The sequence below is a fragment of the Roseburia zhanii genome (assembly GCF_014287635.1).
GTDB classification, from domain to species: domain Bacteria; phylum Bacillota; class Clostridia; order Lachnospirales; family Lachnospiraceae; genus Roseburia_B; species Roseburia_B zhanii.
This window is the reverse complement of the sequence record NZ_JACOPH010000001.1, coordinates 1-115,343: the sequence shown is the minus strand read 5'-3', so window position 1 is coordinate 115,343 and position 115,343 is coordinate 1. Positions and strand designations below refer to the sequence as shown.

At 39.6% G+C, this 115,343-nt stretch carries 113 protein-coding genes, 2 pseudogenes and 1 other annotated feature (1 of these 116 running past the window's edge); of the genes and pseudogenes, 16 read left to right on the top strand and 99 right to left on the bottom strand.

Translation table 11 applies throughout. The features are described from left to right. Positions 1-919, top strand: the 3' portion of a protein-coding gene (locus H8S17_RS00575) for a helix-turn-helix transcriptional regulator (protein WP_186865790.1). It extends 86 nt beyond the left edge of the window; only the last 919 of its 1,005 coding nucleotides appear in the window; its start codon lies off the left edge, out of view; the stop codon is at positions 917-919. A 171-nt stretch (positions 920-1,090) separates the two neighbouring features. Here H8S17_RS00575 and H8S17_RS00570 read toward each other — a convergent pair whose 3' ends face one another. Together H8S17_RS00570 and H8S17_RS00565 are read right to left on the bottom strand one after the other, a co-directional pair. Continuing rightward, positions 1,091-1,510, bottom strand: a complete 420-nt coding sequence (locus H8S17_RS00570; protein ID WP_186865789.1) for a hypothetical protein — start codon at positions 1,508-1,510, stop codon at positions 1,091-1,093. A gap of 29 nt (positions 1,511-1,539) precedes the next feature. Beyond that, complete coding sequence (locus tag H8S17_RS00565) at positions 1,540-1,941, bottom strand: hypothetical protein (protein WP_101876503.1); 402 nt, start codon at positions 1,939-1,941, stop codon at positions 1,540-1,542. A gap of 238 nt (positions 1,942-2,179) precedes the next feature. Here H8S17_RS00565 and H8S17_RS00560 point away from each other — a divergent pair, with 238 nt between their 5' ends. Beyond that, positions 2,180-2,890, top strand: coding sequence for a recombinase family protein (locus H8S17_RS00560; protein ID WP_186865788.1), 711 nt, complete (start codon positions 2,180-2,182; stop codon positions 2,888-2,890). 17 nt (positions 2,891-2,907) lie between these two features. On the opposite strand, the gene H8S17_RS00555 is transcribed toward H8S17_RS00560, so the two are convergent. Next, complete coding sequence (locus H8S17_RS00555; protein ID WP_186865787.1) at positions 2,908-3,324, bottom strand: hypothetical protein; 417 nt, start codon at positions 3,322-3,324, stop codon at positions 2,908-2,910. Next, positions 3,321-3,503, bottom strand: a complete 183-nt coding sequence (locus H8S17_RS00550; RefSeq protein ID WP_186865786.1) for a helix-turn-helix domain-containing protein — start codon at positions 3,501-3,503, stop codon at positions 3,321-3,323. The genes H8S17_RS00555 and H8S17_RS00550 overlap by 4 nt, the downstream gene beginning before the upstream one ends. 115 nt (positions 3,504-3,618) lie before the next feature. Here H8S17_RS00550 and H8S17_RS00545 point away from each other — a divergent pair, with 115 nt between their 5' ends. Then, a complete protein-coding gene (locus tag H8S17_RS00545; RefSeq protein ID WP_101876506.1) occupies positions 3,619-3,843 on the top strand; it encodes a helix-turn-helix domain-containing protein in 225 nt (74 codons plus the stop codon). 40 nt (positions 3,844-3,883) lie between these two features. Here the strand turns inward: H8S17_RS00545 and H8S17_RS00540 are convergent, their stop codons facing one another. Then, positions 3,884-4,114 carry a hypothetical protein gene (locus tag H8S17_RS00540; RefSeq protein ID WP_186865785.1) on the bottom strand — a complete coding sequence of 77 codons (231 nt, stop codon included), beginning with the start codon at positions 4,112-4,114 and terminating at the stop codon, positions 3,884-3,886. A 43-nt stretch (positions 4,115-4,157) separates the two neighbouring features. After that, positions 4,158-5,378, bottom strand: a complete 1,221-nt coding sequence (locus H8S17_RS00535) for a tyrosine-type recombinase/integrase (RefSeq protein ID WP_186865784.1) — start codon at positions 5,376-5,378, stop codon at positions 4,158-4,160. A gap of 126 nt (positions 5,379-5,504) precedes the next feature. Between H8S17_RS00535 and H8S17_RS17040 the strand changes: the two are divergent. After that, a pseudogene (locus H8S17_RS17040) lies at positions 5,505-5,618 on the top strand (NADH peroxidase); the annotation flags it as partial. A 67-nt stretch (positions 5,619-5,685) separates the two neighbouring features. Here H8S17_RS17040 and H8S17_RS00525 read toward each other — a convergent pair. The 3 genes from H8S17_RS00525 to H8S17_RS00515 are packed head-to-tail and all read right to left on the bottom strand — an operon-like array spanning position 5,686 to position 8,097. After that, a complete protein-coding gene (locus tag H8S17_RS00525; protein ID WP_186865783.1) occupies positions 5,686-6,243 on the bottom strand; it encodes a GNAT family N-acetyltransferase in 558 nt (185 codons plus the stop codon). After that, a complete protein-coding gene (locus tag H8S17_RS00520) occupies positions 6,233-7,186 on the bottom strand; it encodes a cation diffusion facilitator family transporter (RefSeq protein WP_330595580.1) in 954 nt (317 codons plus the stop codon). Before H8S17_RS00520 ends, H8S17_RS00525 begins: the two co-directional genes overlap by 11 nt. 26 nt (positions 7,187-7,212) lie before the next feature. Then, complete coding sequence (locus tag H8S17_RS00515; RefSeq protein ID WP_186865782.1) at positions 7,213-8,097, bottom strand: YitT family protein; 885 nt, start codon at positions 8,095-8,097, stop codon at positions 7,213-7,215. A 40-nt stretch (positions 8,098-8,137) separates the two neighbouring features. Here H8S17_RS00515 and H8S17_RS00510 point away from each other — a divergent pair, with 40 nt between their 5' ends. Next, positions 8,138-8,629, top strand: coding sequence for an MCP four helix bundle domain-containing protein (locus H8S17_RS00510; protein WP_186865781.1), 492 nt, complete (start codon positions 8,138-8,140; stop codon positions 8,627-8,629). Positions 8,630-8,711: 82 nt separating this feature from the next. Here the strand turns inward: H8S17_RS00510 and H8S17_RS00505 are convergent, their stop codons facing one another. Together H8S17_RS00505 and H8S17_RS00500 are read right to left on the bottom strand one after the other, a co-directional pair. Then, a complete protein-coding gene (locus tag H8S17_RS00505) occupies positions 8,712-9,491 on the bottom strand; it encodes a sulfite exporter TauE/SafE family protein (RefSeq protein WP_186865780.1) in 780 nt (259 codons plus the stop codon). A 401-nt stretch (positions 9,492-9,892) separates the two neighbouring features. Beyond that, on the bottom strand, positions 9,893-11,137 hold the full coding sequence (locus H8S17_RS00500; protein ID WP_330595579.1) for a galactokinase: 1,245 nt from the start codon (positions 11,135-11,137) through the stop codon (positions 9,893-9,895). Between the two features lie 143 nt (positions 11,138-11,280). Here H8S17_RS00500 and H8S17_RS00495 point away from each other — a divergent pair, with 143 nt between their 5' ends. Then, positions 11,281-12,168: an AraC family transcriptional regulator gene (locus H8S17_RS00495; protein WP_186865778.1), complete on the top strand. Its 888-nt coding sequence runs from the start codon at positions 11,281-11,283 to the stop codon at positions 12,166-12,168. Here the strand turns inward: H8S17_RS00495 and H8S17_RS00490 are convergent. The 10 genes and pseudogenes from H8S17_RS00490 to H8S17_RS00445 all read right to left on the bottom strand — a co-directional run bounded on the left by H8S17_RS00490 (position 12,165) and on the right by H8S17_RS00445 (position 22,282). Further along, positions 12,165-14,186 (bottom strand): beta-galactosidase, encoded by a 2,022-nt coding sequence (locus H8S17_RS00490; protein WP_186865777.1) that lies wholly within the window; start codon positions 14,184-14,186, stop codon positions 12,165-12,167. The two genes, H8S17_RS00495 and H8S17_RS00490, sit on opposite strands and share 4 nt — an antisense overlap. Before the next feature lie 15 nt (positions 14,187-14,201). Beyond that, complete coding sequence (locus tag H8S17_RS00485; protein ID WP_186865776.1) at positions 14,202-15,500, bottom strand: GGDEF domain-containing protein; 1,299 nt, start codon at positions 15,498-15,500, stop codon at positions 14,202-14,204. Between the two features lie 15 nt (positions 15,501-15,515). Beyond that, a complete protein-coding gene (locus H8S17_RS00480) occupies positions 15,516-16,541 on the bottom strand; it encodes an ABC transporter substrate-binding protein (RefSeq protein WP_186865775.1) in 1,026 nt (341 codons plus the stop codon). 329 nt (positions 16,542-16,870) lie between these two features. Beyond that, positions 16,871-17,632 (bottom strand): DUF6033 family protein, encoded by a 762-nt coding sequence (locus H8S17_RS00475; protein ID WP_243237920.1) that lies wholly within the window; start codon positions 17,630-17,632, stop codon positions 16,871-16,873. 136 nt (positions 17,633-17,768) lie between these two features. Continuing rightward, a pseudogene (locus tag H8S17_RS00470) lies at positions 17,769-18,155 on the bottom strand (MerR family transcriptional regulator). 137 nt (positions 18,156-18,292) lie between these two features. Further along, positions 18,293-18,946: a helix-turn-helix domain-containing protein gene (locus H8S17_RS00465; RefSeq protein WP_186865773.1), complete on the bottom strand. Its 654-nt coding sequence runs from the start codon at positions 18,944-18,946 to the stop codon at positions 18,293-18,295. A gap of 179 nt (positions 18,947-19,125) precedes the next feature. Next, a complete protein-coding gene (locus tag H8S17_RS00460; protein WP_186865772.1) occupies positions 19,126-20,565 on the bottom strand; it encodes a DUF4367 domain-containing protein in 1,440 nt (479 codons plus the stop codon). Then, positions 20,562-21,047 (bottom strand): RNA polymerase sigma factor, encoded by a 486-nt coding sequence (locus H8S17_RS00455; RefSeq protein WP_186865771.1) that lies wholly within the window; start codon positions 21,045-21,047, stop codon positions 20,562-20,564. Before H8S17_RS00455 ends, H8S17_RS00460 begins: the two co-directional genes overlap by 4 nt. Positions 21,048-21,214: 167 nt before the next feature. After that, positions 21,215-21,751, bottom strand: a complete 537-nt coding sequence (locus tag H8S17_RS00450) for an HD domain-containing protein (protein ID WP_243237919.1) — start codon at positions 21,749-21,751, stop codon at positions 21,215-21,217. A gap of 9 nt (positions 21,752-21,760) precedes the next feature. Beyond that, positions 21,761-22,282, bottom strand: a complete 522-nt coding sequence (locus tag H8S17_RS00445; protein WP_186865770.1) for a nitroreductase — start codon at positions 22,280-22,282, stop codon at positions 21,761-21,763. Between the two features lie 205 nt (positions 22,283-22,487). Between H8S17_RS00445 and H8S17_RS00440 the strand changes: the two genes are divergently transcribed. Continuing rightward, positions 22,488-26,207, top strand: a complete 3,720-nt coding sequence (locus H8S17_RS00440) for an immunoglobulin-like domain-containing protein (protein ID WP_186865769.1) — start codon at positions 22,488-22,490, stop codon at positions 26,205-26,207. Positions 26,208-26,306: 99 nt separating this feature from the next. Here H8S17_RS00440 and H8S17_RS00435 read toward each other — a convergent pair whose 3' ends face one another. From H8S17_RS00435 to dcm, 5 genes are all read right to left on the bottom strand, one after another. After that, positions 26,307-27,137, bottom strand: a complete 831-nt coding sequence (locus tag H8S17_RS00435; protein ID WP_186865768.1) for a TrmH family RNA methyltransferase — start codon at positions 27,135-27,137, stop codon at positions 26,307-26,309. 319 nt (positions 27,138-27,456) lie between these two features. Beyond that, entirely contained in the window at positions 27,457-28,584 is a 1,128-nt protein-coding gene (locus H8S17_RS00430) for a DNA cytosine methyltransferase (protein ID WP_071143608.1), read from the bottom strand. Between the two features lie 20 nt (positions 28,585-28,604). Then, positions 28,605-30,368 (bottom strand): ATP-dependent nuclease, encoded by a 1,764-nt coding sequence (locus tag H8S17_RS00425; RefSeq protein WP_071143607.1) that lies wholly within the window; start codon positions 30,366-30,368, stop codon positions 28,605-28,607. Positions 30,369-30,407: 39 nt separating this feature from the next. After that, entirely contained in the window at positions 30,408-31,286 is an 879-nt protein-coding gene (locus H8S17_RS00420) for an Eco47II family restriction endonuclease (RefSeq protein ID WP_009461554.1), read from the bottom strand. Then, positions 31,287-32,519: a DNA (cytosine-5-)-methyltransferase gene (gene dcm, locus H8S17_RS00415; RefSeq protein WP_186865767.1), complete on the bottom strand. Its 1,233-nt coding sequence runs from the start codon at positions 32,517-32,519 to the stop codon at positions 31,287-31,289. Positions 32,520-32,700: 181 nt separating this feature from the next. On the opposite strand from dcm, the gene H8S17_RS00410 reads away from it, so the two are divergent. Further along, positions 32,701-33,159 (top strand): very short patch repair endonuclease, encoded by a 459-nt coding sequence (locus tag H8S17_RS00410; RefSeq protein ID WP_009461558.1) that lies wholly within the window; start codon positions 32,701-32,703, stop codon positions 33,157-33,159. Between the two features lie 47 nt (positions 33,160-33,206). Here the strand turns inward: H8S17_RS00410 and H8S17_RS00405 are convergent, their stop codons facing one another. From H8S17_RS00405 to H8S17_RS00370, 8 genes are all read right to left on the bottom strand, one after another. Continuing rightward, positions 33,207-33,581: a TnpV protein gene (locus H8S17_RS00405; RefSeq protein ID WP_071143605.1), complete on the bottom strand. Its 375-nt coding sequence runs from the start codon at positions 33,579-33,581 to the stop codon at positions 33,207-33,209. Positions 33,582-33,585: 4 nt separating this feature from the next. Beyond that, positions 33,586-35,001 carry a plasmid recombination protein gene (locus H8S17_RS00400; protein WP_279287786.1) on the bottom strand — a complete coding sequence of 472 codons (1,416 nt, stop codon included), beginning with the start codon at positions 34,999-35,001 and terminating at the stop codon, positions 33,586-33,588. Positions 35,002-35,192: 191 nt separating this feature from the next. Further along, positions 35,193-35,420: a DUF5348 domain-containing protein gene (locus H8S17_RS00395; protein WP_071143603.1), complete on the bottom strand. Its 228-nt coding sequence runs from the start codon at positions 35,418-35,420 to the stop codon at positions 35,193-35,195. A 117-nt stretch (positions 35,421-35,537) separates the two neighbouring features. Then, positions 35,538-36,875 (bottom strand): virulence-associated E family protein, encoded by a 1,338-nt coding sequence (locus H8S17_RS00390; RefSeq protein WP_186866176.1) that lies wholly within the window; start codon positions 36,873-36,875, stop codon positions 35,538-35,540. After that, positions 36,820-37,494 (bottom strand): CHC2 zinc finger domain-containing protein, encoded by a 675-nt coding sequence (locus H8S17_RS00385; RefSeq protein WP_173898731.1) that lies wholly within the window; start codon positions 37,492-37,494, stop codon positions 36,820-36,822. The genes H8S17_RS00390 and H8S17_RS00385 overlap by 56 nt, the downstream gene beginning before the upstream one ends. Positions 37,495-37,681: 187 nt before the next feature. Next, positions 37,682-37,852, bottom strand: coding sequence for a hypothetical protein (locus H8S17_RS00380; protein WP_173821400.1), 171 nt, complete (start codon positions 37,850-37,852; stop codon positions 37,682-37,684). 19 nt (positions 37,853-37,871) lie between these two features. Continuing rightward, positions 37,872-38,924, bottom strand: coding sequence for a site-specific integrase (locus tag H8S17_RS00375; protein WP_008705153.1), 1,053 nt, complete (start codon positions 38,922-38,924; stop codon positions 37,872-37,874). A gap of 13 nt (positions 38,925-38,937) precedes the next feature. Further along, a complete protein-coding gene (locus tag H8S17_RS00370) occupies positions 38,938-39,129 on the bottom strand; it encodes a helix-turn-helix domain-containing protein (protein WP_009243123.1) in 192 nt (63 codons plus the stop codon). A 210-nt stretch (positions 39,130-39,339) separates the two neighbouring features. On the opposite strand from H8S17_RS00370, the gene H8S17_RS00365 reads away from it, so the two are divergent. After that, positions 39,340-39,873, top strand: a complete 534-nt coding sequence (locus tag H8S17_RS00365; RefSeq protein WP_186865766.1) for a helix-turn-helix domain-containing protein — start codon at positions 39,340-39,342, stop codon at positions 39,871-39,873. A 512-nt stretch (positions 39,874-40,385) separates the two neighbouring features. Here H8S17_RS00365 and tuf read toward each other — a convergent pair. The 7 genes from tuf to H8S17_RS00330 all read right to left on the bottom strand — a co-directional run bounded on the left by tuf (position 40,386) and on the right by H8S17_RS00330 (position 47,684). Then, complete coding sequence (tuf, locus tag H8S17_RS00360; protein WP_186865765.1) at positions 40,386-41,573, bottom strand: elongation factor Tu; 1,188 nt, start codon at positions 41,571-41,573, stop codon at positions 40,386-40,388. Between the two features lie 126 nt (positions 41,574-41,699). After that, positions 41,700-43,817, bottom strand: a complete 2,118-nt coding sequence (gene fusA, locus H8S17_RS00355; RefSeq protein ID WP_186865764.1) for an elongation factor G — start codon at positions 43,815-43,817, stop codon at positions 41,700-41,702. A gap of 99 nt (positions 43,818-43,916) precedes the next feature. Next, the gene (gene rpsG / locus H8S17_RS00350) at positions 43,917-44,387 is read right to left on the bottom strand and encodes a 30S ribosomal protein S7 (protein ID WP_330595576.1); all 471 of its coding nucleotides are present in this window, start codon (positions 44,385-44,387) and stop codon (positions 43,917-43,919) included. Positions 44,388-44,553: 166 nt separating this feature from the next. Beyond that, positions 44,554-44,976, bottom strand: a complete 423-nt coding sequence (rpsL, locus tag H8S17_RS00345; RefSeq protein WP_186865762.1) for a 30S ribosomal protein S12 — start codon at positions 44,974-44,976, stop codon at positions 44,554-44,556. Positions 44,977-45,103: 127 nt separating this feature from the next. Beyond that, complete coding sequence (locus H8S17_RS00340; protein ID WP_186865761.1) at positions 45,104-45,580, bottom strand: gamma carbonic anhydrase family protein; 477 nt, start codon at positions 45,578-45,580, stop codon at positions 45,104-45,106. 81 nt (positions 45,581-45,661) lie between these two features. Beyond that, positions 45,662-46,414, bottom strand: coding sequence for a hypothetical protein (locus H8S17_RS00335; RefSeq protein WP_186865760.1), 753 nt, complete (start codon positions 46,412-46,414; stop codon positions 45,662-45,664). A 97-nt stretch (positions 46,415-46,511) separates the two neighbouring features. Beyond that, positions 46,512-47,684 (bottom strand): serine/threonine-protein kinase, encoded by a 1,173-nt coding sequence (locus tag H8S17_RS00330; RefSeq protein ID WP_186865759.1) that lies wholly within the window; start codon positions 47,682-47,684, stop codon positions 46,512-46,514. 123 nt (positions 47,685-47,807) lie between these two features. Here H8S17_RS00330 and H8S17_RS00325 point away from each other — a divergent pair, with 123 nt between their 5' ends. Beyond that, positions 47,808-48,230 carry a hypothetical protein gene (locus H8S17_RS00325; protein WP_186865758.1) on the top strand — a complete coding sequence of 141 codons (423 nt, stop codon included), beginning with the start codon at positions 47,808-47,810 and terminating at the stop codon, positions 48,228-48,230. Between the two features lie 79 nt (positions 48,231-48,309). Here H8S17_RS00325 and rpoC read toward each other — a convergent pair whose 3' ends face one another. From rpoC to rpmG, 9 genes are all read right to left on the bottom strand, one after another. Next, on the bottom strand, positions 48,310-51,948 hold the full coding sequence (rpoC, locus tag H8S17_RS00320) for a DNA-directed RNA polymerase subunit beta' (RefSeq protein ID WP_186865757.1): 3,639 nt from the start codon (positions 51,946-51,948) through the stop codon (positions 48,310-48,312). Between the two features lie 19 nt (positions 51,949-51,967). Then, a complete protein-coding gene (gene rpoB, locus H8S17_RS00315) occupies positions 51,968-55,828 on the bottom strand; it encodes a DNA-directed RNA polymerase subunit beta (protein WP_178050715.1) in 3,861 nt (1,286 codons plus the stop codon). 421 nt (positions 55,829-56,249) lie between these two features. Further along, positions 56,250-56,624: a 50S ribosomal protein L7/L12 gene (gene rplL / locus H8S17_RS00310; RefSeq protein ID WP_178051421.1), complete on the bottom strand. Its 375-nt coding sequence runs from the start codon at positions 56,622-56,624 to the stop codon at positions 56,250-56,252. A 52-nt stretch (positions 56,625-56,676) separates the two neighbouring features. Continuing rightward, positions 56,677-57,228: a 50S ribosomal protein L10 gene (rplJ, locus tag H8S17_RS00305; protein WP_186865756.1), complete on the bottom strand. Its 552-nt coding sequence runs from the start codon at positions 57,226-57,228 to the stop codon at positions 56,677-56,679. A gap of 89 nt (positions 57,229-57,317) precedes the next feature. Further along, positions 57,318-57,461: a sequence feature (ribosomal protein L10 leader region), on the bottom strand. A 76-nt stretch (positions 57,462-57,537) separates the two neighbouring features. Beyond that, the gene (rplA, locus tag H8S17_RS00300) at positions 57,538-58,233 is read right to left on the bottom strand and encodes a 50S ribosomal protein L1 (protein WP_186865755.1); all 696 of its coding nucleotides are present in this window, start codon (positions 58,231-58,233) and stop codon (positions 57,538-57,540) included. Between the two features lie 105 nt (positions 58,234-58,338). Further along, positions 58,339-58,764, bottom strand: coding sequence for a 50S ribosomal protein L11 (rplK, locus tag H8S17_RS00295; protein WP_178051418.1), 426 nt, complete (start codon positions 58,762-58,764; stop codon positions 58,339-58,341). Between the two features lie 15 nt (positions 58,765-58,779). After that, positions 58,780-59,298: a transcription termination/antitermination protein NusG gene (gene nusG / locus H8S17_RS00290; protein WP_178051417.1), complete on the bottom strand. Its 519-nt coding sequence runs from the start codon at positions 59,296-59,298 to the stop codon at positions 58,780-58,782. 12 nt (positions 59,299-59,310) lie between these two features. Beyond that, entirely contained in the window at positions 59,311-59,520 is a 210-nt protein-coding gene (gene secE / locus H8S17_RS00285; protein WP_178051416.1) for a preprotein translocase subunit SecE, read from the bottom strand. Between the two features lie 25 nt (positions 59,521-59,545). Continuing rightward, positions 59,546-59,695 carry a 50S ribosomal protein L33 gene (gene rpmG, locus H8S17_RS00280; protein ID WP_147618461.1) on the bottom strand — a complete coding sequence of 50 codons (150 nt, stop codon included), beginning with the start codon at positions 59,693-59,695 and terminating at the stop codon, positions 59,546-59,548. A gap of 391 nt (positions 59,696-60,086) precedes the next feature. Between rpmG and fliD (H8S17_RS00275) the strand changes: the two genes are divergently transcribed. After that, a complete protein-coding gene (gene fliD, locus H8S17_RS00275; RefSeq protein WP_186865754.1) occupies positions 60,087-61,382 on the top strand; it encodes a flagellar filament capping protein FliD in 1,296 nt (431 codons plus the stop codon). Between the two features lie 52 nt (positions 61,383-61,434). Here the strand turns inward: fliD (H8S17_RS00275) and H8S17_RS00270 are convergent, their stop codons facing one another. The 13 genes from H8S17_RS00270 to H8S17_RS00210 form a co-directional block, all read right to left on the bottom strand. Continuing rightward, positions 61,435-62,658, bottom strand: a complete 1,224-nt coding sequence (locus H8S17_RS00270; protein ID WP_186865753.1) for a glycosyltransferase family protein — start codon at positions 62,656-62,658, stop codon at positions 61,435-61,437. Positions 62,659-62,672: 14 nt separating this feature from the next. Continuing rightward, the gene (locus H8S17_RS00265; protein WP_186865752.1) at positions 62,673-62,858 is read right to left on the bottom strand and encodes a hypothetical protein; all 186 of its coding nucleotides are present in this window, start codon (positions 62,856-62,858) and stop codon (positions 62,673-62,675) included. A 59-nt stretch (positions 62,859-62,917) separates the two neighbouring features. Beyond that, positions 62,918-65,422, bottom strand: a complete 2,505-nt coding sequence (locus tag H8S17_RS00260) for a glycosyltransferase (protein WP_186865751.1) — start codon at positions 65,420-65,422, stop codon at positions 62,918-62,920. A gap of 11 nt (positions 65,423-65,433) precedes the next feature. Beyond that, on the bottom strand, positions 65,434-67,167 hold the full coding sequence (locus tag H8S17_RS00255) for a methyltransferase domain-containing protein (RefSeq protein WP_186865750.1): 1,734 nt from the start codon (positions 67,165-67,167) through the stop codon (positions 65,434-65,436). Positions 67,168-67,192: 25 nt separating this feature from the next. Beyond that, positions 67,193-68,326: a glycosyltransferase family protein gene (locus tag H8S17_RS00250; protein WP_243237918.1), complete on the bottom strand. Its 1,134-nt coding sequence runs from the start codon at positions 68,324-68,326 to the stop codon at positions 67,193-67,195. 2 nt (positions 68,327-68,328) lie between these two features. After that, positions 68,329-69,504, bottom strand: a complete 1,176-nt coding sequence (locus H8S17_RS00245; RefSeq protein WP_178051410.1) for a LegC family aminotransferase — start codon at positions 69,502-69,504, stop codon at positions 68,329-68,331. Positions 69,505-69,597: 93 nt separating this feature from the next. Beyond that, positions 69,598-70,578 carry an NAD-dependent 4,6-dehydratase LegB gene (locus tag H8S17_RS00240; RefSeq protein WP_186865749.1) on the bottom strand — a complete coding sequence of 327 codons (981 nt, stop codon included), beginning with the start codon at positions 70,576-70,578 and terminating at the stop codon, positions 69,598-69,600. 25 nt (positions 70,579-70,603) lie between these two features. Continuing rightward, complete coding sequence (locus H8S17_RS00235) at positions 70,604-71,677, bottom strand: nucleotidyltransferase family protein (protein WP_186865748.1); 1,074 nt, start codon at positions 71,675-71,677, stop codon at positions 70,604-70,606. Positions 71,678-71,730: 53 nt separating this feature from the next. Next, positions 71,731-72,420: an acylneuraminate cytidylyltransferase family protein gene (locus H8S17_RS00230; RefSeq protein WP_186865747.1), complete on the bottom strand. Its 690-nt coding sequence runs from the start codon at positions 72,418-72,420 to the stop codon at positions 71,731-71,733. 18 nt (positions 72,421-72,438) lie between these two features. Further along, positions 72,439-73,581 carry a UDP-N-acetylglucosamine 2-epimerase gene (gene neuC / locus H8S17_RS00225; RefSeq protein ID WP_186865746.1) on the bottom strand — a complete coding sequence of 381 codons (1,143 nt, stop codon included), beginning with the start codon at positions 73,579-73,581 and terminating at the stop codon, positions 72,439-72,441. Next, a complete protein-coding gene (gene neuB, locus H8S17_RS00220; protein ID WP_186865745.1) occupies positions 73,578-74,567 on the bottom strand; it encodes an N-acetylneuraminate synthase in 990 nt (329 codons plus the stop codon). The genes neuC and neuB overlap by 4 nt, the downstream gene beginning before the upstream one ends. After that, positions 74,564-75,220, bottom strand: coding sequence for an acetyltransferase (locus H8S17_RS00215; RefSeq protein WP_186865744.1), 657 nt, complete (start codon positions 75,218-75,220; stop codon positions 74,564-74,566). The genes neuB and H8S17_RS00215 overlap by 4 nt, the downstream gene beginning before the upstream one ends. Continuing rightward, entirely contained in the window at positions 75,217-75,582 is a 366-nt protein-coding gene (locus H8S17_RS00210) for a molecular chaperone (RefSeq protein WP_178052523.1), read from the bottom strand. Before H8S17_RS00210 ends, H8S17_RS00215 begins: the two co-directional genes overlap by 4 nt. Positions 75,583-75,855: 273 nt before the next feature. Here H8S17_RS00210 and H8S17_RS00205 point away from each other — a divergent pair, with 273 nt between their 5' ends. Continuing rightward, positions 75,856-76,299, top strand: coding sequence for a glycosyltransferase family protein (locus H8S17_RS00205; RefSeq protein WP_243237917.1), 444 nt, complete (start codon positions 75,856-75,858; stop codon positions 76,297-76,299). Here H8S17_RS00205 and aepY read toward each other — a convergent pair whose 3' ends face one another. Genes aepY through aepX form a run of 4 tightly spaced genes read right to left on the bottom strand, consistent with a single transcriptional unit; the run spans position 76,300 to position 80,587 of the window. After that, positions 76,300-77,439 carry a phosphonopyruvate decarboxylase gene (gene aepY / locus H8S17_RS00200; RefSeq protein WP_186865743.1) on the bottom strand — a complete coding sequence of 380 codons (1,140 nt, stop codon included), beginning with the start codon at positions 77,437-77,439 and terminating at the stop codon, positions 76,300-76,302. Then, entirely contained in the window at positions 77,430-78,140 is a 711-nt protein-coding gene (locus tag H8S17_RS00195) for an NTP transferase domain-containing protein (protein ID WP_186865742.1), read from the bottom strand. Before H8S17_RS00195 ends, aepY begins: the two co-directional genes overlap by 10 nt. Before the next feature lie 9 nt (positions 78,141-78,149). Next, positions 78,150-79,268: a 2-aminoethylphosphonate aminotransferase gene (locus H8S17_RS00190; RefSeq protein WP_186865741.1), complete on the bottom strand. Its 1,119-nt coding sequence runs from the start codon at positions 79,266-79,268 to the stop codon at positions 78,150-78,152. Positions 79,269-79,291: 23 nt separating this feature from the next. Further along, complete coding sequence (gene aepX / locus H8S17_RS00185) at positions 79,292-80,587, bottom strand: phosphoenolpyruvate mutase (protein ID WP_186865740.1); 1,296 nt, start codon at positions 80,585-80,587, stop codon at positions 79,292-79,294. Between the two features lie 164 nt (positions 80,588-80,751). On the opposite strand from aepX, the gene H8S17_RS00180 reads away from it, so the two are divergent. Both H8S17_RS00180 and H8S17_RS00175 read left to right on the top strand, forming a co-directional pair. Beyond that, positions 80,752-81,945 (top strand): CgeB family protein, encoded by a 1,194-nt coding sequence (locus H8S17_RS00180; RefSeq protein ID WP_186865739.1) that lies wholly within the window; start codon positions 80,752-80,754, stop codon positions 81,943-81,945. Positions 81,946-81,949: 4 nt separating this feature from the next. Beyond that, entirely contained in the window at positions 81,950-83,116 is a 1,167-nt protein-coding gene (locus tag H8S17_RS00175; RefSeq protein WP_186865738.1) for a CgeB family protein, read from the top strand. A gap of 95 nt (positions 83,117-83,211) precedes the next feature. On the opposite strand, the gene H8S17_RS00170 is transcribed toward H8S17_RS00175, so the two are convergent. From H8S17_RS00170 to flgM, 30 genes are all read right to left on the bottom strand, one after another. Then, a complete protein-coding gene (locus H8S17_RS00170) occupies positions 83,212-85,059 on the bottom strand; it encodes a motility associated factor glycosyltransferase family protein (protein WP_186865737.1) in 1,848 nt (615 codons plus the stop codon). Between the two features lie 11 nt (positions 85,060-85,070). Beyond that, positions 85,071-85,328 carry a hypothetical protein gene (locus H8S17_RS00165; protein ID WP_186865736.1) on the bottom strand — a complete coding sequence of 86 codons (258 nt, stop codon included), beginning with the start codon at positions 85,326-85,328 and terminating at the stop codon, positions 85,071-85,073. Between the two features lie 66 nt (positions 85,329-85,394). Continuing rightward, positions 85,395-86,210, bottom strand: coding sequence for a flagellin N-terminal helical domain-containing protein (locus H8S17_RS00160; protein WP_186865735.1), 816 nt, complete (start codon positions 86,208-86,210; stop codon positions 85,395-85,397). Between the two features lie 232 nt (positions 86,211-86,442). Then, the gene (locus H8S17_RS00155) at positions 86,443-87,660 is read right to left on the bottom strand and encodes an acyl-CoA reductase (RefSeq protein ID WP_186865734.1); all 1,218 of its coding nucleotides are present in this window, start codon (positions 87,658-87,660) and stop codon (positions 86,443-86,445) included. Then, the gene (locus tag H8S17_RS00150; RefSeq protein WP_186865733.1) at positions 87,620-88,696 is read right to left on the bottom strand and encodes a LuxE/PaaK family acyltransferase; all 1,077 of its coding nucleotides are present in this window, start codon (positions 88,694-88,696) and stop codon (positions 87,620-87,622) included. Before H8S17_RS00150 ends, H8S17_RS00155 begins: the two co-directional genes overlap by 41 nt. After that, entirely contained in the window at positions 88,689-90,113 is a 1,425-nt protein-coding gene (locus tag H8S17_RS00145; protein ID WP_186865732.1) for an AMP-binding protein, read from the bottom strand. The genes H8S17_RS00150 and H8S17_RS00145 overlap by 8 nt, the downstream gene beginning before the upstream one ends. Before the next feature lie 26 nt (positions 90,114-90,139). Further along, positions 90,140-90,802 carry an MBL fold metallo-hydrolase gene (locus H8S17_RS00140; protein WP_186865731.1) on the bottom strand — a complete coding sequence of 221 codons (663 nt, stop codon included), beginning with the start codon at positions 90,800-90,802 and terminating at the stop codon, positions 90,140-90,142. Beyond that, positions 90,795-91,037, bottom strand: coding sequence for an acyl carrier protein (locus tag H8S17_RS00135; RefSeq protein WP_178051671.1), 243 nt, complete (start codon positions 91,035-91,037; stop codon positions 90,795-90,797). Before H8S17_RS00135 ends, H8S17_RS00140 begins: the two co-directional genes overlap by 8 nt. Continuing rightward, positions 91,030-92,145 carry a radical SAM/SPASM domain-containing protein gene (locus H8S17_RS00130; protein ID WP_243237942.1) on the bottom strand — a complete coding sequence of 372 codons (1,116 nt, stop codon included), beginning with the start codon at positions 92,143-92,145 and terminating at the stop codon, positions 91,030-91,032. The genes H8S17_RS00135 and H8S17_RS00130 overlap by 8 nt, the downstream gene beginning before the upstream one ends. Continuing rightward, complete coding sequence (locus H8S17_RS00125) at positions 92,090-93,067, bottom strand: transketolase family protein (protein WP_186865730.1); 978 nt, start codon at positions 93,065-93,067, stop codon at positions 92,090-92,092. Before H8S17_RS00125 ends, H8S17_RS00130 begins: the two co-directional genes overlap by 56 nt. Beyond that, positions 93,051-93,875, bottom strand: a complete 825-nt coding sequence (locus H8S17_RS00120; protein ID WP_178051674.1) for a transketolase — start codon at positions 93,873-93,875, stop codon at positions 93,051-93,053. The genes H8S17_RS00125 and H8S17_RS00120 overlap by 17 nt, the downstream gene beginning before the upstream one ends. A gap of 8 nt (positions 93,876-93,883) precedes the next feature. Continuing rightward, positions 93,884-94,645, bottom strand: a complete 762-nt coding sequence (locus tag H8S17_RS00115) for an SDR family NAD(P)-dependent oxidoreductase (RefSeq protein ID WP_178051675.1) — start codon at positions 94,643-94,645, stop codon at positions 93,884-93,886. Positions 94,646-94,659: 14 nt separating this feature from the next. Then, a complete protein-coding gene (locus tag H8S17_RS00110; protein WP_186865729.1) occupies positions 94,660-95,118 on the bottom strand; it encodes a 3-hydroxyacyl-ACP dehydratase FabZ family protein in 459 nt (152 codons plus the stop codon). Positions 95,119-95,120: 2 nt separating this feature from the next. Further along, positions 95,121-96,095 carry a transketolase family protein gene (locus tag H8S17_RS00105; RefSeq protein ID WP_186865728.1) on the bottom strand — a complete coding sequence of 325 codons (975 nt, stop codon included), beginning with the start codon at positions 96,093-96,095 and terminating at the stop codon, positions 95,121-95,123. A 2-nt stretch (positions 96,096-96,097) separates the two neighbouring features. Further along, the gene (locus H8S17_RS00100; protein WP_207723337.1) at positions 96,098-96,919 is read right to left on the bottom strand and encodes a transketolase; all 822 of its coding nucleotides are present in this window, start codon (positions 96,917-96,919) and stop codon (positions 96,098-96,100) included. A gap of 11 nt (positions 96,920-96,930) precedes the next feature. Next, positions 96,931-97,959, bottom strand: a complete 1,029-nt coding sequence (locus H8S17_RS00095; RefSeq protein ID WP_186865727.1) for a hypothetical protein — start codon at positions 97,957-97,959, stop codon at positions 96,931-96,933. A gap of 23 nt (positions 97,960-97,982) precedes the next feature. After that, complete coding sequence (locus H8S17_RS00090; RefSeq protein ID WP_207723336.1) at positions 97,983-98,945, bottom strand: polysaccharide deacetylase family protein; 963 nt, start codon at positions 98,943-98,945, stop codon at positions 97,983-97,985. A 107-nt stretch (positions 98,946-99,052) separates the two neighbouring features. Beyond that, positions 99,053-100,009, bottom strand: coding sequence for a LicD family protein (locus H8S17_RS00085; protein WP_186865726.1), 957 nt, complete (start codon positions 100,007-100,009; stop codon positions 99,053-99,055). Between the two features lie 18 nt (positions 100,010-100,027). Beyond that, on the bottom strand, positions 100,028-100,948 hold the full coding sequence (locus tag H8S17_RS00080) for a LicD family protein (RefSeq protein ID WP_186865725.1): 921 nt from the start codon (positions 100,946-100,948) through the stop codon (positions 100,028-100,030). Positions 100,949-101,001: 53 nt separating this feature from the next. Next, positions 101,002-101,481, bottom strand: coding sequence for a flagellar protein FliT (locus H8S17_RS00075; protein ID WP_186865724.1), 480 nt, complete (start codon positions 101,479-101,481; stop codon positions 101,002-101,004). A gap of 25 nt (positions 101,482-101,506) precedes the next feature. Beyond that, entirely contained in the window at positions 101,507-101,881 is a 375-nt protein-coding gene (gene fliS, locus H8S17_RS00070) for a flagellar export chaperone FliS (protein WP_186865723.1), read from the bottom strand. Positions 101,882-101,907: 26 nt separating this feature from the next. After that, positions 101,908-104,190, bottom strand: coding sequence for a flagellar filament capping protein FliD (fliD, locus tag H8S17_RS00065; RefSeq protein WP_186865722.1), 2,283 nt, complete (start codon positions 104,188-104,190; stop codon positions 101,908-101,910). Positions 104,191-104,202: 12 nt separating this feature from the next. Then, a complete protein-coding gene (locus H8S17_RS00060) occupies positions 104,203-104,613 on the bottom strand; it encodes a flagellar protein FlaG (RefSeq protein WP_178051842.1) in 411 nt (136 codons plus the stop codon). A 91-nt stretch (positions 104,614-104,704) separates the two neighbouring features. Next, positions 104,705-104,920 carry a carbon storage regulator CsrA gene (gene csrA / locus H8S17_RS00055; protein WP_186865721.1) on the bottom strand — a complete coding sequence of 72 codons (216 nt, stop codon included), beginning with the start codon at positions 104,918-104,920 and terminating at the stop codon, positions 104,705-104,707. A gap of 2 nt (positions 104,921-104,922) precedes the next feature. Then, the gene (gene fliW, locus H8S17_RS00050) at positions 104,923-105,381 is read right to left on the bottom strand and encodes a flagellar assembly protein FliW (protein ID WP_178051840.1); all 459 of its coding nucleotides are present in this window, start codon (positions 105,379-105,381) and stop codon (positions 104,923-104,925) included. 305 nt (positions 105,382-105,686) lie between these two features. Continuing rightward, complete coding sequence (locus H8S17_RS00045; RefSeq protein WP_186865720.1) at positions 105,687-107,291, bottom strand: flagellin N-terminal helical domain-containing protein; 1,605 nt, start codon at positions 107,289-107,291, stop codon at positions 105,687-105,689. A 20-nt stretch (positions 107,292-107,311) separates the two neighbouring features. Beyond that, a complete protein-coding gene (gene flgK, locus H8S17_RS00040; protein WP_186865719.1) occupies positions 107,312-109,165 on the bottom strand; it encodes a flagellar hook-associated protein FlgK in 1,854 nt (617 codons plus the stop codon). Positions 109,166-109,194: 29 nt separating this feature from the next. After that, on the bottom strand, positions 109,195-110,937 hold the full coding sequence (locus H8S17_RS00035; protein ID WP_186865718.1) for a flagellar hook-associated protein FlgK: 1,743 nt from the start codon (positions 110,935-110,937) through the stop codon (positions 109,195-109,197). Positions 110,938-110,960: 23 nt separating this feature from the next. Further along, positions 110,961-111,473, bottom strand: coding sequence for a flagellar protein FlgN (locus H8S17_RS00030; RefSeq protein WP_330595575.1), 513 nt, complete (start codon positions 111,471-111,473; stop codon positions 110,961-110,963). A gap of 22 nt (positions 111,474-111,495) precedes the next feature. Beyond that, on the bottom strand, positions 111,496-111,777 hold the full coding sequence (flgM, locus tag H8S17_RS00025; protein ID WP_186865717.1) for a flagellar biosynthesis anti-sigma factor FlgM: 282 nt from the start codon (positions 111,775-111,777) through the stop codon (positions 111,496-111,498). A 176-nt stretch (positions 111,778-111,953) separates the two neighbouring features. Between flgM and H8S17_RS00020 the strand changes: the two genes are divergently transcribed. Beyond that, entirely contained in the window at positions 111,954-112,901 is a 948-nt protein-coding gene (locus H8S17_RS00020; protein WP_186865716.1) for a fibronectin type III domain-containing protein, read from the top strand. A gap of 68 nt (positions 112,902-112,969) precedes the next feature. On the opposite strand, the gene H8S17_RS00015 is transcribed toward H8S17_RS00020, so the two are convergent. Together H8S17_RS00015 and ymfI are read right to left on the bottom strand one after the other, a co-directional pair. Next, positions 112,970-113,317, bottom strand: a complete 348-nt coding sequence (locus H8S17_RS00015; protein WP_178051304.1) for a helix-turn-helix domain-containing protein — start codon at positions 113,315-113,317, stop codon at positions 112,970-112,972. Positions 113,318-113,460: 143 nt separating this feature from the next. Further along, complete coding sequence (ymfI, locus tag H8S17_RS00010; RefSeq protein ID WP_186865715.1) at positions 113,461-114,195, bottom strand: elongation factor P 5-aminopentanone reductase; 735 nt, start codon at positions 114,193-114,195, stop codon at positions 113,461-113,463. A 275-nt stretch (positions 114,196-114,470) separates the two neighbouring features. Between ymfI and hpf the strand changes: the two genes are divergently transcribed. Next, positions 114,471-114,998 carry a ribosome hibernation-promoting factor, HPF/YfiA family gene (gene hpf / locus H8S17_RS00005; protein ID WP_178051308.1) on the top strand — a complete coding sequence of 176 codons (528 nt, stop codon included), beginning with the start codon at positions 114,471-114,473 and terminating at the stop codon, positions 114,996-114,998. The last annotated feature ends 345 nt before the right edge of the window (positions 114,999-115,343 follow it).

The following is a 115,343-nucleotide window of genomic DNA, read 5'->3' as shown; positions in this document are numbered from 1 at the left end:
TTTGAAAATGCCGCAGATACTTGCATTTCTGGAAAAGAAAGATATTTTTATAGACCGCAGAACCGTATATACATATTTTAAATTGTTAAACTATACAGGTTTTGACATTGTTTCTGTCAGAGAAAAAGGAGATTGCAAATATCATCACCCACAAAGAATTTTTGATATAACAGAATTGAAGTTTTTGATTGATTCTATCGCCGCTTCTAAGTTTTTAACAGAAAAGAAGTCAAAAGAATTGATTGATAAAGTAAAATCTTTGGCAAGCGATTATGACAACGCCGCTTTAAACCGCAGCGTTTTACTAGGGAATCGGGTAAAAAGCATAAACAACACTGTATTAGAAAACCTTGATTCTATCTATGCGGCAATAGCGGACAACAGCAAAATCACATTTCAATATATGCGCTGGAATCCGCAGCATAAACTGGAATATCAGAAAGGCGGCAAGCTGTACAGCGTCAGCCCCTATGCAGTATCTTTAAATGCAGATAACTATTATCTGATTGCCTATGACAATGCAGCGGAGCTTTTGAAGCACTATCGTATTGACAAGATGAAAAATATTAACCTGCTGCATGAAGCAAGAGAGGGAAAGAAAATTTTCAAATCGTTTAACCCTGTTGATTATACCTTAAAAACTTTTGGTATGTATGGCGGCAGAGAGGAAACGGTTAGTATAGAATGTTCTAACTCCCTTGTAGGCGTTTTCATTGACAGATTCGGCTATGCCGCACATTTAAGACCAGATTTTGACAATGCCGATAAAACGATTGTAAGAATCTCCGTCAATGTAAGCCCTCAATTTTACGCATGGTTATTTGCTCTTGGCACAGGCGTAAAAATTCTTTCCCCAGATTCCGTAATAAATGAGTTTATCGCTATGACCGATTCTGTATTGAAAAATTATCGAAATTAACCGACTTTTTCGTTTTTTCCGTAATTTCAAAATAATATCTGTACCGCTATTCCCTTTCTGAAATTCAAAAATACTTTTGGAGAGGGAATAGACCTAACGACAAGGGAAACGGAGATTCGCATTTCTGGATTCCCAGAATATAGCCCCGCCCCTCTGCCGATTCGTCCTAGTTCATGCGGCTTCTGGCTCTGTCAAATTGACTGTTTCTGCCGCTGCTTTAGGTGCGGCTGCCGCTATCATTTCTCTATGGTTTGGATAATAGGCAAGAAACCATTCCCTCACATATTTGTAAACTGTACCGTTTTCATAACCATAGTTTTCATAGTGTAAAATAGTTTTCTCAAAATTAACGAGGTTTGCGCTGTCCATAACAGAGATAAACTTTCTCATGTACTTGTATGTAAGACCTTTATAGCCGCTCTCACGCCCTCCTGCTCTTGTGCTCCTAAGGACAACTCTCATAGTAGGATTATCCATTTTCGCTAATTGCAGACTTGTGTATTCCTCTGAATTGATGTCTGCTGCCGCTTCAATAAAACTTCTTGTTACAATAATGCTGTTTGTAATAAAATCAATCTTCATTCCTTGCATGGTTAGAGTCTCCTTTAAACGTTATATTTTTAAGCTGCTTCTTTTGTAGCTGTTTCTTTGGAAAGTTCTTCTAATTCTGTCGTGTAAATATTCTTGTACTTATCAAGAAACCACTTCTTCACTGTCGCATACTTTCCCTTTTTTCCCTCCTGCAATTTCAGAATTTTTTCAAACAATTCCTGTTCTTCCTTGTCTCTGTTAGCTGTAATAAAGCGTTTCATTTCCTCAATGCTTAAACCTTTGTATGTAACTTTGTTTTCCTTTTTCTCAATGGGCTTTATCGTAATCTTAAAATCTGGAAAATCTTTTCTCAATGCAAGCATAGTCTTGTATGCATCAGAATCAATAACGCCTGCTGCCTTGCTGAATCTTTTTGTGATGATAATTTCTCTTGTTACAAAGTTGATTGCATATCCTTTTGTGTTGTTCATAGTTGTTATTCTCCTTTTGTTTTCGTTCTGTTTTCTATGTGTTTATTTTACAATATTAGATGTACAAAAATTTTGACTTTGATTGAATTTCTTCCTATTATAATGTTTTTTAATTTGTACCAAAATAAACCTATTGAAATTTGTACCAAAATTATTGACAAAAGTGGGAGAAAGTGGTAAGATAATAGTATCAAAAAAGAGGTTCGTTTAAACTGGTACAAAAGGAGATTAAAAGAGCATGAAAGAAGAATATGGATATTGTAGAATCTCAACCCCCAAGCAGAATATAAGCAGACAGGAGCGGAACATTTTAGAGGTTTATCCTGCTGCCCATATTGTTAAAGAAGTCTACACAGGCACTAAGACAACAGGCAGAAAGGAATGGAACAAACTCCATAAATTAGTAAAGCAAGAAGCGGTAGCAGGAAAAGAGATAACAATTATCTTTGATTCTGTTTCCAGAATGTCAAGAAATGCAGACGAGGGCTTTCAACTTTACGAAGAATTATTCAATATGGGAATCAGCCTTGTATTCTTGAAAGAGCCGCATATCAACACAGACACTTATAAAAAAGCCTTAGAAAGCAATATACAAATGACTGGTACTAATGTAGACTTCATTTTAGAGGGAATCAACAAATACTTATTATCGCTTGCAAAGGAACAAATCAGAATCGCTTTTGAACAAGCGGAGAAAGAGGTTTTAGACCTACATCAGAGGACTTCCGAGGGAATCAAAACCGCAAAACTCAACGGAAAGCAGATAGGCAGAATCAAGGGCAACAAATACACCACCAAAAAAGAGACTGCCGCTAAAGAAATCATTCTGAAAAACAGCAAGGATTTTAACGGTACAAACACCGATTCCGAAGTTATAAAGATTGCAGGAATTTCCAGAAATTCCTACTACAAATACAAAGCAGAATTAAAGGCAGCAGCAGGAAATTAAAATCCTGCTGCCTATTCTTAATTTTGTGGCAATTCATTGATTACGTCACTTGCATCTTTAAAATTCTTATAACACTGACTGCACATATTTGTTTTCTTTATACTTTTTGCATTTTCAGAACCTTTTTTAAACTCCCTATGACAAACTTTACATTCAATATTATCCGAAGAATTATTTGACTTCATTTCTTTGAAGTGTTCTTTACATAAATACATATCTTCATAAGGCTTTCCGTCAAAAAAATACGCCCCACCATCAGCGGCATTTTTACAAATTGAACATTTATATTCTGAATAGTCTCCTTGTATGTAGCCATTTTTATGTCTAGCACTGCTTACGCCTACAATCAAGAAAATTATAGCAAATACAATCAATAAAAATATTCCCATAATCATTATTTCTGCAAATTTGCTGCTATTGTTTTTTTCATTCATAATGGTTTCTTTCCTTTCCCTTGTTTAGGACATTCCGCATTAACAGGAATCTGCCATTGACCGCCCCTTTTCTCTGGTTTCACCACAAGATAAATTTTGCCTTGCCTACACCATTTTGAAATAGTGGCTTGTGTATAACCCCACTTTTCAGCGGCTTCTTTTGTACCCATGTACTCCATGCGCTTCACTCTCCCTTTGTTTTATTGTATCTTCCAATTACATTTTAGAGTTTATAACTCTATCTGTCAAGAATCATGCAGCAATCACTTATACTATTTTCGAGGTGGTAGCAACATGAAATACAACGAAAGAATAAGGGAAATCAGAGAAGATAATTCCCTAACACAGCAGAAAATTGCCGACCTGCTGCACATAGGACAACGAACCTATGCAGACTATGAGAGCGGCAAGACAAGAATCCCTGTTGATAACCTCTTGATTCTTGCCCGATTTTACAATGTGTCTATGGACTACATCACAGGCGCAAGCAACGTAAAAACAGAATACCCCAAAGCATAGGCAGCCGCATTTCCTTACTATAATGCTGCTGCCTATTGTTTTAACGCTTCTTAACTTCTTCTGCTATATAAGAATCTAAACGGTTGATACCTCTTTGTAATTCCTCTTGTAAGGCTTTTAAATAGTATTTTGTACAGTTGGCAAGGTATTTGGCTTCTTCCTGCTTTTCGTCGCTGTATGCGGCTTCTGCTGCCCTTAAAAGACGCAATAGTGATTCTTGATTGTACTCCACTTCTAATAAATCTCTCATAATTGAATACAGTTCTTCCATTTTGTTTTCCTCTCTTTCATGGACTTGTTTTGACTGTATACAATTACATCTTTTCGAGGTTTTTCAATAATTCGTCAATTCCCTTTTCAGAGATAGCAACATAATATTTATGCGTTACTTGGCTGTTGCTATGCCCCATTTGATTACACAATAGATATTCCGGCGTATTCAGTGCGGCTAAATTTGTTCCGTAGGTATGCCGCAGATAATGATATTTAAACAATATATTATGTTCTCCCTGTAACGTTCTCGAATGATACTTCATGGAATTTACGGTTTGTATTTTCCCATTCGGCAGAGAATTAACCAATTCAAGAGAAGAAATCATTTCCCCATTCAAATCCTGAATAAATGTCTGATTCTGCTGCCGCTGTAAAGCTAATTCTTTTTTGTCCTGCTCCTGCTGCCGCTTTAACATTTTGAAGTATTCTTTTAATTTGCTGCACATATAAATTGTTCTTTTGGCGTTTCTGGTTTTCAGAGACACTAATTTTATCAATCCGTTTTGATACTGCATTTGTCTGTCTATTGTAATAACACCGTTCTTTATATCCACATTAGACCATTTTAAACCGTAGCACTCATTGATACGCAATCCGCAATATTTCCCCAACATATAAGCTGTTTCTGCATTTGTACCTTTGAAATAGCTATCTAGCCGCTCAATCTCTTTATCGTCAAAAGAAACAATGTCTAAATCGTCATCAATCTTTAATTTAGGCATGTGGATTTTTGTATCTTTGTTTACGCACAATCTGTTGTAGGAATCCACATCAATATAATTTCTGGAATATGCCTGTCCGAAAATCAGATAAAACATTTTCAAAAAGGATTCTGTATAGGAATAGGCTCTATTGTCCGTATAATACAGTTCTTCCAAATAATCCTGTATTTCTGCCGCTGTTATTTCATCAATGTATCTTTTCCCAAATCTGGCGCACAGATGATTGTTCCATAAGGAATCCTGCTTTTTGATAGTTGTATAGGCTTTTCCGCTCCTGCCTTTTTCGCAGTATTCTTGATATACTTCTGTTACAGTCTTTCTTATAATCGTTTTTTGCGGCGGCAGCAGAGCTTTTGACTTCTCTTGTGCGATTGCGTTTTCTCTTGCCTTTGCCGCCTGTTTTGCGGTTTTAAAAGGATTCCCCGATTCATTTTTTAATTTCTTTGCTTCTTTCCTCTTTCCGTTGATAACAATAGCGTAACGATAACCCCAGTAACCATTTTCCAACTGATAAACTCCTGCAAATCCTGTTTCTGACATAAATAAAACCTCCTGCTAAGTGTACTTTTGTTGTACTTTCTTGCAGGAAGTTCTTTGATAGTTCTTATAAATTTGTACCGAAAAGTGTACCTTTGTTTTCCTATTATTCCTTGTAAATAAAGAGTTTCTAAAGCTGCTGATCTGGATGCCATCCACGATACCGTGCATGAAATGGCGAAAGATGAAGCCAGACATGGTAAGGCATTTGAAGGACTCTTAAAGAGATATTTTGGAGAATAATCCTACTCTATCCTATGATTCACAAAAGCCGCCGGAGATCTGATACTCTCCGGCGACTTTCATGATATTAAATCTCCCACTCTCCATACCGTACATTTTCCTGATCGCTCTTATGTGCCCCGATCATTTTTTCCATCCAGATCATATCATACCATGTATGAAACTTATATCCGCTGTTATGAAATGTTCCTACCAGTTCAAATCCTATTTTTTTATGAAAATAATAACTGTCTTTCCCCAAATGTGGATCTTCCTGACTTGGAAATGCGATGCAGGCATTCATATTTAAGATGCCCATACTCTTTAAAGATTCCTCTAAGGCGGTATAAAGCACTCTGCCGATTCCTTTTCCCCTTGCATCTTTTCTTAAATAGATCGTCGTTTCGACAGACCAGTTATAAGCCTCCCGTCCTTTAAATTCACCGGCATAGGCATAACCCAAGATCCGACCATCTTCCACTGCCTTAATATAAGGAAACTTCGATGAAACATGATGTATACGTTCTTTAAATTCTTCCAAAGAAGGAATTTTATATTCAAAAGAGATTGCGGTATCCTTCACATACGGTGCATAAATTTCAAGCAATTCTTCTGCATCCGCTATCGTAACTTTCTCAATCTGCATATTTACTGCTGCCTTTTTCTGTTTTATGTATTTCTGCCGGGTTTACATGAACCATGATATGTTTCACTTTCGGGAACTTTTCTTCCATACGATTGTGCACGTCCTCTGCGATCTGATGTGCTCTCTGCAAGGTAAAACTGCCATCGACAGAAATTTCTACATCCACATACCACTTATTGCCAAACATACGCGTCTGTAGCAGATCGATCCCTAACACATCCTTATGTTCCATGACACAGGCGGCTAACTTCCGTTCTGTTTCTTCGTCACAGGAATGATCGACCATTTTATCTACGGCATCTTTAAAAATATCATAACCGGCTTTTATGATAAATACAAAAATCACTAAACTTGCAATGGAATCCATGATCGGATAGCCAAGCCTTGCACCTGCGATACCGATCAATGCACCTACTGAAGAAAATGCATCTGACCGGTGATGCCATGCATCAGCCATTAAAGCACTCGAATCGATCCGTTTCGCATAAAACCTTGTATACCAGAACATGGCTTCTTTGCTTAAAATGGAGAGTACAGCCGCTGCCAGCGCCAGAACTCCCGGAACTTCCAGTGTTTCGTAATTTCCCTGCAAGATATTTCTCCAGGCTCCTGCTCCAATGCCCAGCCCGGTAATAAAGAGCACCATTGCTAATACAAGTGCTGCCACACACTCTAATCGTTCATGGCCATAAGGATGTTCTTTGTCCGATTCCTTTGATGATACTTTGATCCCGATGATCACAATGATGGTACTAAACACATCGGATGCCGAATGGATCGCATCACTGATCATCGCACTTGAATGTGCAATGATTCCTGCAAGCAGTTTCAATACCGAAAGGATCACATTTCCAATGATCGAGACAAAAGACACCCGGTTGGCTATCTTTGTAAAATCATTTTTTCCACTTGTGTTAATAGATATTTGTTTATTTTCTTTCACTCTGCGCTCCTCCAGACTGCATCTTTCTACAGATGCTTTTCATATTTACCATTGATACTCATGCCGTCTTTTGCAACCACAAATGCATTTTCATCTATCATTCTTAAATCTTTCCGAAGATGTGCACACTCATATTTTGATAATACTGCGATCACCATATAAGTCCGGCTCTCTGTATACCCACCTTTTGCCTCCCACCATGTTGCATCTCTTTTGAACTCTTTCACAATATAATCTAAGATCTCTTTCGGCTCTTTTTTGGTAAAGATCACCACTTCCGTATTGATATTCTGTGTATGTGTTTTATCAGACATCAACGTACTGACTGCTGAATAAATGATACTGTAAACTGCGGTCTGCACACCAAACAGGATTGCACAGACTCCATAAACGACTGCATTTACCAGAAGCGAAACCTTGCCAACGCTGAATCCTTTGTATTTTTTTGTAAAATACATTCCGACAATATCCATACCTCCGCTCGAACCTCCGGCTTGTAAAGAAATGCCGATTCCACATCCACCAAATATTCCTCCGATGATAGCCGCTGTTAACGTATCACCTACCACCGGTACTGAAGGAATTGGCAGAATACTTAAAAATATCGTCTGGCTTACAACACATATAAGCGTTCTCGTAAAAAAACTTTTCCCGATCGTCATATAAGCTAAAAAAAACAAGGGGATATTCAATATGAGGTTGATCATACCTGCAATATCCGTAGTTCCTGAAAACAGATGAACATACTGTACAAGTAAGGTACGGATAACCTGACTGATTCCCATCAGCCCACCATTATACAGGTCAGCCGGTACGATAAAAAAATTGATTCCCATGGAAAAAACCAGCATTCCTGCTATTGCTGTTAAATTCCGCTCTGATGTTTTACGATCCAGTATCTTTCTGCCCATAGGCATTTCCCTTCTTTCTTCTTATAGTATATGTAACTGTTTGAATACATCAAAATCAATCCGTTATAACAAAATTTCTTACTGTTTACAGTATACCCACGAATCTTCATATATACAACAAAAAAATACAAGAAAAAGGGGAGGAACTTTATATGATGATGTTGCAGTTGCCTACCAGACATTACGCCGTGTTGCATTTGCACATATTGTTGAAACAGACGAAACTGCCCAACAGACGTTAGAGGATGAGGCAGCATCCTTGAAAAAAACAATATCTGACACATGCAGTGCATATGAAACACTTCTGACCACAGACGAATCCAAAAACAATTTTCAAAATTTTAAATCCGACTATGCTGATCATCTTGCTTCTGATCAGTATTTTAGTATTTGCTTTTGTTGTATTTATCGGTTGGAAGTGGGTATGCAGCAGCGTACAGATTCCATTGTCAAATACATCAACGAAAATATCCTGCCGGATTATGAGGGTTTTGTAGGCGCAGGCAGACCGTTTTATCAATCTGTAATATGATATCAAAAACAGAACGGTCAGATCTCTTATCCTGCAAGCAGGAATAGGAGTTCTGACCTTTTTGACTCACCCACGCACATATTTATTTTATGATATATGTAAATACCATGATTGCTGCACCTAATACCACTAATACAATTCCGGTTGCCCGGTTTAATACTTCCGGTGCTGCCTTATTCGCAAAGACTGCTGCAATCCTTGCCCACAACAGTGTAAACATTACGCACAAGAACAGGATCAGCATATCCGGTGCACCACCGATCGCAAAATGAGATACAGAACCTGTGAATGCAGTAAATGTCATAATAAAGACACTTGTCCCTACCGCAGTCTTTAATTCATAACCCAGCACACTCGTTAAGATCAAAAGCATCATCATTCCACCACCTGCACCAACGAATCCACAGATGAATCCGATCAAAATACCACAGAGAATGGACTGTATCAACCGTTTCTGTGCCGAAACCTGCTGCATTGCCTGTTTTGTGGTCATTACCGGACGTACAATAAATTTGATTCCTAATAAAAATGTCATACATACAGAAAATCCACCCATGGTACGTGCCGGCACCAGACTAGAAATATAACTTCCGACAACTGTAAATACCAGAACGCTCACCATCATCACAATGCCGTTCTTAACATCCAGATTCTTATTCTTTCCATAGGTATAGGCTGATATGGCACTTGCCAGTACATCGGACGCAAGAGCAATTCCTACCGCTGCATATGGCTCCATTCCCAGAAAGGTAACGAGCATCGGCGTAATTACGGCTGCTGCACTCATTCCCGCAAATCCGGTACCAAGACCTGCTCCCATACCAGCAAAAAAACATATGCTGACCTGAAATAGTAATTCCATATTGATTCCTCCTTGCTGTGATCCATAACGCTTATTATAGTACAGCATGGAGATGGATTTCAAGGAGAAACGAAAGGAAATACATATTCTATGGATGTGATCTAAAAACAGATCCGTTCTATACTCTCTTTGAGGACGCTTTAAATCCGCTTTACTTTACTATACTTTGAATAATATACCTTACCATCAATGGTTTGATATCCTCGAACTTTTATATAATAGGTTTTTCTCTTTTTCAGATTTTTCAACGTCACTGTCAATTTTTTGTTTCTAATGTAACTTCTGCTAACAATAACGGCGTATATTGCTTTTTTGCTTCTAGACAATAGAATGTATCATTATTTATTGCAGACCGTCGACTAAGATTTCAGTTTTACATATCCTGATATGTAAATAATCTCTTATTTTCCAAGGCTGACTGCACCTGTCTGGCGGATCTGCATCGGATATACGTTTTCTCTGCCAACATAAGTCGCAATATAATCCACATAATCCTGTGTCTTTGCCTTTGGTACGACTGCAAGGATAACACCTGCAAAACCACCGCCATGTACACGACAGCAGCCATCGCCTAATTTGCCTAAATACAATTCTGTAAGTGCTAAGGTCAGTGCAACTTTCTGATCCTTTTCATTAGACTTAGACATACAGTTCTGTAACCATTTCCATGAAGAATTACCGGACGCTGTCACCATCTGAAGAACCGTCTTTGCATCGCCTTTTTTTAATGCTTCTGCTGTAGCTTCTACTCTGCGGTTCTCCTCATAGAAATGAAGTGCACGCAGGATCGCACGGTCATTGTTTAATTCTTTTTCGATTCTTGGAAGGTCCTTTAAGAATGTATCTAAAGAACTTTCGCAAAGTCTTTTTACGCCTAATGCTTTTGCAACATCGAACATCTCTCTTGGAACTGCGGAATACTCATCACTTAAATCGCCATGTCCTTTTCCGGTATTGACAATAACCATGTCATAGCCTAATTTATCAAAAGATGCCTCGATCTTTTCATATTTGATATCGTTCGCAAAATCTAACAGGATCGCACCGCCTGCTGCACATGCCATCTGGTCCATCAGTCCCGAAGATTTCATCCAGAAATTATTTTCTGCATACTGTCCGATCCTTGCACAATCTCCGATTCCGATCTGATTGTCATTAAATAAAGAATTAACGATCACACAGAACATCATTTCAAATGATGCAGAAGAACTTACACCTGCTGCTGCAATGACTTCTGTTGTCATGTATGCGTCAAAACCTTCTACTTTATAGCCAAATTTGCCGATTGCCTCTACCATTCCTGCGATCAGTGCTTTTGTTCCTGATTTTTTCTCTACAGAAGATGCCTTTGCAATCTCTACTTCAATTTTATCATAGCCTTCACTTAAAATACGGATCGTTCCTGTTCCATTCGCTGCTGCTGCTCCGATCGTATCTAAACTGATACTTGCAGCCACGATCTTACCACCGTTGTGGTCTGTATGATTACCTACGACTTCCGTTCTTCCCGGTGATGTAAAAAACTCCACCTCTGCATCTGAAAAATTTTCTGCAAAACATTTTGCGATGTGTGCAAATCTTTCCCCACTCTTTACGCTTTCACCATATACTCGCTCTAATACTTCTTTTGCCGGCATATTTGACATACCCATTCTCCTTTCTGTTCGTTTCATTTGCTATGTTTTATTCTACATCGGCTTGTTTTTTTGTACCATAAATAAATAAGGAAGAATTAGCATTATCTTGCGGTTTTCGGTCAGGTTCGTTATAATAGGCGAGGGAGGATATTATGCAGATTCAAACAGACGAACACTTAAAAGAACAAAAATTTCATGGTTCCTATGACTTTCCATTATTGATCAGCAAGGAACGGATCACCGCTTATGAATCGGATTCTTTTTTCTGGCACTGGCATCCGGAAATCGAGATCACCGTGGTAACTTCCGGTGAAATGCTCTACCATGTCAATAACTGTCATCTGCACTTAAAAAAAGGGGATGCCCTATTTGGAAATACAGCCACCTTACACTCCGGTTCGATGTATGAACACTCTGACTGCGAATATACCTCGATCACATTTGATGCAAAACTGCTTTACGGTTCAGAGAGCAGTATTCTCTATCATACTTATATGAAACCGATCTTACAGAATTATGCGTTTCCCTGCCTGCATTTTGACGGCAGCAAACCTTGGCATACGCAGGCTCTCATCCGTCTGAATTCTCTGATCGATGCCTATGAAAGTGAAGATACCGCATGGGAATTTGAAGTACTTGAACACCTGTTAGCTTTCTGGAAACTGCTTTATCTTCATGCGGATACAGAAACGGCTCTTTCCATGGCTGACCAGCGTACATACGAAAGGATCCGCAATATCCTCACTTATATTGAAGCCAACTATGACTCTAAATTAACCTTAGAAGATATTGCGGATCATATTCATCTGTGTAAATCCGAATGCTGCCGGATGTTCAAACGCTATATGCGGCAGTCTTTATTTGATTTTATCCTTGCTTACCGCATCGAAAAGAGCCTGCCCTACTTATCCGATAACAGCTATTCGATACAGGCAGTATCTGAAAAAGCCGGTTTTTCGGATGCAAACTACTTTTCAAGGGTATTTAAACAGTTGAAAGGCTGCTCCCCTAGTGCTTTCCGGAAAGAGATCTTACACTAGCTTTTAGATACTGCAACAATCTTTACATCGTGTGCATCTAATACAAGCTGCTTTTCTGCGGGCTGTTCACTGATGATCTCTGTTCCTTTCCATGGAAGATCAACGGTTTTTGTTTCATTGGTATGATTTAATAAGAAAATAAATCTCTCTTTTTCATTTTCCCTGCTTGCTGCTTCCACGCCTTCTGGTATATCCATGACAGGCAGGATTCCTTTTACATCGCATAATTCTTTTAGGAATACCCTATAAAATGCCTCATCGGTTGCTGTTGCAACATAATATGCCTTGCCATCTCCTAATTTATGTTCTGTGATCACCGGTGATCCCTGATAAAAATCACTTCCATAACCGGATGCGTCGATCTGCCTGGCTCCTTCTAAATGCAACAGGTCACAGAGTAAAAATGCCGGATATTCTTTTCCCTTATAGATAAAGCTGTTCTTCGCATTGCGTGGCAGTGCATCCTGTTCTTCTACCCAGATGCCTAAGATGTCACGCAGTTTTCCCGGATATCCTCCGGTAATGACAAGATCATTTTCCTGCACGATCCCACTAAAAAAGCTTGTAACAAATGTTCCACCACGTTTTACAAACTGGCGGATATTTTCATCTTCGCCTTCTCTTACCATATACAGAAGCGGTGCGATCACCACCTCATATCCACTAAAATCGTCCTGTGGGGCAATGATATCCACATCATAATTCATATTGCGCAATGCTTCATAATACCTTGTAAATTCTGTGATATATTTTAGATCACGACTCGGACCTGCGGAATATTCTAATGCCCACCAGTTATCCCATGTCATCATCAGGGCTATCTTTGTCTTTGTCCTTGCACCTAATGTCCTGCTGCCTAATTTTTCTAATTCCTCTCCTAAAGCAGAAATTTCCCGGAATACTCTGGTATTCTCATTGCCAACATGATCGATGACTGCACCATGATATTTTTCACAGGCACCGATACTGCGCCGCATCTGGAAAAACATAACCGTATCTGCTCCATGTGCCACCGCCTGATAACTCCAAAGCCGCATCACACCCGGACGTTTCAGGGCATTGTACTGATGCCAGTTTGTAACACTCGGTGTCTGCTCCATAAGTGCAAACGGTTCTCCATGTGAAATACCACGCATCAGATCATGCGACATTGCGATCCTTGCATAAGAATCATCGATCTGCGGGTAATTATCCCATGAGATAAAATCCATATATTTTGCCCATTTCTGATAATCAAGCCCTTTAAAAAATCCCATTAAATTCGTCGTAATGGATGCTTCCGGCTGTACACGTTTGATCGCATCATATTCCAGACGGTAACAGTCTAAAATGGAATCTGAATTAAATCTTCTATAGTCCAGCGAAATTCCCTGAAACATCGTAAAATCTTCTGCAAAATGTTCACTCAGTGCATTCGGTACTACCACTTCGTCCCAGTCATAAAAAGTATGTCCCCAGAATGCTGTATCCCACACCTGATTCAATTTATCAATCGTCTGATATTTCTCTTTCAGCCATCCACGAAATGCCTTTTCGCAATTCTCACAATAACATTCCCCGCCAAACTCATTTGCAATATGCCATACAACGATATTGTCATATTCTTTGTATCTCTCTGCTAATTTTTCTGCTAAACGAGGGGCATATGTCCGGTAAGTCGGGCTGTTCGGACAGGAATTATGTCTGCCGCCAAATTTACGTTTCCGTCCTTCAAAATCTACACGAAGGATATCCGGATGCCGCTTTGCCATCCATGCCGGATGTGCTCCTGTCGAGGTTGCCATGCATACTTTCATACCATTTTTACGCACTAATTCCATGATACGGTCAAGTCTGTCAAAATCATAAGTATCTTCGGACGGCTGGATCGCTGCCCAGGAAAATACGTTCAGTGTCAGGATATCAATTCCAGCGAGTTTAAACAGACGCATATCTTCTTCCCACGTTGCCTCATCCCACTGTTCCGGATTGTAATCACCGCCATATGCGATCTTCTTTAATTTGTCGTATGGTAACATCGCAATTTCTCCCCTTTATCTCTTTGCATGTTTATTTTTGTACATTTCCTGTTCTGCATTCTTGATTGTTACACCGATGGATTCATTTTCCTGACGGAACGCTCCACCAACTGCCAGTCTGCAGACAAATTCTTTTGGTAAATTTGACAATACATTATTCTTATCTTCCCGCAGACGTACTACAAGATCCTCTACTTCTTCCGGTGTCGTATCTTTTAAGATCATGACAAATTCATCCCCACCGACACGGCAGCACTCTGCACCTGCGATCTCATAAGCATGGATCAGATCTGCCGCATTCATGATCACTTCATCACCCTGGTCATGTCCACAGCGGTCATTCATCAGTTTTAAGTTATCGATATCCATATAGATGACACCGATGTTCTTCTCGCTCTCTAACTGTGGAAGAAGTTCCCAGTAATAACGCTTATTATACAACTGTGTCATGCTGTCATGGTTACTGTTCCATGTCGCATTGACCAGATTCACCGATGATATTAAAATATCATTTTCCATCGTCTTTAAAGACTCACATAAACGCTCTAATTCATCTCCGGTTTCTATGCTCAACTGCTGCAACGGCGATGTCTGGCTGTCTTCTTTTAGATTTTTCGCATAACCGACTGCGGCTGAGGTCATTCGGTTGATTGGTGCAATAATGCTTCTGTTCATATACGAGATTAACAGAATACCAAAGATCAACACTACACCTGTTACGATCATTACAAGCCAGACCAGATATTGTTCCTGCTCTTTTTTAATGCTGTCCAGCGAAATTCCTGCCACCACATATGCAACCGGGATATTATATGATGATTTGATCGGCACATAGATATCTGTATGTGTACCATATTCTAAAGATTTATCCATTGTAAAATTCATCAATGCATCTTTTACGGATTCCTGCTTTGTATCATAGGCACGCAGATCACCTAAAAATGCACCATCATCTGACAAATCTGTATCGAATATGTAGTAACAGCCGTTTTCCTTAAAACTAACGACACTCAACTTCATAATATCTTTGTTCGTATTCCGGTAATCAATCAGCTTGTTCCAGATTTCATAATAATTGGTATCCCGTTTTCTTGTTTCTAAATAATCTTCTACCCTATCACCATCGATCGTCAGGGTACAGGTATTGATAACCGTTTTTGCCAGTTCTGATGTATATGTATTATTCAATGTTACAAACCTTGTATAATTAAAGGTAATACAAAAAATATCTATTGCAAATACAATAAATAAAACGGATAGGATTATTTTATTTTTCAGTGGTCGTTTCAGTTTCTGTTCATTATTATTCTGCAATGCCCTGTCCTCTATCTAGTATACTCTCTCATCAATATATTGTGCTGCATTGGTATAATCATAGACACTTTCCCTGGTATAGTACTTTTTATCAACAGCAATACCTGCCTCTAAATCCATGATCACCTGTTCTACATTACCTGCCAGTAATGGGTTACATTCGATCGATGCATGTAACTTTCCAGCCATCATCTTCTGAAATGCTTCTCCTAATGCATCAAAAGAGATCATGATGATCCTGCCGTTTGGTCCATAAGACGCACCTGCCTGTTCTAACGCTTTCATGGCTCCAAAGATCATATTATCATTTTCTGAAATGATCACATCGATCTTGTCTGCATCTGTTTTCCCTAAGATTTCCTCCATGACGCTCTGTCCTTCGCCCTGTGTAAAGTTCGCACATTCACTGGCAACAACTTTCCAGTTATCATGGGCAGCAATCCCTTCTGCGATTCCTTCTGCCCTGCCGATTGCAGCTGTCGCACCTTCTGTACCTTCTAATACGACGATATTGAGAGGATCCTTACTCCTGCCATTTTCAGTAAGATAATTTTCCAGCCATTTAATTGCCTTTTTTCCTTCTTCATGGAAATCCGAACCGATCCATGTGACGTATTTACTCTCATCTACTTTAATCTGCCGGTCTGCTACAATGACCGGTATCCCTGACTGATTCGCTTTTTCAATGGCATCGTCCCATCCGGTTTCTACGATCGGCTGTACAATAATGTAATCGACTTTCTGCTGGATCAGATCATACATTGCCTTAATCTGTCTGTCCGGACTTGAGTTGCCATCCACATAGATCAGATTGTATCCCCGTTCTTCCACAAATGTATTCAGATAATCTTCTGTATTCGCATCCCGCCAGTCGGACTCTTTTCCTGTCTGGATCAGTCCGATCTGGATCAGCCCATCCTCGAATTCCGGAGCTTCTCCACGAACGATCTGCGGTTCGTTCTCTTCCGTTTGTATATTGCACCCAGATAACCCAAGAAGCATAGCCCCTATACACATACCTGCTAATAATCTTCTCTTCATCCTGATTCCTTCCTGCCATATCACTTTACTGTCTGCGTTAATTCCAATACTTCTATATAATATCAATATTCCTATACAATTTTTCTTAGACTATGAAGTGAGTGTCAATAAGTATAAATTGCTTATTTGTGCAAGCACAAACGCAATTTGTAATTTTGACACTTACATTAATATTATACTCTGCAAAAACATATAATTCAAATAGAATTGATACTTTTTATCATATCCGATTGTACCACAAATAGTACCATTTTCCTATGCAGTAAAAAAATTCAGTTATTCGTTTCCGAACAACTGAATTTTCTCTCAATATCTATTTTTTTCTGACATTACCAGCGGTAATCAATATGCTGTCCTACCTGCTGTTCTGCTTCCGTCTGTACATTGTCACTTCTGCCTGCGAAATCATAATCTTTGATCTTTTGTATCAATTCTTCGATCGAACTTGCAGTGATCATAATAGTATCTTCATCTTCGGTATCATCTGTCTGTTTCGATTCCTTCAGCTTTTCTTCTTTTTCTTTCTTCTCGGCTTTTTTCTCAGCCGCTTTCTTTGCTTCTTTCTTCTCAGCTGCCTTTTTCTCTATACGTGCTTTCTGAGCAGCAGATGATTTCTCTAGTACTGCAAAAAATGATGCTGTTCCTCCATCATTGATCTTCATGCCATAGCCTTTGACATTACTGCTCTGACCGGATGCCTCGATCTGCGATTTCAACTGTGATAAACCAGATGCCGCATTGCGGATGATTCCTTCATACTGCTTTCTGTAGTTTTCATCGGCTGCCATACGCTCTACTTTTTCTTCATCGATCAAAACTACCATCTTACCTGCATTTGCATAAGAAGCTGCATTTGCCTGTGCATTTGCTTTCTGATCTTTGCTTACTAAGATGAAATCCATATTGGAATATTTCTTCTTAAGCTTCTCATAATAAGCGGCGGCTTCTTTTGAGAGCTTTGCATCGCCTATCGTCTTGCCATAATCTGCTGTTTTCTTTGCCTCTGTGGACTTCGTCTTGTCTGTTTTGGCTTTGCTTGATGCTGTTGCTTCATAAGCATTTTTTAATACCGTACTGTTGTCTACTTTCATCTCCGGACTCCTTTCCATGCTTTTGTTCTGTCACGCAGCAAATCCGTTTGCTTATCCGTGCCTTATTTTGTACTCTTTTAACGCTTGCTTCATATATTATATCGGCATTTTAGCGTGCCAGTTTAGTTGACATTTTTTAATCTGAACACTTATCCCATACGAGCCTGCCGGTCTTTACTGCTTCCTCGTATCGGGATATTTTATAAGAAAGTTTTTTCATCGTTGCTTCGATCTTATCTCTCTGCTCTTATAAAACTTCCATCTGATTATTTAATAATTCTAATCTCGCCGGAATCGTTTCATCTCCTTTTTGATACAACTGGAGATATTCGATCATTGCTTCTATCGGAAGTCCTGCACTCCGCATACAGAGTGCAAGCTCTACCCATTGCAGATCGCTTTCCTGATAATCACGTATACCGCCGGCAGTCCTTGTCACCTCCGGAATCATCTTGATTCTTTCATAGTATCGTAATGTATCTGGTGTAATATCATATTTTTCCGCAACTTCCTTGATCGTCATTGTACTCTATCTTCCTTACCTGTTTGATAGTATCAGTGTACAACCAGAAGTCCACTCTAAGTCAAGTATTTTTTATGTACAGGACTATACCAGCACTATGCTTGTTACTGTTCACACCTAACAGTGTGACCAGTAACCTATGCTTTCTTCTGCTGCTCCATTGTAAAAAAGATCAGATATGCCACAGATGAATAGAATAATGTTAATACACACATTGCCAGATTCGGCCCGATCGTACTCAGATCTTCAATTTTGCCCATTGCGCAGACGAATTGAAACAGACTTGACACCAGACCGGCCGGCAATACGATTTTTCTTAAAACAACAATGACTTCCTGCCATTTATATCTGCCGCTTAATAAAACGATACCGATACATAATAATGTCGGTGTCAGCAGAGATGGCACATCTAAATACCAGCCTAATTTCACAGTACAAGTGATACACATAAATCCAACTGCCAGCAGAACGATGAAAATACCTGCTGCATACTGCTTTTTAAATAATTTTTTACGCTCCTGATTCTCCTGTAAAAGATTCATAATATTTTCCTCCGCTTTTTTCGTATAGTCTTCCGAAGGCAATTTTTCACCGGAAATAAGTTCATTTACACTGATCTCAAGCACCTCACATAAAGATGCTAAAATACCTGTATCCGGAACGCTGTTTCCATTTTCCCACTTGGATATGGTCTTATCACTCACACCGATCTGCTCGGCTAATTCCTTCTGCGTCCATCCTTTTTCTTTTCTTGATCTTTGAATAAATTCACCTATCCTGTTCTGATTCATAGCAATTCCCTCCGTTTTGTTAAGATGTACGCTTAAAATCTTTCGTTTTAAAAAATTCTAAGCGTACAAAAAAGCTGCAGCTCATGATTTCAGTGTATACAGCCTGACGGGAAAAAGCAATCTATGAGATGGCGAATGTACTCTCTGATGTAGAGAATATGTCCTGTTTACCGGTTCTCTTATTGTTCCCGTATATCTACGATGCCCATATCAAGTGTACTCTGAGCAAATCCATATGGCATACCATCTGTACACAGATTCAGATACATATTTTTAAGATCCGGCTCATTTAAGATCCAAGCCATATTCACCGTCACGCTCTCCCCCGGTTTTATGGACGCAATATAATTGTTGCCATTTTCAGTATCACAGGTTGTACTACAATATTCCATTTCCTGCATTCCTGCCACACTATCACCAGTGATGCGCTCATACCCTTTGCTAATATCACCTGTATCTGTCATATAAATCTGATACCTTCCATTTTCATGGTGTAAAAGCATAATGCTTCCATAATATAACATATCCTTGATCTCTGTGTCTGAATGATTTGTATAGGTAACCGTAGCATAGATTAACTTCTGTCTGACACTCTCTGTTTTGACAACTTCATCTAATGTATTAACTCCATCTCCTGACTTAATATAAGAAAGATGGTTTTTTACAAATTTTCCATCAGCACCGACTGCATCTTTCCACTCATTTGGACAATCTTTTTCTGATAACAGACTAAGATCATCTGCGATCTGAATGGAATCTACACATACAGACATCTGCTCTCCCTCCTGCCTTTCAGGAAATGTGATCTGTGTTCCGACATCATATACTTTTACCTTATCATCCTCTATTTCTGTAAGTGGTTCATCTTCGGCACTTTCTTCTACATTCTTCTCATTAGAAATCACATCTGCCCACGTATAGGCACCCTGTGTTTCAAATGTTGTATCTAATTCTGTGATCTTGATATTTTCGGCAACCTTGATCGCATCATCTTTGGATACATCATCTCCAATATATACCATGATCACACGAAATTCTTCCGGGCATAGCAGATAGATCCTCTGTGTAAACGAACCACTGTTGACTGTATCCTGATATTTTAAATACACACCTTCATATTTTCCAAATTTTCTCTTTTCACTTTCCACAACACCGGTATCTACCATAAGTTCATCAACATTATCTTCATCCATGACCACTGCTGAAAACGAAAATCCTCCCTGATACGGTGTTTCTGCCAAAGTCAGATGATCTTCATCCTGCCATTCCATTCCATTTGGGATATAATCTGTCGAAATTCGGATATCATGCAGCGTTTCCGGCATATATCCCTGACTGTCATCAGCTGTTTCTATTCCTGTTGCAATACTGTATTTTCCCTGCTGTTCGATATACATATGATATATCCGGACACCTGCATAAGCTGCTGTTGAAACTGCGGTCACACAGACGATCACTATCGCAGCAACTTTACTCAATGTCCATACTTTTTTCTTTGGTCTTTTCATCTGAACAATGTTATCTGCAGTATTTAATTGTTTTTCTACTTCACTCTGGACTAATGTATGGATAAAATCCGGTGTTTCTGGAACATGATATTTCATTTCATCTAATCTCATATATATGCCTCCCTTTTCTGCAGTTCTTCTTTCATTTCCCTGCGTGCCCTTGCAAGCCGTTTCTGTACTGCTCCCTCTGAAATATGCAGGATCTGTGCAATCTCTTTAATACTGAAATCTTCCATATAATATAAAACAACCGGTATCTGTAATTTTTCTTTTAGTGCATGTATCGTGTCATACAATTCACTGTAATCTGTTGTTTCTTCTGTCTGATTTAAACAGTTCTTCCTTCGATCCTTCAGCAGTTCCTGCCTGTTCTCTTTCCTCAAAATGTTATAACATTCATTGATCAATATCCGTATCAGCCATGTTTTGGCATAGGCATCTTTTTTCAATGTCGGAAGCTTCACAAAAGCTTTTACAATAGTTTCCTGAATCGCATCTGCACAGTCATGATCACTGTACAGTATTGTCTTAGCCGTAGCATAAAATTGACGCTCCGATGCAAGGATCAACGTCCCTAATTCTTCTTTTGTCATAGACCACTACCTCTTTCTTTGCCGGCCAGCAATGATTAATTACATAGATTAGACGATGTCACTCCAAAAATATCCCCTCTTTTAAAAATTTTTCAAAAAAAATAACGTACGACTCCTGCCGGTATATTTTGTTCTGCCATATACCTGTTAGAATCGTACGTAATTTCTTATCTCAAATAAAACATACGGAATAATCTTCTGCTAATCAAAAACCGTATCAGGTTCAACTGCAAAGGTTTGATTGTTTCTTCTGTTGCACAGACCTTATCTGCAAGACACACGATCCATGCCTCTCTGCATACCGGCGGCACCGGTGTCAATGGAAACATATGTCTTAAGATGATATTTTTCTGACGTTCATTTAACTCATAATCTTCATTTGCATTTTCTAACGCCCGTGATGGATGAAAAAAGCCATGCCACTTATGGGAATCATCTTTTTCATGCCAGTCATATAAAAAATAATCATGCAGTAATGCGCCAACGATCAACGAACGCCTGTCCACCGTGATCTTAAAAAGTTCTGCGATCACAAGGCTCATAACTGCTACCCGCACGCAATGCTCATACACACTGATATCGCCATGCTGGATGCACTGTTTCATACATTCCATCCGTCCGGTCTTTTCTAATTCCTTCATGACCACATCTACTTCATCTTTCTGCGGCTGCATGACATCATATTCTACTGTTTTATTTTTCATTCATGCTCCTTACCGCACATAATGTACATAATCTGCTTTACGGGCTGCTGCTTCTTTGACTTTTCCATCTGCATATCCGATCACGCAATGTCCGATACCTTCATAATCCCCTTCAATGCCAAGGGATTTTAAAATTGCTTTTCCTTCTTCGGAATCAAATTCTTCTTTTGCACGATGTATCCAGCAGCTTCCAAGTCCTTCTGCATGTGCTGCTAACATTAAATTGCCCATAACCAGACTGCCATCATACAGATGCGTCGGTATGGAACGGTCTGCTAACACGACTAATACAACCGGTGCACCATAAAATGGATCTGCCTGACTTCCCATGATCTTACGGTTCATCTCTGACAACTGATCTCTTAATTTTTTATCTGTAACGGCTAAAATGATCGGTGCCTGTCTGTTCATTCCGCTTGCTGCATAGGTTCCTGCTTCTATGATCCGCTCTAATACATCTTCCGGCACCATATCCGGCTTGTAACGTTTTACGCTTCTTCTCGTTTTGATTGCCTCAATTACTGCATTCATCGTTTTTACCTCCTGCATAAAGATAAATCTTACGCTTTCGTATTTCATAGTTACGCATCGACCTTAATTCCGGTGTCATTATAATACGAAATTTTTTTATCCGCAAGAGTTACCATTCCAAAAGCATATCTTTTTATGTTATACTAATTATATCTATACACCGCCTGACAGGCATCGACAATCTATCATTTTAAGGAGGGTATCCATGAAAAAAAGAACCCGGGCATTTATTTCACTTGCTATGACGGTATGTCTTACATTATCAAATTCCATGCTTGCCACAGCATCTGAAACAAATGACACAAACAACAAAACTTTACTGACACAGGAAGATCTTGATTCTGCCCTGCATGAGGAGGGGCTCACAAGATCTTTTGAACGTGCCTCGGTACACGATCCATCTATTGTCACCACAACCGATAAAGATGGAAAAACACTCTATTATGTCTTTGGAACACATATGGCTGTTGCGAAAAGTTATGATCTGACGAACTGGGAACAGGTATATGACGGTTATAAAAAAGACTCACCTCTGTTTGGAACGATAAATGAAAAAGGGGAAACCGTTCCAATCTCCTTTGACACAGCCTTTGAAAACAATGCTTATACAGGAACCGTAACGACAAACATCGATGGTTCTTTATCCCAGACTGAATTTGGCTACTACAATGCCAAAGCATGGCACACCGCATTAGATAACTATCATGTAGATGGAAACTTATGGGCACCAGACGTTATTTATAACAAAAAAATGCAAAAATGGACGATGTACATGAGTTTAAATGGTTCTCAGTCAAACTCTGTGATCGTACTTTTAACAGCAGATGATATCGAAGGACCATATGTCTATCAGGGGCCTGTCGTTTACAGTGGTTTCTATAATTCCTCAGAAGCACTATCCTATATGAATACGGATCTGGAATTAGTCTACGGAACCTTAAATTCGCTGCCTGAAAAATATAACTTAGCAGACCGCAATGCATGGGGAAACTACTGGCCTCACGCCATCGATCCCTGCGTCTACTATGACGAAAACGGTAACCTGCGAATGACTTATGGTTCATGGTCTGGCGGTATTTATGAACTGATGCTGGATGAAACGACCGGACTAAGAGATTATTCCGTTACCTATGAAGATGTGCAGTCAGGGCAGAACATCACCAGCGACAAGTATTTTGGAACTCATCTTGCCGGCGGCTATTATGTGTCCGGAGAAGCTTCTTATATTAAATTTATCAATGGCCGGTATTATCTTTTTGTTACAAATGGCGATTTAGGTGCAGATGGCAATTACCAGATGCGTGTATTTTCTTCTGACAATCCAGATGGACCTTTTTTAGATACCAAAGGTGAGAGTGCCATTTATGATTCCTATAAGATCAATTACAATTCCAACTATGGACATATCTATTCCGGTACAGACAATGGTGCAGAAGGTTCTACTGCAGGTGCCAGACTGATGACCAATTATAAGTGGAATTTCATGGATGCCGGTGAAGTATCACAGGGACACAATTCCGTTCTTGTCAATGATGATGGTGCCTTTGTCATTTACCATACCCGTTTTGATAACGGAGTTGACGGACATGAACTTCGTGTGCACCAGCTTTATACCGTAGGCAATGGTTCCCTTGTAGCTGCACCATGCGAATACGATGCACTTTTAAAAGATAAAGCTTCTTATACAAAAGAAGAAACAGGCGGTTCTTACGATGTTATTTTTGGAAAATATGATACTAACCCACACTGGGTTGGCGGGAAAAAATCAGATGGCGGTTCTCTGATGTACGCGGGTACCACCGACTGTGAAACTCCAATACAGCTTACACTTGCACCAGATGGAACAGTCATGTCAGACGATGCCAGACTCGGCAGCTGGTCACTTGCAGATGATGGAAAATATGCGACTGTTACCATAAACGATGCCATAGATGATGAACATCTTGCCGGAACCTACCAGTGCATTTTTATCGAACAGAATACGAGTGGCAAACAGACGACCTGCTTTACCGGTATCAACGAAGCCTCCGGTATCAGTATCTGGGGCTGTGCAAATGAGATCAGTGATACAAGGGCGGTCGCACTTACAGACTTAAACCTGCTCAATACGATCCCTGAAAGAACATCTTCGAAACTATCTTTACCGACTTCCGGTATTTCCGGTTCGACGATCACATGGTCTTCGAATGCTCCAGCGATCATCAGCAGCACCGGTGTTGTCAAAAAAGCTGCTCAGGATACCAAAGTAACTTTAACAGCTACGATCAGCAAAGGTGATGTCTATTTTGTGGAAAAATTCTCTGTTATCGTTACCGCGCAGGATATTTCCATGGGAAATATGACCGTCAAGCTGCCTTCTGCCGATTTTACCTGCGAAATGGATAACCCATTTTATGGACAGACCATCAATCAGTTATATATACACTATACGATTACGTTAGATAAAGCCTCTAAATTAGACGGACTTGCAGATATTCTCCGTTTTTACAATAGTCGAGCCAAAGAAAAGGGCGAGTCCCTCTCCCTGCTGTCAGCACCTTATCTCACATACCAGACAAGTGATGGTGCTTCGATCGATTTTCATAAACCATCGGATACGCAGTCAGCAGGCTTGTCAGCTGATACTCCGGTCACCTGCGAGATTTTGATCGACCGTAAGACAAACAACATTACCTTTACCACAAATGGAACAAAAGTGGTCTTTTATGAAGAAGACATTACACAAAAAGGGATTACTACAGCTACACTTTTAGACAGCATTTCTAAAAACTGTGACACCTTTAGCTGGGGATCTGCAACTAATACAGAAATCGGTACGTTAGAAGATGTGATCATCACTGATACTGCGCCTGTCAACCAGACATTTACAGAAGACAGTTATCAGATCACCCCGGACTTTGAACCGGTCGTTATGGCAAATGCCTTTGACGGAGAAGATATCTCATTAGCAGAATTAGAATATACGGTCAGTTATGAAGGAGAAAGCATTGATTCCTATGCCGGACTGTTTGCTTTTTATCCGACAGATGTATCCGGACGCATCAGTTTCCATACGATGCCTTATATCTGTTATAACGATGGTAGTTCTAACTGGATCGATATAAAACCTTCCACTGCTTCTGACACGATTACAGGTAACAGCACGTATACCTACAAATATATCCTGACAAAAGACAAATTACGTCTGTATGTCAATAACGAACGTGTCTTTACCAGTGAGAACAGCAGCGGTGCCACTTATGAAAATCTGCTCAATTACATGTCCAAATGTGCTTATCTGAGCATGGGTGTAAATGCAGACACCTCATTCTGGTACAATAATTCCAAGGTCACCGCTGAAATATCGAACCTGCATTTTGGCATCAATGCTGTGTCAAAAGTACATCCGCCTTACGTCACCATACCGGTAAAAGATGATAATGGCAGCGATACAAAGCCTGATCCACCAACAAATCCAGATGCAGATAAAAACAACCAGCCGGGAAAAGATCCTAATACAGATTCCGGCAACAGTAACAGCAATACCAATAGCAACACCAGCACGAATAATACCGGCAATAATAACAATACTCCAAACAATATTTCCGACAGTAAAAACCAATCGGACACCCCTGCCGGCAGTCAGAAGGTTTCCGTTAAAAAAGTAACGCTGAAATCTGTGAAAAATAAAAAAGGCAGGAAAGCGCTTGTAAACTGGAAAAAGGTATCAAATGCTTCCGGCTATGCGATCCAGTATTCTACAAGCAAGAAATTTAAAAAGCCTATTACTGTAAAAGTAAAGAAAGCTAAGACTACATCCACAACATTAAAGAAGTTGAAAAAAGGCAAGACCTATTATGTTCGGGTACGTGCTTATAAAACCGTAAGTGGTACGACCTATTATGGTAAATACAGTAGTGTTAAAAAAGTCCGCATTAAAAAATAGGGTTTAGGTATTTTCGATGTATACAAAAAGGAGTTGTTGCACTAAGTAACGATTTTTTATCGTTCAAGTGACAACTCCTTTTATATTAATCTGCTCACCCTAATCTGCCCTATGATTTCCAAGCTGCCAAAAAGTGACTGCTCCGGCTGCCGCAACATTGAGTGAATCTACTCCATGTGACATCGGGATCATAACTGTATAATCACAGTCTGCGATCGTATCAGATGAAAGTCCATCGCCCTCTGTGCCTAGTATGACTGCCAGTTTCTTTTCACTATTTAACTGTGGATCATCGATGCCTACGCTGTCTTCTTTTAATGCCATTGCAACAGTCTTAAATCCCAGTTGCTCTAATTCGTAAATTGTCTGTCTAGGCCATATCCCATCATCCTTTGGCAACACCATCCATGGTATCTGAAATACGGTTCCCATACTGACACGGCTTGCACGCCGGTAAAGAGGATCACTGCAACCACCTGTCAGGATCACTGCATCCATGCCAAGTGCCGCTGCACATCGGAACAATGCCCCTACATTTGTCGGGTTGACCACTTCTTCTAAGATTGCTATACGTTTTGCTCCCTGACAGACTTCTTCCACTGTCGGCAGCGTTTTTCGGCGCATTGCGCACCAGAGTCCTCTTGTCAGATGATAGCCCGTAAGTTTCGATAACACTTCGTCTTCTGCAACATAGACCGGAATATCTCCCATACGCTTGAAAATTCCCTCTGCCTGTGTAAGCTGACCTCTCTCTGCCAAAAAAGATACTGCTTCATATCCGCCATCTAATGCTCTTTCAATCACCTTTGGGCTCTCAGCGATAAACAATCCCTGTTTTGGTTCGTAAATCGTTGCAAGCTGCTTCTCGGAAAGTTCTGTGTAGATTGTGAGTTCCGGAATATTTAAGTTTGTTATGTCTATAATCTGCATGGTGGTCCTTTCTGTGGTTCGTTCATTGCTGTAGGGGTTTTATTGTATTTTAGCATAATATTTATTGTGGCGGCTATGGATTGGGAATTATTAGTACCAAATTAGTATCAAAAAAGGACTTCCAATAACGGAAGCCCTTGATTTTAAGCTATTTTCGATTACTCGATGATTGTAGCAACACGTCCTGATCCTACAGTACGTCCACCTTCACGATATCAGACCGGTGTATTGCGGTGTACAAATGGTGATTTTTCGTGTAATTTGTGTGGGAAAATCCAGATTTTCCGTTGTGTCCGTGTGGTTTTTGGGGATTTTGTTATCATGGTGTTATCACTCCCTTGGCCTGGGCTTCCAAATAATCCTCATATAATCCCATATAATTTATAATAACCTTTCCGCTTGCCTGTGCTAATTTAGGAGGAACCGCATTTCCTATTTGCAAACTCATTTCGCCCATGTTTCCCTGAAATTCAAATTTATCATCAAAAGATTGTAATCTTGCTGCTTCACGTATAGACAATCCTCTATTTTGTGTTGGGTGACAATAACGCCCTTTTGAAATAATTGTGCAGCCAGAAGTAATTGTAGGTGCTGGCTTGTCTGGATCTATAATTCCATATGTGTCTGTGTACGATACATTTTCCTTTTTATGACATTCAAGTTGTAATTCTTCCGAAATCATTTCACGATTTCCTCCATGAAGTCGGATTTCTTGCAACCGTTCAATATTTGTTTCCGATAAACTACGTGCTTTATGATTTTTTATTATACTATCATCATAACTTTCCCCAGCCCCTAGTATTGGCAAATCAAATATCGCTTTTCGAACAGTTACCCATTTTCTATACCCTTTCTTTTTTTCTTTAGAATGAGTCGGCTTCGGTAATATTTTTTGTTTTTCTTTATCTAATCCTAAATTATCATATACATCATTACGTATTCCATGCAACACCAATCGTTTTCGTATTTGTGGCACACCAAAATCCGCAGCATTTAACGTGGCATACTCAACATGATAATTTTCTTCTAGTTCTTTTACTACATTTTTAAATATTTCTTTACCAACCCCAGTAGACATTCCTGGAACATTCTCCATTAAAATAAAGGAAGGTTCCAATTCATTTATTATTCTAATATATTCATATACTAATTCATTCTTTTCATCATTGGCATCTCTTTTTCCTAAACTTGAAAAACCCTGACATGGCGGACAACCCGCAAGTAAAAAGTTATCACGCCTATTTATTCCAGTTAATTCAGTTATTTTTTCTCCAGTAACTTTTTTTATATCTTCTTTCAATACTTTAGTGCGTTTCAAATTACATTTATATGTTTTCAAAGCTTTTTCATCAATATCTACACCCAAGCATAATCTGAATCCACTTTTCTTCAATCCTGTCGATAGTCCACCCGCTCCGCAAAACAGATCAATCGCTTTGAATTTCATAAATGTTACCACCTCTATACTTATTTCTTATATATTTCATTTACAATTTCTTCCACCCTTTTCTTATTTGAGCTATCTTCCATGCTCCATTTATATGCCAGCTTTTGTATAAGATCATTTATATGCTCTTCGTTTCCATAATCTGCTTCTGAAATGGTCGCAAATATCTTTTTCGCATTGTCATTCGTAATATCTACTTTTTCGTTCACTATACTTGGATATTGCTGCTTTACATATTGAGATTCCAGTAAAATTTTTTCTGGTATAGATTTACTTGGCAAGTAAAATACACTATCTGTATAATATTTAAGATACTCTTTATATGCAGCAATCTCCTGATCTTCTCGCTTTCCACCATTTCCACCATCAACATATGCTTGAATATCCACTCCGTATGCTTTTTTCACACATTCTTTCATATATGAAACATCTTTTTCTTGTTTCACAGTCAATTCCTCTGCATTATAAACGTAATCCGTTTGCATATCACCATCTAATACCAAAAATACTCTTTCTTTAAAGAAATCATGTGTAACAAATGTTGGCAAATATTTTGTAAGTAATGTTTTTTCACCACCCGGATTAAATTCCACATCAAAATATTGAGTTTTATCCATTCTTTTCAATACTTGCTCTACAATATTTTTTGCTGCAAAATCTTCACAAAATATTATTTTCTTATCAGATACACAATCTTCCAAATCATAAAATGCTTCTCTGTAATCAACATTTTCTTTCACTTCAAATCTTCCCTGCGAATTTGTAATATACAATTTAATCGCTTCTGATGGCATATCTCTAATCAATATAGGCGAATGCGAAGATATAACTACCTGTAATTTTTTTCTCTTTGTTACTTCTAGTAAATACTCTTTGAGTTTTTCCTGTGCTCCCGGATGAATTGAGACTTCTGGCTCATCCAAAAGAATCAAACTATATTCTTGCGCTTCTTCAATCTTTTTTACCAACTGAATTACAGCAACTTCTCCACTTCCAGCATTAGCTTCCGAATATCTTGATGATAGTTTTGTTTTTACATAAATTGATGTACCTGGATTTTTAAACAATGAATGTTCAGCAACTTTAATACTCACATACTCTTTACCCAGAATAGAACTGATTTTCTTTTTCATTTCATCATTGAGTTCTTTAACAACACCTACTTTTTCATCTGGAGCCCCTGGGAAACGCATTGCTTCTCCATTAAACAGTCTATTCAAATACTTCGAACGTTTTCTTAGCAAATCCTTTTTACCCGAAATGTCTCCTTTGGCAAAATGGAATATTTTATCAAATGCACTTACTTCTGCTCTAAAGTCTAAATATACAACTTCTTTCTTTACAGGATCATTTCTTGTCTGTGCAGTCATCCCATCCTTTTTTATTGGTTTTGAGGTTTCCCAATAATCGGGATCTTCTTCTTTTGTTTTAGATCCTCTTCTCATTCGAGTTTTCATTACTTCTTTTATTTCTGATTGTTTATCTTCCCGATAGCCATAGAAAAATCTATTTTTTCCCTCTCCACCAGTTTCTTCTATAGGATCTACTTCTGTAGAAAACCAAAAATCTGCACATGTTTTCCAATAAGGCGCACCATATAAAGCATGTAAAGTTGAACTTTTTCCTGATCCATTCTTCCCTACCAATATTGTTATTGGAAATTCCAGATTAATTTTTGTTCCTGGAACTAAATTCTTATAATAAGGGAATACTATGTACTCAATATACTTCTTAAATGCACCATTTTCTTTCATATTTTTTATAGTATCAATTTCTTTGTCCATATTTTTTCCTTCGTAATTATCTATTTTCATTTTTCAATTCTATTTTAACCGTTTCACATATTCATAAATCCGTTTCAGCATTCCATCTTTATCTTCTCCTAATTCTCCACGGATTTTGTCACCAAATCCCATATACGTATTGAATCCAAGCATATATACAGCCATTGCCATAGACAGCTCGTCGTTTTCATCACCATACAATGATGCCACTTTTCTCAATTCATCAATAACCGTATCGTGTGGTACTTCTACACCGCCTTCTTCATTTACAACAGAATTAATCACCTCTGGCAACGCCATACACATCTTATAAAATGCATCTTCTTCACCAGTAAGAATTGCATAAAACTGATCCATGCTTACACGGCGAATCAATCTATGCTGTACATTTTTCCCATCCACTTTTGTTGACCATTTTATATTCTGTGATTTCTTTGCAATTGCTTCAACCAACAGACACGCACAATCATCGTCCTCCAGAATCTGTCCTTGCATTTTTATATATGTTTTTGCGGAAGATGCAGAATTCATAGTATTGTGTTTGTTTTTCATTTCCACATATATTGTATGTACAATATCTCCGTCTGGCATTTGTATTCCATCTGGATTTCTGTAAATAACATCCCACCCTGCCTGTGGGACTTCGCAACCTTTGAAATACGAAAAAATATTTTGATGAAAATATCCTATATCATTATTATTAGACTTATCTCTCTGCCGGAAAATTTCATTATTTACAATTTCCTCCCAGCTTGTACGATATACCGATTTATCAAAAATCAGCTTGATTGGATCAATCAGATTACTGTTGAATCGCTTCAAATCATACGATTCTAGCTTTTCTCCATATTTCATAATCGTTGCACGCACATGCTTCTTAAAATCTTCTTCTGATATAAAATCTAAATTCCACGCCATTTATTTTACCCCCTCTAATGATTTATGTATCTCCAACCCAATTTCATATGCTAAGTTGACAGGAACAGCATTTCCAACCTGTTTATACTGAGATTGAACACTTCCACAAAACTGCCATTCATCCGGAAATGTTTGACATCTTGCATTCTCACGTACTGTAAACGGTCTTGCTTCCAATGGATGACATCTTTCTGTTTGCTTCTGAGACGGTGAAGTCAATACCGTCAATGATGGTTCATCCAGACTCATTCTCCTAAGAATTCCTGTTCTTCCGCCTTCCATATCCCAACAGCTTTTCATATATGCTTTTGCAATCTCTGGATCAATATCTCTCCAATATCCTCCAGGTGGAACTAATTCAAATATTTTTCTTTTATTTTCTCCATATGGTACTCCTGGCCCTTCTGGACAATCCAATAAAACATCTCTCAAAACAGGCTTATAATCATGTTCTTTTGGAAATGAGAATGAAACTTTTCCCACTAAATCATTTCTAATTCCAACAGTGATTAGTCTCTCTCTCTTCTGTGGCACACCAAAATCCCACGCATTTAAAACTTTTTTCTGAATGGTATATCCCGCCTGTTCAAAAATATTTGTTATCGTTGCATATGTTCTTCCTTTATCATGAGTCAGCAAGCCTCGCACATTTTCAAATAAAAACATCTTTGGCTGTAATTTCTGTAAAAAAGTTGCATAGTGATAAAAAAGTGTTCCTCTCGCATCTTCGAGTCCTAATCTTTTTCCAGCATATGAAAAAGCCTGACACGGTGCCCCTCCCGATAATAAATCCAGATCTCCTTTTTTTATGCCAAAATACTCTTCCAAATCCAAACAAGATATATTAGCTATATCATCATGAATAACTCTCCAGTTCGACCTATTGATCTTTAAAGATTCTGCAGCATCTTTATCAAACTCTATTAGTCCCAATGGTTCAAATCCAGCTTTTTCTATCCCTAAAGCCAAACCGCCAGCTCCCGCAAACAATTCTATGGTTGTAAATGCATCACTATCGATTTGTTTTGGTTCTTCTTTTTGTATCTCTACAACATCTTCTATCTTGCAATTTAATGTAAAACATATTTTTTCTATTGATTCAAATGAAACTGGCTCATTCTTTCCTAATCGAGCTAACACATTAAAACTTATTCCTGACGCTTCCTTCAATTCTGTGCGGTTCATTTTTTTATCTATCAGTAATTTCCATAATTTGTCATAACAAATCGCCATTAAAATTCCTCCAAAATCAAAAATAGTACAACTCATATTTTATCATATACTACAATTAGCAACAAGCAATTTTCTCACCATATCGTTAGATTTCCTCTTATATGTTTCTTAACCCGTTTGCTATTTCTCCTGTTTTTTGATAATATATTCTCATCAGTTCGGGCAGAAAGAAGGTACCTATATGTCGCGTGATTCCGCTACCGTTTCAAACAATATGCGTAAGATTCACAGTAAAGATACTTCCATAGAACTATTGCTCCGAAAAGCTCTATGGCACAAAGGTTATCGCTATCGTAAAAATTATAAAGCTCTCCCTGGTTCTCCTGACATTGTTCTTACCAAATATAAAATTGCTATTTTTTGCGATAGTGAATTTTTTCACGGAAAGGATTGGGAAATTCTCAAGCTTCGGCTTGAAAAAGGGAAAAATCCAGACTTTTGGATCAAAAAAATCGAGCGAAATCGTAATCGTGATTATGAAAATGATAAAAAACTTCTATTCCTAGGCTATACTGTTCTTCACTTCTGGGGGCAAGACATTTCCAAACATACAGATGAGTGTTTACAAGCCATTGAAGAAGCCATTTGGGATACAAAATTTTCTGATACAGCCACTGACTATGATATATCCGAAGAATAACCGCCTATACAGTAGGCTGTCCACAACGCCTGCAGACAGCCTCTCTCCTACATAAAGATTATATTTTTATATACTATTTCTTCAGCAGTTGCTTTGATATTATTCATCCTCCTCACCCATTCCATCTGATCCTGCATCTTCAGTTCTTCCGTCACGCCCCACTGTTCAGCCATCTGCTCTACTAGCTTTTCAACCTTTTCTCTGACCTCTTTATCGACCTGATTCAAATGCTCCGTCAGTTTCCCGGTCAGTACCAGATACTGATACCTGGCACTCCTATGTTCCTTCAAAAACTGTTTTCGCATTATTCCATATTTCCCATATGTGGGTTCTTCCTCATTGATTTCCAGATCCGGCAGATAATAATCTCCATGCAATGTGTAACTCAGTCCGTTCTTTTCATCATAAATTTGTTTCTTCATATTCTTACAACTCCATTCCTCTGTACTTTGCTTTATTCTTCTTAATTTGTGCATTGTGTTCTTCACTTCGTTCTTTCGCCCACGGTATACGATCACTTATTTTTTTCGGCATCTGCGCTTTCTGCTTTTTCGCTTCAAGTTCCGCCTGCATCCGGATATCGTCCTGCACCAGTCTTTCTACCATATCTTTCCCCAACATGCGTAAAAGTCGGTTATATCTGTCTGCAATTCCCTGCAGTATTTCTTTCTCACCAGACAATTTCTGATAATCTTTCTGAACTTCTGCCAGTTTCTTTTTTGTTTTTTCATGCTCTTGCCTTTTCTTCTGAAACTTACTTTTCCAACTATCTCTTTCTCTTGTGAGTTCTTTCACCTGTGCAGCCATCGCACCGATTTTGTTTTTCATTTCAATAAACAGTGGTTTGATTTTCTTTTCCCGGTAAGTTACCGCACGTTCCAATGCTGTAGCTTCCGGTAAAAATGTTTTGACCATTCCATATTCTTTTATTTCCTTACTGACATTATCCATCACCGGTTGCAGAAATTCTCTTCTGTCTTCCAGTTTTTTCAATTCTGTTTCTGCTTTCTCAGCACGTCTTTCCGCTGTTTCTTTATCTTTCTGGAACTGAATTTTTTCTTCTTCCAGAAGCTTAATATCTGCCCTTGCGTCCGCAATCTGAGAAGTCAGACCTTCATTCTCTGCTGTCAGATTTTCTTTTTCCTGTTCCAGTTCCTGCACTTCCTTCTTACGCTCTTTCTTTTTGAAATTGTAAACATCCAGATGCTCTTCATGTGTACCTTTCTGCTCCCATTCAATTCCATGCTGCATTGCAATTTCTGCCAGCACTTCTTTTTCATGATTTATCCACTGATTCAGTTCTGTATCATGCTTATTTCCACCTTGAAACCCAAGACTTTTCAATGCCTGTTTCAGTGAAACTCTGGTATCCATTCCTTTTCCCTTCCAGTTGGTCACATAAGGTACAAAGTCAATATGCAGATGTGGAGTAGCTTCATCCTGATGCAGATAGCAGCTAAATACCCGAAGTGTCGGATTCCGCTTCTGGAAGTCTTTCACATATTCGTCCAGTACCTTTACAGCCAGATTTCCTTCTGACGTTCCCACCGCCATATCCTCACGATTTCCTATCTGGAATATCACTTCATGAAACAGCTTCTCCTGTTTGCCCTGTCGGATTTTTTCATAATAATTTGCAATTTGCCGGTTCTTTCTTTTCCCGACATTGTATCTCTCAACCGCATCGTCAAACAGCTCTTTATAAACTTCCTTCAGATTCTCATTCTTATAACAAATGTTCAGTTGTACTCTGTCCGGATCTACATTTTCTGCTACAAAATCCCGTCTGTTATGAGCCAGTGAACCGGCTCCGATCATGCCACTGATTGTTCGTTTCATCATAAATTTTCTCACCTCTTTTCTGTTTGAGTGCCAGATATGGCACATAATTTTTATTTACGCCAGACATGGCAATATTTAAGAAACTTTTGCCGGATACGGCGGTTTTGTTACTTTTGTCAAAAGTAACGCAAAAGCACTTTCGACAGCCGTACCGTCCATCAAAAGTCCCCTTGCGCCCTGCCGGGGGCAATTTATCCCGATATTCTCGCCTGCACATATTCCATATCTCCGCAGTAAGGTGTCCCCACCAGATACCATTCTCTTGCCAGATTCATCTCCATTCTGGTCTGTACCCATTCATCACCTACCAGCACTTCCAGTCCTTCTCCACAGTGAAATCCTGTATCAATCCATAAGTCTGATGATAATAATCCATATCTTCCATTACTACTGTTGTATCCTAATCTTCCCTGTTTCATCATTTTCTGCTCCTTTCCAGTCTGTAAACGGAATTTGTAAACGGAGTTCAAAAGATTTTAAAAGTTAACGTTTTAAGTTTTTTCTTCAAGTTCCGTTTACATCGTTTACAATAATCTTTACTCAAACGGTATTTCCAACTGTTCCGGTACTTCTATAAATCCGTCTTTATCTTTCTTCACCGAATCTTCCATCCGTTTCCATGACCGCTGTATTCCATATTCCTTTCCGAATCGGTGTGTACCATGTGGTTTCCAGCCTACAATCGCATTGTTCATAATATTAGCAATCTCTTTACCTTCCCACTGTTTCATTTCTCCGGTTCGATGTAGCGCTTCATCGAACAGAATTCTTGTACATACATAATCGTCATCGTAGTCATCAAGAAATGCCTGTATGATTCCGGCATTGGTATCTTCCGGCATAAATTCTTTCTGCAGACGCTTTGCCTCTTCCTCAATTTCCTTTGTAAATCCTAAGAACACATTTCCCTGTCGATACAGTACCATTGCCTCTGCCCAAGCCTGTTCGATATAGGCTTTGCTCTCTGCCTCATTGTCCAGAATATGAACTTCTGCTTTCAACATATCTGTCATCACCGGAGCAAATCGTCTGTTTCCGGTTCTGTCCAGAGGAAGAAAATTCAGATCATTTGAAGTACCGCAAAATACACACTGTCTCGGTCTGTCTTCCGGGTGAACTTCATAAGGTACCTTGTAGGTTTCTTTCTGTCTGCTCAGAAACGATTTTATCTGTTCAATATTCTTTGCTGTGACAGTTGCCTTCATTTCTCCCATTTCAATAATCCAGTGGTTCTGCAGTTTTCTGTAAATGTTTTCATCATCCAGATGATCCAGATTATCACTGAACCATTCTTCTTTTATCGCCAGATATTTGAAAAATGTAGACTTTCCGGCTCCCTGACTTCCAACCAGACACAGCATAATGTCATATTTTATTCCCGGTTCATAAATTCTCGAAATCGCTGCCACCATGTGCATTTTCATTACTCCGACTGTGTAGTTGCTCTTTTCTGCTCCCAGGAAATGCGGAAGCATATTTTCTATTCTTGGAATTCCGTCCCAAACCAGGCTCTCCAGATAATCTCTGATTGGGTGATATTTATTTTCATTGGAAACAATATCTACTCCCGCTTTGATCACACGCTCGCTTGTCAGTTCATAATTTTCTTCCAGATACATCTTCAAATTATTTTCATCAGTATCTGTAACCGTAGGACTGTTATTTCTCCGTTCCCAGGGCACCTCTTTCACAATGTCCATTCTTCCAGAAAGCTCATTTCGTTTAATCGCTTTTTTCAGCACTGGATCTTTTTGTAATACGGTTACACAATTTCTGATTGTCTGCTTTGTTCTTCCTTTATCCGTATGCTCCAACATATCATTGACATCTTCTGTTGTAAGCATCTCCTCGTTCACAATATCTTCTAATTCCATTAAGGACTTCTCGCTGATATTCGTTAATTCTTTCTTCAATTTTTTCAACCTCCCTTCTCTTCATCTTGAAAAATTCTACAATTTCTTCTCCCGTTCCAAACATCAGCACGTCCAGATAGTCATTTATCTTTCTTTCATTTGCCAATGCCTCCGTAAATAACTCGTGCCATTCTTCTTCCGGTTCTGGTCTGTAAAACTCTTTCCAGAACTGAATCCATTTCAGATATCTTATCAGCACGTCTGTTGCATGTTTCAACCACTGCTCCAGTTTTTCTCTGATCATCACAACTTTAGGTTTCTTTGATATCAAAGTATTCCTGCTTTGGTGCATCCTTTTGTATTTGTTTCTGTCTTCGATTTTTATATCCAGTCCAAAATCTTCTATCATCTTTTTCGCGGCTTCATACTGTGATATTCCAAATAACCTTGCTGTAAAATCTATCGCATCACCGCCCACTCCACATGCAAAGCAGTGATATATTTTATCTGCCTTCATACTTGGGTGTCGGTCTTTATGAAACGGACAACACGCCATTCCATTTCTTTTTACTTTAATCCCATAATGCTCCGCAGCCTGTCTGGCTGTCACACATTCTTTTACCTGTTCAAATAATGTCACTTCTACCTCCTGCCCCTCCGAGCAAGTCTCCGATGAACAGATATTCGGGAATTGTTGTATCTTTCAATTCGTGATATACTTAATCTGCCAAGATGGTATATCAGTGAATCTGATTATCAGAGAACTTGCTCAGATATTTTATCTGGGCTTTTTCTTTTTGTCTGTCAGTAGTCATAGCTTTTGCTCCTTACACAAATCTCCTTGTAGGAATAATAATGATTTCAAATTTGCTTCCGTCCTCTAATTCAAGAAGAATCACATAATCTGAATCCTGATCCGGTAAAATGGAACTTATTTTCAGCTTCTTACTGTAGTTAATTGCATCAAATATTTTTCCGACTACTTTCTTTGTTTTCATTTGCTTCTTTTCCTCCGTATTAACGTTTATTGTCCAGCATCTCAGCAACTTTTTTCTGCTGTGACGGGTACAGATGCCCATAAGTGTTCAATGTCATCTGAATGTCTTTGTGCCCCAGCCTTTCCTTGATAATCAGTGGTTCTACGCCCTGGTAGATCAGATATGCCACATGGCTGTGACGGATATCGTGCACTCTGATTGGTTTTACACCGGTCAGTGCTTCATATTTCTTAAGACGTTTCTGCAGTGTTCTCGCCACAATCGGGAACAACCGCTGATCTTCCGGAAATCCATAATGCTTCTTTGCATACTCCTGTACCTCTTCCTTAAGAAAATTGGGAATATCAATAGTCCGGACTGAATTTTCTGTTTTTGGAGTATCAATCACATCTCTTTTCTTGATCCGGTTATAGGTCTTATTGATATGCAGGAGATTTCCACTCATATCAAAATCCGAAAGACTCAATGCTAGAAGCTCTCCTTCCCTAATTCCTGTCCAGAACAGAATTTCAAATATCAGATAATCTTCACTCCCCGGCTCAATCCCGGCGATAAATCTGTCATATTCTGCTTTCGTCCAGAACTCCAGCTTATTTGCATCCGATTTCCCCATCTTTTTTACTTTCTTACATGGATTTTCCTTCAGATTGTAAATTTTCTGTGCATGATTAAACAGTGCATTTAACTGATTCTGAATCATACGCTCATAAGTCTTGCTGTATCCTTTTTCCTGAATGGCATTCTGCCACTGGATAATCTCTGCTGGTGTAATTTCATTCATTTTTCTTGTTCCAAAATATGGAACAATGTGCTTGTTCATCATGTGCTGCTTATTACGGATTGAATTTTCTTTCAGTTCATTCTTTTTATCTTCAAAATAGACTTGAATAAAACTGTTCATCTCCATTTTCATATCCGCTGCAGTCTTTCTTATGAATTCCTTTTCATAATTCAATGCTTCTTTCTTTGTCTTGAACCCTCTTTTCAGCTTCTGCGTTTTCTTACCTGTCCAGTCAATATAGCGGAAGCTCACATACCAGGTTCCCTGTGTTTTGTCTTTGTAAGCTGACATCTTAAAACCTCCTTCATACTGCTCTCTGAGAGCATCCATAAAATTTTGTTTCCCAGTAGGGACGTGGAATCTTTCCACGAACTGCTACATATCCTTCCTTTGCCAGTTCATCATTGAGCTGCTTCAGAATAGAATATGCTTTACTACGTTTCACACCTAATTCTTCCATGACATCATCAACAGTCATCATATAATTAGTTCTCATAGCGTCCTCCTTTCCAGTCACTTTTGTGACTCTTTCTTTGTTTTCTTATAATAATTCACTTTTGTGAATTTGTCAATAAACATTTGCGAATTTATTTTTTCCATTCCATACCTATTGCTTGCGTATCGGCAATTTGTTAAATCTCACTCTTTTGTATCATTCACTTTTGTGCTAGAATAGAAGCACAAATATTATTAAGGAGGCAGCATTATGGTTGGCAAAAAAATCCGGGCATTCCGGGAATTTAGAGGATACAGTCAGATACAGTTAGCCGAGCTGTCCGGCATTAACGTAGGAACAATCAGAAAATATGAACTGGGAATCCGGAATCCGAAACCGGATCAGTTAGAAAAGATTGCAACTGCACTGGGATTAAATGTAAGTGTTTTTCTGGATTTTAATATTGAAACAGTCGGAGATGTACTCTCTCTGTTGTTTTCTATTGATGATTCAGTGAACCTCTCACTTGCTGAGACACCTGATCAGAAGATTTCACTGACTTTCGACAATCCTACAATGCAGGACTTTTTCAGTAAATGGTGTCAGTTTAAAAATGTCTATGAAAAGGAAAAAGCTGAAATATTAGCTATCGAAAATGAAGATAAAAGACAGGAAGAACTGGATAAACTCAACGCTACCCAGGAAGAATGGAAACTGCGTGCTATGGGTACTACGATAGGTTGCCATACTATCGTTAAGAAGGGCACTGAAGGCAATGACATCAAGACATATGATCTGACTTAATTTTGTGCATAAGAAAAAGAGCTCACGAAGAGCTCTTTATTTTTGGTGGTCTGGGAGAATTGCTTATTATTCCATGCTACCATTACACCATATCGCCGCAAATACCCAGACCTACTAATAAGATTTCTTTTTTCATAATATCAATTCCTTTCTTGTAAATGCACTTTTCGATGTCATATACTATTCCCGAAATCATAGAACTCAAAAGAATTCCTAATATGGTGGCGATATCTGGAATCGAACCAGAACCTATTGCTAACTTAATTATAGTGGTAGTATAGCATTGATTTCAAATTTGTCAATCAACTTTCAGAATTTTGTTATCATTCTGTTATCACAAACGGTTGTCAGGACTCTCTCCCGGCAACCGTTTTTCTATACTGTTCGTTATTATTTCTCACTCTTTTCTATATTTCCAGGCAACAGAAAAACCCGTAGAACCGAAGTTCTACGGGTATCTTACGTTTGGACACAACGTTATCTTACGATAACAAATCTATATTCAGATTGTATTACTCGATGATTGTAGCAACACGTCCTGATCCTACAGTACGTCCACCTTCACGAATAGCGAATGTAAGACCCTGCTCCATAGCTACTGGATGAATCAGTTCGATTGTCATTTCTACGTTATCACCAGGCATACACATTTCTGTTCCTGCTGGTAATTCACAAACACCTGTTACGTCTGTTGTTCTGAAGTAGAACTGTGGACGATAGTTGTTGAAGAAAGGTGTATGACGTCCACCTTCGTCTTTTGTTAAAACGTAAACCTGAGCTGTAAATTTGTGATGACATGTAACTGTTCCCGGTTTAGCAAGAACCTGTCCACGAACGATCTGGTCACGGTTAATACCACGAAGTAATGCACCGATGTTATCACCAGCCTGAGCTTCGTCTAACATCTTACGGAACATTTCGATACCAGTTACAACTGTTTTCTGAACGTCTTCTTTAACACCTAAGATTTCAAGTTCGTCATTTAAGTGTAATGTTCCTCTTTCTACTCTACCAGTAGCAACTGTACCACGTCCTGTGATTGTGAATACGTCTTCAACTGGCATTAAGAAAGGTTTGTCTGTATCACGTTCTGGATCTGGAATATACTCATCTACTGTATCCATTAATTCCATAATCTTGTCGCCCCATTCTCCCATTGGATCTTCAAGAGCTTTTAATGCAGAACCTTTAATGATTGGGCAGTCATTGAATCCATATTCCTCTAACTGCTCTGTAACTTCCATCTCTACTAATTCGATTAACTCTGGATCGTCTACCATATCGCATTTGTTTAAGAAAACAACGATGTAAGGTACACCTACCTGACGGGATAATAAGATATGCTCTTTTGTCTGAGCCATAACACCGTCTGTAGCAGCTACAACAAGGATAGCTCCGTCCATCTGAGCAGCACCAGTGATCATGTTCTTAACGTAGTCAGCATGTCCTGGGCAGTCAACGTGTGCGTAATGTCTTTTCTCTGTTTCGTACTCAACGTGAGCTGTAGAGATTGTGATACCTCTTTCTCTTTCTTCCGGAGCTTTGTCGATGTTCTCGAAATCTGTAGCTTCGTTACCAGCAACTCTTTCAGATAATACTTTTGTGATAGCTGCTGTTAAAGTTGTTTTACCATGGTCTACGTGACCGATGGTTCCGATATTACAATGTGGTTTTGTTCTTTCAAATTTAGCCTTTGCCATTTTAAAACGTCCTCCTTAATTTGATGCCCTGAGTGGGCGGATATTTGTTCCAATTTTTATATCACTGACTTACACTCGGCTATCTCTGATTATATCTAAGATTGCCGAGTTTTTCAAGCCATTTATTTATTTTTCTTTACTAGCAAGTACTTTTTCCTGAACATTCTTTGGTACTGGCTCGTATTTCTCGAAGAACATGGAGTAGTTACCACGTCCCTGAGTCTTAGAACGTAAGTCTGTTGAGTAACCAAACATCTCAGCAAGTGGTACGAATGCACGTACAATCTTACCGCCGCCAAGGTCATCCATACCTTCGATACGTCCACGACGAGAGTTGATATCACCGATAACATCTCCCATGTATTCTTCCGGCATAGTTACTTCGACTTTCATGATCGGCTCAAGTAATACTGGAGCTGCCTTCTTCATAGCTTCCTTGAATGCCATAGATCCGGCAATGTGGAATGCCATTTCAGATGAATCGACTTCATGGTAAGAACCATCATATACTGTTGCATGGATACCAACTACAGGGAATCCACCAAGCATACCAGCCTTTGTTGCTTCTTCGATACCTTCGCCAACTGCCGGGATGTATTCCTTAGGAATTGCACCACCAACAACTTCAGAGTCAAATTTGAATAATTCTTCTCCGTTGGCATCCATCGGCTCAAAACGAACTTTACAGTGTCCGTACTGTCCACGTCCACCAGACTGTTTTGCATATTTGTATTCCTGATCAACAGGTTTTGTAAAGGTTTCTTTGTAAGCAACCTGTGGAGCACCTACGTTAGCTTCTACTTTGAATTCACGAAGCAGACGGTCAACGATGATCTCCAGATGAAGCTCACCCATACCAGCGATGATTGTCTGACCAGTTTCCTGATCTGTATGAGCACGGAAAGTAGGATCTTCTTCTGCAAGTTTTGCAAGAGCTTCACCCATCTTACCCTGTCCAGCTTTTGTCTTCGGCTCAATAGCAAGCTCGATAACCGGTTCTGGGAATTCCATGGACTCTAAGATAACCGGATGCTGCTCATCACAGATTGTATCACCAGTAGTTGTAAATTTGAATCCAACTGCTGCTGCGATATCTCCAGAATATACAACATCTAATTCAGCTCTCTTATTAGCGTGCATCTGAAGGATACGTCCTACACGTTCCTTCTTATCTTTTGTTGCGTTTAATACGTAAGAACCTGATTTCATGCTACCGGAATATACACGGAAGTATGCTAATTTTCCTACGAATGGGTCAGCCATGATCTTAAATGCAAGAGCTGAGAAAGGTTCATCATCTGATGAATGTCTTTCTACTTCGTTACCGTCTAAGTCAACGCCCTTAATAGCAGGGATATCTGTCGGAGCCGGCATATACTCAAGAATTGCATCTAACAACTTCTGAACACCTTTGTTACGATATGCAGAACCACAGCATACTGGAACGGCTGTACACTCACAGGTTCCTTTTCTTAATGCTTTCTTCATATCTTCAACAGAAGGTTCTTCACCTTCTAAGTACTGCATCATTAAATCATCATCTAATTCGCAGACTTTTTCAATCAATTCTGTATGATATAATTCAGCGTCATCTTTCATATCGTCTGGAATATCTACGATAGAAATATCTTCGCCCTTATCATCATTGTAGATATATGCTTTCATTTCGAATAAGTCAATGATTCCTTTGAAATCATCTTCTTTTCCGATTGGAAGCTGAAGAACGATAGCGTTCTTTCCTAATCTTGTACGGATCTGCTCAACAGCTCCGTAGAAGTTTGCACCTAAGATATCCATTTTGTTAATGAATGCCATTCTAGGTACATTGTATGTGTCAGCCTGACGCCATACATTTTCTGACTGAGGTTCTACTCCACCTTTTGCACAGAAGACACCAACGGCGCCGTCTAATACACGAAGTGAACGCTCTACTTCAACAGTAAAGTCAACGTGTCCCGGTGTATCAATGATATTGATACGGTGCTCTAATGCACCCGGCTTTGGTTTACAGTTTTCTTCCAAAGTCCAGTGACATGTTGTAGCGGCTGAAGTAATTGTGATACCTCTTTCCTGCTCCTGTTCCATCCAGTCCATGGTAGCAGTTCCTTCATGGGTATCACCAATCTTATAGTTAACACCGGTATAGTAAAGAATACGCTCTGTTAATGTGGTTTTACCTGCATCAATATGAGCCATGATACCAATGTTTCTGGTTCTCTCTAATGGATATTCTCTTCCAGCCAAGGGTTTTTCCTCCTTAAATTCTGCCCACAAAACGTGGCTTACATATACCCTTACGGATACTGTTTATTCATTCTGCAACACAATCATGCAGCAGATCTATTAGAATCTGTAATGAGCAAATGCTTTGTTTGCTTCTGCCATTTTGTGCATATCTTCTTTCTTCTTTACAGATGCGCCTGTATTGTTTGCTGCATCCATAATCTCGTTTGCAAGGCGATCCTGCATTGTTTTCTCGCCTCTCTTACGAGAATAAGTTGTCAGCCAGCGAAGTGCTAAAGCCTGACGTCTGTCCGGTCTTACTTCGATTGGTACCTGATATGTTGCACCACCGATACGTCTTGCCTTTACTTCGAGAACTGGCATAACGTTGTTCATGCATTCTTCAAATACCTCAAGAGCTGGTCTTTCTGTCTTCTCTTCTACTTTAGCGAAAGCTCCGTATACGATTTTCTGAGCTACACCTTTCTTACCGTCTAACATAATGTTATTGATAAGTTTAGTAACCACTTTATTGTTGTACATCGGATCTGCTAAAACGTCTCTTTTCTGAGTATGTCCTTTACGTGGCACGGTACTTCCCTCCTTAATCATTCTTTTTAGATTTTACTTCGATTAATTCAACGGTACTCACATGTGTCCTCTAATGTGTTTCGTGCGGAAATCTATTCCTTATAAGTGAATCATAATTCCAACACTAACCTTTAGATCTGTTTGTGATACTATTGGTCGCTAGTTCTTATTTCTTAGCGTCTTTTGGTCTCTTTGCGCCGTATTTAGAACGAGCCTGTTTTCTGTTAGCGACTCCGGCTGTATCAAGTGTACCACGGATTACGTGATATCTTGTACCTGGTAAGTCTTTTACCCTTCCACCACGGATAAGAACAACGCTATGCTCCTGTAAGTTATGTCCCTCACCCGGGATATAGCTTGTTACTTCGATTCCGTTAGAAAGACGAACTCTGGCGATCTTTCTAAGAGCTGAGTTAGGTTTCTTAGGAGTAGCTGTCTTAACTGCTGTACAAACGCCTCTCTTCTGAGGAGCGGATGTGTCAGTCGGTTTCTTCTTTAAGGAGTTGTATCCTTTCTGAAGAGCTGGTGCTGTAGACTTCTTAACAGATGTCTGACGTCCTTTTCTTACTAACTGGTTAAATGTTGGCATTAGTTTCACCTCCTGCAATTTTCTTTGTTCTCTATGCATAACACACAGCGTACACATTTATGCACGCTAAATTATTATATAAACGAAAAACCGCTTTGTCAAGCGGTTTTTTAGCATATCTGCTCAGCTATCCTGTTTTTTTTAAATACTTTTCTGCATGCTGGATATATTCTCTGGCGTTTTCCCTGTTATGTGTGATCTCCTCCTCCCGTACTTTTCTTTTCACTTTTCCAGGATTTCCCATTACCACACTTCCATCTTCTATCACTGATCCCTGTGTTACTAATGCACCGGCACCAATGATGCAGTTTTTTCCAATTGCACAGCCATTTAACAGAATGGCTCCCATACCAACTACAGTATTATCACCAATACTGCATCCATGGAGAATTGCTCCATGTCCAACGGTTACATATTCTCCGACCGATAATGGGAAATCTTCATCTACATGCAGGACACAGTTATCCTGTATGTTACTGCCTTTTCCAATCGTGATCTTTGCTGCATCTGCCCGGATCGTGGCATGATACCAGATGTTGACATCTTCCTCCATGCAGACATCGCCTATGATGTCTGCATCGTCTGCTATATATTGTTTTGACATTTGTAGTCGCTCCTTTTTTATTTTTAACAGAAAGAATATAGCATGCCTGACATTTTTATTCAACCAATGAGAAATATTCCTTTATTGCTGAATCAGTTCCTGTCCGTCAAATATAAACGAATCCAAGCTGTTAGTATCTGTATTTATCTTTAACTGAAACTGACTTCTGACCATCGCTCCGAATCCATTTTGAGAATCTACATATCCCTGCATTGTTACAATATTTTTTTCTCTACAATATCCCCACTCTGTATAATTTGGAAATTTCGCCGTCGCAGGTGCTTTTAAAATTTCTTTTACCTTTTCCTGACATAAAATAATGTATTCATCTCTCTCCTTCGCTGTCATTGTATAGTCATCAATAGTTGCCAATACTTCACCATTTTCGTATAACATATAGGTGTTATAACTCAACGAATATACTGTCTTATCCGGATTGATATATAATATAATTTTATCCAGATTACCGCCCTCAACTAACCTGAAGCCCATCTCTCCCTCGGAATGTGCATTATCTAATAAGGAATCTCTTTGAAAAGCTGTAATATTTGTAAGTCCGCAGTTTACCAAAATTTCATCTATTCTTTCTCCTTCTTCCTTACTAATGTCCATATACTGAATGGCAATACCCTCTTTTTCTTCGGTTGATGATAATCCATTTTTATCTACATTTTTTGAAACCAGTAATGTTACTATGATAACAAGTACCAGTAAACCTGCCAATACTTCCACCATAAGTACGAGGCATCCTTTCAAACATCCCCGTTTTTGTTTTACCACTGGCTGCTGGCTCTGCATATTTCCCCCGTCATTATTATTTTGCACAAAATCCATTTTTCATTTCCTCCTTAGCAAAAATTGTCATTCTCATGTCATAATATGAATGAAAAACAGGAAAATTTGGTATGCAGCCAGCATACACCCCAGCCATTTATAACCGTACAGAATATAAAACCGTATCATTTAAGTAACCCTGAAAAGCTGCCCCTGCAAAGAATAACACTCCAAAAAGCACTGCTCCAAAGATCAGTCTTCCGGCACTTCCTAACTCTTTTAAAAATGGCACATGATCCATCCAATGCAGGAAATTAAATGGCAGCAAAATACTAAGCCACCCATATATGAGCAGTGCAAGTCCCTGTAAGATTGCAGCAGAAACAGTTCGGCAAAACAGAATAATGGCTGCCGTACTGTATACACCCATCACAACATAGTAAATGCCTGCCAACGTCTTTTTCCACTTCACTCCTGTCCGGAATCCTGGCATAATACTTTGTTCTTTTTGCCAGTTTTCTTCTTTTTGATGTTCTTTAGACAATCTTTTTAGTTCTTTTAGCAGTTCTTCCACGTTCTGATAACGTTTCTTAGGATCGATCTGCGTACATTTTGAAATAATTTTTCCTAACCTTCCCTTGTCATACAACACTTCCCCTAACAGTCTGCCTGTCAGCATCATATTCATAAACACGCCTATTGCATAAATATCCGTACGTGTATCACTCTGCGTAAATCCAAACTGTTCCGGTGCCGCATAACCAACCGTACCTAAGATCGTGGTGTCACTTCCCTGTGACTTTTTATACTTCCGCCCGATATCAAAATCTAAAAGTTTCACGACTCCATCGGTAGAGATCAGTACATTTTTGGGACTGATATCCCTGTGAATGATTCCCTGCGCATGGATAGCCAGAATCCCCTGTAATAACTGTATCGTATCCGTTATCACTTCCTGCTCAGAAAAATTCCTGCCTGCTTTCTGCAGCTGTTCAACAGTCTGACCACTGACATAGTCCATGATCACAAGTGCCTGCTGTTCATTTTCGGCAACGTAAAATATCCTGACTAAATGCTGTTCTTCCACTTCCAGCAGCCGCCTGTAGATATCCGCCTGTTCTTTCTGAATATATTTTTTTAGAACAATCCGGCCGTCTAGTGTATCGTTTGCTAAATAGGTTGTTTTTTTATCCTGATTTCCCAGTATGATAAGATTTTCATATCTGTTATCTAAATATTCGTACTGTAAATTCTGCATACTCTGCTTATCCTCTGTCAAAAAATTGACGTTTTTTTCTTTTTCTTCTATACTGATAATTGCTGTATCCATTACAGAATATCACATGATGATACCAGGGTCAAAAGGTCGATAAGCTGATATAAGCTTGCTTACAATCGGATTTTTGACCTTTTGACCACAACATCATCATATTTTATAAGGCAGGTTATTATTTTGAATAAAAATACACAGGAGTTACTAAAATTATTAAAAAATACAGACAGCATTGAAACTTTTCTTGAAAAAGAATCTGCTCACATTGCGTCCGAACCATTGCCACTGCAGTTAAAAAAACTTTTAGAAAAACATGATCTGAAAAAAAGCCAATGTATCGAGCAGGCAAATCTCCAGCGGAATTATGGGTATCAGATCTTTTCCGGCGAAAGAACACCTTCCAGAGATAAGCTGCTTGCACTTTGTTTTGCAATGCATCTTACTCTTGACGAAATACATGCTTTACTCTGTTCTACCGGATATGCAGATTTATATGCCAAAAATAAACGTGACAGTATTTTGATCTTTGGCATCACAAAAGAACTCTCTCTCATAGAGATCAATGAACTTCTCTATGAATTAGGGGAAGATGTGATCGAATAAAGTTACCGTTCTCACCGTAATTCTACACAACATCAAAAAAGCCCAGACTTTGCTAAGTCTGAGCTTTTTTATGATCCATTTAATCTACTTCCATGATCTCGTCAACTTCGTACTCATCGTCGTCAAAATCATCATCATCAAAATCTAAATAATCTGAATCATCAATATCTGTATCCAATTTCAGATCACGGTATCGTTTCATACCGGTTCCGACCGGAATCAGTTTACCGATGATTACATTTTCCTTAAGACCGATCAGCGGATCGACTTTACCCTTGATCGCAGCTTCTGTCAATACCTTTGTTGTTTCCTGGAAGGAAGCAGCGGATAAGAATGAGTTTGTTGCAAGGGAAGCTTTTGTAATACCAAGCAGTACCTGTTTTCCTTCTGCCGGCTCTTTACCTTCCCCGATCAATGCTTCATTTGTATCATTGTAATCTAAGATATCTACTAATGTTCCCGGTAAGAACTCTGAATCTCCGTTATTTTCAATACGGATCTTCTTTAACATCTGGCGAACGATAACCTCGATATGCTTATCGTTGATATCAACACCCTGCAGACGGTATACACGCTGAACTTCCTGTAACATATAATCCTGTACGGCACGGACACCTTTGATCTTTAAGATGTCATGTGGGTTGACAGAACCTTCGGTAAGTTCATCACCAGCTTCTAATACAGCTCCGTCTAAGATCTTGATACGTGAACCATATGGGATCAGGTATGTCTTTGACTCGCCTGTTTCATTGTTCGTTACAACGATTTCACGTTTCTTCTTTGTGTCACGGATCTCTGCTGTTCCGGCAAATTCTGTGATGATCGCAAGTCCTTTTGGCTTTCTGGCCTCAAAAATTTCTTCGACACGAGGAAGACCCTGTGTGATATCATCACCGGCAACACCACCTGTATGGAAGGTACGCATCGTAAGCTGTGTACCCGGCTCACCGATGGACTGTGCTGCGATGATTCCGACTGCTTCACCGATCTGTACTGCCTGACCGGTAGCCATGTTTGCACCATAACATTTTGCGCAGACACCAACGTGTGTACGGCAGGTAAGGATCGTACGGATCTTCACACGTTCGATCGGACCACCATTTTCATCTACACCTTTGCTGATGATATCTGCTGCACGGCGCGGTGTGATCATATGATTTGCTTTTACGATCACATTGCCATCTTTATCGCAAATCGTATTACAGGAGAAACGACCGGTAATTCTTTCCTGAAGACTTTCGATTTCCTCTTTACCATCCATAAATGCAGTTACCCACATACCCGGAATCTCTCTGTTTGTTCCTGCAACACAGTCGGACTCACGAATACTAAGTTCCTGTGATACGTCAACAAGACGTCTGGTCAGATATCCTGAATCGGCTGTACGCAGAGCGGTATCGGAAAGTCCCTTACGTGCTCCATGGGCAGACATGAAATATTCCAGTACGTCAAGACCTTCACGGAAGTTTGACTTGATCGGCAGCTCGATCGTTCTACCGGTTGTATCAGCCATCAATCCTCGCATACCTGCAAGCTGTTTGATCTGTTTATCAGAACCACGCGCACCGGAGTCAGCCATCATAAAGATGTTATTGTACTTATCCAGACCGGATAACAGTGCATTTGTCAGTTCATCATCAGTTTCTTTCCATGTTTCAACAACTTCTTTGTATCTTTCTTCATCTGTGATAAGACCACGTTTGTACTGACGCATGATCTTGTCAACGGTATTCTGTGCAGCCTCGATCATCTGTGGTTTCTGTGGCGGCACTGTCATATCAGAAATAGATACTGTCATGGCTGCTCTTGTAGAGAACTTATAACCGATGGACTTGATATCATCAAGTACTTCTGCTGTTCTTGTTGCACCATGTACATTGATTACTTTTTCAAGGATCTTCTTTAACTGTTTCTTTCCTACATGGAAATCAATCTCTAACTTAAATTCATTTTCAGGATCACTTCTGTCTACAAATCCTAAATCCTGCGGAATGATCTCATTAAACAGGAAACGTCCTAATGTAGACTCTGTATTGCCATAGATCACGGTTCCGTCTGCCTGCTTTTTCGCTACACGGACTGTAATCTTTGAATGAAGTGTCAGTGCTTTATTTTCATATGCTAAAATTGCTTCATTTACACTCTTGAAATGTTTGCCTTCGCCAAGTACTCCCGGTCTTTCCTGTGTCAGATAGTAAATACCAAGTACCATATCCTGTGAAGGAACGGCTACAGGGCCACCATCAGATGGTTTTAACAGGTTGTTTGGTGAAAGTAACATAAAACGGCATTCCGCCTGTGCTTCTACGGATAATGGAAGATGCACAGCCATCTGGTCACCGTCGAAGTCTGCGTTGTAAGCAGTACATACCAATGGATGAAGTTTGATTGCTTTACCTTCTACAAGGATTGGCTCAAATGCCTGGATACCAAGACGATGCAGTGTAGGAGCACGGTTTAACATAACCGGATGCTCTTTGATCACTTCTTCTAAAACATCCCATACCTCAGACTGAAGTCTTTCTACCATTTTCTTTGCACTCTTGATATTGTGTGCAGTACCATTCGAAACTAACTCTTTCATAACGAAAGGTTTGAATAATTCGATCGCCATTTCCTTTGGCAGACCACACTGGTAAATCTTAAGTTCCGGTCCTACGACGATAACGGAACGTCCTGAGTAGTCAACACGTTTTCCAAGTAAGTTCTGACGGAAACGTCCTGATTTACCTTTTAACATATCGGATAAGGACTTTAATGCACGGTTTCCCGGACCTGTTACCGGTCTTCCGCGACGTCCATTATCGATCAAAGCATCTACTGCTTCCTGTAACATTCTCTTTTCATTACGAACGATGATATCCGGTGCACCTAACTCTAAAAGTCTTCTTAAACGGTTATTTCTGTTGATGATCCTACGATACAGATCATTTAGATCAGATGTTGCAAAACGTCCACCGTCTAACTGTACCATAGGACGTAAATCTGGCGGGATAACCGGAATGACTGTCATGATCATCCATTCCGGTTTATTTCCAGATTCACGGAATGCTTCTACAACTTCTAAACGTTTGATGATCCTCGCACGTTTCTGTCCGCTTGCATCTTTTAATTCTGCCTTTAATTCTGCTGCATCTTTCTCTAAGTCGATTGCCTGAAGCAGTTCTAAGATTGCTTCTGCACCCATACCAACGCGGAAACTGCTTCCGTACTGCTCTCTTGCTTCCTGATATTCTGCCTCAGAGAGTACCTGCTTATATGTCAGGTTTGTATTTCCTGATTCTAATACGATATAGGATGCAAAATATAATACTTTCTCTAAAGTTCTCGGAGAGAGGTCAAGGATCAGTCCCATACGGCTTGGAATCCCTTTAAAGTACCAGATATGGGAAACAGGTGCTGCAAGTTCAATATGTCCCATACGCTCTCTTCGAACGCTTGCTTTTGTAATCTCAACGCCGCATCGATCGCAGACTACGCCTTTGTAGCGGATTTTCTTATACTTACCACAATGACACTCCCAGTCTTTGCTCGGTCCAAAAATCTTTTCACAGAATAAACCGTCTTTTTCCGGCTTTAATGTTCTGTAGTTGATGGTTTCCGGTTTTTTAACCTCACCTCTCGACCATTCCCTGATCTTTTCAGGAGAAGCCAAGCCAATCTGAATCGCATCAAATGCAATTGGCTGATATGTGTCTTTATTCGTTGTTTCTGGCATTTCTGACGCTCCCTTCTATTTATTCTTCATCAAGAACTTCATCGGTAAAATCGATTCCCTCAAAATCGTCGTCCTCATCTACATCTTCTTCATCGACATCGACCAGTTCTTCGTTTTCAGCATCAAATTCCTGCTTTGTAAAGCCCATCTTGCCGAAAGACTCACTGTCTTCAAATGCAAAATCCTTATCTCCTGCAATGATTGCATTCAGATCGGTATTGCCATATTCACTAGTCTCCATCAATTCTACTTCATTTCTTTCCTCGTCTAATACTTTGACATCCAATCCTAAGGACTGAAGTTCTTTCAAAAGTACTTTGAAGGATTCCGGTATTCCCGGTTCAGGAATATTATCACCTTTGATGATTGCTTCGTATGTCTTAACACGTCCTACAACATCATCGGATTTTACAGTTAGGATCTCCTGTAATGTATAAGCAGCACCATATGCTTCAAGTGCCCAAACTTCCATTTCTCCAAAACGCTGTCCACCGAACTGTGCCTTACCACCTAACGGCTGCTGGGTTACTAAGGAGTACGGACCTGTGGAACGTGCATGGATCTTATCATCCACTAAGTGGTGCAGTTTCAGATAATGCATGTGTCCGATTGTTACCGGACTATCGAAAAATTCTCCTGTTCTTCCGTCACGTAGCCTTACTTTACCATCTCTTGAGATTGGAACACCTTTCCAGAGTTTTCTGTGTTCTCTGTGTTCGGATAAGTATTCTAATACTTCCGGAAGTAATTCATCTTTATGTTTTGCCTCAAACTCATCCCATTCTAAGTTTACATAGTCATTGGCAAGGTCTAAGGTATCCATGATATCATTTTCTTTTGCACCGTCAAATACTGGTGTTTCAATATTAAAGCCAAGTGCTTTTGCTGCAAGACTCAGGTGGATCTCAAGCACCTGTCCGATGTTCATACGGGAAGGCACACCTAATGGATTTAATACGATATCCAAAGGACGGCCGTTTGGTAAGAATGGCATATCTTCTACCGGGAGTACACGGGAAACAACACCCTTGTTACCATGACGGCCAGCCATCTTATCACCAACAGAGATCTTTCTCTTCTGTGCAATGTAAATACGGACTGCCTGATTGACGCCCGGAGATAATTCATCACCGTTTTCTCTTGTAAATACTTTTGCATCTACGATAATACCGTATTCACCATGTGGTACTTTTAAGGAAGTATCTCTGACTTCTCTTGCTTTCTCACCAAAGATCGCACGAAGCAGTCTTTCTTCTGCTGTCAGTTCTGTTTCTCCCTTTGGTGTCACTTTACCAACTAAGATATCTCCGGCACGGACTTCTGCACCGATACGGATGATTCCTCTTTCATCAAGATCTTTGAGTGCATCATCACCAACACCCGGTACGTCACGCGTGATCTCTTCCGGTCCTAATTTGGTATCTCTTGCTTCTGCTTCATATTCTTCAATATGGATAGATGTATAAACATCATCCTGTACTAATCTTTCACTTAACAGAACAGCATCTTCGTAGTTATAACCTTCCCATGTCATAAATCCAATGAGTGGGTTCTTACCTAATGCTAATTCTCCCTGGGAAGTAGACGGACCATCTGCGATAACCTCTCCTGCTTCTACATGATCTCCCTTAAATACAACCGGTCTTTGGTTGTAACAGTTTGACTGGTTACTTCTTGAGAACTTTGTCAAGCGATATACTTCTCTTGTACCATCATCATTGCGGATCGTGATCTCATTTGAGACGGAACTCTCAACTGTACCCGGTTTCTTAGCAACAACGCAGACACCAGAGTCAACAGCTGCCTTTGTTTCCATACCTGTTCCAACTACCGGAGCTTCTGTTGTAAGAAGCGGTACTGCCTGACGCTGCATGTTAGATCCCATCAGCGCACGGTTTGCATCGTCATTCTGTAAGAACGGAATCAATGCTGTTGCCACAGAGAATACCATCTTCGGAGATACGTCCATGTAATCAAACATGGTCTTTTCATATTCCTGTGTTTCATCTAAGTAACGGCCGGATACAGAATTACGGACAAAATGTCCTTCTGCATCTAAGGCTTCATTCGCCTGTGCTACATGGTAATTATCTTCCTCATCGGCTGTCATATAAACAACTTCATCGGTTACTCTCGGATTCTTAGGATCTGTTTTATCGATCTTACGATATGGAGCTTCTACAAATCCATACTCATTGATCCTTGCATAGCAGGCTAAGGAGTTGATCAGACCGATGTTCGGACCTTCAGGAGTTTCAATCGGGCACATTCTTCCATAATGGGAATAATGTACATCTCGAACTTCGAATCCTGCACGATCTCTGGAAAGACCACCAGGTCCTAATGCAGATAAACGTCTTTTATGTGTCAGCTCACCTAACGGGTTGTTCTGATCCATGAACTGTGACAGCTGTGAAGAACCGAAGAATTCTTTGACTGCTGCTGTTACCGGTTTGATATTGATCAGACTCTGTGGTGAAATTCCTTCAAGATCCTGTGTTGTCATACGCTCTCTGACAACTCTCTCTAATCTGGAAAGTCCGATACGATACTGGTTCTGTAACAATTCACCGACTGCACGGATACGACGGTTACCTAAATGATCGATATCATCATCATGTCCGATCGCATACTCTAAGTGCATATTATAGTTAATAGAAGCAAAGATATCATCTTTTGTAATGTGTTTCGGGATCAAGTCTGCCACATTCTTACGGATCGCTTCTTTGATATCTTCTTCACTTTCATTTTCTTCTAAGATCTGTGCTAATACAGGGTAGTATACCAGTTCTGTAATGCCGACTTCTTTTGGTTCTACATCGACATAACTTCTCAAATCTACCATCATATTAGAGAGAACTTTGACATTTCTGGTTTCTCCCTGAATCCATACGTATGGTACTGCAGCATTCTGGATCTTATCTGCTAACTCACGGTCTACTTCTGTTCCCTGCTCTGCAATGATCTCTCCTGTTGTCACATCAACAACATCTTCTGCAAGCACATGACCATTGATACGGTTCTTTAATGCTAATTTCTTATTAAATTTATAACGTCCTACTTTTGCAAGGTCATAACGTCTTGGATCAAAGAACATAGCACTTACAAGACTCTCTGCACTTTCTACGCTCAGAGGCTCACCCGGACGGATCTTTTTATATAACTCTAATAAGCCCTCTTCGTAATTGGTTGCAACATCCTTTCCGAAGCTGGCTACGATCTTTGGCTCCTCGCCAAACATATCAATAATTTCCTGATTACTTCCAATACCTAATGCACGGATCAAAACTGTGATCGGTACTTTTCTGGTTCTGTCTACACGTACATAAAACACATCATTGGAATCAGTTTCATACTCTAACCATGCACCACGATTCGGGATCACGGTACAGGAAAACAATTTCTTACCAACTTTATCGTGGGAAATTGCATAATATATACCCGGAGAACGTACTAACTGGCTGACAATAACACGTTCTGCGCCATTGATAACGAACGTTCCCGTTTCAGTCATAAGAGGAAGATCGCCCATGAAGATTTCATGTTCATTGATTTCATCTGTTTCTTTATTGTAAAGTCTTACCTTTACTTTTAAAGGTGCTGCATATGTTGCATCTCTTTCTTTACATTCCGGGATTGAATATTTTACATCGTCCCTGCACAATGTAAAATCTACAAATTCCAAGCTTAAATGTCCACTATAATCTGCTATCGGCGAGATATCCGCAAACACTTCCTTTAGACCTTCGTCTAAAAACCACTGATAGGAATCTTTCTGGACCTCAATCAGATTCGGCATTTGCAGAACTTCTTTCTGCCTTGAGTAACTCATACGTAAACCTTTTCCAGCCTGCACCGGACGTATTCTGTTCTTCTCCATCGACGTTCACCTCTCGTTTTTATTGAATACAAACTATCCTTTTCTGCCTTTCCTAAAAAAGAATAGAGTAAGCCTATGTCACCACAATAGTGCATCGTACATAATATCATAAGTCGTCAGTGGTGTCAAGCAGTTTTTACAATCTCATTTAACGTATGGTAATATTCCGTTACTGTTCAGACAGCACCTAAACACCCTGCTGTTTAGGTGCGTATGACCGTGATTCGGGCGTGAGCAGCCCCCCTTTTGCGTGCAAAATTTAAATGGGGCTGCGAAGTTGCAGTTCGCAGGGATACCTGTGAACTGCAACAATATTCCCCTTCGCATTGTGTAGCAGGTATTTCAACGAAATTCCTGCTACACAAAAAACGCAGAAGCCATTGGCTTCTGCGTCATCTTTATAAACAATCTCTGTCCGAAATTATTTTAATGTTACTTTAGCACCTTCTGCTTCAAGTTTAGCCTTGATATCATCAGCAGTTGCTTTGTCAGCAGCTTCTTTTAATACCTTAGGAGCTCCGTCTACTAAGTCTTTAGCTTCTTTTAAGCCTAAGCCTGTAGCTTCACGAACAACTTTGATAACTTTAACTTTGTTTGGTCCAACTTCTGTTAATTCAACGTCGAACTCTGTCTTTTCTTCAGCTGCTGCTGCATCTCCACCTGCTGCTGCAACTACAACACCTGCTGCTGCAGATACACCGAATTCTTCTTCACATGCTTTTACTAAGTCGTTTAATTCTAATACGCTTAACTCTTTGATAGCGTCAATAAATTCTGCTGTTGTTAATTTAGCCATTTTAATTTACCTCCGTAAATGATATTTTTTAATTATTTGTTATAAATGATCCCTAAGCTTCCTCTGTTGCCGGAGCTTCTACTGCAGCTTCTGTTTCTACTGCTGCTGTTGCTTCACCTGCACCGCCTTTTTCAGCGATCTGGTTAAGCACACGAGCCAAATTCGTAATAGGTGACTGGATACTTCCAAGGAATTTGGACAGTAATTCTTCTCTTGATGGAACGGCTGCGATAGCTTTCATACCGTCTGCATCATAGAATGTTCCTTCTACAACGCCTGCTTTGATTTCTAAAGCCGGAGCTGTCTTCGCAAATTTAGCTAATACTCTTGCAGGAGCTGTTGCATCTGTAGTAGAGACTGCGATTGCGCTTGGTCCTTCTAATACCGGAGCAAGGCTTTCGAAGTCTGTTCCCTTGAATGCAAAATTCATCATAGTATTCTTATATACTTTGTAAGTAACACCTGCTTCTCTAAGCTGCTTACGTAACTGTGTATCTTCTGCAACTGTAAGACCGCGGTAATCAACTACTACAACTGACTGTGCATCTTTGATGTTTTCAGAAATCTCCTGAACGATTGGTTGTTTTAATTCTACTTTTGCCACGAATCGTGCACCTCCTTTTAATATTTTTGAACATATATACCGTATAAAGGAAGTTCTTCTCTAAAAATACTTCCTGCCGGATATTCCGGCATTCCGTAAAAAAACCTCTCTGCCCAAAGACAGAGAGGTAATCATCATTTTTAAAAGATAAAATCTTCAAAATCCCTCGGCAGGCTCTTTGCGATTATGCCCTGATGGACACCTGCTGTCTTCGGCAATATGCTTTTACTTGCTTGTATGTGCGAATATTCTTCACACATGCTTATGCATTATAGCATGATATATTATAGATGTCAATAAACAATTCAATTACTGAGCAACTTTTACTACGTTTACTTTTACACCAGGTCCCATTGTAGGAGCTAATGTAATGCTCTTGATGTACTGTCCTTTTAAGCTGCTTGGTTTTGCTTTGTTGATTGCATCCATAAGAGTCTGGAAGTTGTTCGCTAACTGTTCTTCTGTAAAGGATGCTTTTCCAATTGGCACATGGATAATGTTATTTTTATCTAATCTGTACTCAATCTTACCAGCTTTGATGTCGTTTACAGCTTTTGTCACATCCATAGTAACTGTTCCGGCTTTCGGGTTTGGCATTAAACCTTTTGGTCCGAGTACACGTCCTAAACGACCAACAACACCCATCATATCCGGTGTAGCTACTACTACATCAAAGTCAAGCCAGCCTTCGTTCTGGATCTTTGGAATGAGTTCTTCACCACCAACGAAATCTGCACCTGCTGCCTGTGCTTCGTCAACTTTAGTTCCTTTTGCGAAAACTAATACACGAACAGTTTTTCCTGTTCCGTGTGGCAGAACAACTGCTCCACGGATCTGCTGCTCTGCATGACGTCCGTCACATCCAGTTCTGATATGAGCTTCGATTGTTTCATCAAATTTTGCAACTGCTGCTTTTTTTGCTAATGCAACAGCTTCGTCTTTTTCGTATAAAGCTGCTTTGTCGATAGCTTTTGCAGCTTCTAAATATTTCTTTCCTCGTTTCATATTCATAACCTCCTGTGGTATTATCGGGGGAGTATCTCCCTCCCACTTTTATGGGAAATTCTTTCAAGTACCGCGAATCGCTGTATCCGCAGTATTCTTTTCAAATTATTCTTCTACAGTTACGCCCATAGATCTTGCTGTACCAGCGATCATGCTCATAGCTGCTTCTACTGAAGCTGCATTTAAGTCAGGCATTTTTAACTCTGCGATCTCCTGAAGCTTTGCTTTGGAAATAGTAGCAACCTTTGTCTTGTTCGGTGTTGCAGAACCAGATTTGATGTTGCAGGCTTTCTTGATCAGTACAGGAGCAGGCGGAGTCTTTGTTACGAAGCTAAAACTTCTGTCTGCATAAACTGTGATAACTACAGGGATAATCAGATCTCCCTGATCTGCTGTTCTGGCATTGAACTGCTTTGTAAATTCTACGATATTTACGCCATGCTGTCCTAATGCTGGTCCAACTGGAGGAGCAGGTGTTGCCTTTCCAGCAGGAATCTGTAATTTAATATATCCTTCAACTTTCTTTGCCATTTGGAATTAACCTCCTTAATCCATCTTCTTGACTTCTGCGAAACTGATCTCTACCGGTGTTTCGCGACCGAATAATTCTACATTGATCGTTACGATCTGTTTGCTATGATTCATTGCCTGAATCACGCCAACGGTATCTTTCCAGACACCTCCGGTAACTACAACTGTGTCACCTTCTTCAAAATCGACCTCAATGTTTTCATTTTTGATTCCCAGCGGCATCATTTCTTCGTCTGTCAGTGGTACCGGTTTTGATCCCGGTCCTACAAACCCTGTAACGCCTCGGGTGTTTCTGACCACATACCATGTATCATCATTCATAACCATATTGATGAGGACATATCCCGGAAACATCTTCTTAGAAACTTGCTTTTTCGCACCGTTCTTCATCTCAAAAACATCCTGCATCGGGACTCTTACTTCAAGAATCTGATCCTCTAAATGTCTGTTTTCAATCGTTTTGTCAATGTTCGCCTTTACCTTATTCTCATATCCCGAATAGGTATGAACTACATACCAGTGTGCCTCTGCCATAAAACGCCTCCATTATAATTTTACCAGGAAATCAATACCATACTGGATAAATGTATCCAGCACTGCAATCAATAAACCGACTACAACTGATACAGCGACTACAGCTACAGTCTGTTTTGCAAGTGATTCTTTTGCCGGCCAGACAATCTTGCCGAACTCGGCTTTCAAACCTTCGAACCAGCTCGTTTTAGGAGCTTTTTCTAATTTTGCGTTATCTGCCATGATCCAACTCCTTTGCTCAACCTGATTATTTGGTTTCTTTGTGTAAAGTATGTGTTCTACAGAATCTACAATACTTTTTCGTTTCCATTCTGTCCGGATGAGCTTTCTTGTCCTTTGTCATGTTGTAATTACGCTGTTTGCATTCTGTGCATGCCAATGTAATTTTCGTGCGCACAACTTCCACCTCCATAATTTCATTGTGTGTTTTTCTGATGCCTTATTTTTAGGCATAAAAAAAAGACCTACTTCCAAGCTGTTCTATAGTAACACACTCTTTTCGCTCCGTCAACAGTTTTTTAATGCAATCCGGTCATTTAAAATGCTTTTTGAAATTTTTATAAATTTAATCTTCATTATTTTAAGGAAGTTTACGATATTAGTTATGAGATATTATTTTTTCGTGACTTATGTACACGGATATAGTATAATTTATATAGTTATAAAAGGACTTAAAGGATTTATCACACCCCCAGTGCAGAATATCAATCACAGGATCTGAGGATGATCCCGGGATATTCAACTGTTGATTTTCTGCACACATTTCATGGAAGAAAGGAGGGGTTTCTATGTCAGCCGTTGACAACGCTTATCATTATTACCTAAGCACTTATGGCAGCTTCGCTGCATCGCGCTATGACACTCACAAAAAAAGTGAACTGCGCCATGTCTATAACAGTATATTAAAGATCAATCGGGAAGCCCCTCTTTACAAATTGAAACAGTCTGAGGATGTTCCGCGCTTTCTGATCGATATCAAGGAACATACCCGCCAGATCAAAAATGTGATTTCTTCTCTTTCTGATGATACAGATGGATTAGAGAGTTCTTTCCAGAAAAAGGTTGCTGTATCTTCTGATGAAGATATTGTATCCGTTGCTTACATAGGTTCGAACAATAATTCGGAAAATTCACAGCAATTTAATATAGAAGTAAAACAGCTCGCCACACCGCAGGTTAATTTAGGTAATTTTTTGTTTGGTGATTCCCTTGATATACCGCCGGGTGATTACTCTTTTGATCTGACGACAGCGACAAATTCCTACGAATTTCAGTTTACGGTAAATCCAGACGATACCAACCGTTCCATACAGGATAAGCTCACCCGTTTATTTAATACATCCGGTGTCGGTCTGACAGCCGAAGTCATGATTGATGAGAAAAACCGCAGTTCCTTAAAGCTGACTTCAAAACAGACGGGTTTAAGTGAAAACGAAACTTCTCTTTTTGAGATCAAACCAAGTGCTTCTTCCGGTTCGATTGCAGCAATGGAAGTATTAGGCATTGAGCATGTCAGTGCTCCGGCACATAACTCGTCATTTATCCTAAACGGTAAAGAACACAGTTCTTACTCGAATACATTTACGATCAATAACATTTTTGAACTGACCTTACATGGCATCAGCCGGACAGACCATCCGTCTGCTATCGGTTTTAAGACCAGTATCGATGCTGTTGCAGATAACCTGCAAAAACTCGTCGATGCCTATAATGGTTTTATAGAAACAGGAGAGAACTATTCGTCCAGTGCACAGGGCAACCGCCTTCTGCGTGATCTGAAAAATGTTTCCTATTCCTATAAGGATAACCTTGAAAATATCGGCATGATTGTAAATGAAAGCGGTTCCATCACGATCGATAAAACATTACTTGCCGACGCACTTGATACCGAAGATCCAAGTGCTGCGTTTTCTATATTGAATTCGTTTAAAAACTCACTGTTTGCAAAAGCAGATAACGCCTCAATCAACCCGATCAAATATGTAGATAAGATCATCGTTGCCTATAAACGTCCGGGAAGAAATTTTACTTCTCCATATTATTCTTCTATCTACTCTGGTATGATGTTAGACCGATATTGTTAAAAAAGTGTGAAAAAAGCCGTGCAGATTTCATTTTTCTGCACGGCTTTTTATTTTATCGTGTTCTTTTTAAATATTCTGCACGCTTTATCCACGTATGATTGTTTTTTGCGTACAGATATCCACAATCTGCGATCGCCTGCATCTTATCTGCCTGTTGCAGTAAATCTTCCACGATCCCCGGCAGATGCTGTATTTCCGGAAGTTCAAACGTAACAAAACCTGTATCTGCCATCTTTTTTTGTTCTTCTTTCAGATACTGTGACGTATCTGTGACTACAACCGATTTTGCCAGCATACCATTGATGATCCGGTCATGTATTCCATTTTTATACCATGTCATGGTATTTAGCACAATCTTACTGTGGTTCATCAGCTCTAACACCTGTGGTGCAAGTACTTTTCCACCATATAAAAGATTCGGATTGTCTGCCCACTCACACTGATCCCAGCCGCCGCCAAATACTGCTACCTTAATGCCGTGCTCTACTAGAAGCCTGACCGACTGTTCCCTGTAATACGAAGTTGCAAATGAATCTAAAAAACGCAGTTTTGTGATCTGCCTGCATAATTCTTCGTCGGAATACTGTATCCCGATTGACTGAAAATATGTTTCGACCACATCTTCTGTTGTCTGATATGGATTTTGTATCAGATTTTTTAACACTTCCTGCGTTAATGCAAACGCATCATATTCCTGAATTTCTCCTAAATCCGGCACTAACCCTTCTGCCACATATTTTGAAAGACTGCCCGCATACAAGACATCGATCTGCCGTTCTTTTATGCATGGGTGTGATACTTCTTTTCCATAACTAAGATAGCATGTTCCCGCTTCTGATGGCCGGGAAATATCTGCTTCCATACCTGCATGTGGCAGGAAATCTACATGGGCAAGTTCCGGATAAAAACGTTTCAGATAAGTCACATGGTTACGGTCTGTACAGAATATCCTCGATGTTTTCGGTGCATGACGGAGTGGTTGGTCATAATGAAAGGGATGATCCATCAAAATATTATAGTATGGGATATTCTTTTCTTCCCATATATTTTTTCCTTCTGAAAAAGACAGATTATAGCCGATATTGTTAAATGTCACAACTGCATCAATGCCCGGTTCTTCCAATAAGTTCCAAAGTTTCTGCAAAAAGGTATCTTTTTCCCGCACATCAAGAATATAGACAGCATCACCTAATTCTTCAAATGCTGCAGACAGATCTGCGATAAACAGATCGATCGTATCGTAGATGCCTTGTATAAATAAAATGTTTTCTTTCATGGTGTTCTCCACATTTATTTTGCTTCTATAGTATTTTGATGATGGATCTGCCTGATATATGCTATATCATAGCCTGTTAGTTCAGCAATTTCCTCGGGTGCTTTCCCATTTTGCAGCATACGCAGTATAACAGTTGCAATTCCTCGCTCTAGTCCTTGTTCTAATCCCTGTTCTAATATTGCATCACTCAAAGTACACATCCCATCAATCCTCCTTCGCATTTCCGATGTCATTTTCAGACCATATTTCATTTCTGATCTTATGAGAGAGAACCTCTCTGAGCAAATCTCCCTCTCCAAAAATACTGATATGGCTCTGTCACACCTTCTGCCCTGCTTTCTTTCGCAAAGGAAAACTCCTCCACCCTTATACCGGCTGCATTTAACAGGTCAATCCATTCTTCTGCTGTGTAACCTGTAACATGATCTGCATCTGCGATGCCGATATCCTGATTCTTATACTCCTTTGGCAGCAAATGACACCATGGATGTTCACGGTTATAAATACTACCGGTTATCATGCAATCTTTCCCTGCCCATCTGCGCAGCTTACGAAATACAGCAGATACCTGCTCTTTTGGGATATGTTCCCAGATCCCACCCGTTAAGATCTGATCAAAACAGTCTGTATAGGCATCTTCCTTCATGTCACAAATATCTGACTGCAATACATCTGCAATCTTAGCTGCCAGTCCGGCAGCTTTCTCCTGTTTTTCAACCCCGGTCACTTTTGCATCCGGATACCTGTTTATGATCCTTGCCAAAGTTGCACCAGTTCCACAGCCAATATCTAGCAGGCGAAACGTTTCTTCTTCCGGTCTTTTGACCTGCTCTGCCTCCCAGACTTTTATGTAGGAAAATCTTGATGGATGCATATTCCATTTTTCTATAAATTTTTTCTGATTTGTTTCTAACAGCTTTGAAAATTCCGGTTTTCTCTTTCCAAAGCTTTTACTGCCATAATGAAAGATAAAACTATTCCTGCACAAAAGCTGCTGCCAGCCGGCATTCGCCAAACGCATTCCAAGATCTGTATCTTCATAATTTCCGGGTGAAAATCTTTCATCTAAAAGTCCTACCTGCTCTAATGCCTTCCTTTTAAGCAGTACTGAAAAACCAACCAGCCAGATCTTCTTTTCATAAGGATTGCTTACGGAAATCTTATGCCGCATAGCATAGCTTAAATAATTCTGATCTGTCACTGTCGTATCATCAATATTCTGATAATTTGGTGCAAAATTTGTCACACTTCCTGCTGCTCCAATATCCGAACTTTCATACAATCCCATCTGTAGCCAGAACAATGCGTCCGGTGGAACTAATGTATCACTGTTTAACAGCCAGATATTACTGTCTGCTTCTGCCATCGCGATTCCCTGATTGCATCCTTTTGGAAATCCCACGTTCTCTTTATTACAGCACAACTTAATATCCTTTTGGTTCTTTAACCATTCTACGCTGCCATCACTTGACGCATTATCGATCACGATCAGTTCATATGTCCCACTATCACAATGCCTGCGGATACTTTCAATACAATTTCTTGTTTCATTTAACGTATTATAAGATAAAATGACGATCGCTGTTTTATTTACCACAACAGACATTTTTTCTTTTACGCTTTCTGCAAGAGCCTCTAATTCCTCTTTTGCCTTTCCGTCACTTTTATAAGCCTGCTGCCTGTAAAACAGATATGCCTGTGTGCTGTTCTTTGCTTCATAGTAAAGTCCTAAACGTTTGACTGCCGGAAGATATCCCCCTGCCTGTACATAAAATTCCGTTGCACGATTCATCCGTGACAGACATTCATAAATCACACCAATATTATAATAAGCAAGATAAGAATCTACTCCGACCACCCGTCCGTTATGTAAAGAAACCGCCTTTAAAAATGAATTGACAGCCTGTTCAAAATACTCATTATTCATATAGACAAGTCCGAGCAGAAATTGAAAATCAGATGTCCCACCAAATTCTTCTTCAAGGCCGGTAAGCCCCAATGCCTGCTTCTTTTGACCGGAATTTAACAGTGCATAGCCATACGTTTCTACCATTGTAATCACATATTCTAACTTCGGATCAAGATCATGCCAGAGGGCTTTGGAAAAATAATCACTCGCCATTTTATAATCTTCTGCCATGTAGTAGCTTTTTCCAAGCTGATACAAGATATAAGGATCTTCTCCATTTTCTTCTAACGTCTGCTTTAACAGGCTGATATTACGTTCTGCTTTTTTTGCTTTTTCTTCTTTAGTCAGTAAATACCCACTGTGATCAATCTGTACCGGAGCCGTATAAGTTTTAATGGCACCGCCATCTTTTCTTACAAGCTGTTCGTGTATCTTTCCCTCATACTGATAGTATCTTCTGTCAAACAAACGGCTGATGTATTCTACTTCTTCCTGTATTTCATTTTTTTGATAAAAATAATTCTTTCTACGAATCCGTCCTAAGCCTTCTGGGAATTTGTCAAAGCAGTTCTGGATCTGTTTAATATCCATCTTCTGTATATATTCATCACTGTCTAATACAAGTATCCTGTCATTGACTGCTTTTGATACTACATAGTTTTTGGCTTTTGCAAAGTCATCACACCAAGGAAACTCATAGACGGAACCTGTATAGTTTCTAATCATCTCTAATGTTCCATCCGTAGAACCGGTATCGGCTACTACAATTTCAAGATCATAACCAGCTAATGCCTGCAGGCATTTTTCTAAATTTTCTTTTTCATTTTTTGTGATGATACAGACTGATAAATTCATATTCTTTCCTTTCAGCACTTTTTAGCCACAAGCAGATACTGATATACTTCAAACTCTCTCTTTGCAGCAACACCCGGAATCTGTAACAGTGCATCATAGATACCTTGATCTTCTTCTGACATTTTCGGCATATGCTCTGTGTGATCGGTAATCTCTATCTGATATCCACAATCCAAAAACATCGCTTTTATTTCATTCCATGTAAAAAAGTGGATATGTGTCCGGTCTAAAATCCCTGATTCCTCATATGTGAAATTACCTTTTAACAACTCCACGATCACCGGTGCGTGCATCAGATTCGGTATACTTGCTATCAGCCGTCCGTCTTTTTTCAGATACCTATGCAGCATCTTAAGTATCTGTGCAGGATCATGTAAATGTTCTAACACATCTGCACAAATGATATAATCAAAAAATCCTTCTTCATAAGGCATTGTGATCTGTTCAATGTTACCATGGATGATCGTTGGCAGATATTTTTTTGCAATAGGCATAATAGTTTCTGCAATTTCAATTCCATAAACCTCTGCCTCTTGATACAATCCTTGAATACAGCCTAACGTTGCACCCATGCCACAACCGATCTCTAATACCCGGAAGGCTCCATTTGGTTTTGTTTCCTCAAGCAGCTTTACGATCTCATAACGTTCATATCTGTAATACTGACAGTCAAATCCCCATTTTTCTTTAAATTTTGCTGCATTTTTATCAACCAGATCAAAATACGACCGCAGATTCTTTCGGAAACTGCCTTTACTGAAATGATAGACAAAGGAATTTTTACATAACAGCAATTTATAGCCTGCCTGAATGATTCTGTAGGAAAGATCATCATCTTCAAAATATGCAGGTGAAAATCTTTCATCTAATAATCCGATACGGTTTAATACGCTTCTTTTCAGTATCATCGAAAATCCTATCAGACGCAGTTTATCTTCATATGGATGTTCCATCGGAATATTATTTTCCTCTGCAAAGAGCATATAGTCAGAGCCTTTCTCAAACTCCTGTTTTACCTGCTGATGATTGGATATGGAATTACTGACACTTCCGGCTGCTCCTATTTCTTCACTCTCATACAGTCCCATCCGAAGCCAGAAAACCGCATTTACAGATACCATCGTATCATTGTGTAACAGCAGGATATCATGGTCTGGTTTTGCCATTATTATTCCCAGATTACAGGCTGCCGGAAATCCTAAATTCGTATCACTACAATACAGCCTGATATCGTTCTGCCTCTTTAAGTATTCCGTTACTTCATCATCTGATGCATTATCTATGACAATAATTTCATTAGAGGTTACATCTATTGTTTCACGCAGACTATCTAAACATAAAGATAATTCTGTTTTTGCCCGATAGGACGGAATAATGACAGAAACTTCTGGCACACGATATCCCTGTATCGCAAGTGCTTCTTTTGCATCTTCGATCACTGACTGATCCTGCACGTCATCACAATAATATGCTGCCTGTTCAAAACAAAGATATGCCTGTTTAGGATTATGCTTAAGATAATACTGTCCAAGCATAAAGTACAATTCATAGTTCCTGCAATTATATATAAGTCCTCTTTGTATACAGGAAAACATCTTTTGATATTCCTGTTTCTGATAACAGATCTCTGCTTCTAAAATTGCTAAAATATCTGTATAACCTGTTTTTTCTGTTTCCGCATGAATACATGCCTCTGCTTCTTCATAACATGCCTGTTCTATATATTTGCTGATTTCTTCATACATAGCCTGTTCATCCTTTACCAAAAACTTAAGAAAGCAGTTCCCTGAGCCGTACCTCAAAATTAAAATCACGCTTGATACGCTCTGTTCCGCGATGTGCAATACTTCTGCGTAGTTCTTCGTTTCTTAGATAAAACTCTGTTTTTGCATATAGATCTTCCAAACTCTCATATACTTCACATTCTTGTCCTATTTCAAAATATTCCCCAAGTTCCATCTGATAATTACTCAAAAGAAATCCACCCGATGCCATGACTTCGATCGCACGGAGCGGTATTCCTGTCTGGATATATTTTAATGAAATATTCAGGTTAATGTCACTAGCTGCAAAGATTACAGGCACCTGCGTTTCATAATCTGCATATCCATGAAAATGTACTCTCTTTAAACTCTTATCTTCCTTACCGGAATACACATCCACTGGATAATGTTCTGATAAAACAGACAATGCCAGATACCGCTCCCGTCTGGTGACTTCCTGTGCAAGCAGAAATTCCAATTCCCGCCTGCCCATCGTAAAACCATCCTCTGACACTTTTTGATACACTTCACTCATACGAAAAAGCAATTCATCTGTCAGCAATTCTGATATCAGATATCCTCCATAAATTTTCAACTGTGAATTTATAATTCCCTCAAAATATCCCTTTAAATACCCATCTAACGGACTCATAAAGTATGCATATTCTGTCTGATAAAGATTTCCTACCATAGAGATCTGGTAGTGTTCCCGTTTTTTTGCTGCCTTGATCTTCTCCTGAAACAATGCCACATCTGCGGCTAACGGAAGATGTTTTGCTAAAATTCCCATTTTCTGATAGGAATAAGCCTCTGTGCGGTCAAAAAAATACAATGTATTACAGGAATTTTTCATCGGTTCTAAATTCTCTATATGTACCGGTGCATCATAGATCCATGACACATAGGGAATACTATATTCTTCACAAATGTCTGAGATCAACGGAGAAAAATTCACAGACAGCACTTTCTGATAGTTCCCTGTCTGTATGACCTTACGGAATTGCTGCATAAACAGATCGTCACATTCCCAATCTGTAAACTGATAAAAATATGTATCATATGGAATATCTAATGTTTGTAATCCACGTTCGATTCCTTCGTTCATAAAGGAATGCCATTTGAAAAACAGGAGTTTTGTCATGGTTATACCGCCTCTGTCACTTCTATGATCTTTTCTGCCACGTATCTGATCTCATCCTTCGTGATCTGTGTACTACATGGGAAATTTAAGACACACCTGCTGTAATAAGATGCTTTTTCGATCTGATAAGCAATATATTCCTGATATGGTTTTTGTTCATGGACCAGTCCCCAGATCGGTCTAGTCTGAATCCCCAGTTTATCTAATTCCATGATCACATCTCTTAAATTCAGATTTTTCTGGTCTTTTAAAATTTCAAGTGCATAGAACCAGTGGTTCGTACGCGTATGCTCCCGAAATGGCAGAAGTTTTCCGGCAGTATACTCTGTAAATAACTTCTGATACAACAGATAATTTTCTCTTTTACGCCGGATAAATTCCTCTAATTCTTCCATCTGCGCCACACCTAAAGCTGCCTGCAGATTTGTCATCCGGTAATTATATCCGATTTCATTATGGATATAATAGTGTGGATCATCTTTTGCCTGTGTCGATAAGTATTTCAAATGTGCAACTTCTTCTTTTTTTCTACCAGTAAGTGCACCCCCGCCGCCGGTTGTAATGATCTTATTTCCATTGAAAGAATATGCTCCAAAATCGCCGATCGTTCCTGCAAATCTACCCTGATATTTTCCACTTTCAAAATAGGAACCCAATGCTTCTGTTGCATCTTCGATCACCTTTAGCTGATACTCTTTTGCGATCTCCATGATTGCATCCATATCAGCAAGATTTCCAAATACATGTACGACAATCACAGCTTTTACCTTTTTTCCGGATGCTTTATGGATCAGGTATCCATCAGATCTTACACACTCTTTTTCGCAAAACTGCCGCAGTTTCTGTGGGTCCATACATAAACTGTCATCACAATCCATAAATACCGGCTCTGCAAACTGATATCTGACCGGATTTACAGCTGCAATAAATGTAAGTGTTGGCACAATCACCATATCACCGGGTTCTACACCACATCCAAGCAGTGCTAAATGAAGGGCAGATGTTCCACTTTGACATGCTACCACCTGTGGTATATGAAGATACTCTGCCATCATTTCTTCTAACTTTGTAATATAAGCTCCTCCGGTAGATACCCAGCCTAACTGTAAGGCATCGTCTACATATTTTTTTTCATTCCCTTCAAAATTCGGAATGGATAATGGTATATACTTCTCCATACCAGTGATCCCTCTTTTCTATCATCCTGCTGCCAGATCATATATCATACATTCTGATATATACATCATATTTCAGCACATTTATCTTTAAAATTACACATTATAGATATCCGTTTTATATGCCTGCATATGTTCCCTGATCCATGCGATCGTTTCTGCAATACCTTCTTCAAACGTATACTGCTGTTTCCAGTTCGTCAATGCTTTGATCTTTGTATTGTCCCCTAATAAACGGTTGACTTCACTTTTCTCAGGCCGCAGCCGCTTTTCATCACAGACGATTTCTGCATCAGAATTGATCTGTGCTATGATCTCTTTCGCCAGATCTCCAATGGAGATTTCTCTTTGTGTCGCAATATTGATCTCCTCACCGATCGTTTTATCCGATTCTGCGATCGCAATAAATCCTGCTGCTGTATCTTTTACATAATTAAAATCTCTTGTTGGTGTCAGCGCACCTAATTCAATCTTATCTTTTCCTGCTAATAACTGTGAAATGATTGTAGGGATCACAGCTCTTGCAGACTGTCTTGGTCCAAATGTATTAAACGGTCTGACGATCGATACCGGCAGATTGAAACTGCGGTAAAAACTTTCCGCTAATCTGTCCGCTCCGATCTTCGTTGCAGAATAAGGAGATTGTCCTTGAAACGGATGTTTTTCATCGATCGGTACATACTGTGCTGTTCCATATACTTCTGATGTTGATGTTACCAGTATCCGGCTCGTATCTAACTCTCTAGCCGCCTGCAAAACATTTAAAGTTCCCTTGATATTGGTATCAACATATGAGTCCGGTGAATGATAACTGAATGGTATTGCGATCAGCGCTGCTAAATGAAATACTTCATCTACCCCTTTCATAGCTTCACGAACGCCATTCGGATCGCGGATATCTCCTGCAAATATTTCGATCTGATCTAATTTTTCTTTGGGAAATGTATCTAACCATCCCCAGTTATTGAATGAATTGTAATATACAAATGCTTTAACATCATATCCTTTTTTCAAAAGATTTTCTGTCAGATGGCTCCCGATAAATCCATCTGCACCTGTCACTAATACTTTTTTCATTTCTGTACGCTCCTTATATCTTCTGTTATTCAGATTTGAGATTTAACTTTTCTTCCATACGATGCATTTCCTCAAATTCACCCATATCAAGAAATGAATCTTCACTGATCGGATACATTCCTACTTTTTTGTGTTTTTTTAATAAAAGATCTGCCAAATCCGTCATATGGAAAAATGTGTCCTCTGGTATCTCCTGTATCAGTTCCGGATCTAAAACATACATCCCTGTATTGACAAAATAGGAAAGCCTCGGCTTTTCTTCCATGGATTCGACCATACCATTTTCACTCGCATGGATCACCCCATAGGGTACCACCATATTTTTCATTGCCGTAACAATCGTCAATGCATTTTCTGACTCTTTATGATGTCTGTAAATATCTTCATAATCTGCATGGATCAAAATATCACAGTTCGTAACGATAAACGGTTTTGTAAACGGTTCTGTTATCAGTCTAAGACTCCCTGCTGTACCAAGCGGCTTATCTTCCTCCACATAACATATCCTGTAATCTGTCGAAATTTCGGAAAAATATGATTTGATCATACTTTTCCGATAATTTACTGTTGCATAAAACTGCTGCACACCAAAATCCTTGAACTTATCAATGATCCTCTCCATGATCGGAATATCTCCGATCGGGATCAGTGGTTTTGGAAGAATCTTTGTATAGGGATAAAGCCTTGTTCCTTTTCCACCAGCCATAATTACTACCGGAACTTCATTTAAACTTTTTCGATGCTTTGGCACATCACTTTCTTTTTTTTCTCTAAAAACAATATCCGATATGATTCCTTTTAAAGTAACAACTGGAAGTGCCGTAATATCCTGCTTTTCCATATATTTTTTAGCTGCTTCGATATCCTTGCGGCCAATGGTCTTAGGATCATGGTTCATCACCTGTTCCACTACCCCGGATAATTCTCCTGTCCGAATCAGCCATCTGCGGATATCTCCGTCTGTCACCACACCGGACAATTTCCGGTTCGCACCAACAACAAACAAAATTCCCCTTGCATTACTGTCTATTTTCTGCATTGCTTCAACAACAGTATTGTCCGGGGATATCAGAAATCGTTCCAACTGTTCTGTTTTCATACGGTAACCTCCTTGTTGATCCACTATCTTCCATGATAGGCTGTTCGTTTTCTTTATGATATATAGTTGCCAAGCACCATCTCTGCCATCTGAAAATCAAAGGCATCATCAATGTCTATAGAATGTTGTTTGTCCATGATATAAGCATATGACTTTTCATTATAAAGATTTTCATGTGCCATAAGCATCTTTGTCTTTTGTATATAAATTGCTCCGTTAATACGGTAAAATGTTTCTGCTGCCTGCCTTGCACCTACCAGATTGCTGTCAAGGAACTGATACATTGAATGATCTTCACCTAATTTATTGCATATCTGTATGGAATGTTCTAACGGACAGACACTGATCACTGCATCAGCTTTTTTTTTACAAAATATCGCATATGCCTGACAGATATCGGCTGCATCACGTAACGGTGAAGTCGGCTGTAAAAGTGTCACTAAATCAAACTCTCTGCCATATGCCTGATACTTTTTTATGACTGATCTTAAGGTATCCCATGTACTGCTTGTATCCTGTGCTAATTCTTCCTCACGTAAAAACGGGACATCTGCTCCACATTTTCTTGCAATATCCGCATACAGACTGCTGTCTGTCGATACATGCACACAGTCAAACAGCTTTGACTGTACTGCCGCTTCAATCGTATATGCCATCAATGGCTTTCCTTTTAAGAGTTTGATATTTTTATCTTTTAACCCTCTTGAACCGCTTCTTGCCGGAATGATCGCAATATGCTTCATCTCAATCGCTGCTCCTTTTTATATCGTATAAAAATGTTTTTTCAGATCAATCTTTTCTTCTGAAAACAATTTCTTAATTGTTTCTGTAATGATTTCAGAAGTGTGGCCATCTCCATATAAGGCAGACTTCTTATGCTCTGTTGCTGCTGCCTTTTTCATTGCCTGTACAATCTCATCTTTCTCATTCCCACAATTTATGATTGTATCTGCCATCAATCTACCCATTTGCCGGTTTCCAATATTCACTGTCGGCACCCCAAGTGCAGGTGCCTCGATAATACCACTTGATGAATTTCCAAGCACAAATGCACTGTAACGTACTGCACTCAGATACCGAAGCATCCCTAATGACGCTGTGATCTGCACATGTTTATGTTCCTTTGCAAAGATTTCCAGCATCCGGTTGATTTCACCTGCTCCTGCATCAGCATTCGGCTTTGTAATAAGATAATGATACTGGCTTTCTTCTTCTATGGCCGCAAGCAGTTCCCTCGTCTGTTCTCCTGCCTGTTGTCTTTCTAATGTAACCGGATGAAAAGTAACGATCACATATGCTTGATCCTTTGCTATTCCCAGTTCTTTCTCCACTGTCCGTCTGTCATATAATGGTACATGCAGAATATTTTCCACTCCGAGAGCCCCTGCATTGATTACACGTTTCGGATCTTCTCCCATCTGAATGATCCGCTTTCGGTATACTTCTGCCGCCGGAAAATGCAGATAACTCATCTTTGTAATAGCATGTCGTACACAATCATCCACAGCACCTTCCGTCAACTCGCCGCCATGCAGATGTGCGATTGGAATATTCTCGTTCATTGCTGCACAGCAAATACCTAAGATTTCTGTTCTGTCACCAAGTACAACCAGAAGATCCGGCAGATCTTCCATAAAAGCTTTTGCAAATCTCCTGAGTGCATTTGCCATGGTTGCAGAAATTGCATAAGGCATATTCCCCTCTTCAAGAATCGGAATCTCTTTATAAATTCTGATTCCATCTGCCTCGATCTCCTGTTTTGTATTCCCATACCGCTTAGACAGATGTGTGCCGGTAACATACAATTGTACTTCAAATTCTTTTTCCTGTTCCAACCGGCAGATCAATGGTTTTAAAATTCCATATTCTGCCCGCGTGGCAGTTACGATTGCAATTTTCTTCATATCAGTTCATCCGTATCATAATCTCGTGCTGCTTTCGTATTTAAGAGTTCCGTCCATTTCATTGGGGAAATCCCATTTCCCGGACGTTTGACTGTTAAATTTTCTTCTGTAAAAACTTCCCCTTTTTTAATCGGGCATCGTGCAACAATGCTCTTTCTTGCTGCAATGCAATTCTTTTCTTCTGAAACGGTACATTTCTTTCTACCATCACCAAGACTTTTTTCCACATTGCGGATCGCACGTATCATCTGCTTTAATTCCTGTGGTTCTAAGCTTGCGGCATGATCCGGTCCGTCCATACCCCGGTCTAGGGTAAAATGTTTCTCGATCACAACTGCACCAAGTGCTACTGCTGCGATCGGTACTTCGATACCTTTGGTATGGTCTGAATAACCCACCGGTTTTTTTAATTCATTTTTCATCTGTGCCATAGCAGAGAGATTGACATCTTCAAACGGTGTTGGGTATTCCGTATTACAATGCAGAATGGTAATATCGTCGGCTCCGTTTTCTTCTAAAACTTCTATTGCATCCTGTATCTCCGACATTTCGCACATTCCAGTAGACATGACGATCTTCTTTTTGGTCTTTCCTATTTTTGCAAGATACGGATAGTTTGTCACTTCACCAGATGGTATCTTCCAGAAATCCACACCTAATTCATCCAAAAAGTCTATACTATGCAGATCAAATGGTGTAGATAAAAAACCAATCCCACACTTTTTGCAATACTGTTTTAGTTCTACAAATTCAGATTCTTCCAAGGCTAATTTTGTAAGCATCTGTAACTGGGATTCTTCCTGTTTTTCTGCTGTTTTCTGATAATCTGCTTTTTTTGCATAACGTGAAACCAATGCGGCTGGCACAAATGTCTGGAATTTAACATAATCTGCACCTGCCTCTTTTGCAGCATCCACCATCTGCTTTGCAAGCACCAGACTGCCATTATGATTGACACCTGCCTCCGCTATGATCATAATACTCATCGTCTGTCCCTCTCTTTTGCCGGTACGCCCATGATCGTACAATTTCCTGCAATATCCTGTACAACTACACTTCCGGCTCCTGTTACTGTATGTCCACCAATCCAGATTCCCTGTATGATCTTTGTACCTAAACCTAGTTCACAAAAATTTCCTACGGTTACATTTCCGGCAAGGGTTACATCTGGGCTTAATGTCACAAAATCACCGATCCTGCCATCATGTGAAATCGAACTCCTTAGATTTAAAAATACAAAATCCCCAAGCGTTACATTTGTCGAAATGGCTGCATCCATACTGATCATGCACCCTTTTCCCATTTGCACATCTTCGCAGATCCTCGTATTAGAAAGAATCAGATTCGGAAAATGCAGATTCGGATTCTGCATCAGTCTGTCGGCAATCTTCTTTCTTAATAGTGGTGGTCCTACACAGATAAATACATTTGTATCTTCGGTTTTACCCAGCAGATAATCATCATTTCCAAGATAAGTTATCATTTCTTTTCCTACGACAACGCCTCTGCCATTTTCCGGTAGTTTTTCATCTATATATCCGAGGATTTCCCATGTCGGTGTCAGTTTATTTAGTTCCTGTATCTGCCAGACCAACTCTCTCATGCAGCCGCCTGAACCAATCAGGACTGCCTGATTCATTCCCCACTCACTTCCTCTACTGCCTCTCCTAAAGCCTCAAACTCCACGATCAGCTCTTTGATCGCCTCAGCGATCTTTTTATCGTCCTTTGCGGAAGCTGCATCTGTCAGTGCTAAGATCTTACGGTTAAATACCTCTTTATGAATACGCTCTTTTCCTTCATTCAAAAGTGACAGTGTCCCGTTTACCACCTGCACTTCCCAGTTAATTCCATCAATGATCCCTTTTAAGAAAACATCCGTATCATCTAACCGTTCTCCTGATAATTCCTTGATAATGATATTCATATTTTTTAAAAGACGTACATTAAATTCTTTTAAAATCTCTAGTGCCTCTAACTGTTCTTTTCTGTTATCCTCCATGATTTCTACCTGGTCTTCATGACCTTCCTTTCTTTGTCATTATAATTTATATCGGACAAGCGTACGCTTTCCTTAATTCTGTTTCTTTTCATTCACATACAAATGTATTATAATACCCTTAAATAAAAGATACAAAAGGTAAACTTATGCATATTTTATATTATTTCTGGAATGAAAATTCCGCCGCTGACATTGATGACTCATTTGCTGCTTTAGGGCATCAATGTATGCGTTTCTCCATGCCTTTAAAAAATTAAGACCACGATTTAGAGTTTGAACTGCAGATTACCGATACCAGATATATTTACTGCATCTGATCCGAAACTGTTACAAAATTGTAACTGCCATGGCGTGATCTCTTATACAAATGAAATGCCTTGTGTATTTCATCTTTCTAAGATCAACTTAAATATCTCTCTCCGTTCCATCACAAGCGGTATCCCGCTTAGATGCTTAGACATCCTTGGTACCAACGGATTCCCGCTGACAAACTATCAACCGGAGCTGGCAGAGTTTTTCATACCTGATGAAGATTTTGTCATGTATGAATCAGAAGATGACTTTCTTCAAAAAATAGAATATTATCTCTCACATGAGGCAGAACGCAAAGAAATCTCCTACAATGGCTGGAAAAAGGTCAATCAGAACTTTTCCTATGAAAAAACAACTGCAGACACTCCTGTCACAGCTTCCCTTAAATTAGACAGCGTGGCATAGCTATGCATCTGTATTGTGATATGCCATAAAATTCTGCTTATTTTCTTTGGCACTCTCTTTTGGTCTGCCTAAGTCAGCTCTTGAACCAACTGCAACTTTAACCTCTATAAATGTCAACTTTTGATTTTGGGATACAGTTTCTAATACCTCTGATAATCCCTTGCTGTCTGTCACTGTATAACACTGTTCATAACCACACGCCTTCGCAATCTCTGCATAATGTGTACCGACACAACCAGTCGGCATCCCACCGACAGATTCATGTGCGTCATTGTTCAGACAGATATGCACCAGATTTTTCGGTGCACGATTTGCAATGAATGCAAGTGCTCCCATATGCATCAATACTGCACCGTCACCGTCTAAACAGTATACACGCTTATCTGGTTTCTCCGTTGCCAAAGAAAGTGCAATCATCGATGCGTGTCCCATTCCACCTACGGTTAAAAAGTCCTGTCTGTGACTTCCCTTGATCGCATCACTCTGTTCATAAACTTCCCTTGATATCTTTCCTGTGGTTGAAACAACAATATCTTCCTCATTGATCGATGTGATAATTTCTTTGACCGCATCTTCACGTATCAGTGTATTGCCATTGTCCGTATCATGCAAAAAAATTTCTCCGTCAAAAAAATCCTTTTTGATCACGACCGCAAACTGCCGGTTCTCCTCAAATGTCTGTCTGGCAGACGTAAGTATCTCTGTTAAATCCTGTTTTGTGGTATCAGCACCTATCACCGCATGGGGAATATCTAAAACTTCTAACATGCTTTCTGTGATCTCTCCCATGAACCGATGCTGTGGTTCATCTTTTTTTCCGGGTTCGCCACGAAAACCGATCAGAAAGAGTATCGGGATACCATATACTTTTTCATTTGCCAGCGAAGTAACCGGATTTACCATATTACCGATGCCACTGTTCTGCATATAGACACAGGCTGCCTTTTGTGTTGCCAGATAACTTCCGATCGCCATGCCTACTGCCGCACCCTCATTGACCGGTACATAATGTTTAAATACCTGTGCACCCTCATTCGTCTGCAGATAATCACAAAATGGTTTTAACGTAGAATCCGGTACCCCGATCAGTGTTGAAATGTCTGCCGCCTTCAATTCTTCAACAAATGTCTTTACCTGCATTGTGCAAGCCTCCCTTCTAATGCTTCTAATTCTTCTACAGTATCCACTTCCACAATTTCTTCCGGTAAGACTTCTGCGACTGTCACATAAATATCTTTTAAACAGCGGTCTGTGATCTCATCCCAATATAACTGTTCATGCCCTTTTTGTTTATAAGCAGCAAGGATCGCATCTTTAATGACTTTAGCATCTTCTTTTTTCCAATAAGAAATACCTGCCATATTATAAGCATCTGTTCCATATTTATGGATACCTGTCATTCGATCTTTCGCCATATCAAATACCCAGTCATCCGATCTTCCCTTAATCATCTTAGCAAAATAACAGGAAGTATCTAATTTGCGGTCTAACACTTCTTTTTTCGGCAAATACAGATCCGCTTCACAAATAAAACAATCACTGCTGCCTAAGAGATCTCTGACGGCATAAAGGGAAGAAATATTATTTTTCTCTAAATATTCTGTATTCTCAACTAAGACAACATTTTGGTATTTTTCTGTCAGATAAGAAAACTGCTCTTTTAAATATCCTACCACAATATAGATCCTATCTACTCTGCGGTATAAAAGTGCAGCGATCACGGTTTCTATAAACGGTGTCCCCGCTGCCGGAACTAACGGCTTTGGTATCGTTTCTGTAATCGGCCGCATTCTGCTTCCGAGTCCTGCTGCCATAAGTATGGCAATCTCTTTTCTTTCCATCTTGTTTCCTCAATAGGTTACCGGAATGTTTACGCCCATATCGATAAGTCCGGCTTTCAATACTTTAAAAAATGCATGGATATCTTCTTCATCGATCGCACCTAATGCACACAGGCGGAATGTTTCTGTTCCGCTGATCTTGCCCGGATAGATCGTAAATCCTCTTTCATAACAGTAATCATGCATTTTTTCAAAATTCCAGTGCTCGTCTTTCGGATAAGGAACGGTTACAACTAAGCCTGCCTGCCATTCTCTCTTAATCACATCTGTAAATCCAAGTTCTGACAATCCCTGATGCAGTGCCTCAAATACGCGCTTATGACGCTCCCATTTTGCCTGCTCTCCCTCGGCAAAATATTCCCTGATCGCCTGACGCATCGCATATACGGTCTGTACCGGCGGTGTAAAATGCATCTCTCCATGTTCTTCAAAATACTGATACTGCATATATAAATTACAATAATACGAACGTGTCGGAAATGCTTTTGATTCCTCAATAATGGCTTTTTTTCCAACAATAAACGAGATCCCTGTCATTGCCATCAGTCCTTTTTGTGCAGATGCCATACAAAAATCTACATTCTCTTTTTCAATATCGATCGGCCGCATGGCATATGTCGATGTGGTATCTACAACAAAAATGGCACCATATTGATGCGCTAATGCACCGATCTGCCGGATTGGATTTAAAATTCCTGTACCGGTTTCATTGTGCGTCGTATATACCAAAGAGATCTCTTTATGTTCTTTTAAAACTTCCTCAATCTTATGGCAATCCGGCAGTTCATCAAATGCAAATCTCAGATCTATATATGGAAGATGATAATATTCACAAATCTCTGCTGCCCTGCTGCTATAGGCTCCATTATTAACGATCAGTATCTTACCATCTGCCTTTAACAGGGAATTTAAACAAACATCCATGCAGATCGTTCCCGAACCGCAAAAAAGTACGGACGTATAAGTTTCTAAATCTCCATGCACGATCTTTACAAGATCATTCCGGATTTCTTTCATAATCTCTACAAATTCCGTTTCCCTTGGACAGATATCCGGTACGATCTGTGCCTGTTTGACTGTATCTGTTGTAGTTGCCGGTCCCGGATTTAATAATATTTTTCGCTCCATTATGCTTATCCTGCCTTTTATTTTTATATCTCATCGATCAAAGTAATGATCTCTTTAAATGGCATCAGTGCATCATCTACTTCTAATGCCCGGTGATGTCTTAAAATGCTCTCAGCCGTATGCTTCATTGCCGGAAATTCACTTCGCAGAAGCTGGTTGGCATAGATCACGATATTCACTCCATGCTCTGCTAATTCCGATTCATAAATGCTGTTAAAAGATGTCGGAACCACAACAATCGGTGTGATTGTATCTTCCTTGCGAAACCGGTCACAAAATTCTAAGATCTCGTCCGGTTCTTTCTTTCTCGAATGTATCATAATGCCATCTGCTCCGGCTTTTACATAAGCCCTTGCACGTATTAGGGCATCTTCCATTCCCTGTTCTAAGATAAGGCTCTCGATACGGGCAATGATCATAAATTCATCTGTCCGCTGTGCACTTTTCCCGGCGGAAATCTTCTCACAAAAACGCTCGATGGATTCCTGTGTCTGCACCACTTCTGTGCCAAACAGAGAATTTTTCTTAAGTCCTGTCTTATCTTCAATAATGATCGCAGAAACACCTAACCGTTCTAATGTACGCACATTGTATACAAAATGCTCCGGCAGTCCACCCGTATCACCATCTAAGATGATCGGTTTCGTCGTGACTTCCATCACATCATCGATCGTTCTGATCCTAGAGGACATATCGACCAATTCAATATCCGGTTTTCCTTTTACAGTGGAATCACAAAGACTTGAGATCCACATTGCATCGAACTGGTCTAAATTTCCATCAGATTTCACAACAGTTTTTTCCGCTACCAGTCCACTCAATCCACTATGTACCTCGATGGTTTTTACAACCGGACAGAACTTGATCAACTGACGCAGTCTTTTTCTCCTAAATTCCGGCATGGCAAGTTTTTCCCGCATTAAGCTGTCTACTTTCCGCACATGCAGATTATAGGTATATGGTACCTCGATCAGTTCCCCACCATATTTTTCTAACAAACCGACAACATTCGCCCTGATGATCTGCTCCGGCCCTTCTTTCCAGTTATCCCCATGGATCACATAATCAGGATGCAATTTTTCAAATACTTCATCATACATGATCTCTGACTGTATGATCACTTCATCTACACCCTCAATATTTTCTACCATTGCTAAACGTTCTTTAAAACTGACTGTCGGGAAACGGTTAAAACGGATCATCGCCTCATCACTTAACACACCAACGATCACTCTGCCGTATCTTCCCGCCTGTTCAATAATATTTAAATGTCCCTCATGTATCACATCTGTACAAAAACAGGTATATACTTTCTGCATTCTATTACACCTCTTTATTCTTATAAAATATACCTATATCATACAATATTTTAAGCACTAAATCGACCTTTTTCTGACATTTTCACATTTTTCTCTCTTTACTGGTGTAATTTTCTTAAATAAGGTATAATAAAAATATTCATAGAATGATAGGGGATTGATGTATGAAGATATTGTTTTACCGCTATGGAAGCATCTGTGAACCGGATGTAATTGAAGGATTTTTGGAATTAGGGCATCAGGTATCTGAAATCACAGAGGAGATCACGAATAAGACACTTCTTCCCAGCCAGACGATACGGCTGATTTCGGAATATTTAGGAAATGATTCACATGATCTGGTATTTACGATCAACTTTTATCCGGCAATTTCAGAAGTCTGTACGCTGTTAAAAATACCTTATGTCTGCTGGATTGTCGATTCCCCAGTTTTAGAACTATATACGACCTCTGTCACAAATCCGTATAACCGCATTTTTCTGTTCGACTATACAATGTATCAGGAATTTGCCCCATTAAATCCTTCCTGCATTTTTTATCTGCCACTTGCAGTCAGTGTCAATGCAAAACAGGCTGTCATTCAGGAGGCTGATATGGATACCCGTCATTCTTATGCTTCGGATGTCACTTTTTTAGGTTCCTTATATTCAGAAAAATGCCCTTATGACACCCTTCATCATCCTTCTGACTACAGCAGAGGATATCTGGATGCGATCATGCAGGCGCAGTTGAAGATCTACGGATATTATTTCATTGAGGATCTTTTAAATGATTCCCTCATAGCGTCTTACCGGAACTGTAACCCTGATTTCTTTTTCTTTCCGGCAGATTCCTATCTGACTGACCGCATCACATTGTCTTTATATTATATCGGTAATAAGATCACCGCCTTAGAACGCGATACGACGATGCGGCTGTTAAGCGAAAATTTTTCGACTACGATCTACACCGGAAGTGATACCTCGATGTATCCGAAGCTGCATAACCGTGGTTTTGCAAAAACCTTAACGGAAATGCCGGTCATTTTCCACGAAAGTAAGATCAATATCAATACTACATCAAAGCCGATCCGCAGCGGTCTGCCGCTTCGCATCTGGGATATCTTAGGCTCTGGCGGTTTTGTATTAAGCAATTACCAGTCAGAGATCCCAGACTTATTGCAGATCGGTGAACATTTAGACACTTACGGAAGTATGGAAGAACTGCTTGAAAAATGTGAATATTATCTCGCCCATGATAAAATACGAAAAGAAATCGCAGAAAACGGCTTCAAAGAAGTGGCTGCACATCATACTTATGTACACCGCTTACAGACGCTCTTAGAACTTGCCTTTAACAGCACAGAAAATGAGGTTTAGATTTATGAACATATTATTTTTAGACTGGGACTGTTTTGGAAAAACAGCCGCCATTTCAGCATGGGAAGAACTTGGACATCATGTCTTTTTATTTATGCATAAAGATTTTGACACACGCATCAGTGAAGATTATGAACGCTCTTTTGACCAGTTTGTCTGCGAAAATCCGATTGATTTTTGTTTTTCCTTTAATTATTTTCCTGTACTTTCTGAAGCTGCAAAAAAACATGATCTGCCTTATATTTCTTTTGTATATGACTCTCCTCATGTCATGTTATATTCCTATACGATCATCAACCCGAACAACCATGTATTCCTCTTTGACCGTATGGAATGTATCAAACTGCAGTCTATGGGGATTTCTACAGTACAATATCTACCTCTGCCGGCGGATACGACGTCCATACGCTCTTTGTTACAACAGCCATATGATACTGACAAATTATCTGCAGAAGTATCTTTTGTCGGTTCCCTGTACCACGAATCGCATAACCTGTTTGACCGTCTGTCAAATGTCAATTCCTATACCAAAGGATATTTAGATGCGATCATGCAGGCACAGTTAGAAATCTCCGGCTATAATTTTATTGAAGAAGTATTGCCAAAAGATATCGTAAATGAAATGCAGCGGGTTCTGCAATATGACAACCGCCGTTATGGTGTGGAAACTTTAGAATATATCTTCGCACACTATGTCATTGACCGTAAGATCACGCAGATAGAACGGAAAAAACTTTTATCTGCGGCTGCTATGCACAGCAGGCTGCGGCTGTATACTTTAGATTCCTCCGCTGTGATTACCAATGCCACAAACATGGGCCCTGTCAGCTATACGACAGAAATGCCTCTCATATTTCATAACAGTAAGATCAACCTGAATATTTCCCTGCGCAGCATCCGTTCCGGCATCCCTTTGCGATGCATGGATATCCTTGGTGCCGGCGGATTTCTGCTTACGAATTATCAGGCAGATCTTTTTGAACATTTTACTTCTGATGTGGATTTTGTCTATTACGAAGATGAAAATGATATGCTGTCTAAGATTGACTATTATTTAACACATGATAAGAAACGGAAAGAAATTGCTGCCAATGGATATGAAAAAGTTCTAAAATCCCACACCTTTACCAAAAGGTTTGCGGAGATTTTAGAACTCAGCCATATCTGTTAAATTGTTTTATACATATAGCAGTTAAAAACAAATGCATTGTTCCAGTATCCTGCCACATCTGATTCTAAGAAACGGATCTGCATCCTCTGGCTGTATCACATCTCTTTATAATATGGTATCTTGCTTAAATCTTCAATCATATCATCTGCTGCCTTACAGTAACTTTCTAAAAGTGCCTTTCCCTGTACTGCAAGTTCCTCAACTGCCACATCTGTCTGTGCAAATACCACATCATCGGTTTCATAATTTTCTTTTGCATTATATAATGTCAGAATATCGATCAGAAGTTCCTTTGCAATTTCTTCATCTACCACTGCAATCTCCTGACAGATCCTGTCATATTCTTTCTGATCTTTCTTTTTTGATCCTGCCCAGCGGTTTAAGTTATCATATGCAGCAACCCCCTTATGAAAGATTACTTTTAATTCCTCTAAACGCTTTGGTATCTGACAGAGTTCCCTATGGATATTTTCCTGCTGTTCCTTTGTAAATACCGGCTCTAACTCTGCGGTCACAGCATCCATATCAAACTTTCCTATACATTTCTCATCTAATACTTCCTGAAATGTCTTTAAGATCGTTCCCTGAATACGTGCACCGCCTTCTGTTGCATCAATAACTTCTAACTCTGGATGTTTCTTGATCTCCCGCTCAAACCACCGCAGATATTGTTCCATCTTAATATCTGTACGAAGTTCTTCTCCATGGATTCCCTCTACAGTTACTATGATACTGCCCTTCGTAAGGTCCTCGTCCGGCTTTTTCATATCCTCGATCCCTTTTGTATAGACTCTGCCACCGGTAAATGCCAGATCCTGTCCGATAAATACGATCGTACGAAATCCCAATGTCACAGCTAAGGAAAATGCATCATTTGCTACAGAGCCGCCCGATGCTAAATAAACTCCATCTCCTTTTCCCTCTTTCCAGTAAAATTGCTGTACAAACGGATAGCTGATACTATGATAAAAATGTTTCCCCTGATTCTTTTCGATCAACTCTCGTGCAGATAATGGCATCACTACAAGATTCGGTGTTTCAATGCCTTCGATTCCTACCATTTTCATACCAATGACAGGATCTACTGAAACAACCAGATCTGGCTGTACCCCTGCACGTACCACGCTCCGCATGGCTGCATCTACGACAATGATCAAGGCTTTTCCTTTTGCCTCTTTTAACAGATGGATATTTTTATCTAACGATGGACCTGCTGAAACAATGATCGCGGGGATATTTGAAATATCCATCTTTGCTAAATATTCTACCAACTGATCGACCGTATAGCCCTTCATCATGTCCGGTATTGCATAATACAGATTGTCTAAATATTTACTGCCAAATTCCTCATAAGATGCCCGCTGGAAGATCAGCCATTTGATCCTCTGTACTAACAATTCGATGAATACTTCACACTGTTTTGGAAATAGTATATCATAATTCGGCAGGATACACTGTTCTACAAGATCCCTCTTTGCATAATTGATCGTATTTACGATCAGCTTTTCAAGTGCACCATCTTCAGCACTTCCTGTAAAAAATTTTACACGCGTATCTGAAAAAATATCCGTATAATCATATATCTCTAAATATTTATCTAACCATGCCGCATCCGGCTCATAGATCAATACTATATTCGTATCATCTAACTTCTGTAAAAGCTGCCGGATACATTTTCCATCCGATAATCCGGCAATTGCATACACTTTATAATCGCTGTCAACAACATACCGCTCTGCAAATAATTCTGCTGCCCAAAGCGGCTCGTAATAACTGTTTAATCTATATTCACCCTGCTCTGTTTTTGCAAACGGAATGCAGTCTTTATTTTCATTTTCAACAAATACAAGTTCTATCTGTGCAGTCTGTGCTGCTTTTAATTTTGAAATAACATCCGGGAATCGCTCTTCTATAATCTTATAATTTTTCTGATATCTGTCCATTCGTTCTCCTGTTATCCGATAAATGCCAGTATTTCATATCTTAATACATCCGCTAATGCTAATGTATCACATCTGTTCCATGCATCTGCCATCACACCGATCAGATACATCATCACTTCTTTTGCATCCGCAGATGACTGATATTTCTCCTGCCATGCCATAATCATTGCTTCGTGGATCGCCTGACGATTTGCTTCAAACCACGCATATCCTTCCTGTTCCCTGTTCTGATATAGAAGAGCACTGTTCTTTTCTATCTCCTGATACATATTATTTTTCTCCTATAAAATAAAAAAATAAGGTCGGCAAAGCCGACCTTATTTCCAATACGCCGATTACTGTAATAAGGATAATACACCCTGTGTAGACTGATTTGCCTGTGCAAGCATAGACTGTCCAGCCTGAGCAAGGATATTGTTCTTGCTGTAAGTAACCATTTCTTTTGCCATATCTGTATCACGGATACGAGATTCAGCAGCCTGAGTATTCTCAGATGTGTTGTCTAAGTTAGCGATTGTGTGCTCTAATCTGTTCTGGATAGCACCTAATTTAGAACGATGAGAAGATAATTTGTTGATAGCTGCCTGTACTTTAGACATTGTCTTAGATGCAGCTCCATTGCTAGATACGTCAACTGTTCCATCAAGTCCTAAATCTGTAGCTTTACAAGAGCTGATGCTGATAGACATTGTCTGTCCTGATAAAGAACCAACCTGTAATTTCTTTCCAGTAAATGCTCCATCTAACAGGTTCATTGTGTTGAACTGTGTTGTAGAGTAGATTCTGTCAATTTCAGTTGTAAGCTGAGTCATCTCATCGCTGATCTTTGTTCTATCATCTGTTGTATTTGTATCAGAAGCTGCCTGTGTTGCTAATTCATTCATTCTCTGTAAGATAGAATGAGTTTCGTTCATAGCACCTTCAGCGATCTGTACTACAGAGATACCATCCTGTGCATTTAAAGAAGCTCTGTCTAATCCACGGATTGTTGCTCTCATTTTTTCAGAAATAGCAAGACCTGCTGCATCATCACCTGCACGATTGATCTTGTATCCAGAAGATAACTTCTCAGTTGATTTACTCTGTGCGCTTGTTGTAATTCCTAACATTCTGTTGGCATTAGCTGCCTGCATATTGTGCTGTACTACCATAATTGTTTCCTCCTTGAATTTACTGTAGCGTCCATGCTACAAAACTTATTATTGTTGTAGGATCATCTTCCTTGTGACCGTACGCTTCACTTAGATCAAATCCTCAAGTAACAATTGTTATCTTGTTTACTTGTAATATATATCGGGCAGTTCTTCAAATACTTTACACCTTTTTTGAAAAATTTTCTAATTTTTTTAAAGAAATTGTAAAAGCCCTATTTATAGGCATTTCTCAGCCAATCTTTCTGGAAAGTCCGCGGATCATATCATAACCGTCCCAGTTTAAATCAATGTCTAAGCTCTTTCCTATCGGCACCACACGGTCTATTCCGAGCATATGCATATGGATGACTTCCTTTTTGATTTCTTTTTCATCTACTCCATATATCACACAGGTCTGCACTCTTGTATCATTCAAATGCACCAGTGTATCCTGAACATTCTGAAATTCTTTTTGAAAAAACAAACCATACTTTCCTCTGAGTTTTGTGATATTCTCCGGCAGCTTATTTAAGCTGATGACATAGAGAAGATTCTGATACCGGTCAGTCTGCTTTGTATCTAACTCCATCAGATAACTGCACAGCGTGGTAAATTTCTCACTGGCTTTGATATCCTCTAAAGTATATCTTTCTGCCTCTTTAGAGATGTGTTCCCAGAAACGCTTCTGTGCCTTCCGGTATTGCTCTCCTTCTCCGATCCAGCAGATCATATGCGGTGTGGAACATGCATTCTGATCCATCAGATATGTGTCATTATAAAAATTAGCAGCAAGACGGCTCATTTCCTGTTCACTACTATCTAGAACTGCCTTGGCATCCATCAGCGCAAATGAATATCTGTCTGCAAATGTGATCTCTGTACTGCGTGGCGGCAGTTTTGACTGACGGATCATTTCGATCGTATGATCCCCGCCCCAGATCAGGCGTACTTGGCACTGTGCGGAAAATAAATCTGTCAGTTCCTTTTTGGCATGATCGTACATGACAACTGCATTTTCCTGTTCCACCCAACGGTACTGCTCATCTAAGATCAGTCTGTCTACTGCATCGCAGATGATCCGTACCTGTATAAAATCTTTCATCGATACACGAACGATATTCGCATTTCCTGAAAGCAGTCCAAATACCCATGAGTAGGCAAAATTGATCGGTACATTTGATGGTGCAATATGAAAAACTGTACCTTTTCCGATCATATATGCTGCATCTGCATATCGTTCCTTCATCAGTTTTAAATTTGCCCTCCGAATAAAAAAAGCAAATGTCAGAATATCCGTATACTGTTTTGCCCGGACATCTGCACGTAATTCCTCTGATAATTTTCCTAAAAAATCACATACTTCTTCGTCAAAAATTTCTCTTGGAGCAGGTTGTACCTGTCTGGCTCCAAACAGATATACAATATCTTTATTGTCCATAGGTATCACTGCACCCCCTGACTTCTGCATTTTTGATCCTTCCAAGCACTTCAAAATACTTTCCTTTTCTTCCGCATGGGCAGTCATCCTCGCCTAGCAGAACACCCTCGTCTTCTGTCAGAATTGAATGTCCCGGATAGGACTCTGGGATCAGTGAAAGTACCTGTATCACACCTTTTTCTCCGATATCGCATACAGAAAAATCTTTCATTCTCCGCATGATCACATCGGAAAATATGCTTGTATGTAAATGCCCACATTCGCACTGCATATAAATACTTCCGGTCTGTTCGACCATTCCATAATAATCATGTATGTCTGACAATCCACATACACTCTTTAAACGCTCCCGAAATTCCTCCGGACTTACTGCTTCATTGGCAAGTTTCTTCCAGCCGCCGCCATGGATCAGTATGGCATTTCTTAGATCAATACAGTTTGGATTCTTTAATAATTCTTTGTAGAAATGCTGCCAGATCATAAAAGTAAAGCCAAACAGTAGAATCTTCTCACCATTATGCTTTTGTAAAAATTTCTGTACCGCTTCTAAATCTAACTGCATATCATCATTCAATACATACTGCCTGTCTGACGCAAAAATGGAAAATCCTAAGATTCCTGCACCTCTTGCTGAAAACATTTTTCTGTCTTTTACAACAGACGGACTATCTATGATCAACATTGGAAGGCGTGACTTTCCGGTAAATTCTGATACGATCTTTACTAACACTTTCTGCTGGTTCGCAGAAGTTTTCCTGTCTAAATAGATCTTAGATACTGCCTGTCCGGTCGTTCCTGATGATGTCATGGTCTTAAAGACCTCCTCATCATCGACTGATTTTAACGCATGTGTCTTAAATAACTGCACCGGTAGAAATGGCAGTTCTTCGTATGTCTGCACCTTATCCACATCTATCTGCAAACCATCTAAAACGTTTCCATAGGCAGCACAGTGCTCTTTATGATATGTTGTCAATCCACATAAGCGTTCTGTAAAAAGTTTCTGCTTTTCTTCTTTTGGCAGTCCATAAGGTGAGAGTTGTAAAATTTCTGACATATCAATCATAATATTTCTCCAATTTGCGGTATAAGGTTTTTCCTGCATCATTTTTTGGAATTTCCATGACATACTTCACCGCATATGCCTTTGCATTTAAGCCTGTTTTCCCTGCTAAAAACTGTCGGATCTGCGTATGGATCTCCTCCTGATCAGTTGTTACGAAAACATATAAACGATCATCTACTCCTGCACATGCACATTCGATCTGTTCAAATTCATGCTTGATCATTCTTTCAACTTCATCTAAATTTACACGATTTCCATAAATCTTTAAGAAACGTTTCTTTCTACCTACGATATAAAAATATCCGTCGGCATCCATCTTCGCCATATCACCTGTCTGCAACACACCATGACGCTCATCTTCTTTTGCAAGATCTGCTAGACATTCTGCATAACCAAGTGTAACGTTTTCTCCTTCATACACAAGTTCTCCAACGATATCCGCATCTTTGATCTGATTGCCGTCCACATCTTTCAGCCATAACCTTCCATGTGGGATCGCAATTCCCATACTGCCGTATTTTTCTAACGATCTTTCAGAAGGAAGGTATGCCATACGCGCGGTTGCTTCGGTCTGACCATACATGACAATGAATTTTTTCCCGGTATTTTTTGCATATTCCGCAAATTCCCTGTGCAGTTCCGGTGAGAGTTTTCCACCTGCCTGTGTCATATAACGCAGACTTGGCAGTTCCATCAGAAAGAACCGCAGTCGTTTTAACATCTCATATGTAAAAGGCACACCCCCAAAAGAAGTGGCATTATTTTCACGGAAAAATTCCCAGAAATGCCGGCTTGTCATAGGCTCATCTGTCAGTAAGATCTCTGCTCCGACCAATAGATGACTGTTAATGATAGAAAGACCGTAGGTATAATTCATCGGTAAGGTGGAGATCGGTTTTTCATCAACAGTAAGCTCTAAGTATTCTGCAATAGACTCTGCATTTGATAAGATATTTCTATAACTCTGCCGCACTAGTTTCGGACTTCCCGTCGAACCGGATGTGGTAAGCAGCAGTCCTAACTCCTGATACATTGTCTTTTCCATGGCATATGAGGTACGAAGCAGGCAATAACCATATGATTCCCATACCTTCTCATAATCACTAAATGCCTCTGCCATTTCTTTTGGAAGATATAAAAAAGCCGGCTCATATATTCCTATCAACTGCTGCCTTAACTCTGTTTCGATCTCGGCATTTAATAGAACAGGAACAATATGATACCGTAAAAATGTTACATATCCCAGTACAGATCCAGCCTCATTTCTGCAAAAAGAAAAGACTAACGTTCTCCCTCCTATTGTATCAAAAAGTTCTGCTGACTTTTGATCAAGTGTTTCATACGTCAAGGACGTTCCTTTTGCATCTGACAGTGCTATATTGTCTTTGTATTGTTTTAATACATTCTCTATCATCATCCTTCCCTCCCTCTCTGAAACGTCTGTTATCTATTTTTTATGGATTCTAAATAGGTGATTCTCTGGCTCAACCGGAAATTCTTCCCATGCCCCGGATAGATCATGCTCTCCTGTGACTTGGCTAACAGAAACGGAACTACTATCTTTCTGTAATCGTCCTTAGAACCATATCTCTTTCGGATGATCACATCATGATCTAATGACAGGGAATCCCCGACAAATATCACATCATCAAACACGATCATTGCACTTCCGGGCGAATGTCCCGGTGCTCTAAAAAAACAGACCGGTATGCCTTCCCACTCCATTGCAAATGATTCTGTATAGGTAATATCTGCCGGTTCACAATGATATGGTTCTACCACGATATCTGGATCTTTTCCCATAAAATGCAGCTGCACTTTAAAGATGCTCGATAAATTTTTATCTGCATCCTGCATCCGTTCGCTGCATACCTGTGAACAGATCACTTTTGCATCGGTTATCTTTCTAAGTGCATTTAATGCTGCAATATGGTCATAATGTTCATGTGTCAATCCGATATATTCGATCTCATATCCCTTTGTATACTCTAAGATAGCATCAATATTATTCGGATCGATCACAAAACATTTATGATCCTCTGCATAGATCACATAGCAGTTGCTTTCTAATATTTCATCCCTGTAAACTGCAATCCGGTTACGCATTCATATCAATTCCGTATTTTGTCATGATCTCAATACCTTTTTCAAATGAGTTGAAATCAATGATATCATCTGCCTCCATCATAATATCAAACTCATCTTCTAAAGATGCGATCAGATCCATATGTCCGATAGAATCCCATGCTTCTACATCCTGATATTTTAATGTCTTTGCCTTCTCTGCATCTACCTCAAAACTCTCTGTAAAAATCTTCGTATACTTCTCTAAATTACTCATGTTCTTCCTCCTGTTTTTCTTTTATGATAAAATCTTCTGCTGCAAAAACTGCAGCAGCCGGTTCCGGCGTAAACATAGATGTACTTCCACTTAAATATTTATCACGAAAACTGCGGTTTTGTGCTGCCAGACAGATATTCGAATATTCTCCGAAGTACTTAATACTAAAACCATAGTCAATGATTTCTTTTAAAGACTGTTCTTTGATATTGCCTATCTTTATATTGATAAACGGGCATGGCAGGACATCTCCCATCGGTGTCACAAAGATCCGGTTGACCGCCCAGCAGCCCCAGATGGCTTCTTTATTCCTATCAAATTCATCCCAGAGATCATGCAGACATTTATAGTTCTTTCTGATCTCTTTAAACTTCTTAAGGTCTTCGGCATCCATATAATTATCTTTCCAGACACCGTAGGGCATTGCCATAAAGAAGTTGGTAGCGATATCCCGCTCTTTTAGGTAATCTAAAAACTCATATAATTCCTTAGAATGTGCATTATGATGACCAAATAACACTTGTGCCCATACATCAAGTCCGGCATTTTTTGCATGGTCAAATGCTTCTAATGCCCGTTTATGGGCACCCGCTACTTTTCTGGAACGATCATGTTCTTCTTCATCCAATGAAGAAACACTGATACCGACTCCATCTAAACCTTCTGCTGCTAATTCCTTTGCCACTTCTTCGGACAGAAAATATCCATTTGTGATAAGTACCATTTTAAAACGTTCCGGTCCACAGGCAGCTATGATCTTCTTTGTGTTTTCCACATTAATCAATAGTTCTCCACCCTGTAATATGATCTCCCAGACACCAAGGGCATCCGCTTCATCACATATCCTCGTAATATCTTCGAAACTAAGTGACTGAGTATTATATTTTGCTTCCCCAACTTCATAACAGAACTCACATCTGAAATTGCACGCATTATTATAATCGATTGCGACCTGCCGTGGGGTTCTTCCTACTTTACCGCCATTTTTTCTAAGATTACGTCTATATTTATGTAATTTGTCCACCACACGGGGTTTCTCCATGATCGACATCTTATCTTCCCACCTTTTCGTACTTCTCTGATATTTTCTGTAACATGGTCTTTGCATCAAGCCCGCAGTCCTCTAACAGATATTCATACTCTGTTGCATTCGGATATACATCTTCCACTGCGAACATCTGCATCAATGGATGCTGCTCTTTTTCAGCATAATATTCAGCGATGGCACTTCCTAAGCCGCCCGCTTTCATATGTTCTTCAATGGTAACCACTAACTTGTGGGTACAGATCTCATCTAATATATCAGTATCTAACGGTTTGATCGTATGCATATCGATCAAGGTTACAGAGATACCATTCTTTTCTAATTCCTGTGCAATCTTTTTGGCTGTTCCTAAGATCACTCCGGTGGCAATGATCCCAATGTCCTCTCCTTTTGCAAGGCAGATGGCTTTTCCAATTTCAAACGTATAGTCCTCTTTATAGATGACTGGTATATTTGTCTTTCCAGACAATCTTAAATATACCGGCTTATCATAATCCATCAGTGCATACATCATCTTTACCAACTCTGTGGCATCTGCCGGTGATAAGATCGTGATATTCGGAATTGCCCTGATATCTGCAATATCTTCTAAACCCATATGGGTTGCACTCAGATCGCCCTCTGCCAAACCGCCGCCGACACCGATCAGTTTTACAGCGATCTTTCCATATCCTAGATTCACCCTGATCTGATCTAGGGTACGTGCTGTGATAAAGGTTGCATAGGTTGCTGCAAATACATGCAGTCCCTCTTTCTGCATTCCTGCCGCAACACCGACAAGATTCTGTTCTGCAATCCCTACATCAATATAATGATCTGGATAATTTTTCTGAAATTCTTCTGTACCAAAATATCTCGCTACATCTGCTGTTGCAAACATCATCGCCGGATCTGCTTCTGCTAACTCCCCTAACAACATTCCGACAACTCTGCGCATTCCAAGCATCGACCATATTCTCGCATTTCGTTTATTTATCTCCTGCACAGTTCCATTCTCCTATTACTTGTTCATACATTTCTTTTGTCAGATACGAAATATGCCAGTCCACATTGTTTTCCGCAAAGGATACGCCTTTCCCCTTGATCGTATGTGCAATGATGGCTTTTGGTTTCTCTGTTTCCTGCAAAAAAGCAGCCTGTAATTCCATCACATCATGTCCATTAACTTCTATCACATCATATCCCATACTTCTCCATCTGTCTGCCATATTTCCAAGATCCATAACATCTTCTGTATTGCCATCATTCTGCAAATGGTTTAAATCAATGATCGGAACCACATTTTTCAGATGATAGTGGCAGATAAAAGAAGCTGCCTCCCAGATGGAACCCTCGTCACATTCGCCATCTCCGATCAGCACATAAAACTTCGCGTCTTTATTATTTCTCCGTTCTAATGCAACTGCTGAACCGGCTGCTAAAGCTAGTCCCTGTCCTAAACTTCCACCGGAAAATTCGAATCCATGGCTGATATCCATGCGGGGATGTTTGTATAGATATGCCCGTCCCTGTAGCGCATCGTTTATTTCTTTTTCCGATAGAAATCCTGCATACCGAAGTGCCGCATATAAAGCAATGGCACTATGTGCTTTACTCATAATAAAACGATCCCTGCCATCCCACTCTGGATCAGACACATCATATTTCATAATACTGCCATATAAAACTGCTAAAATATCTGCACATGACATTCCACCGCCAATATGCGCACCTTTTGTACCGGAATGTAATGCCATCGTCAATATATCTTCCCTGATCGTCTGTGCGATCTTTTCTAATTCTTCTCTCTGCATATATCTACCTACCAAACTGACTTCGGAGGATTCGTTCCCCCATCTACTCTTAAGACCTGTCCTGTAATATAAGATGCCATATCGGACCCAAGGAATAGTACTGCATTTGCGATCTCCTCTGCTGTTCCGAAACGTTTCAACATGACGGCATCTAAAATACTCTCTAAATTCTCCTCGTTGGAATCCTTGATCATATCGGTACGGACAATACCCGGAGCAACTGCATTGACACGGATTCCACACTGTCCTAATTCTCTTGCCTGCTGTTTCATTGCCGCATTGACAGCCGCTTTACATGCAACATAATCATAAGATGAGAAAAATCCATCTAAGGATGCGATCGAGGAAATATAGACAATACTTCCCTTCCGTTTCCGCTGCATAAGTCTTGCAATATATTGTGTAAATTCCATCTGAGCAAAAAAGTCCACTTCAAAGGTCTGTCTGACTTCCTGTATCGGCATCATGGAGAAGTTCCGGTATGCTGAAAGCACACCCGCATTGTTGACTAAGATATCGATATCTCTCTTATAAGAACGGATCTCTTTGACTGCCTCTTTCATTCCCTCTGCATCGGTCAGATCAAAGTAGATCTCTACAACTTTACAGCCGGTTTCTTCTTCAAGGACACGCATTTCCTGTTCAAATTCCGGATTTTTCTTTCTTGCACATGCAAAGATAAATGCTTTATTTTTTGCAAATACTTCGAGGATTGCCCTTCCGATCCCTCTGTTTGCACCTGTAATAACTGCACATTTTCCTGTTAGCATCTTTTTTCTCTCTTTCAATTATCATTCTTTTTCATCTGAAGTAATTCCGTTGGGGAGATCAGGGAAAATTCCATCTGGCATGTTGTCTTTCCTTCGACGGTTGCAACACCTTTAAACCAGCAGATGCCTCTCTTATAAGAGATCAGCGTAACATCTGTGATTAAAATATCTCCCGGTCTGACTTCCCGCTTAATCTTAACACTCTTACACTCGCCGAATAACAATGGAATTTCTTTTTTACCCTCTAAAGTATTGATGATCAATCCACCTGTCTGCATTAAGGCTTCCATCTGAAATACCCCCGGCATGACCGGATTTCCCGGAAAATGATACTGAAAATACCAGTCCTGTGAGGACATAAGCTTTGTACCCTTTGCAGATTCTCCCGGTTCAATATCTACTTTATCCAGGAAAATAAATTCTTTTGTCTGTCTGAAATATTCCTGCATATTACAATAATCTAAATGCACCATAATTATCTGTTTAATTCCTTTCGAATCCGTTTGTATATTTTTTGTGGTGTTAAGCCTGCTGTTTCTAATAACAGTTCCTTGCCTGCCGGATGTAAAAACTGATCTTCTACTCCAATCCGCACGACCTTTGGATGACGTTCAAACTGTGCATAATATTCTGAAACTGCTCCGCCTAATCCACCTATGATACTGTGTTCTTCTACAGTTACAATGATCTTTTTTCCCATCTGTCTCTCAAGCTGTCTGGTATCTAGCGGTTTGATCGTATGCATATCGATCACAGAAGTACTAATACCTTCGCTCTCAAGTAGTTCTACCGCCTTTTGTACCGTCCCTGCAATATTGCCTGCAAAAATGACCGCTACGTCTGTTCCGCTTTGTAATTCTTTGGATTTTCCTATCTGGATACCACCATCTTCACATTTCGTAATGATCTGCTGGTTCATTCCACCGGTCAGGCGGATATACATCGGTCCCTCTGTTGCTGCTGCCTGATGCATAATCTGATATGCTTCTGCCGGATCTGCCGGTGATACGACGGTAATATTCGGGATTGCACGCATGATTGCTATATCTTCATAAGTATAATGTGTATTACCTGACATTCCCATTTCTACTCCAGCTGCTGAACCGATCAGTTTGATATTCATATGCTGATAACCCATATGATGCCGGATCTGTTCATAACATCTCATGGTCAGAAATGTCGCGTATGTCGTTGCAAAAACAACATTTCCTTCTGCTGCCAATCCTGCTGCAATTCCTATCATATTCTGTTCTGCAATCCCGACATTGACAAACCGCTCCGGAAACATATGTTGTACCCGGTCTAGACCTGATAAATGTGCAAGATCGGCTGTTAATGTATAACTGTTCTGATATTCTTCCATGATCTCTATCAGTGCCACTCCACATACTGTACCACGCTGTCCTAACATAGACCATGCTCTTAAATTTCTCTTGGTCAGTTCCTGCATACTCACATCTCTTTCTCTATTTCTGCTCTTGCACGTTCATAATCTGCTTCTTTTAATTCTGCATGATGCCATAATGGATCATTTTCCATAAAGGAAACTCCCTTTCCTTTGATGGTATCTGCTATAATCGCGATCGGCTGATCATCACTCTTTTGTGAAAATGCCTGTAACAGGCTGTTTACATCATGTCCGTCACAGGTGATCGTCAGAAATCCAAATGCCTTTAATTTAGCTTCTATATCTGTAAAACCACCGACTTCTTCTGTCTTTCCATCATACTGTAAATGGTTATTATCTATGATCACCGTCAGGTTATGAAGTTTCATCTTAGCCGCAGACATCATAGCCTCCCAGATAGCACCTTCTTCACATTCTCCATCACCTAAAAGAACGTATACCCGGTGTTTTCTCCTTTTCACCTTTGCATCTAATGCCATTCCACAGCCTACGGATAATGCCATTCCCAGACTTCCACCGGAAAATTCGATTCCATGCTGCAGATTTCTCATCGGATGTCCGACGAGATCAGAACCGTCCTGCTCAAAGGAATCTAAATCCTCCTGTGTTAAAAAGCCCATCTCATACAAAGCTGTATCATATGCGAGTACGGCATGTGCTTTTCCGATCAGTATACGATCCCGTTCTTCCCAGAGTGGATTTTTCGCATCTATTGTGGCACATCCGCCATATAATGTGGCAAGGATCTCTATACAGGATAAACCACCACCAAGATGTGCACCGGCTTTGCCTGCCCGATACGCCATATGAAGTGCCTGCAAACGCATCCGCTTTGCCATTTGCTGAATCTGTTCTACCTTATCCATGACTGCTGCTCCTATCGAAAATTTGGTCTGTCCTGATCTCCGTCTGCCTTAAAGATCACAGCATCTTCTGCATCTGTATGATAATAGATCTCAATATTCTTCTGTACAAACGGCTCAAAATAGTTTGGAATGATATTTCTGTCATTTTCTGTTCTTTCCACAAAGCCTGCCTCTTTTAATGCATCTTCTGATACACCATGCTCATACAGATCTATATATTCATATCCGTTATGCTCGATCAGTTCACGCAACGCTGCTCCTGCATATCGGATCTCTGTCACATCTCCTAAGATATCCACAAGCCGGAATACCTTTGCTCCATTCTGGTTGACTTCCCGTCCAACAAGCACTGTTTTTGTACCGATACCAAACATCTGATAATGGTAGATCGAGTGGGAAAAATATCTTTTCTGTACATACCACGCATCTTTATATGGGATTCTCTCCTTAAAAGCTGCATCATCAAAGACCTGATACATTTCTTGTACATTCTGATATTCCATAAGAGGTTTTTGCGGAGTGCTAAAACTGCTCATAATCTCTGGCTGCTTTACGATCTTTGCAATCTTATATTCGTCACGCTTATCTAAGATATAAAAATGCCTGTGCCTTCCTCCATGGTGTCTTAAGACTCTGGTTTCTAACGGAAGTGCAGTCACGGGATTTGCACCATTTCCAATATATGCTTTCTGCTGCATAAGGGCATATATTCTTCTAAGCATTTCCACGCCAAGCATTGGAACTGCACATTTCGGATACACTTTTAAGATTCCACCGGAAAAACAACTCTCTTTTGGCTTCATCTCTTTCTCATATGGATAAAATCCCATAATGGCTTCTATCGCATTTGTTTCTTTGCTCCTTGCCAAAAAATAGTTTAATTTATTACCGTTTTGAAATTCATATAAGAAAAAATCTTTATCATTGGCTAATATATGGTCTTTATTCCAATATTCCCTGATAAATCCCATGATATCATCTAATTCTTCCATATCTGCAATTTTAAAAATATATTTCTCATCAAATCTGTTCATCGTCATTCGCCCATATCCAAGCTATATCTCTAAGCCTGTCCCATTCTCTTGTAATTTTCGCTCTTTGGCGGATAATCATTACAGTCTAACCGCGGCAGTTTCATCACATCGTCGATTTCTAAATCTGCAATCCGTACTTCTGTCGTCACACCTACACATGCACCGTGTTCTTTTGCATAGCGGATCACGTCTTCATTATAACTTCCATAAGGATAATTCATTGCCCATTTCCTGCTATCAATAAATTCATCCATGATCTCTAGAGCTTTCTGCATATCTTGCTGCATCTTCTCTTTTGAAAGATTCCCTAACCAGTAATGGTCATATCCATGCACCCCGATATGCATTCCATGATGCTTTAGTGTACGTATCTGTTCTGCTGTCATATATAATTCATGTGCTAACTGCTGTTCTGAAATGCCTACATGCTCTACGAACAGTTCACTTGCAATGCGATTACGCAGTTCCTCCGGCAAAACTGTCTGTAACATTCTTTTCACAAAGATCACTTCTTTGCTGTCGAAGCGGTTGCTCTTTGCATATTCCTGAAATAATTCCTCATTAGAAGGATAGGAATATTCATTCCCTCTGTAATGATCCATGCGTTCTAACAGATCTTTTAAAATAATATGGATATCTGTACTTGCAAGCAGATAATGGATCTTATTAACATCTAACAGCTCATATGTCGTAAATGTCTTACCGGGTATAAAAAATGACCCCTGCACACCTAATTCATCTAACACCGGAAAAGCAAATGTATAATTATCAATATAGCCATCATCAAATGTCAACAGCATCGGATCTTCCGGCAGTTTATAATGACCACCCGCCGCCTCCATCACTTCTTCCATTGTTACGATATGGAAATGCTCTTTCATAAACAGGATCTGTTCCCGGAACAACGAACTGTCTAACCCCTTGATATCCGGATATCTGGAATTTTTTAAATCCCTTGTATAATGATACATTGAAATATATAGCTTTGACATATGACTTTTCTTCCTGATTCTCTTATTTTCTGATCTGTTATCGCATATTTTAAATCATTTTATTAAAAGATCTAATAAAATATATATCGATCTTTTCATATCTTTTCTTAACATTCTAACAGTTTATGTATATCTGCATGATCTTCTTTTGTCTCTTTCTCTAAATACTCACGCAGAAGCTTTTCCTGCTTTGCATAAAACGGATAATCATGATCCGCTCCGCCACGCACCGGTGTCATATAATCTCCATAATCTATCTGTAATATATGGCCATATCCCTTAGGAACCGGCAGGGTGATATTTTCAAAGGGCATTTCCACAGATTCTTCAAACCATTCTCTTTTCCACCTGATTTCCGGTCTGTCAATCCAGTAAAAGACTTCTGCAACCTCACCGCCTTCATCCTGCCCATACATCTGGCTCACATGATCAAGTAACAAAAGCAGCTGCGGAAGAATCTTCCGCGAATGGTCAAAAGACATCCGAAATAACTGTTCGATCTGTGGAAGAACATCTGATACATCTTCATCTTTATCACGCAGGCAGATAATTGTTGAATACAACATTTCTGTAATATCCGAAAAAAATTCTCTTTCTTCTGAATTATCCGGCAAGGTATCAATCACAAAAAGATCAATCCCTACTGCGTAAGGGCATCCATGATATTTATGCAAATACTCTTTCGAACATGATATACTTGTCCCATTTAATATACGGGCAAATGGGCGGTTTCTTTCATGATCGCTGCCTATTTTCATAAAATAGTTTCCACATATATCATTATTTTGCACTGTTTCACACAATTTACGGTAGTTCTCCCTTGTCATTGCCAGATCAATATCATCATCCCATGGAATAAATCCGTGATGACGCACTGCACCAAGCAATGTTCCCCAATCTGCAAGAAACGAAATATCATACTTTTTACAAAATTCACGAAAATCACATACCACCTCAAGCTGTGCTGCCCAGGCTCGTTTCATCATCGGCTCGATATAAAATCCATCTCTTGTTTCCCCTTCAAAATAGCTTTCATCAAATCGCAGTTTTGGTTCTTTTTCCATTTTATCTGTATTCCTCTGTTATTTTCCGGCTTCTTTTTCCAAATACTCTCGCAATATTTTTTCCTGTTTCGCATAAAACGGATAGTCATGGTCTGCCCCACCACGTACCGGTGTCATATAATCTCCAAACATATTTGTAAGAAGTTTATCATACTCATACGGAACCGGGAGGGTTATCTTTTCAAACGGAAGTTCTGTATATCTTTCAAACCACTCTTTTTTCCACACGAGTTCCTTTCTGTCGATCCAATAGCAGACTTCTGTAACCTCTGTGCCATTTTCATCTTCATATAACCGGCTTACTTCATCTAATAGCAGAAGTAACTGTGAAAATACGGATTTCGAACGGTCAAACGTGACGCCAAGCATTTCTTCGATCTGCGGCAGAATACCTGAAACATCTTCTTTTCTCGCACATACGTGAACTGCACCAAGAAGCATCTCCGTAATATCTGCTAACAGTTCTCTTTCCTCTGATTCCTCTGGCAGTATGTCAATAATAAAAATATCTACTCCTACAGAATAAGGGCATCCATGGTATTTATATAGATGCTCTTCTGACCAATCAATCTTCGCAGAATTTGTGATTCTTGCAAATGGCAGATTCATTCCTTCATTTTCTCCTACACAGTAAAACGTATAGCCTTCCGGAAAATCATTTTTAGAAATCTCGAGGAGCCTTCTATAATCTGCCCTAGTCATCGCAAGATCGATATCATCATCCCACGGAATAAATCCCTGATGACGTACTGCTCCAAGTAATGTTCCCCAATCTGCAAAGAAATGAATCCCATACGCTTCAAAATACTCCCGCAGATCACATACCACTTCAAGCTGGGCTGCCCAGGCTCGTTTCATCATTGGCTCAACATAAAATCCCTCTCTTATTTCCCCTTCAAAATACTTTTCATCAAACTGTAATTTTGGTTCTTTTTTCATATTTTTTTCCCACGCAAAAATGGCACGCAGAAAAACTGTGTGCCATTCTCTGATTATTTTCTGTTATCTACAACACTTGCTCCTGAGTAACTATTCTGTTTCATCATATTCTGATAATACTGTTTTACCACTTTCTGACTGTTTCGGACTCCTTTGACCTGTTTGCGGATACCGGAAAATTTCTGCATTGCTTTCTCTTTGTTACGCAGTTCCTGCGTCTGGATCATCGCAGACTTCTCTGTAATCTCCTTGATCAGATCCTGCATCTGTGAGATCTGGCTGACATATTGTGCTCTTTGCGCCTGCAATTCATCTTTTACCCGGTTATATAATTCTTCAAATCCCTCATCAAGTTCATTTAGCTTCCGTATCATCTGATCCTTGTCACTTAAATTCTGTTCTAAGGATTCTGGTGGCAAATTAGGATCATCTAGAAGAATTTTCTGCTGGCGGTTTAATTCAATAATCTGATTTAATACCGTTACTTTCTTCTTTAAACTTTGTAGCATTATATCTACATAATTCTCATTCATGCTGTAATCTCCCATTCACACCCCATTATGCATGCGCAACTTTCATAACCTCTTTCCATGTATCACGCATGGTCCGAAGATATTCTAGTACTTCTTCTAGCACCTCTTTATCTTTTTTTACATTTGCCTCCACTAAACGCTCTTTCAGATACTTATAAACAGCATCAAAATCCTTTGCTACCGGATATTTGTGATTTAACGTAATCTGAAATTCCGAAATAATGTTCTCAACTTTAATGATATTATTATGTGCCTTCTCTAAATCCTTTTCTTCTAATGCCATAATTGCTATATTGCAGAATTTAATTGCTCCATCATATAACATTAATGTCAATTCTGCTGGTGTTGCAGTTGCCACTTTGCTGTTGGCATATGCTGCATACCCATTACTCTTAATCATCAGCTAACCTCCTTGTTTGGATGATTTTATCCCAGCATACTAGCCAATGATGACTGCTGGCTTTGTAATTTTGCAAGTGCAGATTCCATCGCAGAGAATTTCTTGTAATAAGAATCTTCCATATCCTCTAGCTTCTGTTCCCACTTGCTGATGGTTTCCGTATAATCACTATACTCCTTTGCCATCTCTTTGTCATTATATACAACATTAAAACTACTGATTGTTGTCGAACGCATCTTTGCATTGATCTTATCATATACTTTGGATGTTAATTCTTTAAAGAATGTCATAACTGTATCCGGATCTTCAGACAATGCTGCCATCAGTTTATCTGCATGACCGGAAACAAGGGAATCCTCAGAATCTCCGTCAATATGGAATGCATTTTCCTCATTTTCAGAAGCATTTAACACGCCTAATGTCTTTATGCCAAAACTCGAAAGACTGTATGACTTTCCATTGATAGTAATGGATGAGAGCATGGTTGTTGTCATAGAGCTCTTTAAACTCTCAAGTGTGCTATCACGGCGGAGAAGCGAATCTTTAATTTTTGTTTCCCACTGCTCCACTTCTTTATCTGTCATTGCCTCTTTTTCATCAGATGTCAGCGGCTCCATATTTTTTGCTACATCCGCATTGTAAAGTTTGGTCATTTCATTGATTAATGTATTGTACTCTTTGAGCATACTCTTAATCTTGTCATACATTCCCTGTGTATTATTAGAAACTGATACTGAAATATCATCATTACCAGTTGTCGCATATGCCTCAATCGTTAATCCGTTGATTGTAAATGTATTGTCAGAATCCTCATATCTTGCTCCATTCACATAGATGACTGCATTTTCTGCATCCACCCTGGTTGCACCAGCACTTACCGGAAGTGCTGACGGATCTTCAAGAACATTTGCTGCATTACTGATCTTAGCCGTCACACTGTCCGCTGTAAAACTAGCATCATTTAACAGACTGTATTTCTCGAGATATGCTTCCGCATCATCATATTCTGCCTGAAGATCTGAAATCAATGCATCAAGATCTGCTGCATTTTTGACCTGATCAACTGCATCTGCGTTTGCAGTATCTTCCTCATAAGAGGATACTGTACTAAGTGCTGTTTTATATGCGCTGACTGCAGCACTGTCTACTTCTACAATTTCAATGCCATCTTTATTTGTCGTCTTTTTAGCTAAGCCGGCTTCTAATTCCAACTCTTTTAATTTTTCATCAGCATTTGAAAGTGTAATGCCCTGTGCATTTAAGTCTGCCTCTGACACTCCAAATTTCTCATCACTGCCTTTTTTCTTGTAAGTACCATCATTCTGCTGCTCATAAATCGTGCCATCCTGTGATACATATTTACCGTCTAACTTAGATTCAGCTAAGAGATTTTTCAGAGTAGTTTCCTTTGTGGTATCATTCAGTTTAGAAGATACATTCTGTGCAGTCTGATATGCTTTTGCATATGCAATCTGGGATTTATTATTCGTCACCGTTGTACGGTATGTCGTCATGTTTGTCAGAATAGAATCCATCTCTGCCTTCGTCTTATCTTCACTGTAAACACCGTTTGTAATGGCTTTTCCGTCTGCGTCAAAGCCTGTGATATAGGCTTCTCCATTTTCATTTTTTGCATAAGAAGCCCATGCCTTATACATGGTCATATCTGCATTTGAATTTACAGCTAATCCTAAAGAGGCTAATGCGCTTGTACCTGCTGCATCTGATCCGGAAAGCGAAAAATCATTTTCTTTTCCTGACTTTGCTGCAGCAACATAAATTCTATGATTTGAAGAATCAAAATTCGCATTTACACCTGCACCCTTTAATGCATTTACAAATTCAGATACTTTCATATCCTCTGTAACCGCAATATCAGTAACTTTATCACCACTTGCTACGGTAATTGTGCCATTTCCCGCTGAATAACCAAGATCTTTTAAAGTACTGCTCTCTGTAATGTCTGACTTCAGCTGCGCACCGGTTAAATAACCGCTTTTTGCTGTCTGTTCAATCTTAACAGCATAGGTTCCGTTTACAGCACTTGAACTAGCAGAAACCTTTGCTTTTGTACTATCTGATACTGTTGCTGAACGCAGCGAATATGCGGATGAATAACGCATACTGCTGATATTATTATAAAAACTGACAACTTTTGTATTTAGTGACTTCCACGCATCCTGTTTCCATGATAATTTGGTCTGAGCTTTTGTATATTTCTCAGTTTTCTTACGATACGCTGATACTAACTCTGATACTAACGCCTCTGTATCAAGTCCTGAATTCATTCCTGTAATCCTGATTGGCATATGCTTATCCTCCTATCTCTTTTCATCTACCATAAGGCCTGCCATCTCCCAGACCTTTGCGATCATATCAAGTGTCTTTTCCGGTGGATACTCTTTAATTACTTTCTTTGTATCCTTATCTACGATCTTGATCGTGACACGATTCGTTGCATCGTGGATTCCAAATATTGCTTCAGAATTTTTTACATTCTTATTGATCTCATCTACTGCTTTCTTCATCGCTTCTGTTCCACAGCCAACGATAACTGCTTCATCTTCACCATTTAACGCATTTTCCTGTGCAGCCGGAGCATCTGTCTGCTTATCCGAAACATCTGCCGAAGTGGCAGCTGAAGCTGTCTTGTCAGTTTCTGTGACTGATTCCGGACCTGACGTACTTCCCTGATAAGCCACACCCGAACTTTTAATACCTTCAATTACCATCTTAACCACCTCCGTGTGATCCCTGTTCTGCTGTTTTACTTTTATTTTACATATCTTTCAATTTTTATATCGGTTTTTTCCAATAAAAAAATTAGAATAATTTTTTTATTGCATCTACACTTTCCGGTGTGATTGCTGCTTTATTTTCATTTTCGATCTGCAAATATACTTCTTTACGGTAGATCGGGACTTCTTTCGGTGCAGAAATACCGATCTTCACCTGATCTCCGCGGATCTCTAATACGGTGATCTCCACATTGTTGTTAATGACTAAGGATTCACCTTTCCGTCTTGTCAATGCCAGCATTTCTATTCACCTTCTTTCTTTCCGTCTTTTACTTTGTCATAAATCTTGTATTTTACCGGATATTCGTCTTCTACGATCACCTGTGAAGCTTTATTTGTTGCTAAATTGACAACTACCGGTGCTTTTAAATTGATCGACATCTGTGTAATATCTGTCGGTACGGTAACCGTTACTAAAACTAGCATATCCTCATCTCTGATCTCGCCTAAGGTCTGCCATGTTTCATCACTGACAGACGGATGATAATCCGGTACTAATTCGTAAGGACTCATGACCGGCATTGCAAAACATTCCTCATCCATGGACTGCAGCCATTTGATCTTTGCTTCTTTTCCGTCCTCTACATCAAAAATCAGTGCAAAATGTTTCATATACGGGAATCCGATGATTCCCTGATCAAAGGTAAGGATCTTTTCATCTTCAATTTCAATTTTTCCAAATAATCTTGTATCTGCTTTCATGCTATCTGTCCTCATTTCTGTTTATTACAGTTTAAAGCTGTCTGATACGGTAACTTCTGTTACAGCCGCCTGCACACTCTTTGTATACAGGCGGCTGCCACTTTTAGCAACTATTCAAACCCTACTCATATATTCGCAAAACCGCACGATAAATCGTGCTTTACCGCTGCTTTGCAGCTATTTTGCTCATATATGAGGGCGGTGGCTCTATTCGAGCCACCTTACGAATCATAAAAATTGCTACTTACATACAAGCATGACGTATCAATTTTTATGATTCTAAAGGGTTTCGAATAGTTACTATTTTAAATATAATTCAACAATGTCTGTTTTTCTATTTTACTTGAAGCAAGCAGCGATGCCTGATATGCATTGTAAGCTGCTGTATAGTCAATAATGATATCAGAAATATTCCTGTCTTCATTGTCAGATTTCAACTGCTCTACTGTAAGCTGCTGGTTGCTCATTCTTGACTCTGTCATCTTAAGCTGGTCACCTCTCGCACCAACTTCTGTATATGCCACATTCAGTTTTTCCATATACTGATCAAACTTACCGATTCCGGCACTGTATAAGGATGTCAGACGGCTGTCTGCATAATCTGCTTCTTTCTGTGCAGCATCTAACCATTCCTGTATCTCATCCTGATAATCTGCATACTGTGCTTCTGACTTCATTGCTGTCAGCTTATCAACTTTATCATGTGCATTGATCGCTGCCTGTACGGAATCTGTCAATTCTACGACATCCTGATAAATACTCATGTCAAATACTTCATCTGCCTGCATATTCACCTTAATGGTCTGATTCAATGCAACTGTATAATTGATATCTTCATAAATCTTACTGCCATCTGCATTATATTTGGTATACTTGATCGGATTTGCCGCATCACTGACATCTGTACAGTTATAATAATATTCCGGGCGAAGTTCTCCTTTGTCAAAACCGGTTTTCTGATAATCGATCGTAAACGCTGCCTTATTTGACTTTAAGTCATTAGAGATTGAACTTCCAACGACCAGATCTCCTGCATCTTTGATAAAGACAAGTTCATTGGCACCGACTGTCTTTGTGCCGTCTGCACTGGCTGCTTCCCATGCTTTCTGTGTATCATACACAGTCATGGTGACTGCATTTCCATCTGCATCTAATACCGGATCGCCAAATTCATCTTCTGCAGGATAAGTCACACTTCCATCCGGATTCGTTGTTGCTGACTGCTTTGAGAATGTAACTTCTGTATTGCCATAGGAATAACTTAAGTTAGTGATCTCATCTACTTTATCATATGCAAGCCGGATACGGTCAAAACTGCTCTTTGAAATATCTGAGATATTACCTGTATTCTGTACGTCTGCTACCGTATTCGGCACATCTACCGATCCACTGTAATAAGTAAATTCTCCTAGATCTTTATAAGAAAAACTCTGTGAGATCTTATAAGATGTATCTGTTTCATCTTCCATAAAGGTAAGCTGTGAATTCGTCTTAAATCCCGTAAATACTGTTCTTCCTGCATTATCTGAATTACCTTCTGAATAAAGCTGGGATTTTAAGGCTGTTAAACTCTTTAAGATCGTACTTCTGTCATCTGCTGTCAGGTAGGAGTTTGTACCTGTTACGCACTGTGTTCTGACATCTTTTAAAATCTTATTCATATTCTTAAATGCTGTTTCTGTTACTTCTAACCAGGTCTGTGCATCCGGAATGTTTTTCTCATAGTACTGGTTGATCTGGCTTAATGTACTTCTAAGGCGCAATGCACGGATTGCAATAACCGGATCTTCCGAAGGTCTCTGGATCTTCTTCTGGGATGACATCTGGTTATTCAGATTATTGACATTTAATTTATTTCCATTGATATTGGAAGATGTCGTATTTAACATCATATTATTTGTTATACGCATACTCTTTCCTCCTGTAGTGCTTATACGCCTGTTTCATTGATCAGCTTATCGTACATTTCTGACATACACTGCACCATTCTCGATGCTAAATTATATGCATTCTGGAATTTTACGATATCTAATGCTTCTTCGTCTTCATCAACACCTGCGATTGAAAGCCTCTGATTCGTGATCGCACTTGCAATATCCGTAAAGTTGCTGCTAAATATCTTAGATTCCTGTGTATCGATCGTAATATCTGAAATAATACACTGTAAAAAGCTTTTTGCACTTCCTCCGCGGAAAAGCTTTACATCACTCTGTAATTTTAACATGGCATCTACGATTTCATGTGCATCAATCTTCTCACCTGTTACATCTGCTGTCGTTGCGAAGATACTCGAATCCCTGATACTTGCATCTGCAACATTAAAATTCAATGCATTCATCTGGTAATAGCTGTTTGATGTAGAGGAAATAACAGACTTCGTTCCATCTGTCACACCATTTGTACCTACATTCTGATCTGCAAAATCATATTCTGAACCATCGTATTTCTTAGCGATAAAGAATGCTCCCATCGGATCTCCGTTTAAATCCTGTCCGCCCTTCTGATAAGCATTAAAGCGTTCACTAAAAGCTCTTAAGAACTCACTCATCTGGCTCATGTAATATGGGATTCCCATGGCATCGATCTTATCACCGATTTCTGCATATCCTCCACGTAAATTATTGATCTCGTTCGCATCTAAATTCGCTTCGATTTCAAATTTATAGGATAATATCTTACCGTTTTCATCTACTTCGGCAGTAAAACTATTATAATAATATTCTTTATTCTTAATGGTGATCACACCTTCAGACGCCATCGACATAGTTTCGATCGTGTTCATCGTTGATGGTTTGATCGTAATCGTCGAAGATGTTGCTGATGTGATCTTACCCTGAAAGTTTTCTTCATTATTACCATCTCTGATATCAAACAGTGCTTTTAGGGAACCATCCATAGAATCTGCATTCATGTTGAAATTCATTCCCGTATCTGCCCAGACGATATCATAAAGACCTTCGGCATCTGTCTGCCATACCTGATTTTCTCTGGATACACACTTTAAAGTAGTATATTCATAATTATTGACTAATGTCTGTCCATCGATCTTAACGATATAATTCGTTCCACCGGTATACATATCAGGATAATTGCTGTTTGTAACCGGAGATTCTGCTGCTGTGATCGGAACGATCTTAGAAAGTTCGTCAATAATCAATGCTCTCTGATCTCTCAGTTCATTTGCTGTTCCACCCTGAATTTCAATGGAATTGATCTGTTTTGTCAATGCTGCGATCTTCTGTGCACTGGAATTGATGCTTTCCACAAGTGTTTTGATCTGGTCATTACAGTCTTTCTGAAGCTTCACCAGTCCATTAGAAACATCATGGAAATAAGATGTAAAGATCTGTGCCTGACTGATAAAATTCTTACGGACATTTTCATCACCGGCATTACTTGTCAATTCATTCAACTGGTTGAACATATTCGTAAAGATTGTGGAAAATCCCGGTTCGTTTGACTCCTTATCCTGAAAATAATTCTCAATCTGGTTTAAGAAGTTTAACTTCGTTTCAAACATACCGACAGAGGACTGGTTCTCCCAGTATTTGGTATCGTAATACTCACTTCTGATCGATGTGATCGATGTCGTTGTAACACCGGTTCCGATCGTACCGTATTTCTGATATACACGTAATGCATCGGATGCCTGCCGGTTTGCTACCTGCTTCGTATATCCTTTTGTCTGTACATTTGATATATTATTGGCTGTAGTATTGACTGCTGTCTGAAATGCATTCAGTGCAGATGATGCTATATTTAATCCAAAAAATGTAGATGGCATATATTTTCACCTCTTTCTGTGCCGAACCCTTAACCCATCTGTACGATCAGTGTTTCGATCATTTCACTGATCACATTGATAAATCTGCTGGCCGCATTGTAGGCATTCTGATATTTGATCATGCTTGTAAGTTCTTCATCGGAAGATACGCCGAGCACCTGCTGCCTTGCATTGTCTGTCGTAAGCACGGTCGAGTCCAGATCACTTGCGACCGATCCAAATACATCACCTAATGTTGCCAGTTCCCCTGTCATCTTGTTATAGAACTCACTGAAAGTAACCGGTGTGGTGTCGTGAGGGCTTAAATACATCAGTTCCTTATCCCACAGATCAGACAGCGCCTGTCCTAAGTCATATGCTACCGGTCTCTCTTCACTGCCGTTCTGTTTATATGCAGGAAGTAAGGATTCACTCTCTAAGAGGTTTGGATTCACAGAAATACTTCCTATCGTATATTGAAGTGCTGTATCTGTCGGATCTTCTTCGTTATATACATAATACACTTCACCTTTTTGCGTTGTTATCTTTGTATACCGGTCGCATCCGGTCCTTGTAAATAACTCCTGTGGCGGTAACTGCCCATCAGAGCCGACACAGCAGTTTTCTGCATCTAAGATCTTCGTGCCGGCTTTATAAGTTACGGTATTACCATCTGCATCTGTTCCTGTAATGTCTGTCTTTAATGTGGTATTCGGACAATACAGATCATTGATCGCCGTGACTACTTTATGTACCAGCATATCGATGCTCGCTTCGCTGTTCATCATAACGGAATTTCCAAGTGTCTGGTCATATTTCTTTGCTGAAACTCCGTCTAAATCCAGGTAATTCGCCTCTTTATCTCCACGGGCAAGTATCAATGCTTTTAACTTCCCGTTATCATTTTTCTTTGCAGCAGATATCTGTTCTCCGGTATCATATACTTTATAATACTCACCTTCTTTGGTATTAGAAAGATGATTCCAGTATGGTGTGATAAATCCTGTTACTTTATCTGTCTGCTTACCGATCTCATACACACGCATCTCATCTACAAAAGATACGCCTTCAAAATTAACTTTTACTTCACCATTTGCTAACTCTTTGTAAGTGATCGTTCCATATTGGGCAAGTTCATCTAAAACTAAATCCCTCTGATCCCGCAGGTTCATAGCGGTTTCGATTCCACCTGACTCAATCGTCATAATATCTATATTTAACTGTCTTAGGGTATTTCCCAAATCATTTACCCTGTCGACCGCATCGGAAATTTGTGTATTTAAATTTGACTGGTATTTCTCTAAACCCTGATATACGGCTTTTGCCCTGCTGGCAAATAAACCGGCTTTCTGAACTACCAGATTCTGATTTACGCTGTCTGAAGGATCTTTTGCGAACTCCTCAAAAGCGACCCGCAAACCGGATTCGCCCATCAGTACTTCCTGAAATGCTGTTCCTTCTAATTCCTGAAACAGTGTTTCTACTTCAGTGATCGCTTCAGATGTAGAAGAATAAAACGCCTGTCTTCCGGATTCTGTCCGAAACGTTTTATCCAAAAAGACATCTCTTGCATGTATGACATCACCGATCGATACACCAAGTCCTGACTGGGATGGTCCGATCGCTGCTGTTGTATCAAATGTATCATAATGACGGTCTGCCTGCAGTACTCTCTCTCGTACGTATCCTTTGGTATCAACGTTTGAAAGATTGTTTGCAGTTGCATTCATAGCATTCTGGCTGACCTGAAGTCCAGATGCTCCTATAAATAAGCTGCCCATTGAATTGGCCATGATTTTTCCCTCCTTATCTCCTCTTATTGTTTGGCATCAAATCCGCTGCCGCCTAACAAATCGCCTGTATTATAAGCATCTTTGTTATAATTCGCAGTTTCCGGTGCCTGCCGCATACTCTTAAACAAGGTAAGGTCAAATTCTACCATCTCAAGTGCCTGATTCAACAGGACTTCATTCCGTTTATTCCATGCCTGCATCTCATTTCCCGTTTCTAAGATCTGATCGCGGATAATGGATAAACGTTCCTGTTCTTTCGGTTGCTGCTCTAAATACCCGATCAGCCTGGTAATGGTCATCTCTTCAAAATCTTTTCCAAGGACATCTGCCATGTCCTTTAATACTGCATCCCTGCGGATATCCAGATTACGAAGCAGTGATGAGATGTCCTGCTCCATTCCCGTGATCTCCTCAAGCTCTGCAATATCTGCCTTTATGATCGCTTCTTTCTTGTTCTTTGATAATTCAACAAGTCTTTTATACTGTGTATTTTCTTCTTCTAAGACTTCTACAAGATTATCCATTAAACTAGCCACTGGTATTCCTCACTTTTAACACTTATTTCTGCAGAGAGTTGTATTTCTCTAACAGTTTGCTGGCAAAATCTCCAGAATCAACTTTATAATTTCCTGACTGTATCCTTGCTTTTAGTCCGGCGACTTTATCTTCCCTGATATCTGAAGCTTCTGCTACTGCCTGCTTGGCAACCTGATAATCATATCCAGCCTGTGAGATGCTTACTTCATCCCGTCCTAAAGCGGCACTGTAAGACTTTTCTGCCTTCGTAGCTTTTGTGTTTTTATAAAGCTGTGTTACCTGATTATAAGCCTCTATACGCATAACAGCATCCCCTTTCTTCCTTGAAATTCGTTATTTTTATAAGCTCTTACACTATTTATCGGTCGTTTTTTTATTTTCCTTAGCATAAAATTCCCAAATTCTCCAAAAAGCACTTGTTCCATCCACACAGATAGCGTATGATATACAAGGAAAAAATCTAAACGGAGGAGAATTACATGAATTCATCAAATTTCAAAAAATCCATTGCAGTCTTTGCACTGGTATTATTTTCAGGCATTCTGCTTGGAACAGGTAACACAAAGGTAGAAGCCGCAAGCGTATCTGCAATATCTTCCCTGCAGCAGACAGCCGCAGACAAGACATCCGCAACAATATCCTTTCAGCCGTCAGAAGATGCAGCTTCCTATAATATATTCTATAAAGAATACGGTGCTGATGATTTTGTACTGGCAGGAAATACAACCTCTACCACGTATACACTGACAGGTTTAAAATCGGCTACAAATTATTATGTCAAAGTAACTGCCGTAAACGGAGCAGATGAAAGTTACGGAGTGACTGATTATGATGTGGTTACTTTACCGGATCAGATGACAGGTTTACATCAGGAACGCTGGTATTATTTCATCAAAGAATTAAATGTCGCATGGGACAGACAGAGTGCCGCTGATGGTTATGAAGTTACTTTATTAGATGATAAGGGTAAAAAAGTAAAATCTTTAACTTTATCCGGCTATTCTAGCAGTATCTCCTTTTCTAAAATGAAAGATAAGGTGTATACCGTAAAAGCCCGTTCCTTTATGACTTACAATGGTCAGAAATATTATTCTTCCTATGCATCCATCCGGTGTCTGAATCAGGCAAGAATTACTAAGATCAAAGTCAATGGCAGCAAATTAAATCTCAAATGGGGAAAAATTTCCGGTGCAACCAGATATCAGATCTATGTATCTACAAACCCAAAAAAAGGTTATAAAAAAGTCGCAACCGTAAGCAGCAAGAAAAACAGCTGCACGATTAAAAAATTCAAAGGCAAGAAATTTTCTTCGAAAAAGACCTATTATGTATATGTAAAAACTGTATGTAACAAGGGAAAATCCAAAAATACTTCCGGTGCCCTGTATTACTGGAACTCAAAAACCAATAATTTCGGCTACCTGTAAGCAGACAAAAAAAGTTCTTCTATGACCATTAAGATCATAGGAGAACTTTTTTCTGCAATCATTTCTGATTAAATTTTCTTTTTCTTCGGTTTCCCAAACTTTGAAAATGTCCTGCCTGTTTCAATATACAGAGGCTTTTTATCTTCCGGAATGCCCCGATAAATGTTTACGAGATGACGTTCTTCCGCATTATAAGGAGATACCATCGGTTCCCGTAGCGTTGTTAATCCGTAAATGTAATCTGTTGTTGTATGAAAATACGAAGCAAGGCGAATTACGGTTTTGGCATCCGGCTGTCTGCGGTTTTGAATATAACCATTTAAGGTTGTTGTTGAAATATTAAGTGCCTCTGCTAATTGCTTTTGAGTAATTCCGTCCTGTTCTAACAGATTACGCAGTTGATTTCCGATGTCCAATACCATTCCTCCTCTCAATGAGAGTTATTGTAATGCATAAATCAGAACATTTTTCTTAAAATATGCAAAACGCAAACGGAAAATATTCAACTCGAAAATAGTACGCAGAATGCGGATTGAATATACGAAAAAAAGAATGGTAATTATATCCACCCTCCATCAAAGCTGATGACCTGTCCTGTCAGATATGCCGGAGCAGACGCTAACTGAAGCAGAAATTGTGCAACATCTTCCGGTTTTCCAAATGCACCTGCCGGAATTTCTTCTTCTAATTCCCTGCGTTCTTCCTCATTAAAACAGGCATTCATCTTCGTATCGATCACGCCGCAGGCAACCGCATTGACCTGGATATTGCTCGGTGCAAGTTCTTTTGCAAGAGCCTTCGTGAATGCATTGATCCCGCCTTTTGTCGCAGAATATGCCACTTCACAGGATGCTCCGCAGATGCCCCAGTCGGAGGAAATGTTCATGATCCTGCCTGATTTCTGTGACACCATATGCGGAATGGCGAGTTTACAGCAGGAAAAAACGGAAGTCAGATTCGTATGCAGAATACGTTCCCATTCTTCATACGACATCTCACTAAGCAGTCCGATATGGGATATTCCGGCATTGTTGATCAGCACATCAACACCACCGCAGAATCCGTTGATCTTTTCAAACATCTGTTCAACAAATGCATGATCTCCAATATCTCCGCAGCAGCAGAGTGTTTCTATTCTAAATTCCTCTTTTAGACCACAGGCAAATGCTTCGAGTTCTTTTTTGGAATGGGCGCAATTTAACACAAGATCATAACCCGCCCTGGCAAATGCATAAGCGGCAGCCCGTCCGATCCCCCTTGAAGCGCCTGTGACCAATGCAGTTTTTCGTTTCATAAGATAATCCTCCTGATATATATTGTCTAAGCATAAATGTCATATATTATGCAGTCATCAGTTCGATACAATACCATTATTATAATGTACAAAACCAGTGAAAGCAAATCTACTAAAAAAATTATAAAGTTTTTAGGAAAAGCATATAAAAATCATATAAATATCAGAAAATTTATTGAAATTATACACAAATATGATATAATATGACCTATACACAGATAGGAAATAACTAGATGACACCCCCATCTGTGAACAAAGGAAAGGGGCGAGACACCATGCGTATTACAATTACAGGAAGAAACATCGAACTAACCGATGGACTCAAGAGTGCCGTAGAAGAAAAATTAGGAAAGTTAGAGAAATACTTTACCCCCGATACGGATGTATTCGTAACATTAAGTGTTGAAAAGGAGCGTCAGAAGATTGAAGTGACGATACCTGTCAAAGGCAGTATGATCCGTTCTGAACAGGTAAGCAATGATATGTACGTATCGATTGATCTTGTAGAGGAAGTGATCGAACGACAGTTAAAGAAATACAAGAAGAAAATCATCAGCAAACAGCAGAGTGCTGCAAGCTTTAAGAAAGAATTTTTAGAGAAAGAATCCGAAGCAGATGATGAGATCCGTATCATCCGGACCAAGAAATTTGATATGAAACCTATGTATCCGGAAGATGCATGTGTACAGATGGAATTATTAGGACATGACTTCTTCGTATTCTGCAATGCAGAAACTGAAAGTGTCAATGTTGTTTATAAGAGAAAAGGTAATACTTATGGATTGATCGAGCCGGAGTTCTAAGGAAGTACAAGAACCTGTCACAACGATGTGGCAGGTTCTTTTTTTGTAGTCCCTATTTACATTTGTGTGTCTGATGTATCAACAGTATAATGATACATTTCACGAATTGCGTATGCAATTAGAAAATCAAGTAGTCCAAATTCCATAAAATGAAATTTTAGGGCAAATTACAGACATTGGCTTGGCTGTAGTATTTTTAAACAACGTGTGTTAGACTACTGTTATACAAATCGTTAAGGAAAGAATCGAAGGTGGTGCAAACGAAAAAGCAGTATTGAGACTTTTCATTAACTGCCCTTTCGTTTGCATCAATTTCGATTTTTTCTGGTTGAACAAAGCGCGTCA

Excerpts from the sequence above, each read along its gene's own strand:
- H8S17_RS00570 (WP_186865789.1), bottom strand. The coding sequence starts at position 1,510 with ATGCAAGGAATGAAGATTGATTTTATTACAAACAGCATTATTGTAACA.
- H8S17_RS00565 (WP_101876503.1), bottom strand. The coding sequence starts at position 1,941 with ATGAACAACACAAAAGGATATGCAATCAACTTTGTAACAAGAGAAATT.
- H8S17_RS00560 (WP_186865788.1), top strand. The coding sequence starts at position 2,180 with ATGAAAGAAGAATATGGATATTGTAGAATCTCAACCCCCAAGCAGAAT.
- H8S17_RS00555 (WP_186865787.1), bottom strand. The coding sequence starts at position 3,324 with ATGAATGAAAAAAACAATAGCAGCAAATTTGCAGAAATAATGATTATG.
- H8S17_RS00550 (WP_186865786.1), bottom strand. The coding sequence starts at position 3,503 with ATGGAGTACATGGGTACAAAAGAAGCCGCTGAAAAGTGGGGTTATACA.
- H8S17_RS00545 (WP_101876506.1), top strand. The coding sequence starts at position 3,619 with ATGAAATACAACGAAAGAATAAGGGAAATCAGAGAAGATAATTCCCTA.
- H8S17_RS00540 (WP_186865785.1), bottom strand. The coding sequence starts at position 4,114 with ATGGAAGAACTGTATTCAATTATGAGAGATTTATTAGAAGTGGAGTAC.
- H8S17_RS00535 (WP_186865784.1), bottom strand. The coding sequence starts at position 5,378 with ATGTCAGAAACAGGATTTGCAGGAGTTTATCAGTTGGAAAATGGTTAC.
- H8S17_RS00525 (WP_186865783.1), bottom strand. The coding sequence starts at position 6,243 with ATGCAGATTGAGAAAGTTACGATAGCGGATGCAGAAGAATTGCTTGAA.
- H8S17_RS00515 (WP_186865782.1), bottom strand. The coding sequence starts at position 8,097 with ATGGGCAGAAAGATACTGGATCGTAAAACATCAGAGCGGAATTTAACA.
- H8S17_RS00505 (WP_186865780.1), bottom strand. The coding sequence starts at position 9,491 with ATGGAATTACTATTTCAGGTCAGCATATGTTTTTTTGCTGGTATGGGA.
- H8S17_RS00500 (WP_330595579.1), bottom strand. The coding sequence starts at position 11,137 with ATGTCAAATATGCCGGCAAAAGAAGTATTAGAGCGAGTATATGGTGAA.
- H8S17_RS00495 (WP_186865778.1), top strand. The coding sequence starts at position 11,281 with ATGCAGATTCAAACAGACGAACACTTAAAAGAACAAAAATTTCATGGT.
- H8S17_RS00490 (WP_186865777.1), bottom strand. The coding sequence starts at position 14,186 with ATGTTACCATACGACAAATTAAAGAAGATCGCATATGGCGGTGATTAC.
- H8S17_RS00480 (WP_186865775.1), bottom strand. The coding sequence starts at position 16,541 with ATGAAGAGAAGATTATTAGCAGGTATGTGTATAGGGGCTATGCTTCTT.
- H8S17_RS00475 (WP_243237920.1), bottom strand. The coding sequence starts at position 17,632 with ATGAAAGTAGACAACAGTACGGTATTAAAAAATGCTTATGAAGCAACA.
- H8S17_RS00465 (WP_186865773.1), bottom strand. The coding sequence starts at position 18,946 with ATGAATCAGAACAGGATAGGTGAATTTATTCAAAGATCAAGAAAAGAA.
- H8S17_RS00460 (WP_186865772.1), bottom strand. The coding sequence starts at position 20,565 with ATGAGATTAGATGAAATGAAATATCATGTTCCAGAAACACCGGATTTT.
- H8S17_RS00455 (WP_186865771.1), bottom strand. The coding sequence starts at position 21,047 with ATGACAAAAGAAGAATTAGGGACGTTGATCCTTGCATCGGAGCGTCAA.
- H8S17_RS00450 (WP_243237919.1), bottom strand. The coding sequence starts at position 21,751 with ATGAAAAATAAAACAGTAGAATATGATGTCATGCAGCCGCAGAAAGAT.
- H8S17_RS00445 (WP_186865770.1), bottom strand. The coding sequence starts at position 22,282 with ATGAATGCAGTAATTGAGGCAATCAAAACGAGAAGAAGCGTAAAACGT.
- H8S17_RS00440 (WP_186865769.1), top strand. The coding sequence starts at position 22,488 with ATGAAAAAAAGAACCCGGGCATTTATTTCACTTGCTATGACGGTATGT.
- H8S17_RS00435 (WP_186865768.1), bottom strand. The coding sequence starts at position 27,137 with ATGCAGATTATAGACATAACAAACTTAAATATTCCGGAACTCACAATC.
- H8S17_RS00430 (WP_071143608.1), bottom strand. The coding sequence starts at position 28,584 with ATGAAATTCAAAGCGATTGATCTGTTTTGCGGAGCGGGTGGACTATCG.
- H8S17_RS00425 (WP_071143607.1), bottom strand. The coding sequence starts at position 30,368 with ATGGACAAAGAAATTGATACTATAAAAAATATGAAAGAAAATGGTGCA.
- H8S17_RS00420 (WP_009461554.1), bottom strand. The coding sequence starts at position 31,286 with ATGGCGTGGAATTTAGATTTTATATCAGAAGAAGATTTTAAGAAGCAT.
- dcm (WP_186865767.1), bottom strand. The coding sequence starts at position 32,519 with ATGGCGATTTGTTATGACAAATTATGGAAATTACTGATAGATAAAAAA.
- H8S17_RS00410 (WP_009461558.1), top strand. The coding sequence starts at position 32,701 with ATGTCGCGTGATTCCGCTACCGTTTCAAACAATATGCGTAAGATTCAC.
- H8S17_RS00405 (WP_071143605.1), bottom strand. The coding sequence starts at position 33,581 with ATGAAGAAACAAATTTATGATGAAAAGAACGGACTGAGTTACACATTG.
- H8S17_RS00400 (WP_279287786.1), bottom strand. The coding sequence starts at position 35,001 with ATGATGAAACGAACAATCAGTGGCATGATCGGAGCCGGTTCACTGGCT.
- H8S17_RS00395 (WP_071143603.1), bottom strand. The coding sequence starts at position 35,420 with ATGAAACAGGGAAGATTAGGATACAACAGTAGTAATGGAAGATATGGA.
- H8S17_RS00390 (WP_186866176.1), bottom strand. The coding sequence starts at position 36,875 with ATGGAATTAGAAGATATTGTGAACGAGGAGATGCTTACAACAGAAGAT.
- H8S17_RS00380 (WP_173821400.1), bottom strand. The coding sequence starts at position 37,852 with ATGAAAACAAAGAAAGTAGTCGGAAAAATATTTGATGCAATTAACTAC.
- H8S17_RS00375 (WP_008705153.1), bottom strand. The coding sequence starts at position 38,924 with ATGTCAGCTTACAAAGACAAAACACAGGGAACCTGGTATGTGAGCTTC.
- H8S17_RS00370 (WP_009243123.1), bottom strand. The coding sequence starts at position 39,129 with ATGAGAACTAATTATATGATGACTGTTGATGATGTCATGGAAGAATTA.
- H8S17_RS00365 (WP_186865766.1), top strand. The coding sequence starts at position 39,340 with ATGGTTGGCAAAAAAATCCGGGCATTCCGGGAATTTAGAGGATACAGT.
- tuf (WP_186865765.1), bottom strand. The coding sequence starts at position 41,573 with ATGGCAAAGGCTAAATTTGAAAGAACAAAACCACATTGTAATATCGGA.
- rpsL (WP_186865762.1), bottom strand. The coding sequence starts at position 44,976 with ATGCCAACATTTAACCAGTTAGTAAGAAAAGGACGTCAGACATCTGTT.
- H8S17_RS00340 (WP_186865761.1), bottom strand. The coding sequence starts at position 45,580 with ATGTCAAAACAATATATAGCAGACGATGCAGACATCATAGGCGATGTC.
- H8S17_RS00335 (WP_186865760.1), bottom strand. The coding sequence starts at position 46,414 with ATGGATTTTGTGCAAAATAATAATGACGGGGGAAATATGCAGAGCCAG.
- H8S17_RS00330 (WP_186865759.1), bottom strand. The coding sequence starts at position 47,684 with ATGGATACAGCAATTATCAGTATAGAAGAAAAAGAAAAAAACGTCAAT.
- rpoC (WP_186865757.1), bottom strand. The coding sequence starts at position 51,948 with ATGCCAGAAACAACGAATAAAGACACATATCAGCCAATTGCATTTGAT.
- rpoB (WP_178050715.1), bottom strand. The coding sequence starts at position 55,828 with ATGGAGAAGAACAGAATACGTCCGGTGCAGGCTGGAAAAGGTTTACGT.
- rplL (WP_178051421.1), bottom strand. The coding sequence starts at position 56,624 with ATGGCTAAATTAACAACAGCAGAATTTATTGACGCTATCAAAGAGTTA.
- rplA (WP_186865755.1), bottom strand. The coding sequence starts at position 58,233 with ATGAAACGAGGAAAGAAATATTTAGAAGCTGCAAAAGCTATCGACAAA.
- rplK (WP_178051418.1), bottom strand. The coding sequence starts at position 58,764 with ATGGCAAAGAAAGTTGAAGGATATATTAAATTACAGATTCCTGCTGGA.
- nusG (WP_178051417.1), bottom strand. The coding sequence starts at position 59,298 with ATGGCAGAGGCACACTGGTATGTAGTTCATACCTATTCGGGATATGAG.
- secE (WP_178051416.1), bottom strand. The coding sequence starts at position 59,520 with ATGGCAGATAACGCAAAATTAGAAAAAGCTCCTAAAACGAGCTGGTTC.
- fliD (WP_186865754.1), top strand. The coding sequence starts at position 60,087 with ATGTCAGCCGTTGACAACGCTTATCATTATTACCTAAGCACTTATGGC.
- H8S17_RS00270 (WP_186865753.1), bottom strand. The coding sequence starts at position 62,658 with ATGAAAGAAAACATTTTATTTATACAAGGCATCTACGATACGATCGAT.
- H8S17_RS00265 (WP_186865752.1), bottom strand. The coding sequence starts at position 62,858 with ATGTGTACTTTGAGTGATGCAATATTAGAACAGGGATTAGAACAAGGA.
- H8S17_RS00260 (WP_186865751.1), bottom strand. The coding sequence starts at position 65,422 with ATGAATTTATCAGTCTGTATCATCACAAAAAATGAAAAAGAAAATTTA.
- H8S17_RS00255 (WP_186865750.1), bottom strand. The coding sequence starts at position 67,167 with ATGTATGAAGAAATCAGCAAATATATAGAACAGGCATGTTATGAAGAA.
- H8S17_RS00250 (WP_243237918.1), bottom strand. The coding sequence starts at position 68,326 with ATGACAAAACTCCTGTTTTTCAAATGGCATTCCTTTATGAACGAAGGA.
- H8S17_RS00245 (WP_178051410.1), bottom strand. The coding sequence starts at position 69,504 with ATGGAGAAGTATATACCATTATCCATTCCGAATTTTGAAGGGAATGAA.
- H8S17_RS00240 (WP_186865749.1), bottom strand. The coding sequence starts at position 70,578 with ATGAAAAAAGTATTAGTGACAGGTGCAGATGGATTTATCGGGAGCCAT.
- H8S17_RS00235 (WP_186865748.1), bottom strand. The coding sequence starts at position 71,677 with ATGAAAACAGAACAGTTGGAACGATTTCTGATATCCCCGGACAATACT.
- H8S17_RS00230 (WP_186865747.1), bottom strand. The coding sequence starts at position 72,420 with ATGAAGCATATTGCGATCATTCCGGCAAGAAGCGGTTCAAGAGGGTTA.
- neuC (WP_186865746.1), bottom strand. The coding sequence starts at position 73,581 with ATGAAGAAAATTGCAATCGTAACTGCCACGCGGGCAGAATATGGAATT.
- neuB (WP_186865745.1), bottom strand. The coding sequence starts at position 74,567 with ATGAGTATTATGATCATAGCGGAGGCAGGTGTCAATCATAATGGCAGT.
- H8S17_RS00215 (WP_186865744.1), bottom strand. The coding sequence starts at position 75,220 with ATGAATCAGGCAGTCCTGATTGGTTCAGGCGGCTGCATGAGAGAGTTG.
- H8S17_RS00210 (WP_178052523.1), bottom strand. The coding sequence starts at position 75,582 with ATGGAGGATAACAGAAAAGAACAGTTAGAGGCACTAGAGATTTTAAAA.
- aepY (WP_186865743.1), bottom strand. The coding sequence starts at position 77,439 with ATGCAGGTAAAGACATTTGTTGAAGAATTGAAGGCGGCAGACATTTCA.
- H8S17_RS00195 (WP_186865742.1), bottom strand. The coding sequence starts at position 78,140 with ATGGAAAGAAAAGAGATTGCCATACTTATGGCAGCAGGACTCGGAAGC.
- H8S17_RS00190 (WP_186865741.1), bottom strand. The coding sequence starts at position 79,268 with ATGGAGCGAAAAATATTATTAAATCCGGGACCGGCAACTACAACAGAT.
- aepX (WP_186865740.1), bottom strand. The coding sequence starts at position 80,587 with ATGCAGAAAGTATATACCTGTTTTTGTACAGATGTGATACATGAGGGA.
- H8S17_RS00180 (WP_186865739.1), top strand. The coding sequence starts at position 80,752 with ATGAAGATATTGTTTTACCGCTATGGAAGCATCTGTGAACCGGATGTA.
- H8S17_RS00175 (WP_186865738.1), top strand. The coding sequence starts at position 81,950 with ATGAACATATTATTTTTAGACTGGGACTGTTTTGGAAAAACAGCCGCC.
- H8S17_RS00170 (WP_186865737.1), bottom strand. The coding sequence starts at position 85,059 with ATGGACAGATATCAGAAAAATTATAAGATTATAGAAGAGCGATTCCCG.
- H8S17_RS00165 (WP_186865736.1), bottom strand. The coding sequence starts at position 85,328 with ATGTATCAGGAGATAGAAAAGAACAGTGCTCTTCTATATCAGAACAGG.
- H8S17_RS00160 (WP_186865735.1), bottom strand. The coding sequence starts at position 86,210 with ATGGTAGTACAGCACAATATGCAGGCAGCTAATGCCAACAGAATGTTA.
- H8S17_RS00155 (WP_186865734.1), bottom strand. The coding sequence starts at position 87,660 with ATGCAGAAGTCAGGGGGTGCAGTGATACCTATGGACAATAAAGATATT.
- H8S17_RS00150 (WP_186865733.1), bottom strand. The coding sequence starts at position 88,696 with ATGATTGATATGTCAGAAATTTTACAACTCTCACCTTATGGACTGCCA.
- H8S17_RS00145 (WP_186865732.1), bottom strand. The coding sequence starts at position 90,113 with ATGATGATAGAGAATGTATTAAAACAATACAAAGACAATATAGCACTG.
- H8S17_RS00140 (WP_186865731.1), bottom strand. The coding sequence starts at position 90,802 with ATGCGTAACCGGATTGCAGTTTACAGGGATGAAATATTAGAAAGCAAC.
- H8S17_RS00135 (WP_178051671.1), bottom strand. The coding sequence starts at position 91,037 with ATGAGTAATTTAGAGAAGTATACGAAGATTTTTACAGAGAGTTTTGAG.
- H8S17_RS00130 (WP_243237942.1), bottom strand. The coding sequence starts at position 92,145 with ATGCAAAGACCATGTTACAGAAAATATCAGAGAAGTACGAAAAGGTGG.
- H8S17_RS00120 (WP_178051674.1), bottom strand. The coding sequence starts at position 93,875 with ATGCAGAGAGAAGAATTAGAAAAGATCGCACAGACGATCAGGGAAGAT.
- H8S17_RS00115 (WP_178051675.1), bottom strand. The coding sequence starts at position 94,645 with ATGCTAACAGGAAAATGTGCAGTTATTACAGGTGCAAACAGAGGGATC.
- H8S17_RS00110 (WP_186865729.1), bottom strand. The coding sequence starts at position 95,118 with ATGGTGCATTTAGATTATTGTAATATGCAGGAATATTTCAGACAGACA.
- H8S17_RS00105 (WP_186865728.1), bottom strand. The coding sequence starts at position 96,095 with ATGCAGGAACTGACCAAGAGAAATTTAAGAGCATGGTCTATGTTAGGA.
- H8S17_RS00100 (WP_207723337.1), bottom strand. The coding sequence starts at position 96,919 with ATGGATAAGGTAGAACAGATTCAGCAAATGGCAAAGCGGATGCGTTTG.
- H8S17_RS00095 (WP_186865727.1), bottom strand. The coding sequence starts at position 97,959 with ATGACGATGAACAGATTTGATGAGAAATATATTTTTAAAATTGCAGAT.
- H8S17_RS00090 (WP_207723336.1), bottom strand. The coding sequence starts at position 98,945 with ATGTCAAAGCTATATATTTCAATGTATCATTATACAAGGGATTTAAAA.
- H8S17_RS00085 (WP_186865726.1), bottom strand. The coding sequence starts at position 100,009 with ATGGAAAAAGAACCAAAACTGCGATTTGATGAAAGCTATTTTGAAGGG.
- H8S17_RS00080 (WP_186865725.1), bottom strand. The coding sequence starts at position 100,948 with ATGAAAAAAGAACCAAAATTACAGTTTGATGAAAAGTATTTTGAAGGG.
- H8S17_RS00075 (WP_186865724.1), bottom strand. The coding sequence starts at position 101,481 with ATGAATGAGAATTATGTAGATATAATGCTACAAAGTTTAAAGAAGAAA.
- fliS (WP_186865723.1), bottom strand. The coding sequence starts at position 101,881 with ATGATTAAGAGTAATGGGTATGCAGCATATGCCAACAGCAAAGTGGCA.
- fliD (WP_186865722.1), bottom strand. The coding sequence starts at position 104,190 with ATGCCAATCAGGATTACAGGAATGAATTCAGGACTTGATACAGAGGCG.
- H8S17_RS00060 (WP_178051842.1), bottom strand. The coding sequence starts at position 104,613 with ATGGTAATTGAAGGTATTAAAAGTTCGGGTGTGGCTTATCAGGGAAGT.
- csrA (WP_186865721.1), bottom strand. The coding sequence starts at position 104,920 with ATGCTGGCATTGACAAGACGGAAAGGTGAATCCTTAGTCATTAACAAC.
- fliW (WP_178051840.1), bottom strand. The coding sequence starts at position 105,381 with ATGAAAGCAGATACAAGATTATTTGGAAAAATTGAAATTGAAGATGAA.
- H8S17_RS00045 (WP_186865720.1), bottom strand. The coding sequence starts at position 107,291 with ATGCGTATAACAAATAATATGATGTTAAATACGACATCTTCCAATATC.
- flgK (WP_186865719.1), bottom strand. The coding sequence starts at position 109,165 with ATGCCATCTACATTTTTTGGATTAAATATAGCATCATCTGCACTGAAT.
- H8S17_RS00035 (WP_186865718.1), bottom strand. The coding sequence starts at position 110,937 with ATGGCCAATTCAATGGGCAGCTTATTTATAGGAGCATCTGGACTTCAG.
- flgM (WP_186865717.1), bottom strand. The coding sequence starts at position 111,777 with ATGCGTATAGAGGCTTATAATCAGGTAACACAGCTTTATAAAAACACA.
- H8S17_RS00020 (WP_186865716.1), top strand. The coding sequence starts at position 111,954 with ATGAATTCATCAAATTTCAAAAAATCCATTGCAGTCTTTGCACTGGTA.
- ymfI (WP_186865715.1), bottom strand. The coding sequence starts at position 114,195 with ATGAAACGAAAAACTGCATTGGTCACAGGCGCTTCAAGGGGGATCGGA.
- hpf (WP_178051308.1), top strand. The coding sequence starts at position 114,471 with ATGCGTATTACAATTACAGGAAGAAACATCGAACTAACCGATGGACTC.